100 protein-coding genes and 1 pseudogene (1 of these 101 only partly in view) are annotated in these 113,007 nt (G+C 72.0%); 64 read left to right on the plus strand and 37 right to left on the minus strand.

Annotated features, from left to right (window positions below):
* Nucleotides 1-208 precede the first annotated feature (208 nt).
* A complete protein-coding gene (locus ACIPSC_RS31740; RefSeq protein ID WP_400830875.1) occupies nt 209-1,471 on the minus strand; it encodes an MFS transporter in 1,263 nt (420 codons plus the stop codon).
* Nucleotides 1,472-1,697: 226 nt separating this feature from the next.
* Here ACIPSC_RS31740 and ACIPSC_RS31745 point away from each other — a divergent pair, with 226 nt between their 5' ends.
* Complete coding sequence (locus ACIPSC_RS31745) at nt 1,698-2,789, plus strand: VWA domain-containing protein (protein ID WP_400830879.1); 1,092 nt, start codon at nt 1,698-1,700, stop codon at nt 2,787-2,789.
* 18 nt (nt 2,790-2,807) lie between these two features.
* On the opposite strand, the gene ACIPSC_RS31750 is transcribed toward ACIPSC_RS31745, so the two are convergent.
* The gene (locus ACIPSC_RS31750; protein WP_400830883.1) at nt 2,808-3,245 is read right to left on the minus strand and encodes a nuclear transport factor 2 family protein; all 438 of its coding nucleotides are present in this window, start codon (nt 3,243-3,245) and stop codon (nt 2,808-2,810) included.
* A gap of 131 nt (nt 3,246-3,376) precedes the next feature.
* Nucleotides 3,377-4,336 carry a GlxA family transcriptional regulator gene (locus tag ACIPSC_RS31755; RefSeq protein ID WP_400830886.1) on the minus strand — a complete coding sequence of 320 codons (960 nt, stop codon included), beginning with the start codon at nt 4,334-4,336 and terminating at the stop codon, nt 3,377-3,379.
* 97 nt (nt 4,337-4,433) lie between these two features.
* Here ACIPSC_RS31755 and ACIPSC_RS31760 point away from each other — a divergent pair, with 97 nt between their 5' ends.
* Entirely contained in the window at nt 4,434-5,003 is a 570-nt protein-coding gene (locus tag ACIPSC_RS31760; protein WP_400830891.1) for a hotdog fold thioesterase, read from the plus strand.
* A 217-nt stretch (nt 5,004-5,220) separates the two neighbouring features.
* On the opposite strand, the gene ACIPSC_RS31765 is transcribed toward ACIPSC_RS31760, so the two are convergent.
* Nucleotides 5,221-5,784 carry a TetR/AcrR family transcriptional regulator gene (locus ACIPSC_RS31765; protein ID WP_400830894.1) on the minus strand — a complete coding sequence of 188 codons (564 nt, stop codon included), beginning with the start codon at nt 5,782-5,784 and terminating at the stop codon, nt 5,221-5,223.
* A gap of 131 nt (nt 5,785-5,915) precedes the next feature.
* Between ACIPSC_RS31765 and ACIPSC_RS31770 the strand changes: the two genes are divergently transcribed.
* Nucleotides 5,916-6,512 carry a carboxymuconolactone decarboxylase family protein gene (locus tag ACIPSC_RS31770; RefSeq protein WP_400830897.1) on the plus strand — a complete coding sequence of 199 codons (597 nt, stop codon included), beginning with the start codon at nt 5,916-5,918 and terminating at the stop codon, nt 6,510-6,512.
* Nucleotides 6,509-6,736, plus strand: coding sequence for a hypothetical protein (locus ACIPSC_RS31775; protein ID WP_400830901.1), 228 nt, complete (start codon nt 6,509-6,511; stop codon nt 6,734-6,736). The genes ACIPSC_RS31770 and ACIPSC_RS31775 overlap by 4 nt, the downstream gene beginning before the upstream one ends.
* Nucleotides 6,737-6,848: 112 nt before the next feature.
* On the opposite strand, the gene ACIPSC_RS31780 is transcribed toward ACIPSC_RS31775, so the two are convergent.
* Nucleotides 6,849-10,067 (minus strand): tetratricopeptide repeat protein, encoded by a 3,219-nt coding sequence (locus ACIPSC_RS31780; protein WP_400830904.1) that lies wholly within the window; start codon nt 10,065-10,067, stop codon nt 6,849-6,851.
* A gap of 287 nt (nt 10,068-10,354) precedes the next feature.
* Nucleotides 10,355-10,849, minus strand: coding sequence for a hypothetical protein (locus ACIPSC_RS31785; protein WP_400830908.1), 495 nt, complete (start codon nt 10,847-10,849; stop codon nt 10,355-10,357).
* Nucleotides 10,850-11,070: 221 nt separating this feature from the next.
* Between ACIPSC_RS31785 and ACIPSC_RS31790 the strand changes: the two genes are divergently transcribed.
* Both ACIPSC_RS31790 and ACIPSC_RS31795 read left to right on the plus strand, forming a co-directional pair.
* The gene (locus ACIPSC_RS31790; protein ID WP_400830913.1) at nt 11,071-11,718 is read left to right on the plus strand and encodes an RNA polymerase sigma factor; all 648 of its coding nucleotides are present in this window, start codon (nt 11,071-11,073) and stop codon (nt 11,716-11,718) included.
* Nucleotides 11,715-12,854, plus strand: a complete 1,140-nt coding sequence (locus ACIPSC_RS31795; RefSeq protein WP_400830915.1) for a CU044_5270 family protein — start codon at nt 11,715-11,717, stop codon at nt 12,852-12,854. The genes ACIPSC_RS31790 and ACIPSC_RS31795 overlap by 4 nt, the downstream gene beginning before the upstream one ends.
* 436 nt (nt 12,855-13,290) lie before the next feature.
* On the opposite strand, the gene ACIPSC_RS31800 is transcribed toward ACIPSC_RS31795, so the two are convergent.
* The 4 genes from ACIPSC_RS31800 to ACIPSC_RS31815 form a co-directional block, all read right to left on the minus strand.
* Nucleotides 13,291-14,556 (minus strand): hypothetical protein, encoded by a 1,266-nt coding sequence (locus tag ACIPSC_RS31800; RefSeq protein ID WP_400830917.1) that lies wholly within the window; start codon nt 14,554-14,556, stop codon nt 13,291-13,293.
* Nucleotides 14,557-14,753: 197 nt separating this feature from the next.
* Nucleotides 14,754-15,395 (minus strand): hypothetical protein, encoded by a 642-nt coding sequence (locus tag ACIPSC_RS31805; RefSeq protein WP_400830922.1) that lies wholly within the window; start codon nt 15,393-15,395, stop codon nt 14,754-14,756.
* Nucleotides 15,396-15,435: 40 nt separating this feature from the next.
* A complete protein-coding gene (locus tag ACIPSC_RS31810) occupies nt 15,436-16,908 on the minus strand; it encodes an APC family permease (protein ID WP_400830924.1) in 1,473 nt (490 codons plus the stop codon).
* A gap of 295 nt (nt 16,909-17,203) precedes the next feature.
* A complete protein-coding gene (locus tag ACIPSC_RS31815; protein ID WP_400830926.1) occupies nt 17,204-17,764 on the minus strand; it encodes a DUF664 domain-containing protein in 561 nt (186 codons plus the stop codon).
* A gap of 224 nt (nt 17,765-17,988) precedes the next feature.
* Between ACIPSC_RS31815 and ACIPSC_RS31820 the strand changes: the two genes are divergently transcribed.
* The 12 genes from ACIPSC_RS31820 to ACIPSC_RS31875 all read left to right on the plus strand — a co-directional run bounded on the left by ACIPSC_RS31820 (nt 17,989) and on the right by ACIPSC_RS31875 (nt 33,415).
* Nucleotides 17,989-19,356: a hypothetical protein gene (locus ACIPSC_RS31820; protein ID WP_400830929.1), complete on the plus strand. Its 1,368-nt coding sequence runs from the start codon at nt 17,989-17,991 to the stop codon at nt 19,354-19,356.
* Nucleotides 19,357-19,474: 118 nt separating this feature from the next.
* Nucleotides 19,475-19,696 carry a hypothetical protein gene (locus tag ACIPSC_RS31825; protein ID WP_400830931.1) on the plus strand — a complete coding sequence of 74 codons (222 nt, stop codon included), beginning with the start codon at nt 19,475-19,477 and terminating at the stop codon, nt 19,694-19,696.
* Between the two features lie 562 nt (nt 19,697-20,258).
* The gene (locus tag ACIPSC_RS31830; protein WP_400830933.1) at nt 20,259-21,956 is read left to right on the plus strand and encodes an amino acid adenylation domain-containing protein; all 1,698 of its coding nucleotides are present in this window, start codon (nt 20,259-20,261) and stop codon (nt 21,954-21,956) included.
* 168 nt (nt 21,957-22,124) lie between these two features.
* Nucleotides 22,125-22,367, plus strand: coding sequence for a phosphopantetheine-binding protein (locus tag ACIPSC_RS31835; protein ID WP_400830936.1), 243 nt, complete (start codon nt 22,125-22,127; stop codon nt 22,365-22,367).
* A complete protein-coding gene (locus tag ACIPSC_RS31840; RefSeq protein WP_400830938.1) occupies nt 22,364-23,872 on the plus strand; it encodes a flavin monoamine oxidase family protein in 1,509 nt (502 codons plus the stop codon). The genes ACIPSC_RS31835 and ACIPSC_RS31840 overlap by 4 nt, the downstream gene beginning before the upstream one ends.
* Nucleotides 23,873-24,047: 175 nt before the next feature.
* Nucleotides 24,048-25,775, plus strand: coding sequence for a class I adenylate-forming enzyme family protein (locus ACIPSC_RS31845; RefSeq protein ID WP_400830942.1), 1,728 nt, complete (start codon nt 24,048-24,050; stop codon nt 25,773-25,775).
* Between the two features lie 163 nt (nt 25,776-25,938).
* The gene (locus tag ACIPSC_RS31850) at nt 25,939-27,519 is read left to right on the plus strand and encodes a KamA family radical SAM protein (protein WP_400830944.1); all 1,581 of its coding nucleotides are present in this window, start codon (nt 25,939-25,941) and stop codon (nt 27,517-27,519) included.
* Complete coding sequence (locus ACIPSC_RS31855; RefSeq protein ID WP_400830947.1) at nt 27,516-28,547, plus strand: RimK family alpha-L-glutamate ligase; 1,032 nt, start codon at nt 27,516-27,518, stop codon at nt 28,545-28,547. Before ACIPSC_RS31850 ends, ACIPSC_RS31855 begins: the two co-directional genes overlap by 4 nt.
* On the plus strand, nt 28,544-29,821 hold the full coding sequence (locus ACIPSC_RS31860) for an AMP-binding protein (protein WP_400830950.1): 1,278 nt from the start codon (nt 28,544-28,546) through the stop codon (nt 29,819-29,821). Before ACIPSC_RS31855 ends, ACIPSC_RS31860 begins: the two co-directional genes overlap by 4 nt.
* Entirely contained in the window at nt 29,818-31,110 is a 1,293-nt protein-coding gene (locus tag ACIPSC_RS31865; RefSeq protein ID WP_400830954.1) for an MFS transporter, read from the plus strand. Before ACIPSC_RS31860 ends, ACIPSC_RS31865 begins: the two co-directional genes overlap by 4 nt.
* The gene (locus tag ACIPSC_RS31870; protein WP_400830957.1) at nt 31,107-32,018 is read left to right on the plus strand and encodes an SDR family NAD(P)-dependent oxidoreductase; all 912 of its coding nucleotides are present in this window, start codon (nt 31,107-31,109) and stop codon (nt 32,016-32,018) included. The genes ACIPSC_RS31865 and ACIPSC_RS31870 overlap by 4 nt, the downstream gene beginning before the upstream one ends.
* A 143-nt stretch (nt 32,019-32,161) precedes the next feature.
* Entirely contained in the window at nt 32,162-33,415 is a 1,254-nt protein-coding gene (locus ACIPSC_RS31875) for a phenylacetate--CoA ligase family protein (RefSeq protein ID WP_400830960.1), read from the plus strand.
* A 44-nt stretch (nt 33,416-33,459) separates the two neighbouring features.
* On the opposite strand, the gene paaI is transcribed toward ACIPSC_RS31875, so the two are convergent.
* Nucleotides 33,460-33,855, minus strand: a complete 396-nt coding sequence (gene paaI, locus ACIPSC_RS31880) for a hydroxyphenylacetyl-CoA thioesterase PaaI (protein WP_400831211.1) — start codon at nt 33,853-33,855, stop codon at nt 33,460-33,462.
* A gap of 266 nt (nt 33,856-34,121) precedes the next feature.
* Complete coding sequence (locus ACIPSC_RS31885) at nt 34,122-34,394, minus strand: cytochrome P450 (protein ID WP_400830962.1); 273 nt, start codon at nt 34,392-34,394, stop codon at nt 34,122-34,124.
* Nucleotides 34,395-34,698: 304 nt separating this feature from the next.
* On the opposite strand from ACIPSC_RS31885, the gene ACIPSC_RS31890 reads away from it, so the two are divergent.
* From ACIPSC_RS31890 to ACIPSC_RS31910, 5 genes are all read left to right on the plus strand, one after another.
* Entirely contained in the window at nt 34,699-35,088 is a 390-nt protein-coding gene (locus tag ACIPSC_RS31890; protein ID WP_400830964.1) for a VOC family protein, read from the plus strand.
* Between the two features lie 552 nt (nt 35,089-35,640).
* A complete protein-coding gene (locus ACIPSC_RS31895; protein WP_400830966.1) occupies nt 35,641-36,768 on the plus strand; it encodes an acyl-CoA desaturase in 1,128 nt (375 codons plus the stop codon).
* 92 nt (nt 36,769-36,860) lie between these two features.
* Nucleotides 36,861-38,051, plus strand: coding sequence for a glycosyltransferase family 4 protein (locus ACIPSC_RS31900; protein WP_400831214.1), 1,191 nt, complete (start codon nt 36,861-36,863; stop codon nt 38,049-38,051).
* A gap of 53 nt (nt 38,052-38,104) precedes the next feature.
* Nucleotides 38,105-38,974 carry an alpha/beta fold hydrolase gene (locus ACIPSC_RS31905; protein ID WP_400830969.1) on the plus strand — a complete coding sequence of 290 codons (870 nt, stop codon included), beginning with the start codon at nt 38,105-38,107 and terminating at the stop codon, nt 38,972-38,974.
* A gap of 48 nt (nt 38,975-39,022) precedes the next feature.
* A complete protein-coding gene (locus ACIPSC_RS31910) occupies nt 39,023-39,376 on the plus strand; it encodes a S26 family signal peptidase (RefSeq protein WP_400830973.1) in 354 nt (117 codons plus the stop codon).
* A gap of 230 nt (nt 39,377-39,606) precedes the next feature.
* Here the strand turns inward: ACIPSC_RS31910 and ACIPSC_RS31915 are convergent, their stop codons facing one another.
* Nucleotides 39,607-40,476 (minus strand): TetR/AcrR family transcriptional regulator, encoded by an 870-nt coding sequence (locus ACIPSC_RS31915; RefSeq protein ID WP_400830975.1) that lies wholly within the window; start codon nt 40,474-40,476, stop codon nt 39,607-39,609.
* A gap of 450 nt (nt 40,477-40,926) precedes the next feature.
* Nucleotides 40,927-45,705 carry an acyltransferase domain-containing protein gene (locus tag ACIPSC_RS31920; RefSeq protein ID WP_400830978.1) on the minus strand — a complete coding sequence of 1,593 codons (4,779 nt, stop codon included), beginning with the start codon at nt 45,703-45,705 and terminating at the stop codon, nt 40,927-40,929.
* Between the two features lie 851 nt (nt 45,706-46,556).
* Between ACIPSC_RS31920 and ACIPSC_RS31925 the strand changes: the two genes are divergently transcribed.
* Nucleotides 46,557-47,060 carry a GNAT family N-acetyltransferase gene (locus tag ACIPSC_RS31925; protein ID WP_400830981.1) on the plus strand — a complete coding sequence of 168 codons (504 nt, stop codon included), beginning with the start codon at nt 46,557-46,559 and terminating at the stop codon, nt 47,058-47,060.
* A 177-nt stretch (nt 47,061-47,237) separates the two neighbouring features.
* Here the strand turns inward: ACIPSC_RS31925 and ACIPSC_RS31930 are convergent, their stop codons facing one another.
* Together ACIPSC_RS31930 and ACIPSC_RS31935 are read right to left on the minus strand one after the other, a co-directional pair.
* Complete coding sequence (locus ACIPSC_RS31930; protein ID WP_400830985.1) at nt 47,238-47,723, minus strand: hypothetical protein; 486 nt, start codon at nt 47,721-47,723, stop codon at nt 47,238-47,240.
* A gap of 543 nt (nt 47,724-48,266) precedes the next feature.
* Complete coding sequence (locus ACIPSC_RS31935; RefSeq protein ID WP_400830988.1) at nt 48,267-49,193, minus strand: LysR family transcriptional regulator; 927 nt, start codon at nt 49,191-49,193, stop codon at nt 48,267-48,269.
* 71 nt (nt 49,194-49,264) lie between these two features.
* Here ACIPSC_RS31935 and ACIPSC_RS31940 point away from each other — a divergent pair, with 71 nt between their 5' ends.
* Nucleotides 49,265-49,999 carry an SDR family oxidoreductase gene (locus tag ACIPSC_RS31940; RefSeq protein ID WP_400830992.1) on the plus strand — a complete coding sequence of 245 codons (735 nt, stop codon included), beginning with the start codon at nt 49,265-49,267 and terminating at the stop codon, nt 49,997-49,999.
* Between the two features lie 269 nt (nt 50,000-50,268).
* Here ACIPSC_RS31940 and ACIPSC_RS31945 read toward each other — a convergent pair whose 3' ends face one another.
* The 3 genes from ACIPSC_RS31945 to ACIPSC_RS31955 form a co-directional block, all read right to left on the minus strand.
* Nucleotides 50,269-50,682 carry a VOC family protein gene (locus ACIPSC_RS31945; RefSeq protein ID WP_400830996.1) on the minus strand — a complete coding sequence of 138 codons (414 nt, stop codon included), beginning with the start codon at nt 50,680-50,682 and terminating at the stop codon, nt 50,269-50,271.
* 179 nt (nt 50,683-50,861) lie between these two features.
* Nucleotides 50,862-52,478 carry a sulfatase-like hydrolase/transferase gene (locus ACIPSC_RS31950; RefSeq protein WP_400831000.1) on the minus strand — a complete coding sequence of 539 codons (1,617 nt, stop codon included), beginning with the start codon at nt 52,476-52,478 and terminating at the stop codon, nt 50,862-50,864.
* A 452-nt stretch (nt 52,479-52,930) separates the two neighbouring features.
* A complete protein-coding gene (locus ACIPSC_RS31955; RefSeq protein ID WP_400831002.1) occupies nt 52,931-53,734 on the minus strand; it encodes a thioesterase family protein in 804 nt (267 codons plus the stop codon).
* A 418-nt stretch (nt 53,735-54,152) separates the two neighbouring features.
* On the opposite strand from ACIPSC_RS31955, the gene ACIPSC_RS31960 reads away from it, so the two are divergent.
* Together ACIPSC_RS31960 and ACIPSC_RS31965 are read left to right on the plus strand one after the other, a co-directional pair.
* Complete coding sequence (locus tag ACIPSC_RS31960; RefSeq protein ID WP_400831003.1) at nt 54,153-54,791, plus strand: AAA family ATPase; 639 nt, start codon at nt 54,153-54,155, stop codon at nt 54,789-54,791.
* Nucleotides 54,743-55,018, plus strand: a pseudogene (locus tag ACIPSC_RS31965) (ATP-binding protein); the annotation flags it as partial. The gene ACIPSC_RS31960 and the pseudogene ACIPSC_RS31965, both read left to right, overlap by 49 nt.
* A 309-nt stretch (nt 55,019-55,327) precedes the next feature.
* Here the strand turns inward: ACIPSC_RS31965 and ACIPSC_RS31970 are convergent.
* Nucleotides 55,328-56,023: a TetR/AcrR family transcriptional regulator gene (locus ACIPSC_RS31970; RefSeq protein ID WP_400831007.1), complete on the minus strand. Its 696-nt coding sequence runs from the start codon at nt 56,021-56,023 to the stop codon at nt 55,328-55,330.
* Nucleotides 56,024-56,691: 668 nt separating this feature from the next.
* On the opposite strand from ACIPSC_RS31970, the gene ACIPSC_RS31975 reads away from it, so the two are divergent.
* Complete coding sequence (locus ACIPSC_RS31975) at nt 56,692-57,579, plus strand: response regulator transcription factor (protein ID WP_400831009.1); 888 nt, start codon at nt 56,692-56,694, stop codon at nt 57,577-57,579.
* Between the two features lie 516 nt (nt 57,580-58,095).
* Here ACIPSC_RS31975 and ACIPSC_RS31980 read toward each other — a convergent pair.
* Complete coding sequence (locus ACIPSC_RS31980) at nt 58,096-58,512, minus strand: winged helix-turn-helix transcriptional regulator (protein WP_400831011.1); 417 nt, start codon at nt 58,510-58,512, stop codon at nt 58,096-58,098.
* 86 nt (nt 58,513-58,598) lie between these two features.
* Here ACIPSC_RS31980 and ACIPSC_RS31985 point away from each other — a divergent pair, with 86 nt between their 5' ends.
* Nucleotides 58,599-59,429 (plus strand): NAD(P)H-binding protein, encoded by an 831-nt coding sequence (locus tag ACIPSC_RS31985; RefSeq protein ID WP_400831014.1) that lies wholly within the window; start codon nt 58,599-58,601, stop codon nt 59,427-59,429.
* A gap of 52 nt (nt 59,430-59,481) precedes the next feature.
* On the opposite strand, the gene ACIPSC_RS31990 is transcribed toward ACIPSC_RS31985, so the two are convergent.
* Nucleotides 59,482-60,096, minus strand: a complete 615-nt coding sequence (locus tag ACIPSC_RS31990) for a helix-turn-helix domain-containing protein (protein ID WP_400831016.1) — start codon at nt 60,094-60,096, stop codon at nt 59,482-59,484.
* Nucleotides 60,097-60,218: 122 nt separating this feature from the next.
* On the opposite strand from ACIPSC_RS31990, the gene ACIPSC_RS31995 reads away from it, so the two are divergent.
* Together ACIPSC_RS31995 and ACIPSC_RS32000 are read left to right on the plus strand one after the other, a co-directional pair.
* Nucleotides 60,219-60,659, plus strand: coding sequence for a nuclear transport factor 2 family protein (locus tag ACIPSC_RS31995; protein WP_400831019.1), 441 nt, complete (start codon nt 60,219-60,221; stop codon nt 60,657-60,659).
* 97 nt (nt 60,660-60,756) lie between these two features.
* Nucleotides 60,757-61,161: a hypothetical protein gene (locus ACIPSC_RS32000; protein ID WP_400831021.1), complete on the plus strand. Its 405-nt coding sequence runs from the start codon at nt 60,757-60,759 to the stop codon at nt 61,159-61,161.
* Here ACIPSC_RS32000 and ACIPSC_RS32005 read toward each other — a convergent pair whose 3' ends face one another.
* On the minus strand, nt 61,162-61,626 hold the full coding sequence (locus ACIPSC_RS32005; RefSeq protein ID WP_400831023.1) for a S1 RNA-binding domain-containing protein: 465 nt from the start codon (nt 61,624-61,626) through the stop codon (nt 61,162-61,164).
* Between the two features lie 700 nt (nt 61,627-62,326).
* On the opposite strand from ACIPSC_RS32005, the gene ACIPSC_RS32010 reads away from it, so the two are divergent.
* From ACIPSC_RS32010 to ACIPSC_RS32060, 11 genes are all read left to right on the plus strand, one after another.
* Nucleotides 62,327-63,478 carry an isopropylmalate synthase gene (locus tag ACIPSC_RS32010; protein ID WP_400831025.1) on the plus strand — a complete coding sequence of 384 codons (1,152 nt, stop codon included), beginning with the start codon at nt 62,327-62,329 and terminating at the stop codon, nt 63,476-63,478.
* A 666-nt stretch (nt 63,479-64,144) separates the two neighbouring features.
* Entirely contained in the window at nt 64,145-64,330 is a 186-nt protein-coding gene (locus tag ACIPSC_RS32015; protein ID WP_238865446.1) for a lysine biosynthesis protein LysW, read from the plus strand.
* Nucleotides 64,331-64,332: 2 nt separating this feature from the next.
* Nucleotides 64,333-65,184: a RimK family alpha-L-glutamate ligase gene (locus tag ACIPSC_RS32020; protein ID WP_400831030.1), complete on the plus strand. Its 852-nt coding sequence runs from the start codon at nt 64,333-64,335 to the stop codon at nt 65,182-65,184.
* Nucleotides 65,181-66,236, plus strand: coding sequence for an N-acetyl-gamma-glutamyl-phosphate reductase (gene argC, locus ACIPSC_RS32025; protein ID WP_400831033.1), 1,056 nt, complete (start codon nt 65,181-65,183; stop codon nt 66,234-66,236). Before ACIPSC_RS32020 ends, argC begins: the two co-directional genes overlap by 4 nt.
* Complete coding sequence (locus tag ACIPSC_RS32030) at nt 66,233-67,060, plus strand: acetylglutamate kinase (protein ID WP_400831035.1); 828 nt, start codon at nt 66,233-66,235, stop codon at nt 67,058-67,060. Before argC ends, ACIPSC_RS32030 begins: the two co-directional genes overlap by 4 nt.
* 11 nt (nt 67,061-67,071) lie before the next feature.
* Complete coding sequence (locus ACIPSC_RS32035; protein WP_400831037.1) at nt 67,072-67,638, plus strand: type 1 glutamine amidotransferase; 567 nt, start codon at nt 67,072-67,074, stop codon at nt 67,636-67,638.
* Nucleotides 67,639-67,959: 321 nt separating this feature from the next.
* A complete protein-coding gene (locus ACIPSC_RS32040) occupies nt 67,960-69,075 on the plus strand; it encodes a Glu/Leu/Phe/Val dehydrogenase dimerization domain-containing protein (protein WP_400831040.1) in 1,116 nt (371 codons plus the stop codon).
* Nucleotides 69,072-70,754: an AMP-binding protein gene (locus tag ACIPSC_RS32045; RefSeq protein ID WP_400831044.1), complete on the plus strand. Its 1,683-nt coding sequence runs from the start codon at nt 69,072-69,074 to the stop codon at nt 70,752-70,754. Before ACIPSC_RS32040 ends, ACIPSC_RS32045 begins: the two co-directional genes overlap by 4 nt.
* Nucleotides 70,755-71,079: 325 nt before the next feature.
* Nucleotides 71,080-72,405 carry a pyridoxal phosphate-dependent aminotransferase gene (locus ACIPSC_RS32050; RefSeq protein WP_400831049.1) on the plus strand — a complete coding sequence of 442 codons (1,326 nt, stop codon included), beginning with the start codon at nt 71,080-71,082 and terminating at the stop codon, nt 72,403-72,405.
* 57 nt (nt 72,406-72,462) lie between these two features.
* Complete coding sequence (locus ACIPSC_RS32055) at nt 72,463-73,359, plus strand: fumarylacetoacetate (FAA) hydrolase (protein WP_400831051.1); 897 nt, start codon at nt 72,463-72,465, stop codon at nt 73,357-73,359.
* 266 nt (nt 73,360-73,625) lie between these two features.
* Nucleotides 73,626-74,366 carry an SDR family NAD(P)-dependent oxidoreductase gene (locus ACIPSC_RS32060; protein ID WP_400831054.1) on the plus strand — a complete coding sequence of 247 codons (741 nt, stop codon included), beginning with the start codon at nt 73,626-73,628 and terminating at the stop codon, nt 74,364-74,366.
* Here ACIPSC_RS32060 and ACIPSC_RS32065 read toward each other — a convergent pair.
* A complete protein-coding gene (locus ACIPSC_RS32065) occupies nt 74,323-74,916 on the minus strand; it encodes a hypothetical protein (protein ID WP_400831057.1) in 594 nt (197 codons plus the stop codon). The two genes, ACIPSC_RS32060 and ACIPSC_RS32065, sit on opposite strands and share 44 nt — an antisense overlap.
* A 39-nt stretch (nt 74,917-74,955) precedes the next feature.
* Here ACIPSC_RS32065 and ACIPSC_RS32070 point away from each other — a divergent pair, with 39 nt between their 5' ends.
* The 3 genes from ACIPSC_RS32070 (at nt 74,956) to ACIPSC_RS32080 (ending at nt 77,004) form a co-directional block, all read left to right on the plus strand.
* The gene (locus ACIPSC_RS32070) at nt 74,956-75,714 is read left to right on the plus strand and encodes a DUF6461 domain-containing protein (RefSeq protein WP_400831059.1); all 759 of its coding nucleotides are present in this window, start codon (nt 74,956-74,958) and stop codon (nt 75,712-75,714) included.
* A gap of 81 nt (nt 75,715-75,795) precedes the next feature.
* Nucleotides 75,796-76,512 carry an HAD family hydrolase gene (locus ACIPSC_RS32075; RefSeq protein WP_400831062.1) on the plus strand — a complete coding sequence of 239 codons (717 nt, stop codon included), beginning with the start codon at nt 75,796-75,798 and terminating at the stop codon, nt 76,510-76,512.
* Between the two features lie 6 nt (nt 76,513-76,518).
* The gene (locus tag ACIPSC_RS32080) at nt 76,519-77,004 is read left to right on the plus strand and encodes an NUDIX domain-containing protein (protein WP_400831064.1); all 486 of its coding nucleotides are present in this window, start codon (nt 76,519-76,521) and stop codon (nt 77,002-77,004) included.
* A gap of 282 nt (nt 77,005-77,286) precedes the next feature.
* Here ACIPSC_RS32080 and ACIPSC_RS32085 read toward each other — a convergent pair whose 3' ends face one another.
* The 3 genes from ACIPSC_RS32085 to ACIPSC_RS32095 form a co-directional block, all read right to left on the minus strand.
* Nucleotides 77,287-78,564 carry an MFS transporter gene (locus ACIPSC_RS32085; RefSeq protein ID WP_400831067.1) on the minus strand — a complete coding sequence of 426 codons (1,278 nt, stop codon included), beginning with the start codon at nt 78,562-78,564 and terminating at the stop codon, nt 77,287-77,289.
* A gap of 310 nt (nt 78,565-78,874) precedes the next feature.
* Nucleotides 78,875-79,639 (minus strand): SDR family NAD(P)-dependent oxidoreductase, encoded by a 765-nt coding sequence (locus ACIPSC_RS32090; protein ID WP_400831071.1) that lies wholly within the window; start codon nt 79,637-79,639, stop codon nt 78,875-78,877.
* A gap of 67 nt (nt 79,640-79,706) precedes the next feature.
* A complete protein-coding gene (locus ACIPSC_RS32095; protein WP_400831074.1) occupies nt 79,707-80,468 on the minus strand; it encodes an arylmalonate decarboxylase in 762 nt (253 codons plus the stop codon).
* Nucleotides 80,469-81,061: 593 nt separating this feature from the next.
* On the opposite strand from ACIPSC_RS32095, the gene ACIPSC_RS32100 reads away from it, so the two are divergent.
* The gene (locus ACIPSC_RS32100; RefSeq protein ID WP_400831077.1) at nt 81,062-82,252 is read left to right on the plus strand and encodes an MFS transporter; all 1,191 of its coding nucleotides are present in this window, start codon (nt 81,062-81,064) and stop codon (nt 82,250-82,252) included.
* A 78-nt stretch (nt 82,253-82,330) separates the two neighbouring features.
* Nucleotides 82,331-83,209: an SDR family NAD(P)-dependent oxidoreductase gene (locus ACIPSC_RS32105; RefSeq protein ID WP_400831080.1), complete on the plus strand. Its 879-nt coding sequence runs from the start codon at nt 82,331-82,333 to the stop codon at nt 83,207-83,209.
* Between the two features lie 19 nt (nt 83,210-83,228).
* Here the strand turns inward: ACIPSC_RS32105 and ACIPSC_RS32110 are convergent, their stop codons facing one another.
* Nucleotides 83,229-83,804 (minus strand): TetR/AcrR family transcriptional regulator, encoded by a 576-nt coding sequence (locus ACIPSC_RS32110; RefSeq protein ID WP_400831082.1) that lies wholly within the window; start codon nt 83,802-83,804, stop codon nt 83,229-83,231.
* A gap of 93 nt (nt 83,805-83,897) precedes the next feature.
* Between ACIPSC_RS32110 and ACIPSC_RS32115 the strand changes: the two genes are divergently transcribed.
* The gene (locus ACIPSC_RS32115; RefSeq protein WP_400831084.1) at nt 83,898-84,293 is read left to right on the plus strand and encodes a nuclear transport factor 2 family protein; all 396 of its coding nucleotides are present in this window, start codon (nt 83,898-83,900) and stop codon (nt 84,291-84,293) included.
* A 27-nt stretch (nt 84,294-84,320) separates the two neighbouring features.
* Here ACIPSC_RS32115 and ACIPSC_RS32120 read toward each other — a convergent pair whose 3' ends face one another.
* Together ACIPSC_RS32120 and ACIPSC_RS32125 are read right to left on the minus strand one after the other, a co-directional pair.
* Complete coding sequence (locus ACIPSC_RS32120) at nt 84,321-85,064, minus strand: class E sortase (RefSeq protein WP_400831086.1); 744 nt, start codon at nt 85,062-85,064, stop codon at nt 84,321-84,323.
* Nucleotides 85,065-85,505: 441 nt separating this feature from the next.
* The gene (locus ACIPSC_RS32125) at nt 85,506-89,045 is read right to left on the minus strand and encodes a ricin-type beta-trefoil lectin domain protein (protein ID WP_400831088.1); all 3,540 of its coding nucleotides are present in this window, start codon (nt 89,043-89,045) and stop codon (nt 85,506-85,508) included.
* 601 nt (nt 89,046-89,646) lie between these two features.
* Here ACIPSC_RS32125 and ACIPSC_RS32130 point away from each other — a divergent pair.
* Together ACIPSC_RS32130 and ACIPSC_RS32135 are read left to right on the plus strand one after the other, a co-directional pair.
* Nucleotides 89,647-96,882, plus strand: a complete 7,236-nt coding sequence (locus ACIPSC_RS32130; RefSeq protein WP_400831091.1) for a polymorphic toxin-type HINT domain-containing protein — start codon at nt 89,647-89,649, stop codon at nt 96,880-96,882.
* Nucleotides 96,883-96,984: 102 nt separating this feature from the next.
* Nucleotides 96,985-97,716: a hypothetical protein gene (locus ACIPSC_RS32135; RefSeq protein WP_400831094.1), complete on the plus strand. Its 732-nt coding sequence runs from the start codon at nt 96,985-96,987 to the stop codon at nt 97,714-97,716.
* A gap of 177 nt (nt 97,717-97,893) precedes the next feature.
* Here the strand turns inward: ACIPSC_RS32135 and ACIPSC_RS32140 are convergent, their stop codons facing one another.
* Nucleotides 97,894-98,223: a hypothetical protein gene (locus ACIPSC_RS32140; RefSeq protein WP_400831097.1), complete on the minus strand. Its 330-nt coding sequence runs from the start codon at nt 98,221-98,223 to the stop codon at nt 97,894-97,896.
* A 183-nt stretch (nt 98,224-98,406) separates the two neighbouring features.
* Here ACIPSC_RS32140 and ACIPSC_RS32145 point away from each other — a divergent pair, with 183 nt between their 5' ends.
* Together ACIPSC_RS32145 and ACIPSC_RS32150 are read left to right on the plus strand one after the other, a co-directional pair.
* Nucleotides 98,407-98,565: a hypothetical protein gene (locus ACIPSC_RS32145; RefSeq protein WP_400831099.1), complete on the plus strand. Its 159-nt coding sequence runs from the start codon at nt 98,407-98,409 to the stop codon at nt 98,563-98,565.
* A gap of 284 nt (nt 98,566-98,849) precedes the next feature.
* On the plus strand, nt 98,850-99,359 hold the full coding sequence (locus ACIPSC_RS32150; protein WP_400831104.1) for a hypothetical protein: 510 nt from the start codon (nt 98,850-98,852) through the stop codon (nt 99,357-99,359).
* A 256-nt stretch (nt 99,360-99,615) separates the two neighbouring features.
* Here ACIPSC_RS32150 and ACIPSC_RS32155 read toward each other — a convergent pair whose 3' ends face one another.
* Nucleotides 99,616-99,891: a hypothetical protein gene (locus tag ACIPSC_RS32155; protein ID WP_400831106.1), complete on the minus strand. Its 276-nt coding sequence runs from the start codon at nt 99,889-99,891 to the stop codon at nt 99,616-99,618.
* 323 nt (nt 99,892-100,214) lie between these two features.
* On the opposite strand from ACIPSC_RS32155, the gene ACIPSC_RS32160 reads away from it, so the two are divergent.
* The 4 genes from ACIPSC_RS32160 (at nt 100,215) to ACIPSC_RS32175 (ending at nt 102,866) form a co-directional block, all read left to right on the plus strand.
* On the plus strand, nt 100,215-100,580 hold the full coding sequence (locus ACIPSC_RS32160) for a hypothetical protein (protein WP_400831108.1): 366 nt from the start codon (nt 100,215-100,217) through the stop codon (nt 100,578-100,580).
* An 83-nt stretch (nt 100,581-100,663) separates the two neighbouring features.
* Nucleotides 100,664-101,203: a winged helix-turn-helix domain-containing protein gene (locus ACIPSC_RS32165; protein ID WP_400831110.1), complete on the plus strand. Its 540-nt coding sequence runs from the start codon at nt 100,664-100,666 to the stop codon at nt 101,201-101,203.
* Nucleotides 101,200-101,727, plus strand: a complete 528-nt coding sequence (locus ACIPSC_RS32170; protein ID WP_400831216.1) for a transposase — start codon at nt 101,200-101,202, stop codon at nt 101,725-101,727. Before ACIPSC_RS32165 ends, ACIPSC_RS32170 begins: the two co-directional genes overlap by 4 nt.
* Before the next feature lie 773 nt (nt 101,728-102,500).
* On the plus strand, nt 102,501-102,866 hold the full coding sequence (locus ACIPSC_RS32175) for a hypothetical protein (RefSeq protein WP_400831114.1): 366 nt from the start codon (nt 102,501-102,503) through the stop codon (nt 102,864-102,866).
* A 60-nt stretch (nt 102,867-102,926) separates the two neighbouring features.
* On the opposite strand, the gene ACIPSC_RS32180 is transcribed toward ACIPSC_RS32175, so the two are convergent.
* Nucleotides 102,927-103,568 (minus strand): hypothetical protein, encoded by a 642-nt coding sequence (locus ACIPSC_RS32180; RefSeq protein WP_400831116.1) that lies wholly within the window; start codon nt 103,566-103,568, stop codon nt 102,927-102,929.
* A 222-nt stretch (nt 103,569-103,790) separates the two neighbouring features.
* Between ACIPSC_RS32180 and ACIPSC_RS32185 the strand changes: the two genes are divergently transcribed.
* Nucleotides 103,791-105,014 carry an MFS transporter gene (locus tag ACIPSC_RS32185; protein WP_400831118.1) on the plus strand — a complete coding sequence of 408 codons (1,224 nt, stop codon included), beginning with the start codon at nt 103,791-103,793 and terminating at the stop codon, nt 105,012-105,014.
* A gap of 5 nt (nt 105,015-105,019) precedes the next feature.
* On the opposite strand, the gene ACIPSC_RS32190 is transcribed toward ACIPSC_RS32185, so the two are convergent.
* Nucleotides 105,020-105,325, minus strand: a complete 306-nt coding sequence (locus ACIPSC_RS32190; RefSeq protein ID WP_400831121.1) for a cupin domain-containing protein — start codon at nt 105,323-105,325, stop codon at nt 105,020-105,022.
* A 290-nt stretch (nt 105,326-105,615) separates the two neighbouring features.
* Here ACIPSC_RS32190 and ACIPSC_RS32195 point away from each other — a divergent pair, with 290 nt between their 5' ends.
* The gene (locus ACIPSC_RS32195) at nt 105,616-106,320 is read left to right on the plus strand and encodes a hypothetical protein (protein WP_400831124.1); all 705 of its coding nucleotides are present in this window, start codon (nt 105,616-105,618) and stop codon (nt 106,318-106,320) included.
* A gap of 28 nt (nt 106,321-106,348) precedes the next feature.
* On the opposite strand, the gene ACIPSC_RS32200 is transcribed toward ACIPSC_RS32195, so the two are convergent.
* Nucleotides 106,349-107,233, minus strand: coding sequence for a prohibitin family protein (locus ACIPSC_RS32200; protein ID WP_400831127.1), 885 nt, complete (start codon nt 107,231-107,233; stop codon nt 106,349-106,351).
* Nucleotides 107,234-107,464: 231 nt separating this feature from the next.
* Here ACIPSC_RS32200 and ACIPSC_RS32205 point away from each other — a divergent pair, with 231 nt between their 5' ends.
* The 5 genes from ACIPSC_RS32205 to ACIPSC_RS32225 all read left to right on the plus strand — a co-directional run bounded on the left by ACIPSC_RS32205 (nt 107,465) and on the right by ACIPSC_RS32225 (nt 110,707).
* Nucleotides 107,465-107,560 (plus strand): LPXTG cell wall anchor domain-containing protein, encoded by a 96-nt coding sequence (locus ACIPSC_RS32205; RefSeq protein WP_238951291.1) that lies wholly within the window; start codon nt 107,465-107,467, stop codon nt 107,558-107,560.
* Entirely contained in the window at nt 107,553-108,164 is a 612-nt protein-coding gene (locus ACIPSC_RS32210) for an RNA polymerase sigma factor (RefSeq protein ID WP_400831134.1), read from the plus strand. Before ACIPSC_RS32205 ends, ACIPSC_RS32210 begins: the two co-directional genes overlap by 8 nt.
* The gene (locus tag ACIPSC_RS32215; protein ID WP_400831137.1) at nt 108,161-108,448 is read left to right on the plus strand and encodes a hypothetical protein; all 288 of its coding nucleotides are present in this window, start codon (nt 108,161-108,163) and stop codon (nt 108,446-108,448) included. The genes ACIPSC_RS32210 and ACIPSC_RS32215 overlap by 4 nt, the downstream gene beginning before the upstream one ends.
* A gap of 97 nt (nt 108,449-108,545) precedes the next feature.
* Nucleotides 108,546-109,307: a DUF6308 family protein gene (locus tag ACIPSC_RS32220; RefSeq protein ID WP_400831141.1), complete on the plus strand. Its 762-nt coding sequence runs from the start codon at nt 108,546-108,548 to the stop codon at nt 109,305-109,307.
* Nucleotides 109,308-109,636: 329 nt separating this feature from the next.
* Nucleotides 109,637-110,707, plus strand: coding sequence for a hypothetical protein (locus tag ACIPSC_RS32225; RefSeq protein ID WP_400831144.1), 1,071 nt, complete (start codon nt 109,637-109,639; stop codon nt 110,705-110,707).
* A 146-nt stretch (nt 110,708-110,853) separates the two neighbouring features.
* On the opposite strand, the gene ACIPSC_RS32230 is transcribed toward ACIPSC_RS32225, so the two are convergent.
* Together ACIPSC_RS32230 and ACIPSC_RS32235 are read right to left on the minus strand one after the other, a co-directional pair.
* Nucleotides 110,854-111,648 (minus strand): MarR family winged helix-turn-helix transcriptional regulator, encoded by a 795-nt coding sequence (locus tag ACIPSC_RS32230; RefSeq protein ID WP_400831147.1) that lies wholly within the window; start codon nt 111,646-111,648, stop codon nt 110,854-110,856.
* A complete protein-coding gene (locus ACIPSC_RS32235; protein ID WP_400831150.1) occupies nt 111,609-112,457 on the minus strand; it encodes an NAD(P)H-binding protein in 849 nt (282 codons plus the stop codon). Before ACIPSC_RS32235 ends, ACIPSC_RS32230 begins: the two co-directional genes overlap by 40 nt.
* A 186-nt stretch (nt 112,458-112,643) precedes the next feature.
* On the opposite strand from ACIPSC_RS32235, the gene ACIPSC_RS32240 reads away from it, so the two are divergent.
* Nucleotides 112,644-113,007, plus strand: the 5' portion of a protein-coding gene (locus tag ACIPSC_RS32240; protein ID WP_400831154.1) for a MarR family winged helix-turn-helix transcriptional regulator. 134 nt of this gene lie beyond the right edge of the window; 364 of the gene's 498 nt are visible here — the first part of the coding sequence; its start codon is at nt 112,644-112,646; the stop codon falls past the right edge of the window.

A 113,007-nucleotide genomic window follows, 5' to 3' on the forward strand; every position in this document is an offset into this window, starting at 1 on the left:
TGGGGTGGGAGTGGTCCGCGCCACACGGGTGTGGCTGTGAGGCCGGGCACATCGTCGACGCCGCGTCACGCCCCCGCGTCGGCGTGTGCACGAACGGGTGGCGGGTGACCCGTCCCGGGGTGGCCCGCACCACAGCCCTCACCCAGCGCGCACACCGTCCTCGCTGTCCGTGTCCAACGCGGCCCGTCCGGGCCTCCGGCAGCGGGCTTCACCGTGCCGATGTTGCGCGGGGCGCTTCCGCGCTCGGCTCCGTGGATCGGGTCCGCTCGGCCCATGCGGCCACCGCGGGCCCTGTCGCGCCCAGAACCGCGAAGAAGACGCCGAGCAGGAGCCATCCCGTGTGCCCGAGCGCGAGGACCGCTCCGGTCAGGACCACGGGGGCGAGCGCCTGGCCCGCGTTGAAGCCGATACCGAAGAGGCCCTGGTACTGCCCCTGGGCGTGGTCGGGGGCGAGACCGAAGCCGAGCGCGAAGCCCGCCGACGACTCCCACACCTCTCCGACGCTGTGGATGCACACGGCGAGAACGGCGAGTGCCAGGGCGACCCACGCGGGGACGTCGGCCGTCAGTGCCATCAACGGACAGCTGAGGAGGAACAGCAGCCCGGCGAGGCGGAAGGCCCGGCCGCCCTGCCGCGGGGTCTCCACCTTGGAGCCGAGCCTGCTCTGGAGCAGCACGCAGACGCCGCTGTTGATCGCGTAGACCGCCGCCACGGTCCAGCGCGGTGCGTCGGTGTGGGCGGCGAGCCAGATCGGGAGCAGGAGGGAGACGGTCTGGTACTGCAGGCCCATCGCGCTGTAGAGCGCCACGAAGGACACGTAGGGCCGGTCGGCCAGGACGGACCACTGGCGGTGTTCCTCGGGCCGGGGCAGCGGCCGGTAGTTCGGGACGCCCATGAACGCGATCAGTCCGGCGAGGGCGAAGCTGGCGGCGTTGGCGAGGATCAGCGCGGTGTAGGCGGCGCGGGTGTCGATCTGGATGGCGACGGCCGCACCCAGCGTGCCCACGACGACGCCGAGGTTGTTGAGGGTGCGGAGCCTGGCCCGGAAGGCGGCAGGGCGTTCGCCCCCGACGCGTGCGACCAGTGCGCCGCCCGCGGCGCCGCCCGATGTGGCGGCCAGCCGGTCCAGCGTGGCGACGAGCGTGAACGCGAGCCAGCTGTCGATGCAGACGAAGGCCGCCATGGTGACGGCCTGCAGGGCGAGGGCCGTCAGCCAGACCGCGCGCGGCCCGTACCGGTCGGCCAGGTTCCCCGCCGGTATGCCGGCCGCCAGGCCGCTGAGGCCGGCGATCGTCAGGCCCACTCCCACCTGTGTGGCGGGCAGGTGCACCACGAATGTGAAGTAGAGGACGGCGGCGGTGTTGAAGAGGCCGTTGCCCACCCTGCTGACGAAACTGGCGGTGATCAGAGCTCGCTGCGGACCGGAATCCGACTCGCCGGGTATTCGCTGTACGGATCCCCTCCTGATCATGCCGGTCAGGCTAACACGGGCTCTTCGCGGCTTCGCCGGTACGCCCGCCGCCGCCCTGGCGCATTCCTCCGCCCGTCCGTACCCGCTCCGTCGAAGTGGGAGCCCTCGTCGGCCGTATGACCCCAGGTCAGAGGGGAGTGTCAGTGCCTCGCCATAGTGTGGGGACAACGCTGCAGGGGGCGCCGGAAAGGCGCCGAAAACAGGCGTTGGAATTCGGGGTGGAAGCATGTCTGCGAACAGGATCAACCACAAGGTCAACCACGTCTCGCTCGTGGTCGACAAGTCCGGATCGATGCGCCAGCACGAGTCGCAGCTCGTCCGCGTGGTCGACGAGTTCGTGAAGGGCCTTCAGGAGGAGTCCGACCGGCTCGGTCACGAGACCCGGATCAGCCTCTACGCATTCGACCACGAAGTACAGAACCTCGTCTGGGACATGGACGTCAAGCATCTGCCCTCCCTCAAGGGCCTCTACAAGGTCGACAACGGTGCGACCGCGCTGATCGAGGCCGCCGTGAAGTCCGTCGACGACCTGAAGAACATCTGGGAGGGGTACGGCGAGCACTCCTTCCTCCAGGTCGTCGTCACCGACGGCGCGGAGAACGCCTCCGGCTGCTCGGAGACCGGCACGATGCACACCCGCATGGGCGGCGGCCGGGGCAGCGCCGTCCTGCGCACGTGGATGGACCGCATCCAGAGCGCCATGGACGACCTCCCCGACCACTGGACCTCGGCCATCCTGGTCCCGAACTCCCTGGCCAAGCGCACCGCCCAGGAGTACGGCTTCCCCGCGGGCAACATCGCGATCTGGGACGCGGACTCCAGCAAGGGCGTCGAGGAGGCCATCGGCACCGTCAAGACGGCTGCCACGAGCTTCCTGCGGGGCCGTGAACAGGGTCTGCGCGGCACCAGGAACCTCTTCACCATGGGCCAGGACCTGAACACCGCCGACGTGAAGGCCAGCCTCGACGCCCTGGACACCGGCAAGTACATCCTGGTCCCGGTCGACCAGCAGCTGCCGATCCGCGAGTTCGTCACCAGCGCCGGGCACCCGTACAAGACCGGCTGTGCCTTCTACGAGCTGTCCAAGCGCGAGAAGATCCAGGGCAGGAAGCAGCTCGCCGTGGCGGAGAAGGACCCGGCCACCGGCCGGATGACGGGCAGGGTGTTCTCGGGCCCGGCGGCCCGCCGGCTCCTCGGCCTGCCGGAGTCGGAGGTCACGGTGAAGCCGGGCGAGAACCCGTCGTACACCGTCTTCGTCCAGTCCACGTCCGTCAACCGGAAGCTCGTCCCGGGCACCAAGCTGCTCGTCCTCCTGTAGTCGCCCAAGCGTCCGTCCTCAGAGGGCGAGGGTGCGGGCGACGGCCAGGGTGTCCCAGTAGAAGGGGCGGATCTCGGCGATCAGCCCGTGGCGGACACCGATCAGCTGCATGACCGCGGTCTCCAGCCGGCGGCCGCTCCCGCGCGCGGTCAAGGTGCCTCGGTTGAACACCACCGCCGAATCGTCGTTGATGACGAAGCGCTGCTCCAGGAACTCCAGCGAGGTCCAGTACTCGCTCATCCGGGCCATGAAGCTCTCGATGCCCTCCGGCCCCCGGTACACACCCCCGTAGGGCAGGCTGTCCGCCTGCAGAAGCGTGACGTCCGGGGTCAGGCACCGGGCCAGCTCGTCGAAGGGAGCCCGGCCCGGCCCGCCGGCGGCCAGGTACGCCGCTTCGGCGGCGAAGAACCGGTCGAGAACAGCGCGGACGGTGTGGTGCTCACTCGTTGCAGCCATGCGGCCATCATTGCCGGGCCGGGGCGGAGTTACCGGCGGATATCGGACGGTGAGCCGGCCCGGCGTGCGGTGCGGCGGGCGACCGCCGTTTCGACCGTGCGGATCGGCGCTGGTGGCAGTGACGAGGTGGATCAGGACCGCAGATCGCGCGGGCCGAGGCCGCGGCGGTCGCGGAGGAGGGTGCGCAGCGGGCCAGGGCTCTCGTAGCCGACGCGGCGGGCGACCGCCGCCAGCGGGAGGGACGTGGTGCGGAGCAGGTGTTCGGCCTGTTCGATCCGCAGGTCCTGGACCAGGCGGATCGGTGAGCAGCCCAGCGTGCGGGTCACGGTGCGCTGCAGGGTGCGTTCGCTGACGCCGAGGTGGCGGGCGGCCTCGGCGATCGAGAGCGGCTCGCCGATCCGGGCCCGTACCCACTGCTCGAAGGCGGAGACCAGCGGGTCGTGCCGGGCGAGGGCGCTCGGGATCGTGTAGGCGGCCTGCGAGGCCCGGTCGTCCACCACGAGGTAGCGCCGGACCAGGTCGGCGAGTGCGGGGCTGCGCATGCGCACGATGGCCAGTGCGAGGTCCAGGTGGCTGAAGGCCGCGCCGGCGGTGGTGACGCCGTCGCTGGTCGTCACCATGCGGCTCTCGTCGACGGTCACCCGGCGGTAGCGCTCGCGGAACACCGGGGCGAGCCACCAACTCGTCGTGGCGGTGAGCCCGTCCAGGACGCCCGACTCGGCCAGGAGGAAGGTGCCCGTGCAGGACGTGGCGAGCGGGGTGCGGCGTTCCCTGGCCTCGGCCAGCACCCGGCGGGCCACCCGGTGGGCGGGCGAGCCCACGAGGTCCACCAGCGTCTCCGGCCGCCGCTCCATGAGGGCCGGCACGACGAGGATGTCCGCGTCCTCCGCCTCGCCGACGCTCTCGGTGTCGACGCGGTGGCCGAGCCCGGTGCGCACCAGCCGCCGCACGCCGACCGTGCGGATGTCGAAGCGGGGCGGCCTCGCCCCGGCGAGCTGACCGCTCAGGGCGTTGGCGGAGTGGAGCACGTCGAGGACGGCGGAGAGCCCGGAGTCGAACGCCCCGTCCAGGACGAGTACGGCTGCCTTCATGCCCTCACCCTAGCGGCCTCGGCTGTGTCGGAATCGGTGTGTGAGCTGCCGGTTCCGACACTCCCGGGGCCGGGGTCGGCACTCCTAGGGTCGAGCCATGACCACGTACGACATGACCCCCACCGCCTCGGCGCCCACTGCCCCGGCGCCTACCGCCTCGGCCTCCACCACCTCACCTGGCGTGCACACCCGGACCCACAGCTGGGAGCCCCGCCCCGAGCCGACGCCCGAGATCCTCGGCATGAGCGGGCTGGAGATCCTCCGGGCGGCGATGGACGGGCGGCTGCCCGCCGCCTCGATCATGAGCACGCTGGGCTTCCGGCTGACCGAGGTCGGCGAGGGCCTGGCCGTCTTCGAGGGCGACCCGGGGGAGCACCTGCTCAACCCGATGGGAACGGTCCACGGCGGTTTCCTGGCCACGCTCCTGGACTCGGCGCTCGGCTCCGCGGTGATGAGCCGGCTGCCCGCGGGGACCATGTACACCACCGTCCAGCTGGGCGTGCACATGATCCGGCCGGTCCTGGCGGACACGCCCGCCCTGCGCTGCGAGGGCCGGGCGCTGCACGTCGGCCGTACGACCGCCACCGCCGAGGCCCGCGTCGTCGGCACCCACGACGGCAAGCTCTACGCCCACGGCACGACGACCTGCGCGGTCCTCCGGCCCTGACCGGCGGCGGACCACTCGGCCGACGGAAGCCCCGAGTCGGCCGAGCCCCCGTCGTCACCGGTGTGATCCGGGCCGACCCTCGTCCTGGACCGCCTTCACCACCGGTGGCTGACGGAGAGCAGGCGGACGCCCTTCCCGGCGGACGAGCTCGACCCGCGCCGCGGCCGCGGCGGCCGTCGCTGAGCCGGGCGGCCCGGGGCCGGGCGCGCGGGGGCGGTCAGTCGCGTTCCGCGGCGAGCAGGGCGGCGGCGATGCGGCGGGCCCGCCGGGCGGGTTCGGTGGTGCCCTCGCGGACGGCGGTGACGATCGCGCCGTCGATCAGCAGGACGAGGTGCTGGGCGAGGGCGGCGTGGTCGCGGTAGCCGGCGTCGGTGAGCAGCTGGTCCAGGTAGTCGGTGACGGCGGCCTTGTGCGCGGCCGCGACCCGGTGTGCCGCGCTGTCGCGGTCGGCCGCCTCGACCATGGTGTTCACGAAGGCGCAGCCCCGGAAGTCCTGGCGGGCGAACCGCTCCGCGAGCGCGTCGAAGACGGCGAGCGGGCGCTCCTCGGGCGGTAGGTCGCGGGCGTCCACGCAGTTGCGCAGCCACTCGCGCCAGCGCGTGTCGCGGCCCTGGAGGACGGCCACCACGAGGTCGTCCTTGCTCGCGAAGTGCCGGTAGAAGGACGCCCGGCCCACGCCGGAGACGCTCAGGATGCGGTCGACGCCGACGGCGCGGACGCCCTCCGCGTAGAAGAGGTCCTCGGCGGTGCTGAGGAGTCGGGCTCGGGCCTGGGTTGCCATGGGTTGATGGTACCGATCGGTTCCGACTTTGCGGAACTCCCTTGACGTCAAACAGTACCGGTCGTTACCGTTTTGGAGACGAGAACGACCGGTACCGTTTCGACGGCGCCGGCCACACGAGGGAGGACGTCATGCCGCGCATACCGCAACTCACCCCGGACACCGCCGACGACGGGCAGCGCGAGCTGCTGGAGGCCACCCGCAAGCAGCTCGGCCGAGTACCCAACCTCTACGCCTCGCTGGCGAACGGCCCCGCCGCCCTGCGCGGCTACCTCGCCCTTCGCGACGCGCTGACCGGCGGCGTCCTCGGCGAGCGGCTGCGCGAACAGCTCGCCCTCCTGGTCGCCCAGGAGAACGGCTGCCTCTACTGCGTCTCCGCCCACACCATGCGCGGCGGCCGGCTGCTGAAGATGACCGACGACGAGCTGCTCGCCACCCGCCGAACCGAGGACGCCGACCCGCACGCCCGGGCCGTCCTCCAGATCGCCGCCGCGGTGGTGCGCGAGCACGGCCGGGTGGACGACGAACTGCTCGCCCGCGCCCGCGAGGACGGGGTCACCGACGCGGAGCTCGCCGAGATCGTGGCCCACGTCGCGCTCAACACGCTCTCCAACTACTTCAACCACCTGGCCGAGCCCGACCTCGACTTCCCCGCGGTCGCCTCGATGGACCCGGCGGCGGCGCCTGCCCGGACCCGTTCGACCGCAGACCTGGAGGCAGCACGATGAACGCCCGGCTGAACTGGCGCGAGAACGCCGCCGTCGAACTCGTCCCCGGCTACACCCTCGCCGACGCCGACGGCACCCCGCGGGCCGAGCTGGCCGGCGTCCGCCTCGCGGTCGAGGGCGGCTTCGTCCATATCGTCGTACCGGGGGTCGCCGACACCCAGGTGGTCTCGGCCCCGGCCGTCCGCCGCATCCGCTACCCCCGTCCGGAGCCGACGGACGACTGACGGGCCGACGTGCGGCGGCCGGGATGCCCCCAACGGGGGCGGGGGCATCCCGGCTGTCACCGTTGCTTGCACGCGTCAGCACAGTGACGATCCATCAGGTATCGTCCGGGCCTCACCCGGTCCCGTCCTCCTCCTGCTGGTCGTCCGCTTGCTCGCGCCAGTAGGTGAGGGCCTCACGGGTGTCGTCGATGCCGGGGTGGTCCGTCCCCGGGGCTCGAAGCTGGTCGTCGAGCAGCTCGGCCAGACTCGTCGCGGCGGCCTCCGGATCGCCGGCCCGGCCGATCAGCTCGGCGAGGTCGCGACGGCTGCCGAGGGTGTCGGGATGGGCCGGGCCGAGTTCGCGCTCGTCCGCGGCCAGGAGGTCCACGGCCGCGGCGTGGGCACCGGCGAAGTCCCCGGTCGCCTCACGTGCCGACACGACCAACTGCCAGGTGTCCCGGACGTCGGGGTGGCACGGGCCGAGCACCCGGAGCTGGTCGCCGAGCAGCTCGGTGGCCGCGGCCGCGACTCCCGCCATGTCTCCCGTCTCCAGCAACGCCCCTCCGATGAGCATGCGGGTGAGGAAGACGTCGGTGTGGTCCCGGCCCAGGGTGCGCAGCTGGTCGTCCAGCACCCCGTCCAGCACGGACAACGCCGTCTCGTGGTCACCCGCGGCAGAAGCCCGCTGGGCGACGATGATGCGGGTCAGGAGGGTGTCCTCGTGGTCGCTGCCGAGCCCGTGGGTCTGGTCGTCCAGCACCTCGGCGAGCAGCGCGTCGGGGCCCGGACCGGCCGCCGCCGTGCCGAGCCGAAGGGCCAGCAGTGCCTGGGCCGCCTGTGCCTCCGGGTGGTCCGGGCCGAGGGCGCGGCGCATGTCCGTTACGGCCTCCGCGAAAGCCGGCAGCAGCTCGTCCGTGCCCGTCGCCTCGTCCTGCCACATCACCAGGTAGAGGCGGCAGGTGAGTGATTCGAGGTGGTCCTCGCCCAGCAGTCGGTGCAGCACTGCCAGGAGACCCGCCGCCGTTTCGGCGGCGGCTGCCGGCTCTCCCGCCTCCGTCTGCCACCGGGCGAGGCTGCCCCAGACCATGCGCGTGACCTGGTGGTCGGGGCCCAGGGTCGCTCGGCTGTCGTCGAGCAGCGCGCGGAACGCCGCGGCGGCCGACGACGGATCACCGGCGAGGCCGCCCCATTCGGCGATGTTCACACGCAGTACGAAGCAGTCGGGGTGGTCCTCTCCGACCTTCAGGACCAGCTCCGCCAGGATCTCGGCCGAGGCCTCCGCGGCCCAGGCCGGGTCCCGTTCCTCGGCCTGCCAGCGGATCGTCTGAGCCCGGGCGACCAGGACCCGCGGGTGGCCCTCGCCCAGGATCCGGGCCTGGTCGTGCCACAGGTCGGCGTAGAGCGCGGCGATCTCGGCCGACGGGTGGCCCAACTCCCCTCGGGACGCGACGATGTTGGACCGCAGGGTGAGGACGTCCAGGTGCTCGGGGCCGAGGACCCGTTCGAAGTCCGCCAGCAGCTCGACCGAGGCCGCCTCCGCCCCGGCCACGTCGCCGACCCGGTACCTCCAGTCCGGGAGGGCGGCCCGGCCGAGCAGGGTGTAGGGGTGGTCCGGGCCGAGGACCCTGATCTGGTCCTGCACCAGTTCGGCGACGGCTTCGGCGCCGCCCCGGGTGTCCCCGCTCTCCCAGCGCCATCGGATGAGCGAGCGGCGGGTGGCGAGCGTGTCGAGGTGGTCCGGTCCGTTGAGGCGGAGCCGGTCCGCCAGCAGCTCCGTGAGATCGCGCACCGCGGCTGCGGTGTCGCCGGACATGCCCCGCCAGTACGCGATGTTCGCCCGCATGGTGAGGGTGTCCTCGTGGTCCGGACCCTGCACCCGGGCGGTCTCTGCCAGCAGCTCGGTGGCCGCTGCGACGGATGCCGCGGCGCTCTGGCTCTCGCTGCGCCACCGGAGGACGGCGCCTCGGGCGCTGAGCGTCCTGGGATGGTCCGGCCCGAGGACGCGCATGCGGTCGCGCAGCAGGGCTTCGGCGGCTCCGGCGGCTCCGGAGGTGTCCCCGGCCCGGCCGAGCCAGCCTACGTACTCGCCGCGCAGGCCGAGCGTGTCGACGTGGTCGGGGCCGAGGAGCCGGTGGCCGGTCCGCATCAGACGGTGGCAGTGGTCGCGGGCCGCGGCGACGTGTCCGCTCCGACCGAGACTGTCGCCGACGCGGGACAGGATCGGGTGGGGGCCGGGGGACCAGAGCGCGTCGCCGCCGTGGCGGATCAGGGCTTCGGCGTTGGCTCGCAGCACCTGGGCGAGGTCCGGGTCCGACTCGTTCTCCGGCCACGCGGCCATCAGCGCATCGCCCGCGGTCCGGGCGAGCCGGCCGAAGGCGGTGGGGGCGACCTCGTCGCGGACGGCGCGCTGGATCAGTTGGTGGACACGCACGCACCGGCTCGCGGTCTCGGGCGAGTGCTGGACGAGACTGAGGCGGTGCAGGGCGCGCAGGGCCGCGATGGCCGCCCCGCCCGACGGCTCGTCCCGGTCGGGCGCCGACGGCTCGTCCCGTCCGGCCAGGTGGGCGAGCGCCGGGGGGCTGGTCAGGACTCCGTGGGGGATGCCGTTCGCATCGAGCATGGATGCGAGCTGCAGCATCGGCCGGGCCAGCCCGGCCGGGCGCAGACGGTCGGCCCGCTCGACGGAGATCAGCCAGGCGGCCGCGACGGTGGTGGTCTGATCGTCCGGCAGATGACCGCTCTCGGGCAGGGCGTCGTCGAGCGACGTGGCCCGGTCGGTGAGCAGGCCGCGGTAGGCGGAGCAGTCGAGCCCGGCGTCGACGAGGTACGCTGCGGCCTGTGCGAGCGCGAGCGGCAGATTTCCCATGTCCGCCGCCAGACGGGCGAGTTCGGCCGGATCTTCCTGTCGGCCGTGCACAGCCAGGGCCTCGGTGAGGTAGCCGACGGCCTCGGCCGGGCTGAACAGGCCCATGGGAAGTAGCCGGCGACCGGGCCCGATGAGGTTTGCGTCGCGCCGACGCGTCGTGACCAGGGTGCGGCCGGTCGGAGCGGCGGGCGGCCACAGGCCGCGCAGATCGGCGGGGTCGGCGACGTCGTCCAGCACGATGAGCCAGCGCGCGGGGCCCACCGGCGGGCCGCCGCGGGGCCTGGGCTCCAACCATGCCAGGAAGGCCTCCGCTGCCCCGGGGTCGCCCGGGTCCGTGCCGAGGATCTCGGCCGCCGCGCGCGTGTAGGCGTCGACGACACCCGACCTGGTCGCGGCCGTCACCCAGACCAGCAGGTCCAGGTGGCCCGCCTTGAACGTGCGGCGTGCATGGTCGGCGGCCAGCTGCGTCTTGCCGGTGCCGCCCATGCCGACGATCACTTGGCACGGTACGTGGCCCGGTCCCGCTGCGGCCGCGGTCAACTCCGCGGACTCCGGGCGGTGCTGGAAGCAGTCGGCCGCGCGGGGGACCGTTCCGACCCGGTGCGGCCAGGCGACCGGCCGGGGCGGAGCGGCGTGCAGGTGGTAGGCGACGTGGTCGGCCCGGTAGACGGCGAAGCTCCGGCCGGAGGCGTGGAGGTTCAGACCTCCCGGCAGGTCATCGGTCTCCCCGAACGGGCCGGCTATGGAGATCGGGCTGGTGAACGCCGGTCCGGTCAGCCCCGGGACGGATCCGGCGTGCCAGGGTGGCCGATGCTGACGCCCCCGTGGATGATGGTCGCCGCGACCGAGCCCTCCTCGGCGTGCTGGGAGATGCCGGCCCCAGCGGCCACACCGCCGTCCGCAGCCGACACCGTGGAACCGTCGGCGGACCGGCCGGCCGCCGGCTCGTCACCGCCGAGCACCGTCCGCAGGGCGGCTGCGGCCTGCTCACGCTCGTGCTCGTCGAGGCCTTCGAGAAGCGCCTCGATCCGCGCCTGCCAGCCGGCCTCGGCCCGGATCCGGGCCCGGTCCGGGTCCGCACCGTCCCCGCGCAGGTCCGCAGCAGTCCGGTCCAGTCGCTCCGATTCCGCCTGCTCGCGGTGCGCGTCGCCCCGTCCGAGCCAGGCGGACAGTCGCCCGCGGAATCCTGTCCAGGCGTCGGTTCCGGCTGCCTGCACCACGGCCGCGCCGCCGGCTGCGGCCAACGCGGTGAGACTCTCCGCCAACATGCATCCCCCTGACGCCATTGGTGTGGTGATCCCACGGTAGCGACTGCGGCCTGCCTGCGGAACGGTGGCTGCGCCACGGCTCCCGCAGGACGGCGGCCTGCGGCCGGCGCCGGTGACCGGCAACACGGTGGATCATGGTCCGGAGGCGGGGCGGGCCGGCCGCGGCCGCGGATGTGATGCGGGTCATAGGAACCCGGTGGGGTGTGCGGACAGGGGTGGGCATGGAACTGTCACAACGAGCGCGTCTGCGCGCCGGGGACCAGGATGCGCTCGGGGAGCTCTTCGACGCCCAGGCCCAGGCCGTGTACGGATACGCGCTCCGCACCCTGGGGGACTGGGCGGCGGCGGAGGACGTGGTGTCGCTGACCTTCCTGGAGGCGTGGCGGCTGCGCGAGCGCCTGGAGGCCGGCGACGAGAGCCTGCGGCCGTGGGTGTACGGGATCGCCACCAACGTGCTGCGCAACACCGCGCGGGCGGCCCGCCGGCACCGGGCCGCGATGGCGCGGCTGCCCGAGCGGGAGGCCGCGCCGGACTTCGCCGACGAGCTGGTGACCCGCCTCGACGACAGTGCCCAGCTCGCCGCGGTGCGCCGCGCGCTGGAGAGCCTGCGCCGGTCCGAGCGCGAGGTGTTCCGGCTCTGTGTGTGGATGGGGCTCGACTACGCCTCCGCCGCCGAGGCGCTCGGCATCCCGGCCGGTACCGTCCGCTCCCGCCTGTCGAGGGCGCGGACCCGGCTGAGGTCGCTCACCGAAGCGGAATTGGCGAATCGTCGGGAAGGTCGGGAAAGTCGGGAACTCGCGGTGGCCACCGGACAGGTAGGGGGTGGCGGCCTGGAGGCCGCCCGGTCGATGCAGGGGGACATCCGATGAACGACTCGCAGGAGACGCTCGCCGCCGACCGCCACCGGTTGCTGAGGGAGCACGTGATGAGCGAGATCGCCGCCGAGGCCGCACAGGCCGCACAGACCGCACAGGCGAAGGCGCCGCGGTCGCGGCGCAGGCTGGTGTGGCTGGTGGCGTCGCCGGTCGCGGTGGGGGCGGTCGCCGCGGTGACCCTGGTCGTCCCGGGAGGCCACGAGAGCGGCTCCGGCCCGGCCGGCCCGGGCACGCCGACCGTGTCCGTGTCGTCGGCGGCGACGTCGGCGTCGGCGCCCGCGACGTCGGCGTCGCCGACCGCCCCGGTGTCTCCGACCACATCGGCATCACCATCGCCGGTGGTGTCGCCGACGGACGCCGCCGGCCTGCTGGCGCGGGCGGCCCAGGCCGCCGCGAGCCGCCCGGACCCGCACGCGAGGAGCGGCCAGTTCACCTACCAGCGGCTGCTCATGGACGGGGATCTCGAGTCGCGGCGCGAGCGGAGGATGTGGTTCTCCGTCGACGGCCGCTCCGAGGGCCTGATCGTGGACCCCGGGATGCGCAGTCCGCAGGGCGACGACCGGAACCCGTGGCCCGCGGCACTGAGCAAGGCGGAGGGAGCGCCGAAGGAGGCGAGCTTCTCGACGCAGACGTACGAGTTCCTCGCCTCCCTGCCCACCGATCCGGAACGGCTGCTGCAGGCGCTGCTCGACGCCGACCGCTCCAAGATGGTGGCGGGGATGCCGATGACCAAGGAGCTGCGGTACCAGATCGCCTTCGGTGACGTGCAGATGGCGTTCATGAACGTCACCGCGCCCCCGGCCGTCCGGGCGGCGCTCATGCAGGCGGCCGCCAAGCTCCCCGGCACCTCGGTGGTGGCCGACGAGGTCGACGCGGCGGGCCGGCACGGCGTCGCGGTGGTCGGCATGAACGGCACCATGCGGGTGTCGCTGATCTTCGACACCACTACCGGTGCATTCCTCGGCGTGCGCGAGGTTCTGCTCAAGGACCTCCCGCCGGTCGGCGCCGACGGCCTCCCGCCCGTGGGCGAGCCGTCCCCGGGGGCGAACAAGGGCAAGGGCTACACCCACTCCTCGGCCGTCTTCGAGGCGGGCATCGTCGACCACGCGGGGGACGGGCTCCAGGGCTGATCCGGTGGGGAGCCGGGCTCCGCGCGGGAGGCCGCGCGGAGCCCGGGCTCCGTACGAGCCGGCCACGACCCGGGCCGGGCAGGTGCAGCCGGGGGGCCGCACCTGCCCGGCCCGCCGGCCGTCTCCACACCTCCTTCGCCGGTCTTGCGCATCCGATAGTTGCTCCGCATCCCGACCGGGCACATCGCGCGGAGCCGAGCTCGGTTTGGCATGGGCATGTCCTAGGTGTCTGTGTCTCGCGCCCCGGTCCCGCTGCACTGACACCGCCACCAGGTCCGCGACCACGCCGAAAGCCGGGCGCGGGGGGGGGGGGGGGCCCGGCCCCCCCCCCCCCCCCCCCCCCCCCCCCCCCCCCCCCCCCCCCCCCCCCCCGCGGGGGGGGCGGCGCCCCCCCCCCCCCCCCCCCCCCCCCCCCCCCCCGGCGCGCGTGGGGCGATCAGCCCTCCTGGGCCAGGCTCTTGATCTCCGCGAAGTCCATGCCGAGCTCGTTGAATATCTCGATCTGCGACTCGGTCATGCCGAGGCCGATGAGCTCCTTGACCTGGGCGTCGGTCAGCGGCTTGCCGGGGCCGGGCCTCGCGCCGTCGCCGGGCCGGGTCACGGGGCCGGAGCCGGGGCCGGGGAAGCCGTCCTCGTCCGCCGTGCCGGCGAACGCGAGAACGGTGTTCTGCAGGTCCTTCTCGGAGACCCTCACGGCGCCGGCCGGCGCCTGTACGACCGGGGCGGTCTGGTCGAACGCCAGCTTCACCGGGAACGCCGCACCCGGGCCGGCCCCGGGCTCCAGCTGTGCGAGGTCGAAGGTGGCCGAGGCGAACCGGCCGTCCTTCAGATACAGGTCGACCCCGATCGCCTTGTCGGGCACGTCCGCCGGGGCCGTCGCCGGGAGCTTGCCGAACTGCCCGGGGAACTTCGCGGACAGCGGCTTGACGGCGCCCAGCACCCCGTCGATCAGCTTGCGGGCCGGGGCGCTCATCAGGACGTGCTCGGCGCCGTCCTTCTTCCCCTTGTCCTCGAAGGTGACCGTCCGGGAGAAGACGTCCTTCAACGACTCGGTCAGCTGCTTGGCGGAGTTGGGGTCCAGGGTCGGCCGCCCGGTCGGAGCCGGGGGCCTGGCCGGGCCGGACTTCTTGGCAGAGTCCGCGAGCTCCTGGAGGTCGAGCGCGACCCACTTCCCGGCCAGCACGTCCCTGATCGCGCCCAGCTCGCCGGGCAGTTCCCGGCCGACCTCGTCCACCTGGGCCGGGTCCTCGCCGACCAGCTTCACCAGGCCCTTGGCGTCGGCCCGCAGGTACGCCTTCGCGTCGACCTGGCGGTACTCGAACAGCGCGGTGCCCTTCCGGTCGGCCACCACGTAGGAGGCGCGCAGCGACTTGTCCGGCGCAGCACTGCCGGGGCCGCCGGCGCCCGACGCGTCCTTGAAGGCGCTGCTCTCCCTGAGCGGCTTGTCGGAGGCCATCGCGACGGAGATGTTCAGGCCGGAGAGGGCCTCGGCGCTCCGCGGCTCGATCTCGTCGCCGGTGGCCTTGCCGTACGCGACGATCTGCTCGGGGGACGCCTCCACCGACACCGTCACCCCGGCCGAGGTGCTCGCACCGAGCTTGTCGAAGGCCTTGGAGACCTTCTGGGCGGCCGAGAGCTGCTCGACCGTCCCGCAGGCACTCAGACCCGCGGCGAGGACGGAGGCACTGACGACGACGGGCACGGTGCCGCGCGCGGCCCTGCGGATGACGGCGTTGATGGGAGGACTCCTGTGTCACTGGACCGGTGTGCGGACAGCCCGAACCCGGCACTGCGGCGCCTCCGGCGCCGAGCGACCATTATGGGATCACATTTTCGAAAGGGCTGGTACACGAATTTCCGAGCCACCCCGACCCTCGGTGGCTCCCCGCGACGGCCCGGCTATTCCGGGCGGGCCGGACCTCCGGCGAAGGAGGCGCGGCGGCCCCGGGCGCGGGCCCAGGACCACGCGAGCGTGCCCGTCAGCGCAGCCGCGGCCAGGGCGTAGACCGGGAGCCAGAGCGTGGTCGTGGCGGCGAGGCAGTCGTCGACGGCCTGGTGGCTCGCCCGGTGCTGCGCGTGGTTCAGGGCCTCGCCGTCCTGGGCGGCGAGGCCCCCGAGGGCGGCCGCGGTCTGCAGGCTCTCGTAGCGGCCCGCCTGCACGCACTCCTGACGGGTGCCCGGCATGGGGAACAGCCACTCCCAGCGCTGCATCGCCGGCGCGAGCGCGAGCGCCACGCAGAGGCCCACGACCAGCGAGTAGGCCGCCAGGCTCCAGGCGTAGCCCGGCTGCCGGCCCGGGGGCCGCGGCGGTACCCGGCCGAAGGACAGCACCACGGCGAGGAGCGTGAGGCCGAGGTAGGTGGAGAACCACTGCCACGAGCCCTGCGCGAAGGAGAAGGCCAGCACCACACCGAGCGCCGTCCCCAGCACGCCGGCGTTACCGGCCGCCGCCCGCGCCGCGGCGCCGCCGCCGTCCGTCCGCGCCGCGGCCCCGCCGTCCGCCGGACCACCGCCGGCGCTGCGCGCGTCGTCCCCGGTCACCCGCCCGCTCCCGCCGGCCGTGCCGCGACCGTCCCGGGTGTCACCGGGTGAACGCGCTCTCGTCGCCCGGCTCGGTGTCCAGCGCCGTGCGGTCGAGCGCCAGGGTGCCGAAGAAGAACAGGGCGCCGACGACGAGCAGGCCGACCACGATGACGACGGAGGTGAGCGCCTCGTCCGGCGTCACGAGGACGAAGAGCGCGACCAGGGTCCACACCAGGGCGCAGATCGCGACCGGCAGCTCGAAACGCCCGAGGTCGAACGCCCCGGTCCGGCGGCTCAGCCGGCCGCGTACGGCCAGGTAGAGGACGATGGTCGCGCCGTAGATGACCGCGGGCAGGATCGTCGACGCGGTGATCAGCTTCAGCAGCGCGGTGCCCGGGAGCGCGGCCATCAGGACGACCCCGAGCGCGAGGATCAGCAGCGTCGCCGGGACGGGCGTGCTGGTGCGGCGGTTGACGCGTCGCATCAGCGGATGCCCGGGGAAGCGCGCGTCGCGGGCCATCGCGTAGACCAGCCGCGAGCAGGCGACCATCACCACGACCCCGGCGCCGAAGAACGCGATCGTGATCGCCACCAGCAGCGCCTTCTCGGCCGGCTGCCCCAGACGTTCGCGCATGATGGCCGCGACCGGTGAGCCGTCGGCGCTGATGGCGGGGATGTCCTTGATCGCGACGGTGAGCGTGATCAGGAACAGCAGGCCCAGGACCCCCGCGGCGAGGACCGAGCCGACGATCGCACGCGGCACGCTGCGGTAGGGGTCCTTGGCCTCCTCGGCGAGGTTGGCCGCGGAGTCGAAGCCCACGAGCGTAGCCAGACCCATGATCATCGCGAGCATCAGCCCGCCGCCGACGGCGAAGTAGTCTGGGGCGTCCGCGGCGATGCCGCGCGAGGTCAGGTTGTCGACCGAGCCGTCGCCGGAGACCACCACGGCGATGATCAGGGCGACCGCCACCAGTACCACCAGCGCCAGTTCGAGCCCCACCGCGACCGAGTTGACCAGGCTGACGGCCCGCGTCGAGACGATGGCCAGCACGGCCTGCACGAGAAGCACCACGAGGGTGATGACGCGTGCGGTCTCCTCGTCGGTGGCGATGCCGGCCAGCGGCATGAACGCCTGGCTCGCCAGCGCGTTGTCGATCGCCACCACGGCGATCGCCAGGTAGCAGAAGCCCAGCCAGCCGAACCACCACCCGACCTTCGGGCTGGCCAGCCGCGAGGCCCACTGGTACGAGGAGCCGCTGAGCGGGATGCGCGCCGCGAACTGCGCGACCACCAGGGCCACCAGGACCTGCCCCACGGCCGCGATCACCCAGAGCCAGATCCCGACCGGCCCCGCGGACTGCAGCACGTCGTCGTAGGTGGCGAAGATGCCGACCGCCACCGAGATGAAGGCGAACGAGATCGCGAACACCTGGAACGAGCCGAGCGAGCGCTTCAGCTCCTGTTGGTAACCTCCCAGCTCGACCGCACTCCCGGCCTCCTGCCCGCCGCCGCCCGAAGCCTGCGCCACCATGGCCACCTCACCTTCCCTCGCCCCGCTGTCGCGCGCAGCGCGGCGGCAGGGCCCGACCAGCGTCCCGGCCGCCATCTATGCCACGGCAGCGGCCACCGATGCACGTGACCGGGCCCAGGAACGGCCGCCGATCGCCCGCCGACACCCTTCCGGTACGCCCACCCGGGCGAGGTGAGGGTGCCGTGCAGGCGGCCTCGGGGCACAAGCCGCAGGGCGCCGGCCCTCGCGGCGCGGACGTCACGGCGCCGGCCCTCGCGGCGCGGACGTCACGGCGTGGGCCCTCACGGCGCGGACGTCACTGGCCCACCCGTCCGTCGATGCACTCGCGCAGCAGGTCGGCGTGGCCGCAGTGGCGGGCGTACTCCTCGACCCGGTGCACCAGCAGCTCCCGGATCGCGATCCCGTCCTTCCCCACCCGTGTCCCCAGGTCCGCGAACCCGGCCAGCGCGGCGTCCGTGGCGGCCTGCTCGCGCTCCAGATCGGCGTACGCGGCGTCGACGACGGCCTGATCGGCGACGGCGTCGTCGAAGTCCGCGTCGCGCCGGCCGTACAGCTTCGGCAGCCGCTCGCCGTCGTGGAGCCAGTTGCGCCAGTCCCGTTCCACCTCGGCGAGGTGGCGGACGAGGCCGAGCAGCGACATCGTCGACGGCGGGACGGAGCGGCGGGCGAGCTGCTCGGCGTCCAGGCCCTCGCACTTCATCCGCAGGGTCATCCGGTAGTTCGTCAGAAAGTCTTGCAGAGTGGGGAGTTCTCCGTCCGGGCTGACGCCCTCGCTGTTGCGGGGGTCGTCGGCGGGGTCGGTCCACATGTCGGCGTAGACGGTCGCCTGGGTCCATCGTTCGGGTGCGTCAGTCATGCGCGCCATGATCGCCCGGTGCGGAACGGGGCCGCCAGCGGATTTCGCCGGGGGCTCCGGCAGGGTGGGATGGTCGGAGTCGTCCCACCGACCCGAACTGTTGCCCGCCGCTGCTCAACTGGCCATCTCTGCAAGGAGTTTACTGCGCGCCACGGGCTGGGTACGGAAGCCGTCGCCCGTCCGGGGACAGGCCCCGGAACCACCGGGAAGGGGAGGGCTCCCGCATGCGTGGGAATCGTGAGCAAGGGATCCGGACGTACGGGGATCGAGGTCGCCGGATCCGGGCCAGGGCGGCAGCGCTGCTGGCCGTCGTCGTGATGGCGTTCTGCGGACTCCAGCAGAGCGCCCAGGCAGTGCCGGTCCGCGGTTACACGGGCTGGTCGATCCTGATGTGCAAGGTCTCGGACAACACGTCCGAACCGCACACCGCCGGCTGGCTGAGGAACTTCTTCACCGACTCCGGTGCCGGCACCGGCGGTATGTACGACTACTTCAACAGCATCTCGGCCGGTGCGGTGCAGATCCGCAACTCCAACGCCGCCGGCTGGTACACGATGCCGTACACCCTGGCCCAGGAGCAGGGGCGGGACCGCTGGACCCGCTTCCAGGACTGCGTCAACGCCGCAAAGGCCGGCGGGTACACCGTCCCTGCCGGGCACCGCACGATCGTCGTGACCAACGTCGGGATCGACTGGTGGGGCGCCGGTGGCGCGATCTACCTGGACGGCACCGGCCTCGGCTCCGTCTCGGTGGCCCACGAGATGCTGCACGGCTACGGTCTCGGCCACTCCTTCTCCAACGACACCAGCTACCGCAACGCCCCGTGGTCCGCGCCGGGCGAGTACGACGACCCGTGGGACGAGATGAGCGCCGCCAACGTCTACGGATCGGGCACCGGCGGCACCTACGGCAACGCCCAGCCCGTCGGCCTGGCCGGCTACCAGCTGGACAAGCTCGGCTGGGTGGACCACAGCCGGGTGGCCGTCGCCCCGGCCGGGTGGAGCAGCCACACCCTCACCTCGTTCCAGAGCGACGACGGCTACCACCCGAAGCTCCTGCGGGTACCGATCGGCTCCGACCCGTTCCACTACTACACCGTGGAGTTCACCCGGAAGCTCGGCTACTCCGCGGGCATCCCGAACGACGTGGTACTGATCCACGAGATCGTCAACGGCACGCCGTACCTGCAGCGCACCCTGGACGGCGGGGCCCGGCTCCCCGTCACCTCGCTGAACGCCAACGGCGACTCGATCTCGACCTCGATCAGCGGGGGCACCGCGACCGTCACCGTCTACTCGGCCACCTCGGTGGCGATCTACGGCCCCAACACCTGCGTCGCCGGCTACGTCTGGCGCGACGGCGACTACCGCGACTACACCTGCGTGGCCCCGGCCACCCGCAGTCAGGCCGCCGCCGACAACGCCGCCCGGTACAGCCGGTGGGTGTCCGGGCCGTACGGGCCCCACACCTGCATCTCCGGCTACGTCTGGCGGGAGGCCTGGCCCGGTGACGACGTCTGCGTGACGCCCGCCGTCCGCTCCCAGGCATCGGCGGACAACGCGGCCGCGCCCTCCCGCGTCCTGCACCCCTGATCCGCTGATCCGCGGCAGGACTTACGGCAGGATCCGCGGCGGGATGCACGACAGGATCCGCGGCGGCTGTTCGCGGTAGAGCCCCGCGGTCGACCGGCCCCGGCAACGCGTTCGCGCGGTGCCGGGGCCGGTCGCTGTTCGCACGCCGACGGCGACCGCCGGCCGGTTCGGCCGGCCGGCCCTGATCCGCGAACGCGGGCACCTGCGACTCGTCGCGGAACTCCGTCCGGAAGCACTGGAGTCGGCGGAGGGACTGGGCGCGGCGCTCGGCGCCTTCCTGGACCGCCGGCTCCGGGCGTACGACCTCGTCACCGCCGCCCTCGGCCCCTCCTGCAGATGACCCGCGGGGGAACGGGACCGGGGTCAGCGCGGCGGCAGGCCCGACACCGCGACCACACCGAGCCCCCGGCGCCCGGGATGCGGGCCAGTGTCCGGTCTGCCACGACGCCGAGCTCCACAAAGAGCGCAACACCGTCGAGCAACTGACCAACAAGCTGAAGGCATTGCGAGGAATCGCCACCCCGGGCAGGCTCCGGGAATGGGAAACCCGGCCGTGTTTCGGCTTGGGAATTCGGTGCCGTTCCGGTACGCAGCTGTTCCAGGGCTGTGCGGAGGCGGTGAATTCCCTCCGCATTTCCGGAAGTTCCGGTGTCAGGTGAATCGTGCGCACACCGTGGGCGGATGAATTCGGAGCGGTGCGCACTCGTCGAATCCGGCTCGTCACGCTTCGTGGTCTCTGGTGTCGCAGCAGTCCGTCCTGACGGACTCTCTATCGTTCACATGTCAACCACACATCCTTGAAGCAACATCCTCAACAGCCATTGTGGCTACGCATGTTCGAAGGTAGAGTCCCGGCTCGCCGAGCACTGACAAGGGCTCGCACGGCATTCTTTGGGGCGGGCATGACAAAGAACCGCAACATCCACGGAGCCAGTTCCGACCTGATTGACGCGTTCACGGAAACCGTGCGCCGATATCCGGAACGGGCGGCGATCGTCCACCACGGGCGCGCCCTGAGTTATCGCCAACTCGACACGTTGGCACGTATGACGGCCGACCGGCTCGGCGCCGGCCCGGGGGTGGTCGCCGTTCCGGCGGTGCACCTGCCGGAGACGGTGGTCGGGCTGCTCGGTGTGCTGGCGGCCGGGGGCGCGTACTGCCCGGTCGACCCGGCCTTTCCGCCGCAGCGCCGACAGGCGATGCTGGCCGCGGTGGGATGCCGGACCGGGCTGGCCGCCGTCACCGGGCCGGACACCGGGCGCGGGGTGGACCGTGCGCCCCGGATGGCCGACCGGCTCCTCCCGGACGGCCTCGACCTGGTCGAACTGCCGCGATCAGCCGCCGCGGAGGCGTCGGCGCCGTACGACATGGAGCCGTACGCCATGGAGCCGCACGCAACGGCGCCGCGCGCGGCCGATCCGGAGCAGCCGGCCTACCTCCTCTTCACGTCGGGTTCGACCGGGCAGCCGAAACCCGTCGTGACGCCGCGCCGGGCGATCTCCGCGGCCGTCGCCTCGCTGCGCGAGGTGTTCGGCCTGACGCCGGACGACCGGGTGCTGCAGTTCGCCTCGCTGAACTGGGACACCTGCTTCGAGGAGATCCTGCCGACCCTCACCGCGGGCGCCGCCCTCGTCCTCGACGCCGAGGCGCACTCCGGGTCGTTCCCGCGGTTCCTGCGGATGGTGGAGCGCGAGCGGATCACCGTCCTGGATCTGCCGACCGCGTTCTGGCACGAGCTGGTGCTGCACCTGGCCGAGGAGCGCCGCACCCTCCCCGACTCCGTCCGGCTGCTGGTGATCGGCGGCGAGGCGGCCAACCCGGCCCGGCTCGCCGACTGGGCGGCGCTGGACACCGGCCGGATCCGGCTGCTGAACACCTACGGCTCCACCGAGACCACGCTGATCACCCATGCGGTTGACCTGCACGGGCCGCAGGCGCCCGAGCGGGAGCGGCCGTGGGCGGTCGGCGACCGGGTGCCGATCGGACGGGCTCTGCCGCACGTCCTCGAACGGCTCGGCGAGCAGGACGAGTTGTGGATCGGCGGGCCCGCGGTGGCGCTCGGGTACCACGGGCTGCCGGAGGCCACCGCGGCACGGTTCACCGAAGCCGCGGGCGGAACCGGCACCGAGGGCGGCGCCGCCGCCCATGCCGACACCGCCGGGGTCCGCTGGTTCCGCACCGGCGACCGGGTCAGCCGCGCGCCGGACGGCGTCCTCACCCACCAGGGGCGGCTGGACGGCGAAGTGAAGGTCCGCGGTATCCGGGTCGACCCGGCCGAGGTCGAGGCGGAGATCGCCGGCCACCCCGGCGTCGCGGCGGTCGCCGTGACCGGGGCGACGGTGGCCGGCCGTTCGGCACTGGTCGCCTACGTGGTGCCGCGCCCGGGCGCGGCGGCCGGCACGTTGGACGCCGACCTCCGGGCCCACTTGGGCGGCCGGGTGCCGGGCCACCTCGTGCCCAGCCGGATCACCGTCGTTCCGGCTCTGGTGCTCACCGCGAGCGGCAAGGTCGACCGCGCCGGCTCGCACCGACGCTACGCGGCGAACGGATCGGGCTCCGGGCAGACCCCCGGCACCGCCCCGCTCCCGTCCCACCCCTAGGGAGTGCCCACCCGGCGGCCACCGAGCCGCCGGGACGGCCGCGGGGCGGACGCGCCCCCGGACGGCCGGGCCACGCCCGCCACCAGGCCCGCCCTGCTCGGGGCCTGCCCATCCAGACCCGCCACCAGGTGCCCCACAGGTGCACCCGTAGGTCGAAGGAGAGCATTGATGAGCAGCGTTGACACCACATCCGCCGATGTCGAGGGCGTGGCGGAGATCTTCCGCCGCGTCCTGGAGAGCACGGACGTCGCGGCGGACTCGGACTTCTTCCTCCTCGGCGGCGACTCCCTGATCGCCACCCGCGTGCTGAGCGCGGTCGCCCGTACCTACGGCGTCGAGCTGACCTTCGACGACTTCGCGCTCGCGCCCACCCCGGCCGGCCTCGCCCGGTTGATCGCGACCGCCGGATGAGCGCCGGGAACAGCGGCGCCGTCGCCTCGGCCGTCGTCATCGGGGGCGGGGCGGCCGGGCTGACCGCCGCCGCCGGGCTCGCGGCCCGCGGGGTCGAGGTCACCGTGCTGGAGGCGCGCGACCGGGTCGGCGGACGGACGCACGGGATCGAGGTCGCCCCCGGCGAGTGGGTCGACGCCGGAGCCGCCTACCTCGGCGACCGGCACACCGAACTCCTCTCCCTCCTCAAGGAGTTGGACCTCGCCACCACGCCGACCACGATGGCCGGCGCCAGCCGCTTCGCCCTCGCCCGCACGGCCGCGGGTACGGCCGCCGGCACCGGCACCGCCGCGGACACCGACCTCGACGCCGCCACGGACTCCGGCACCGCCGCGGACGCCGCCATGGCCGCCGGCACCGGCACCGCCGCGGACGCCGGCCCGGCCGGGCTCGGTGACGGGAGCGTCACCCGGGACGGCCGCTTCCCGCCGCTCAACGCCGTGGCGCTCGGGGACCTCTTCGACCGGCTCGCCGAACTCACCGCCGCCGTAAGGCCGGACGCGCCGTGGCTCACCCCGGAGGCCGCCCGGCTGGACACCCTGACCGCCGCCGAGTGGGCCGAGCGGGAGCTCACCCACCCGGACGCCCGGCTCTTCTTCCCGCTCTTCCTGGGCGAGATGATGGCCGCCGACCCGGCCGACGTCTCCGTCCTCCACATGGCCTTCTACCTGCGTTCGGGCGGCGGGCTGCGCTACCTCAACGCCTTCGAGGGCGGCGCCCAGCAGGACCGCGTAGCCGGCGGAGCGCACCTGCTCTGCGAGCGGCTGGCCGCCCGGCTCACGGCCTCGCCGCACGGGCGGCTCCGGCTCGGCGAGCCGGCCCTGGCGGTCCAGCAGGACGCCGACGGGGTCACCGTCCGCACGGCGCGCGGCGAGTACCGGGGGGACGTCGCGGTGGTGGCGCTGCCGTCGCTGCTCGCCGACGCGCTCGACCAGCACCCTGCACTGCCGGCGCCCCGCGCGGGGGAGCGGACCGGGCGCGGCTGCGCGGTCAAGCTCCACCTGGTCTACCCGGCACCGCTCTGGCGCGAGCACGGGCTCTCCGGCTGGTCGGTCAACGCCGAGGGGCCGCTGCTCTCGACGGTCGACGACTCGCCGTCCGGTACGGGCGCCGGTGTGCTGACCGGGTTCGTCACCGGGGCGGAGGCGCACCGCTTCGCGGCCCTGGACCCGGCGCAGCAGCGCGCCGCGGCGGTCGCGCAGGCCGCCCGGCTCTTCCCGATGCTCCCCGAGCCGATCGGCCTCCACGTCACCGACTGGGTCAACGAGCCGTACAGCAAGGGCTGTTACGCGGCGCTGTTCGGGCCCGGCGACTGGCTGCGGCTCGGTCCGGCGCTGACCGCCCCGCACGGCCGGGTGCACTGGGCGGGGACCGAGACCAGTACCGAGTTCTTCGGGCTGCTGGAGGGCGCGGTCCGCTCCGGCCGCCGCGTCGTCGCGGAGATCCTCGACCGCCCGGCCGGCTGAGGCCTCCGGCGCCCTCACCGCCTCCGGCCCGAACTCCCTTGCACGACCGGCCCATCCACAGCACCGCGTGCGGATCACCGCACAAGACCACCATGCGCGGATCACCGCGCCCGTCCGGCCGTCGGCTCCACCGGAGCCGGCGGCGGGCCACCCCTTCACGATTGCGAGACCCCCGATGAGTGACCAGCTTTCCCACCAGAGTCCCGTCGCGCCCCTCGCCGCCCGCGAGCGGCTGATGGCCGAACCCGACCTCGGCGCCGGCAACTTCCTCGACCACGCCATCGCCGTGAACCCCAACCGCGCGGTCCCGTTCGCCTACAGCCACCACACCGACCACCGCGGCGCCGTCGTGCTGCGCGGCCACAGCCTGCTCGACCTCGCTGCCCTGCGCGACCGGTACGCCGCCTGGTACCACGCCAACGGCGTGCGCCCGGGCGAGCCGGTGGCCGTGGTGATCGCCGAGGGCCTGGAGCCGCTGCTGCACTTCCTCGCGCTGACCGCGCTGGGTGCCGTCCCGGCGCTGGTCAACGACGCCATGCGGCACGACGTGATGGTGCGCTACCTCAACCACGTGGGTGTGGTCGGCGTGGTCGCCGACGACACCACCCGCCTGGCCGCCGCCTACCGCCAGGACCCGCAGCGCCGGCCGCGGTTCCTCACGCTCGCCGCCGAGGTGCAGGCCTTCGACGTGGACGCCTCCGACGGGCTGCCCGAGGCGTACCCGTACCGGCACGCGGCGGACGACGTGGTCGCGCTGATCCACTCCTCCGGCACCACCGGAACGCCCAAGTCGACGATGCTGGCGCACCGGCAGTTCTGGGACGGCAAGCAGCCGCGCATGGTGCGCTTCCCGGCCGAGCCGTACGACCGGCTGATGTCGCTGATGCCGCACACCCACGCGGGCGGCCTGAGCTACTTCCTCACCGCGACCCTGCTGGGCCTGCCGACCGTGGTGATGGCCGACTGGCGGCGCTCGGTCGTCGAACCGGTGATGGAGGCGTTCCAGCCGACCATGGTGGCGTCCTTCCCGCGCACCTTCGTCGAACTCGCCACCGGGGAACTGCCGGTGCAGGGAGCGGCCAAGGTGCACTCGTGGTTCAACACCGGTGACAGCGCGCACTACGGGCACATCCGCCGGCTGGTCCAGCTGGGGGAGCGGCCGGCAGGGCTGATCCGGCCCTGGCTGCTGCCGCGCGAGAAGGCCGGGCAACCCGCCCTCCCCGGTTCGCAGTTCGTCGACGGGCTGGGCTCCTCCGAGATGGGCATGGCCCTGTTCGGCCAGGTGACCACGCCGGAGAGCGCACGGGACGACCGCTGCGTCGGCAAGCCGCTGGAGGTGGTCCGCCGGGCCGCCGTGCTCGACCAGGACGGCGCGGAGGTCCCGGACGGCACGGTCGGGCTGCTCGCGGTGGACACGCCCTCGCGCACGCCGGGCTACTGGAACAACGCCCGGCTCACCAGCAGCTTCGAGCTGGCCGGCTACTGGCTGACCGGGGACGTCGCCCGGCGCGACGCCGAGGGCCGCTTCTACCACCTGGACCGCACGGTGGACGTCATCGACACCGCGGCCGGCCCGGTCTACAGCCTGCCGATCGAGGAGGTGCTGCTCGCGGACTGCGCCGAACTGGTCCGGGACTGCTCGGTGATCGGCGTCCCCGGCGCCGCCGGTGAGGTTCAACGGCCGATCGCAGTGGTGCAGTTGCAGGCAGGAGCGGAGGCCGCGGACGTGCGGGCCGAGGACGTCCTGGAGGCCGCGAACAAGGCGCTGGCCGGCGCCGGACTGGCCACGCTGGCCGCCGTCCGGATCGCCCGGACGGCGGAGGAGTTCCCGCTCGGGCCCACCGGCAAGGTGCTCAAGCGCGAACTGCGCACCCGCTTCGCGACCCTCTTCGCCGCCCAGTAGCGCTCGGATGGACCGCCCCGAACCCATGCGCCCGGAACCCGCGCGCCCCGAACCCGGGCGCCCGGAGTCCCCGCGCCCGGAATCCAAGCGCACCGAGCCGGCCCGTCCCGAGCCCGCTCGCACCGATCCCCTGCGATCGGAACTCCCGCTCCCTGAAAAGTCGGTGGGCGCCGCCCGGCCGCGGCAGCCGTACCAGTACGCCCGGACCGCACTGGTCGAGCCGGACTGGCGCCGGCTGCCGGGCTGGCGCGACGTGACCGAGGCCCAGTGGCGCGACGCCCAGTGGCAGCGCGCGCACTGCGTCAAGAACGCCCGGCAGCTGCGGGCCGTCGTCGGCGACCTGCTGACCGACGATTTCTACGAGCAACTGGCCGCGGATCAGGCCGAGTTCGCGACCATGTCGATGCTGCTGCCGCCGCAGATGCTGAACACCATGGCCGCCGACGCCCCGGCCGAGCGGCACGCCTTCACCGCGGCCTTCCTGGCCGACCCGGTCCGCCGCTACATGCTGCCGGTGCACGCCGACCGGCACCGGCGGTGGCCCAGCCACCCGAAGGCCGAGCGCGACTCGCTGCACGAGGCGCAGATGTGGGTGGTGGAGGGGCTGACCCACCGCTACCCGACCAAGGTGCTGGCGGAGCTGGTCTCCACCTGCCCGCAGTACTGCGGCCACTGCACCCGGATGGACCTCGTCGGCACGTCCACGCCCCAGGTCACCAAGGCCAAGCTGGTGCTGCGGCCGGTCCACCGGCAGGAGTTGATGCTCGACTACCTCAAGCGCACGCCGACCGTGCGCGACGTGGTCGTCTCCGGCGGTGACGTCGCCAATGTGCCCTGGCCGCAACTGGAGTCGTTCCTGTTGCGGCTGCTGGAGCTGGAGACCGTCCGGGACGTCCGGCTGGCCAGCAAGTCGGTGGTCGGCCTGCCGCAGCACTGGCTGCAGCCGGAGGTCCTCGCAGGCGTCCACCGGGTGGCCGAGGTGGCCGCCCGGCGGGCCGTCAACCTGGCCGTGCACACCCACGCCAACCACGTGCGGTCGGTGACCCCGCTGGTCGCCGAGGCGGCCCGGGCGCTGCTGGACGCGGGGGTGCGGGACGTCCGCAACCAGGGAGTGCTGATGCGCGGCGTCAACGCCACCCCCGAGGACCTGCTCGACCTCTGCTTCGCCCTCCAGGGGGAGGCGAACATCCTGCCCTACTACTTCTACCTCTGCGACATGATCCCCAACGCCGAGCACTGGCGCACCAGCGTGCACGAGGCGCAGCGGCTCCAGGAGGCGATCATGGGCTACCTGCCCGGTTACGCCACCCCGCGGCTGGTCTGCGACGTGCCGAACCTCGGCAAGCGCTGGGTGCACCAGGCGGTCGGGTACGACCGCGAGCGCGGCATCTCGTACTGGACCAAGAACTACCGCACCGAGCTGGAGGTCCGTGCCGCCGGCGGGACGCCGCTGGAGCGGCGCCACCCGTACTACGACCCGGTGGACACCCTTCCGGAGGCCGGCCGCCGCTGGTGGGCCGGACAGGCCGGACAGGCCGAATGGTCCGAACAGGCCGAACGCGCCGGACAGCCCGAGCGGTCCGGACAGGCCGAACTGCGGGGGCGGGCCGGTCGGCCGGGGCGGCCCACGCTCCTGACCACTCCGCCCACCCCGCCGGCCGTCCCGACCGCCCCGACCCCGCCGGCCGTCCCGGCGCCACGGCCCGCCCCGACCCCGCAGACCACCCCGGAAGGAGCCCGGTGAACGACACCAGCCCCGCCCACGACCCCGGCCCGCTGCGCCGGATGTGCTGGATCTTCCCCGACCGCGAGTCCACCCGGATGACCGCCACCTGGCACCACTTCTTCTGGGACCTCTACGCGGAGACCGCCGAGGAGTTGGGCCTCACCTGGTGCCGGCACGCACCCGACGCGGTCACCGTGGACGCCACCGACCCGGCCCGGCCGGTGGTCTACGTGGACGAGGAGCCGGTGACCCCGCAGGACACCCTCTTCATCACCGCGCTCTACTCGCTGCCCTACCAGGCCATGGACATCTTCAACCAGTACGCGCTCTACGCCGTGCTCGATCAGGCCGGCTTCTACCTGCCGTTCCCGCCGCACATCTCCCTCATCGGCAACGACAAGCTCGCCACCGTGCTGCACCTGGCCGACTCCCCGGTGCCGCCGATCCCGACGGTGCGGATCGGCACCGGACGCGACATCAGCAAGCACCAGTACGAGGTCGCGCTCGGTAACCTCACCTACCCGGCCATCGTCAAGCCGTCCGGCTGGTGCGGCGGCGGCGGGATCAACCTGGCCCGCGGACCGGAGGACATCCGCGGCCTGGCCAGCCTCGCCCAGGGCGGCGACACCACGCTCGTCGTCCAGCCCTACCTCGGTGACGGCACCGTCGACTACCGGGTCTACGTGGTCGACGGCCGGCCCTACGCGGTGATGAAGCGGATCCCCGAACCCGGCTCGCCGGTCGCCAACGCCAGCCGTGGCGGCGCGATGGAGTTCCCACCCGTGCCGCCCGAACTGGCCGAGGCCACCAGCTACTTCGCGGAGAAGCTGGACATCCCGTTCTTCTGCGTCGACTTCCTCCACGACGGCGAGCGGTACTGGTTCTCGGAGCTGGAGCCGGACGGGGTGATCGCCCCCGACTGGTCGGACCCCGACCGGACCCTCCAGCGGGACATCACCCGTGCCCGGTTCACCGCCTACCGCGACGGCCACGCCAAGTGGCTCGCCAACCAGACGCCCACCACCCCACGGACGGACCCGCGATGACCGACGCGTTCTCCCTCCCGCCCGAGGCCGCCGAGCCGCGCCTGGCCGTCGCCGCCCGCGCGCTCGGCCTGCTGCGGACGGTGCCCGCGCTCGCCCCGCGCTACGCCGACCGGCCCGCCGGCCTCGCCACCCTCGACGAGCTGGCCGCCCTCCCGCCGCTGGTCAAGGACGACCTCAACGTCGCCCTCGCCCACCTGGAGCCGCGCGCCGAAACCGGCGCCACCTGGCTGTTCCAGAGCGGCGGCTCCACCGGCGCCCCCAAGGTCGGCTACGCGCCCACCGGGTTCTACATGGCCGGGGTGCACGCCCACTGGCAGCCGCTCGACCGCGACGACACCTTCGTCAACGCCTGGGGTGCCGGCCGGATGTGGGGCGCGCACTTCCTCGCCGCCGCCCTCGCCGACCTGGCCGGCTGCCGGGTGATCGCGCTCGGGTCGGTCACCCGGGAGGAGTACGGCGACTGGCTGGGCTTCCTCGCCGACCAGCGGGCCACCGCGATCGGCGGAACGCCCAGCGTGCTGCGGCTCTGGTTCGCCCACGCCCGCGTCGCCGGCCTGAAGCTGCCGGCCCTGCGCAAGGTGCTCTGGCTCGGCGAGGCCTGGCAGCCGCAGCTCGCCGAGGACATTGCGGCCGTCGCACCGCAGGCCCGCCGCTGGGGCATGTTCGGCTCCACCGAGACGTGGGTGGTCGGCACCAACACCCCCGACTGCCCGGCGGACACCTTCCACCCGCTGCCCGAACAACTGGTCCACGTCGGTCCGGACGGGCTGCTGGACTTCACCACCCTCAACCCCGACATGCTCAACCCCGTCCTGCGCTACCGCACCGGCGACGCGGGGGAGTTGACCACCTGCCCGTGCGGACGGCCGGGCCGGGCGATGCGCGTGCTGGGACGGCGCGACAGCGTCGTCCAGGTGCGCGGCCTCGGCCTGCACGTGGACGAGCTGGTCGCCCGGGCCGAGCGCGAGCCCGGCGTCTCCCGGGCCCAGGTGGTGATCACCGAGCACGGCGGCCGGGCCACCGGCGTCGACGTCCTGCTGCTCACCCACGGCAGCGGCGGACCGTGCGCCGCCGTCGGCATCGCCGGCGACGCGGCCGTCGACACCGCCCGGCTGCGCGCCGAACTCCTCTCCGCCACCTTCACCCTCAGCACCGCCTTCCAGCACGACCCGGAGAACTTCCGGGTCCGCGCGGTCGAGGAGCTGGTCAGCAACGACCGCACCGGCAAGACCGCCGGCTTCGTGGTCCGCGCGGCCGACGAGGAGGACGCGTGAAGGCCCGGCGCCCCGACGACCTGGGGCGCGGCTTCAACCTGTTCTGGGCCGGACAGACGGTCAGTGTGGTCGGTGACCGGGTCACCGTCTTCGTCGTCCCCACCCTGATGATCTTCGTCCTGCACGCCTCGGCCCTCCAGGTCGGCATCGTGGCGATGGCCCAGTACCTCGGCATCCCCCTGCTCGGGCCGGTGGCCGGCGTCCTCGTCGACCGCTGGAACAAGCGCCGGACCATGCTCGCCTGCGACCTGATCCGGCTGGCCGCCGTCGCCGTGATCCCGATCGCCCACTGGCTGGACGTTCTCTCCACGCCGCTGCTGTTCTGCTGCGTCGCGGTGATCAGCGGGGCGACCATCTTCTTCAACATCGGCTACCTCATCGCCGTGCCGGCCGTGGTGGAGGAGGACCAGATGGTCCGCGCCTACTCCCGGCTGGAGGGCAGCGGCTCGGTCGCCGAGGTCGCCGGCCCCTCCATCGCCGCCGCCCTCTACAGCGCGCTCGGCGTGGCCGCGCTGCTGGTGGACGCCGCCAGCTACCTGGTCTCCGCCGCCTGCTTCCGGTACATGAGCCCGTGGGGCGAGCGCGCGGCCGTCGAGGGCACCGTCTGGGACCGGCTGACCGCGGGCTTCCGGATGAACTGGGCCGATCCGGTGCTGCGCCGGGTGGTGCTGGCGGCCGTCACCCTCAACTGCGGCGGACCGCTCTTCGTGACCGTGCTGCCCGTCCTCGCCTACCGCGGCCTCGACGTCTCGGTGGGCGTCTTCGGCGCGGCGATGTCCGTGGGCGCGGTCGGCGCGCTGGCCGGCGCCGTGGTCGCCCCGCGGATCAGCGCACGGTTCGGCCTGGGCCGCACGCTCGCCTGGTCCCTGCTGCTGCACTGCCTGGTCGGCCTCGGCGTGCTGGCCGCGCCCGCGCTGCCGGCCGGGCCCGTCATCGCCGTGACGATGGGCTGCTACGGCTTCTTCATGTCCTGCATCAACGTCTGCAGCGCGCCCACCCGGCAGTCCCGGATGTCCGCCGAGCACCAGGGCGTGATGCACGCGGCGTTCCGCACCGTCACCTGGGGCGTGATCCCGCTCGCGGCCCTGGTCGGCGGCCTCGCCGTCTCGGCCCTCACCGGGCCCCTGGGCGTCCTGGACGCCGCCCGCTGGACCATGGTCGGCGGCACCCTGCTGGCCGCCTGCTCCTTCCTGCCCGCGCTCGGTATCCAGCCCCGCCTCGACGCCGCCGAGCGGGAACGGAAGCAGCCCGCCGGCGCGGAGCCCGAGCTGACGGAGACGGCGCCGTGAGCGCCGACGGGGAGGGCGCGGTGAGGGCCGAGCGGGACGATGCGGTGCGCGGCCGGGTCGTCCTGATCACCGGCACGTCCTCCGGCATCGGTCTGGCCACCGCCGTCGCGGCCGCCCGCGCCGGCTTCACCACCGTCGCCACCCTGCGCGACCCGGCCCGTGCCGGGGCACTCACCGAGGCCGCGGCCCGGGCCGGCGTCACCCTCGACGTCCGCCCGCTCGACGTCACCGACCCCGCCTCCGTTGCCGCCTGCGTCGACGGCATCGCCGAGACCCACGGACGCCTCGACGCGGTGGTCAACAACGCCGGCATCTCCAACTTCGACCCGACCCTGGAGATGTCCACGATGGACGCCCTGCGGGCCAATCTGGAGGTGAACTTCTTCGGCGTCATCGCCGTCAGCCGGGCCGCCCTGCCCCTGCTGCGCGCCTCCGGCGGCCGGCTGGTGACCATCGGCAGCGTCCACGGCGTCGTCGGCCAGCCCTTCAACGAGGCCTACTGCGCGGCCAAGTTCGCCGTCGAGGGATTCATGGAGAGCCTCGCCCCGGTCGCCGCGGCGCACGGCGTCCGGGTCTCCGTCGTCGTCCCCGGCTTCGTACCGGACACCGAGTTCGGCGTCTTCCCGGACATCAACCGCAGGACCATCGAGGCCGCCTCCGGACCCTACGCGCCCACCTTCGCCGACTACCTCGCCTGGGTCGGCGGCCAGGGCTGGGAGGCGGCCGGACAGCCGGCCCGCGAGGTCGCCGAGGTGGTCGTCCGCACCCTTCGCGCCGAACGGCCCGCCTACCGCGTGCCCACCAACGACTGGGCCGCCCGGTACCTGGAACAGAAGCTCGCCGACCCGGACGGCGCCGCCGTCCAGACCCTCGCCCGTACCTGGATCGGCCGCCCCGACTCCAGCTGACCCCGCCGGATCGTCACCCCGATCCGGCCGACCCGCCCGGACCGGACGTCCCGATTTCCGGCCGTCCCGATCCCGGTCATCCCGATTCCGGCCGTCCCGGATCAGGCCTTCCCGAATCCGGCCGCCCCACCGAGGAGAGCCCCGTGCCCGCCAAACCGCTGCCCGAGCTGGTCGACTTCGCCCGGCGCAACTCACCCTTCTACGCCGAGCTCTACCGGGACCTGCCCGCCCGCGTCGAGCACCTCCACCAGCTCCCCGTCATCGAGCAGACCGCCTTCTGGGCCGCCAACTCCTGGCCGGACAACCGCCTGCTCACCGGCCCGCTGACGGACGCCGGCGTCTACAAGACCGGCGGCACCACCGGCGTCCCCAAGTTCTCCCCCTGGACCCGCACCGAACACGCCGACTCGGTGACCGCCTTCGGCGCCGGCCTCGTCCAGGCCGGCCTGCGCCCCGGCCACCGGGTGGCCAACCTCTTCTGCGCCGGCGAGCTCTACGGCGGCTTCCTCTACATCGAGAACGCCCTGCACCACGCGCCCGTCGACAACGTCCGGCTGCCGGTCGCCGCCGCCCCCGACGCCTACGTGGCCGCGCTGATCGAGGACTTCGGCGTCGACGTGCTGGCCGGCGAGCCGATGAAGCTCAGCTCCGTCGCCGAGCACCTGGTCAAGCACGGCAAGGCCGCCGAACGCATCGAACTCCTGCTCTTCGGCGGGGACCTGCTCTTCGCCGACCTGCGCCCGATCCTCGCCCGGGCCTTCCCCAGGGCGGCCGTCGCCTCGATCGGCTACGCCTCCGTCGACGCGGGCCTGGTCGGCGCCCCGGTGCCCGGCGACGACGTCCGGGTGCACGAGGCGTTCGCCAACCGCACCGTGGTGGAGCTCGTCGACGACGTCACCGGCGAGCCGATCACCGCCCCCGGCACGGCCGGCCGGGTGGTCGTCACCAATCTGTTCCGCACGCTGATGCCGATCCTGCGCTACCCGACCGGCGACCGCGCCGAGTGGATCGACGCCGAGTGCCGGCGGTTCCGGCTGGTCGGCCGGTCGGTGGAGGGAGCCCGGGTCGGCACCGTGGCCATGCCGACCGAGGAGATCCGCGACGTCCTGGTCGCCCACGACCCGGACCAGGCCATCTCCGGCATGCAGCTGGTCCAGCGCCGCTGGGACGGGAAGGACGGCCTGATCCTCCGGCTCGGCTGCACCGAGGAGCCCCCGCCGGGGCTGGGGGAGCGGCTGGTCGAGGCGGTGTACCGGGCCCGCCCGCTCTACCCCGAGGAGGTCGCCGCCGGTGCGATCCACCACCTGACCGTCGAGTGGGTGCCGCGATCCGGGCTCGCCACCAACCCGCGCACCGGCAAGCTCCAGCAGGTCGTGGACGAGCGCCCGCCGGCCTGATCGGCGACCCGGGCGGCGGCTCGGGACAGGGGGCGGGACGCCGGTCAGCCGGTGTGCGGCTTCCCCGCCAGCATCACGCTCTGTCCGCGGAACTCCGCGACCACCTTGGCCGCGGAGTTCCGCACCGTCACGTCGTAGATCCCGTTCCGCCCGGACCGGACCCGCTCCACCGCCTCCGCGGTCAGCTCGTCCCCGACCGCCGCCGGCGCCAGGAAGGTGACCTGCGCCGCCTGTGCCACCGTCACCGGACCGTAGCTGTTGCAGGCGTAGGAGAACGCCGCGTCGGCGAGCAGGAAGAGGTAGCCGCCGTGCGCGATGCCGTGGCCGTTCACCATGGCCGGGCCCACCGTCAGGCGCATCCGCGCCCGCCCGGCGGACACCGCGTCGAGCGCGATGCCCAGGCTCCGGCAGGTCTCGTCGCGCTCGTACAGCGCGGCCATCCGGGCGTTCAGCCCGGCCGGTTCCGTGGTCGCCGCGGTCGCTGTGGTCGCCGTGGGCTCCGTGGCGTTGCGGTCCGTGCCGTCCGTGCTGTCCGCGCGCATGACTTCCTGCTTCCCCCGGGAACAGCCCGAAACGGTCGGTGTGCCGTGTGTGCGTCGTGTGTGCCGTGTGCATGGTGTGCTGCACGGCACACGCATTACATCGATCACCGTGACGGGCTGTCAACGGTCCCCAGGGTGAACACCGGTCGGCTGCTCCTCCCCGACTACGGGCGGCGCGCCGCCCGGTCGGGACCGAGGCCGACCGGCAGCTCCTGGTGGCCGTTGGAGATCAACGACTCCAGCGACCGCAGCCGGGTGCCGGGCGCGAAGGCGGCCTCGGGGAAGCGCTCGAAGAACAACCGCAGCGCGATCTCCGACTCCATCCGGGCCAGCGGCGTGCCCAGGCAGCAGTGCACCCCGTACCCGAAGGCAAGATGATCCTTGACGACCCGCAGGACGTCGACCGTGGTCGAGCCGGCCGGGGTCCTCATCCGCATCGGCGACGGCGCAGACGAACGATTGGCCTATCAGATGTCCGACCCCGTACGGCGCTGAACGCCCGCGTGCGTGTGGGGTGGTCGGGCGCACCGAAGCGGACGGGTGCACCGTGGCTGCGCCGATCGGGTGGAGTCCCGTCCGGGTGCTCATCCCGGTGGCCGTGCGCCGCGCTGACGCCGCATAGCCTGATCGTGATCCCCGCACTGCCGGTGGCCGAGCGCGGCCCAGGGCTGTCCGAACACCGGAACTCCTGAGCGCATCGCCGCCCGACGGCCCAGGCCCGACGCACCGGAGAGCACCGCCATGAAGATCCACCTCACCAGCGTCTTCGTCGACGACCAGGAGGAGGCGCTGCGCTTCTACACGGACCTGCTGGGCTTCGTGAAGAAGCACGACGTCCCGCTGGGCGGCACGGACCGGTGGCTCACGGTGGTCTCGCCGGAGGACCCGGACGGGACCGAACTGCTGCTGGAGCCGTCCGGCCACCCCGCCGTGCAGCCGTTCAGGACGGCGCTGGTCCGGGACGGCATCCCGGCCGCCTCCTTCGCCGTGGACGACGTCCCGGCGGAGTTCGACCGGCTGCGCGCGCTCGGGGTGCACTTCACCCAGGAGCCGCGGGCGATGGGCCCGGTCACCACGGCGGTCCTGGACGACACCTGCGGCAACCTGATCCAGATCGTGCACAGCAAGTAGGACGCGGCCAGGACCGGGCGGACGGCTCGGTGCTCCTCGACGCCCGGATAGTGGCGCCGAAGCTCGTCCGGCACGTAGTGACGCCCCTGCCAGGCAGGGAACAGGATCCCCTTCATTCCTGCCCCCCGTTCAGCCGCATGCCGCGGCGACCGATCCCGTCCCGGCGGCACACACTGGGCGCCGGGACGGACCGCGTCACACGGGTTTGCCGGGCACCGGCCGGAGCGAGCGGACGGTGCGTCATGTGAATTCCGTACCTGGCTGTCCCATCCGGCTCTGCCACCGTGCACTCGCGCTTCCGTGTGACTCCCGCCGTAGCCGTTCCGGTGGACCTTGTTCGGTACACCCGGTCATCCGACCACACGAGCGATCCTCGGACCCACGTTCGATCCGCGGAGGCCGATTCCCGTCCGTTCGAGCGCCTTCGTTCGCGACACGGACCGGTACGGGACAAAGACGGGGTGTGTACGGAACGCTTGGGCCCGCCCGGCCCGGGGCCGCGCGGCGCGGCGGCCACGACCGACCGGAGCGCCCCGAGACCGGGATGGTGACATGACCGTTCAGGACACCCCGCCCGCCGGAACCACCCGGCACGACGACTTCGCCGAGCTGCACCGGCGGGTCTCGGACGCCGGCCTGCTGCGAAGGCGCCCGCTGTACTACACCTGCCGGAGCGCGGCGCTGTTCGCGGCCCTGGCACTGCTCCTGGCCCGGTTCGTCACGCTCGGCGCGAGCTGGTGGCAGCTCTGCCTAGCGCCCCTGCTCGCCCTCGTGCTCGGCCAGTTGGCGCTTCTCGGCCACGACATCGCCCACCGGGCGGTGTTCGCCGACCGCCGGACCACCGACCTGGCGGGCATCCTGCTGGGCAACCTCGTGGTCGGGATGAGCTACGGCTGGTGGGTCGCCGACCACAACCGGCACCACGCCCACCCGAACCGCGAGGGCCACGACCCGGCCGCCGACGCCGTCCTCTTCGCCAGGACCGTCGAACAGGCTCAGCGGACAAGGGGGTTGAGGCGCCTCGTGGCCCGCCACCAGGCCGAGCTGTTCTTCCCGCTGCTGTCGCTCCAGGCGCTCGGGCTCGTCGCCGCCACCTGCCTGACCCTCACCCGCGGCACCGTCCGGTACCCGGCCCTGGAACGCACCCTCGCCGCGCTGCACTACGCCCTGGCGGTTGCTCTGTTGGCCGCCGTCCTCTCGCCGCTCCAGGCGCTGGCGTTCGCTGCCCTCTGCGGGGCGGTGCTCGGCGTGTACCTCGGGTGCATCTTCGCCCCGAACCACAAGGGCATGCCGATGACCGGCCCGGACGCGGAGCGCGCCGACTTCCTCCGCCGCCAGGTGCTGCCCTCCCGCAACCTGCGGGCCGGCCGGTTCGTCCACTTCGTGTTCGGCGGCCTCGGCTACCAGATCGAGCACCACCTCTTCCCGGCCATGCCGGTGGCGGCGCTGCGCCCCGCCTCGCACATCGTGCGTGCGTACTGTGCGGAGGTCGGCGTGCCGTACTGCGAGGCGGGCCTGGTCGCTTCGTTCCGGGCGATCCTGCGGGACCTGCGCGAGGTCGGCCGATCCATCGCCGCCGGCCCGGGCCGGCCGGAGGCGGGGGCGGCGGGGGTCGCGGGGGCGGTGCTCGAAGCGGAGACTGCACCTGAGCGCCTGCCGGAACCGGAGGCCGCGCGGTGAGCGGCGTCCCGTACGGGCTCGCCGTTCCGCACGCGCCGGCGACGCCCACCGCGCCCGGTCCGGCCGCGCCCGAAGGAGAACGGCTCCGGGTCGTGATCGTCACCGAGTCATTCGCCCCGCAGCTCAACGGCGTGGCCCACAGCGTGCTCAGGACGGCCGAGCATCTCGTGGCCCGCGGGCACAGTCCGCTCGTGGTGGCACCGGCGGCGCAGACCGTTCGACGGCGACGGGACGACGGCCGCGAACGGGGGCGGGTGCGGGGCCGCGACGCGGTGTACGACCGCGAGGCGGCGTACGGCTACGAGGTGGTCCGTGTCCCGTCGGTGCCGCTGCCCGGCTACCCGGAGGTGCGGATCGCGCTCCCGGGGCGACAGGTGGCCGACGCCATCGCGCGACACCGCCCGCACGTGGTCCACCTGGCCGGCCCGTTCGTGCTCGGGGCGGCCGCGGCCGCGGCGGCCGGCCGGGCGGGGGTCCCCTCGGTGGCGGTCTACCAGACCGACCTGGCCGCCTACGCCGCGACCTACCTGCCGGTGGCCGGAGCGGCCGGTGCCCGGCTGGCGTGGCGCCGGCTGCGGCAGATCCACACCGCGGCCGCGCGGACGCTGGCGCCGTCCCGGGCATCGCTGGGTGCCCTGGCGGCACACGGCGTCCCCAGGGTCCACCTGTGGCCGCGCGGCGTCGACTGCGAGCGGTTCCACCCCAGCCATCGCGACGAATCCGTGCGCCGCCGCCTCGGCCGCCCCGGGGAGGTCCTGGTCGGGTACGTCGGGCGCCTGGCGCCGGAGAAGCAGGTCGAGCAGTTGGCGGAGGTGTCCCGGATCCCGGGCGTGCGGCTGGTGGTGGTCGGCGACGGACCCTGCCGGGTCCGGCTGGAGGCCGCTCTGCCGGACGCGGTCTTCCTCGGCCGCCGGACGGGGCACGAACTCGCGCGGCTCTACGCCTCGTTCGACGTGTTCGCGCACGCCGGGCCGTTCGAGACCTTCGGCCAGACCCTCCAGGAGGCCATGGCCAGCGGCCTGCCCGTCGTCGCCCCGGCGGCGGGCGGACCACTGGACCTCGTCGACCCCGGGCACACCGGTTTCCTCGTGCCGCCCGGTGCCGGCTCGGGGTTCCGGGAGGCGGTGGAACGGCTCGCCCGGGACGAGGAACTGCGGGCGGCCCTCGGGCGAGCGGGGCGTGCGGCGGTGGCGGAACGCAGTTGGGAGGCGGTGGGCGACCGGCTGATCGGGCACTACCGGCTCGTCGTCGCGGGGGAGACGGCCGGCGTCCTGCGCCGCTGAGCAGCGACGGGATTCGACGACCGACCGGAGCCGCCTCGAAGGAATGGACCAGCATGCAGCAACCGCTCGCCGCCGAGTACGTGCCCGGCACCGCCTCGGCGGCCGACACCGCCGTGTTCCTGCACGGCCTGGGCGGGTGGACCCACAACTGGGCGGCGCTGATCGACCGGCTGCGCGCCTCGGTGCACTGCCTCGCCCTCGACCTCCCGGGCTTCGGACGGTCGGCGCCCCCGGCCGACGGCGTCGTCAGCGTCGAGCGCCAGGCCGCGGCCGTGGCCGGCCACCTCGACCGGGCCGGGCACCGCCGCGTGCACCTGGTCGGCAACTCGCTCGGCGGCCTGGCGGCCCTCCATCTCGCTTGTCACCGACCGGAGTTGGTCGCCACCCTGACCCTCGTCTCCCCGGTCCTGCCGGCCCTGCCGCCGGCCCAGGCGGTGCGGGTCGCCCTGCTCGGTCTGCCGGGGGCCCACCGTCTGTACTCCCGGCTGCTGTCCGCGCAGAGCCCCGACCGGCAGCTGGACGACCTCTACCGCCTGATCTACGCGGACCCCGGGCTTGTCGGCCCGGAGCAGCGGGCGACCGAGGCGCGCGAACGCTCGCGCCGCGCCGAACTGCCTTACACCCAGGGGATGCTGGCCGAAGGAGTACGCGCGGTGGTCCGCTCCCACCTCCGCCGGGGCCCGTCCTCGACCTGGCGCCAGGCGCGCCGGGTCACCGCGCCCACGCTGCTCGTCTACGGCCGGGACGATCGCCTCGTCCCCTTCCGCACGGCGGCCCGCGGCTACGCGGCCTTCCGTGACGCCCGCCTGCTCACCCTGCCGGGCGTCGGCCACGTCGCCATGCAGGAACGCCCCACCGCCGTGGCCGACGCGCTCCGCGCCCTGATCGCCGAGTCCCGTTCCATGTCGTCGCCCGGGTGTTGAGTGCGAAATCCGCTGGGCGGAGGCGGCCGACTCTGCGACGATCACCGGATGGGTGCATTGGATGCAGTGGCCACCAGAGTCGCAGGCGGGGCCACCGTCGAATTCCGGCCGAGCGGTTCGTCGATGGTGCCCTTGATACGCAGCCGGCAGTTGGTGGTCGTCGCCCCGGTCGACCCGTCGAAGCTGGAGCCCGGGGACATCGTCCTCGCGCGCGTCGCCGGCACGGTGTACCTGCACCTGGTGTCGGCTCTCGACCCGGCGAAGAAGCGCGTTCAGATCAGCAACAACCGCGGCCGCATCAACGGTTGGACGAGCCACGACCGCGTCTTCGGCATCTGCCTCGCCGTCGACGGCGTCCCCCGCACCGGTGCCGCCACCAAGACGCTACCCGCCGCGTTCTGACCCCGGAGCCCCGTCGTTTGTCCAGGACGCACGGTGAACGCTTCATTGCCGTCCCCAGGGGCCGGATTGGCGGGTGGCCTCCTGGGGGGCTGGTGTTCTCTGTGCGTGAGTCTCGCCGTCATGTTGTGGGGTTCATGACAATCAAGTGTGGTTGGCGAGGCGGCGAGTGCGTTGCGTGGCTGGGCGATTGGGGCGCGTGTCCGCCCTTCCAACTCCCCTTCGATTGTGGGTTATTGGTCTGTGTGTTGTGTGGTGAGGATGCCTTCGAGGATGAGGTTGAGGGTGGTGTGGAGTTCGGTGGTGAGTTGGCCGGGGGTGGTGTGGGGTTGGCCGCACCAGCGGTAGAGGGATCCGAGGTAGAGGTCGCGGAGGGCGTTGCCGATTTGGTGGGGGGTGAAGTGGGGTTTGAATTCGTGGTGGGTGATGCCGTGGTGGGCGATGTGGGCGAAGAGTTCGGCGAGGTAGGGGTCTTCGAGGAGGGGTCGGCCGGCGCGGACCCAGGCCATGAGGAGGGAGTTGGTTTCTTGTTGGTGGGTTTCGTTGATTTGGCCGAGTGCGGTCATGCAGTGGCGGAGTTGGTTGACGGCGGTGTCGGGGTTGGTGGTGCTGTTGTCGCTGCTGCCGTGGGTGTGGCTGCCGGGGCTGCCGTCAGTGCCGTTGCCGTTGCCGTTGCCGTTGCCGTTGCCGTTGCGGCTTTCGGCACCGCGGCCGCTGTTGCCGTCAGTGCTGTTGCCGCCGCTGCTGCCGCTGCCGTTGCTGTCAGCGTTGCCGGTGCCGGTGCCGGTGCCGGTGCCGGTGCTGGTGCTGGTGTTGGTTCCGGTGTGGATGTTGTTGTTGGTGAGGGTGGTGAGGAGGGTGTGGCGGCGTTGTTCGCCCCAGGCGGTGAGGAGGTCTTCTTTGCGTTGGAAGTAGTTGAAGAAGGTGCCGCGGGCGACGTCGGCGCGTTCGGCGATTTCGTCGATGCTGGTCTCGTCGTAGCCGTGTTCGGCGAAGAGGGTGATGGCGGCGTCGTAGAGGCGTTCTTTGACTTTGAGTTTGTTGCGTTCGCGTCGGCCGAGGGGTGGTGGTTGGTTGGGGGTGGTGTTGGTGGGGTGTTGCATGGGTTGGGTCCGTTCTGGTGTGGCGGTTGGAAGGTTGGTTGGGGTGTGTCGCCTTCCGTGTGGGTGGACCACAGTTTAACTATGTTTCGGGGTCGTAGTTGGTGGGTGGTGTGGTTGGGGTTTGGTGGTGTGGGGGGTTGGGGTTGTGGGGGTGGGTTGGGGTGGGGTGTTGTGGGGCGATTTGTGCGGGTTTGATTGGCTTTCAGGGCTGGTTCAGGGGTGGCTGGTCGGTTTCGCGTGGGGGCGCGTGTCGGGTTGGCGGGGTGGGTGGGGGTGCAGGGCGAGGGTTGGGGTTTCGGTTGGTTTGTCTGGTTTTTGATGGTGTGTCTGTTTTGGGGTGTGGGTGGTCTGGATCTTGGTGGGTTTGGAAACGATAGGTGGGTGGGGTGGGTGGGGGCCAGGTGGTGGGGGTGTTCTTTCTCTGTTGCTCATGTGTTGTTGGGGTGGGGGTCAGGGGGTGGGTTGGGGGGTGAGGGTGGTGAGGAGGTGGTGGAGGGGTTCGGGGCCGAGGAGGCGGCCGGCGGTGAGGTCGAGGTTGTGGGTGGTGTGGAGTTCGGTGCGTAGTCGGGTGGCCATGAGGGAGTCGAGTCCGAGGTCGCGTAGGGGGCGGCGGTGGTCGATGTGGTGTTCGGGGATTTCGAGGAGGCGGGCGATGTGGTGGAGGAGGGTTTCGGCGGGGGTGTCGGTGGTGGTGTTGGGCGGGGTGTTGGTGGGTGTGGGGGTGGGGTGGGTGGTGGTGCGTTGTTCGGGGATGGGGGGTGTGGGGGTGGGGGTGTGGTGGTGGGTGAGGGTGCAGGTGGGGGTGAGGCGGTGGGTGAGTGCGGTGAGTGTGGTGCGGGTTTTGGTGAGGGGGTTGCGGGGGGTGGTGGGGTGGTGGTGGGGGAGGGGTTGGAGGGTGATGTTGAGGAATTCGGCGAGGGTGTGGCCGTTGGTGTCGAGGAAGAGGACGTCGGCGTGGGCGGGGCCGCGTTTGGTGGGGCGGACGCGGGCGAGTGCCCAGTAGTCGGTGTGGGGGTGTTGGTGGATGTGGATGGTGCCGAAGTGGGTGGGGATGTAGGTGGTTTTGGGTCGGTAGGCGGCGAGGAGGGTGAGGAGGCCGGTTTCCCAGGTGAGGCCGTCGGTGGCGGAGGTGACGGGCATGGCGTCGGTGCCGCCGGTGCCGGTGCCGGTGCCGCCGGTGTCGGTGCCGCCGGTGTCGGTGTCGGTGTCGGTGGTGGTGGGGTGGAGGCGGGCGATGGCGAGGTTGTCGCGGCGCCAGAGGTGTTGGTGGGTGTGGTGGTGGGGGTCGATGGTGATGCCGTGGGTGTCGGTGAGGTGTTGGAAGTCTTGGGTGGTGTGGTAGTCGAGGCGTTTGGCGAGGGTGTGGTCGAGGAGGGTGCGGCGGTTGTGGGTGGTGGGGGTGGGGTGGGGGTGGAGGGTGGTGTGGGCGCAGGGTTCGAGGGGGGCGGTGGGGGTGCGGCGGATGTGGGCGTGGGCGTGGCGGGTGCCGTCGGGGTTGGGTGGGTCGATGGTGATGCGTAGGTGGGTGTGGGGGATGTCGTGGTGGGTGAGGAGGGTGTCGGTGAGGTGGGTGTTGGTGAGGGTGTGGGGGTGGCCGAGGGTGGTGTGGGCGGTGTGGAGGATGGCGGCGAGGTAGGTGGTGGGGGGGAGGGGGCGTAGGCCGCGGATGGTGATGGGGGTGTGGTGGGGGGTGATGCCCCAGTGGGCGAGGGGGGCTTCGAGGGTGTGGGGGACGGGGGCGTCCGCGACGCCGGCGCCGGCGCCGTTGCCGCTGGCGTTCCCGTTCGGGTTCTCGCTTCCGTTTCTGTTCGTGTTGCTGTCGCCGGTGTAGGCGGCGGCGGTGTAGGCGGTGTTGGTGTGTGCGGTGGCGGTGGCGGTGGCGGTGGTGTGGGTGTGGGTGGGGCGGCGGAAGTGGTCGGTGTCCCAGGTGTAGGTGGGGAGGTCGGGGATGTGGGGTGGGGTGGTGGTGTTGTAGTGGCGGTTCCAGTTGATGGTGGCGCCGTGGGTGTGGGCGTGGCCGAGGGTTTCGAGGAGGGTGGTGGGTTCGTGGTGGTGGCGTTGGAGGGTGGGCAGGGTGGTGCCTTCGGCGGTGGTGGTGCGGCGGGTTTCGTCGATGGCGGTGGTGAGGACGGGGTGGGGGCTGATTTCGAGGAAGAGGGTGTCTTGGTTGCAGAGGTGGCGGATGGCTTCGGTGAAGCGGACGGGTTGGCGGAGGTTGTCCTGCCAGTACTGGGGGGTGAGTTCGGTGCCGGTGAGGGGTTTGGCGTGGAGGCTGGAGATGAGGGGGGTGTGGGCGGGTTGGGGGGTGATGTCGGTGAGGGCGGTGGTGAGGTCGTGGGCGATGAGGTCCATGTCGGGGGAGTGGGAGGCGACTTCGACGCGGACGGTGCGGCACAGGATGTCGTGTTGTTCGAGGTGGTGGGTGAGGGCGGTGAGGGTGTGGGGTGGTCCGGCGAGGATGGTGGCGGTGGGGGAGTTGTCGGCGGCGATGCAGGCGGGGGTGTAGTCGGGGTGTGAGGTGAGGAGGGTGCGGGCGGCGTCGGCGCCGAGTTCGACGGCGAGCATGGCGCCGCGGCCGGCGAGGCGGCGCATGAGGTGGCTGCGGCGGCAGATGACGGCGGTGGCGTCGTGGAGGGTGAGGGCGCCGGCGGTGTGGGCGGCGGCGATTTCTCCCATGCTGTGGCCGAGGCAGACGTCGGGGTCCAGGCCCATGGCGCGCAGGGTGGTGGCGAGGGCGGTGCCGATGGCGAAGAGGGCGGGTTGGACCTTGTCGATGTCGGTGGGCAGGGTGGTGGCTTGGGTGAGCAGGGTGGTCAGGGACCAGCCGAGTTCGGCGTGGATGGCGTGGTCGCAGGCGGTGATGGCGTTGCGGAAGGTGGGGGAGGCGTTGAGGAGGTCGCGTCCCATGCCGAGCCATTGGGAGCCCTGGCCGGGGAAGACGAAGGCGGTGCGGCGGGGGGTGTAGCCGGCGTGGGCGGTGGCGGCGCCGGTGGTGGGGTTGCCGGCGGCGAGCTCGCGCAGGCGGTGGGCGAGGTCGGTGTGGGTGGCGCCGCGGGCCCAGAGGCGGTGGGGGTGGGTGTCGCGGCGCAGTGCGGCGGCGGCGCACAGGTCGCGCAGGCGGTGGCGGTGGCCGTCGCCTTCGAGGTAGTCGGCCCAGGCGGTGGCCAGCAGCGTCAGTGAGCGGGCGGAACGGGCGCTGAGCACCAGCAACTGCTCGCCACCGCCCGCACCCTCCGCGCCCTGCGGGCCGGCATTCTCCATGCCGGCGGTGGCGGTGGTGGTGTTCGCGGGGGCCGAGCCGGTGGTGGTGTTGGCGGTGGCGGGGCGGGTGTGTGTACCGGCGGCCGGGGTGTTCGTGGTGGTTGCCGCGTCGGCCGTCTCCCCCACGGCCGCGTGGGTGATGGCCGCAGGTGCGGTGATGTCCGGGCCGTTCGCTGGTGTGCGGTTCGAGCCCGCACTCTCCACGTCGGCGGTGGCGGTGGTGGTGTCCGCGGGGGCCGAGCCGGTGGTGGTGTTGGCGGTGTCAGGGCCGGTGTGTGTACCGGTGGCCGGGGTGTTCGTGGTGTTTGCCGCGTCGGCCGTCTCCCCCACGGCCGCGTGGGTGATGGCCGCGGGTGCGGTGGTGTCCGGGCCGTTCGCTGGTGTGCAGGCGTCCACGGTGGTTCCCGCGTCGGCCGTCTCCCCGGCGGCCGTGTGGGTGGTGTCTGCCGTGTCGGCCGTCTCCCCCACGGCCGCGTGGGTGGTGGCGCCGGGTGCGGTGGTGTCCGGGCCGTTCGCTGGTGTGCAGGCGTCCACGGTGGTTCCCGCGTCGGCCGTCTCCCCGGCGGCCGTGTGGGTGGTGTCTGCCGTGTCGGCCGTCTCTCGGGTGGCCGTGTGGGTGGTGTCTGCCGTGTCGGTCGTCTCTGGGGTGGCCGTGTGGGTGGGGTGGTGGGTGCCGATGATGATGTGGGCGTTGGTGCCGGAGATGCCGAAGGAGCTGATGCCGATGCGGGCGGGGGTGTGGGGGGTGGGGGTGAGGGGGGTGTTGCGGGTGACGATGGTGATGTTGAGGTGTTCGTCGGTGATGACGGGGTTGGGTTGGGTGCAGTGGAGGGAGGCGGGGATGGTGTGGTGTTGGGCGATGAGGATGGCTTTGATGAGTCCGGCGATGCCGGCGGCGGATTCGGCGTGGCCGATGTTGGTTTTGACGGAGCCGGTGGGCAGGGGGTGGTGGGTGGGGCGGGCGGTGGCGTGGGCGAGGGCGCGTAGTTCGACGGCGTCGCCGACGGCGGTGCCGGTGCCGTGGGCTTCGATGTAGTCGAGTTGGTCGGGGGTGATGCCGGCGGTTCTTGCGGCGGTGTGGAGCATGGTGATCTGGCCGCTGACGGCGGGTTGGAGGAGTAGACCGCTGCCGCGGCCGTCGTTGGTGACGGCGCTGCCGAGGATGGTGGCGAGGATGTTGTCGCCGTCGGCCTGGGCGTCGGTGAGGCGTTTGAGGACGACGACGCCGACGCCGTCGCTGCGGACGAAGCCGTTGGCGTGGGCGTCGCCGAAGCGGCAGTGGCCGTCGGGGGAGAGCATGGCGCCCTGGGAGTAGGCGATGGCGTCGTGGCTGGAGAGGACGACGTTGACGCCGGCGGCGATGGCGAGGTCGCATTCGCCGGTGAGCAGGGACTGGCGGGCGGTGTGGACGGCGACGAGGGAGGAGGAGCAGGCGGTGTCGAGGACGACGCTGGGGCCGAGCAGGTCGAGGGCGAAGGACAGGCGTCCGGCGGTGACGGCGCGCAGTCTGCTGCCGGCCATGTCCTGGATGTGGGGGCCGCCGGGGTAGGCGGAGACTTCGGAGTACTCGGCGGTGGCCTGTCCGACGAAGACGCCGGCGTGGGTGCCGGCGAGGGTGGAGGGGCGGATGCCGGCGTGTTCGAGGGCTTCCCAGGTGGTGTGCAGGAGCAGGCGCTGCTGGGGGTCGACGGTTTTCGCCTCGGCGGGGGAGATGCCGAAGAAGGCGTGGTCGAAGGCGAAGACGTCGTCGATGAAGCCGCCGTGGCGTGAGGCGGTCTTGCCGAGGGTGCCGGAGTGGGGTGCCCAGTGGGGGGTGATGTCGAAGCGCTCGGGGGGCACGGGGGTGACCGAGTCCGTGTTGGCCAGCAGGTTGTGCCAGAACTCGGCCGGCCCGTCCGCGCCCGGGAATCGGCACCCGAGACCGATCACGGCCAGCGGGGTGGGGACGACGTGTGTCGAATGTTCCATGGGATGGGCCCAACCTCTTCATTGAATCCGACCGGTGAGGACGTTTCAGCACTGCCGTTGGACGAGCAGGATGCAAACTTACACTGCGAGTCAAGTTTGGCCCTAGTGTTTTCAAAGAGAACCCCGCCGTCTTGGGATGTGGGACACCCGGGGAAGGTTGACACGTTCCCGCAACACCACCCGCGCACGGAACGGCATATGACGTCACGTCAGCACCACCCGTCCCCCGAGCCGCCCCGAGCCGCCCCGAGCCGCCCCCGGGACGGGGCCCGGCCCGGCCGCCGGCGCGAGGGCTCTGTCTCCGACCCCCGACCCGACCCCGTCCGACCCCGTCCGGACCCGTCCGACCCCGTCCGGACCCGACCCGACCTCGTCCGGACCCGACCCGACCTCGTCCGGACCCGACCCGACCTCGTCCGGACCCCGTCCGGACCCGACCCGACCCGACCCCGGCCCGACCTCGTCCGGTCCCGGCCCGGTGGGGTCTTGGCTCGATCGGGTCGGGTCGGGCGGATTCCCGGTCCGCCCGGGGTCGGGGGTCCGGTCGGGGTCTGCGTCCCCGGGATGCCGGCGCCTCAGGGGTGTGGCGTTGCGGGGGTGTTCGGGTTTGTCGGCGGCTCTTGGCTTTGCATTTGGGTGCTCGGTCGGCGCTGTCGTTCGGCGGTCCGTCCTTCGCGTCTGTGTTGTGACGGCGCGTCAGGAGTCTTTGCCGTGGCCGATCATGGAGTCTGTCGGCGAACGGGAGTCTCGATCGGGTGATCGCGGGCCTTGCCCGGCGGGAGAGCAGAGCCTGGTGGTGTGCGGGGAGGTCCGGGGGAGCGGACGGGCGCGTGCTGCTACGGTCGGGCGTCATGAGCTGGCTTCCCGATGATTTCGTCCATCCCGTCCTGGTACCGCTGCCGGGCGGTGGTCATCACCTGCGGCCGATCCGGGAGGCGGACGCCCCGCTCGACTATCCGGCTGTGATGGGTTCGCGCGAGCGGCTGTGGACCATGTTCGGCCCGGCCTGGGGCTGGCCCGCGGCCACCATGACCTACGAGGCGGACCGGGCCGACCTGTTGCGGCACGAGAAGGAGATCGCCGCGCACCAGTCCTTCAACTATGCGCTGTTCGACGCGGCGGAGACAGTTCTGCTCGGCTGTGTCTACATCGACCCGCCGGAGAGGGCCGGCGCGGACGGCGAGATCTCGTGGTGGGTGGTGGACGAGTTGGTGGGCAGCAAGGTCGAGCAGGACTTCGACGCGCTGGTGCCGCAGTGGATCGCTGCCGACTGGCCGTTCGAGCAGCCGCGTTTCCTCGGCCGTGAGATCTCCTGGTCGCACTGGCTCGCCCTGCCACAGCATCCCGACGCGTAAGCGGTTGTTGCCCGTACCGAACTCGAAGGCTGCCGGCCGGACGGGAGTTTCGGTCGGGTGACTGCGGCGGTTTGCGCGCGTGGAAGCAGGGCCTCCTGGTGGCTCGGGGGTGCGATCCCCTTCCGAGTGGTTCCCGCAGGCCCTGTGGACGCAGTCGCCGGGCAGCAGCCCGCAGGCTCATGCTGTGATGGAGCGCACCTGGCCCGGGTCCAGGTGCAGCTCATACGCGGTGTTGCACTCGCTGATCAGCGTGCCCACCTCTGCACCGCAGGGGCACAGCTGGTTCATACCGCTTTGGCCGTCGAAGCCGCAGCATCCCCCGGAGTGCTTCCAGTCGGGATGCGGCTGGAGGCCCGACGCGTCATCGGGGTGCAGGATCACCGTGTTCCGGGGGCCTGCGGACACCAGGAACCCGTCGCCGTCCGGGTCACCGAGGCAGGGCCCGCCGGCGAAGACCTCTCGACATTCGTCGGAGGGTACGAGCGGGGCGCCCCACGGCTCGGGTTCCAGGGCGAAGAAGCCAAGTGGCAGGGTGGGAGTGGCTCGACGGGATCCGTCCACTTTGGGAAACCCTTGATCCATCGGACGGACGGGCACCTCTGGCAGCTTGGTCAATGGCCCGGCAATCAGACGATCGCAGGCCGCGCACACGAACTCGGTCACCCCGAGTTGATAGCACCCGACCAGCACCCTGCCAAACGGTTATCGGCTGCCGGCTTTTGTCCCCAGGCTCCCAGGACGCCCCGCATCGAACACAGCGGTGCCTGCCCTGACGCATCCTGTCGGGGGCGCGACCGGGCGGGCAGCACATGACACACGCTACCGGTCCCCGGCAACCGCCATCCCTGCGTGGTCGATCACCAAACCCTCCCTCGACCGAGGGTGGGGCCTTTCCAAACCGTTCCTTCCGCACACTGACCCGAGCCATCCCCCACACGGCCTGAAAGTGGGGCCGCTCGGATCCGTTCATCCGGAGCCGGAACACCCCGCTGGCAACAGTGGTGAGGCGTTCGGCGTGTTCGCCGGCCATGTCGACCGGGTCCTTGTGGGGCCGGCCGTCGCGGTCGAGCGCGGGGACGAGGCGGCATGCGGTGGCGGTGGCGGGTGAGGAGGTGCCGGCTCTTCTTCGTGGTGGTGGTGGTCCGTCGGAAGGTCCGGGCCGGCGGCCGGGGGGTTGGGTGCCCTCCGGCCGGTGGCCTGGTGTGGTCATGTGGTGGGGTGGTGGGTGGCGACGTGGTGGGCGGCTCGGACGAAGGCGGCGACGGCTGTGGATCGTGAGGTCTTCGGCCAGGCGACCATGACCGTGCTGGGGCTGAGGCCGGTGACCGGCCGGTAGGCGATGTCCGGGCGTTGGTGGCGTTTGGTGGTGGAGCGTGCCAGGAACGCCACCGCCTGGCCCAGTGCGACGACTTCCAGGAGTTGCTCGACGCTGGCCACGAGCGGTCCTTCGGGAGTGCCGGCGGGCGTGGTGCCGGCGGGGCCGTCTGTGGGCGGCGCGTCGTGTCCGGTGTAGTAGGCGGTGGCGGAGGGGACGGCCCCTTTCCAGCGGGGGATCGGTTCGCCCCAAAGGTCGGTCAGCTGCAGCCGCGGGCGTGCGGCCAGGCGGTGCGCGGCGGGCAGAACGGCCAGTCGCGGCTCGACCACGAGGGTCTGGGAATCCAGCCCCTGGCCGTCGAACGGGCTGCGCAGCAGCGCGACGTCGGCGCGGCCGTCGCGCAGCATGGCGATCGGTTCTCCGCTGCCGCCGACGGCGACTTCGGGCGGCGGCAGGTGCGGGTCCGTTTCCCGGTAGGCGGTGAGGATCTCCCGCAGCAGCCCGGCGTCGCCTCCCGGTTTGACCGCCACGACGAGCCGGGGTGTGGGCCGGCCGGCCCGGCGTGTGCGCCGGGCCGCCGCGTGCACCGCGTCGACCGCGATCCGGGCCTGGTCGAGCAGCACCTGGCCGGCGGTGGTCAGCCTGACCTGCCGGGTGGTGCGCTCCAGCAGGCGTACGCCGAGCCGGGACTCCATCTGGGCGATCGCCTTCGACAGCGGGGGCTGCGCGATGGCCAGGCGTTGCGCGGCCCGGCTGAAGTTCAGTTCCTCGGCGACCGCGATGAAGTACCTCAGCTCCCGGACCTCCAGCTCACTCATATCTGTGGACTATAGATCCAGAGTCTTCCGGTCTTTCCCTGCCGCCGGTGGGCGGGGGGAGGCTGGGGGCCATGACGACTTCGCACAAGACTGCTCTGATCACCGGCGCGAACAAGGGCATCGGCAAGGAGACGGCGCGCCGGCTCGCGGCCCTGGGCATCACCGTGCTGATCGGCGCGCGCGACGCCGAGCGCGGGGAGGAGGCGGCCGCGGAGCTTCGCGCCGACGGCGCCGACGTACGGTTCGTGCCGCTGGACGTCACCGACGACGTCTCGGTCCGGGCCGCCGCCCGGCACATCGACGCCACGTTCGGGCGCCTGGACATCCTCGTCAACAACGCCGCGATCGCCGCCGGACCGCAGAACCCGAGTGAGACCGCGGCCGCCACCGTCCGGCAGGTGTACGAGACCAACGTGTTCGGCGTCATCGCGGTGACCCATGCCATGCTTCCCCTGCTCCGCCGCTCCGGCGCCGCACGCATCGTCAACATGTCCAGCGAACTTGGCTCCCTGACCCATCTGGCCGACCCGGGCAGCCCGTGGTCCGCCTACTTCTCGGTTCTCCTGCCGTACTGCACCTCGAAGAGCGCGCTGAACGCGATCACCGTGCTCTACGCCAACGAACTGCGCGCCGAAGGGATCCTGGTCAACGCGGTGAGTCCCGGCTACTGCGCGACCGACCTCAACCGCCACACCGGGATGCGCACGGCGCAGGAGGGCGCGGCCGTGGCGGTCGACCTGGCGACGGTGGGCGCAGGCGGCCCGACGGGCGCCTTTGTGGCCGAGGACGGGCCGATTCCCTGGTGAGACCGCGCCGCGCCGTCCTTGCCGAAGCCTGCCGGGGTGTTTGCGACGCTCCGCCGTGACGCCGACCGGGGCCGGTGGGGACGGTGGCGGCTTCGCCGTGGGGCTGTTCCCGTGCCGGGCGGCCGTGCCTGGTGGCCGCGGGGACGGCGGCCGCCTCGCACGCCACCGGGCGCCGGCCGCCCGGTTCGGCGGGCGCGCCGTCCGCCGGCCCGGCCATGCGTCGACGTCACCGCCGTCGACGCATGGCTCCACCTGCTTCGAAGCGGGGCCTACTGGCCGCGCTCGGGCCAGACGGGGCCCTGATCGGTCCAGAGGACGCCCTTGTTGCGGCAGAGGCAGAAAGGGTGGCCGATGGGGTCGGTGTAGACGCGGAAGCCGTAGCCGTCGGGGCCGGTGCAGTCCCGCTGCAGGGTCGCGCCGAGGGCCAGGACACGGCGCTGTTCGGCCTCGATGTCGTCGACCTCGAAGTCGAGGTGGAACTGCTTGGGGTGCTCGCTGTCGGGCCACTGCGGGGCGCGGTAGTCCTCCACCTGGATGAAGGCCAGTTCGATCTCGCCGAACTGGATACCGGCCCAGTGCTCGGTACTGCTGTCCTTGACCGGACGCCCCGTCACCTCGGAGTAGAAGGCTGCCAGCTTCATCGTGTCCGGGCAGTCGATGATGAAGTCGGTGAGTCGTAGCATCCCGCGATCTTGTCACACGACCGAATGAGCCGGACAGGTCCCTGGCAAAAGGCCCTGACGGAGGTCCTGCCGGACAGGTCCTGGCGGAAGGTGGTGGCGGAAGGGCGGGGCCCGGGTCGGCGGTGACGGGATGTCATCGGCCCGGGGCCGGCGCCGCTTCCCGGGGGCGGGGGCGCGGGTCAGTGTCCGGTGGCGGCATGGGCGGCGGGTTCGGTGTCACCGTGCCAGGTGGGCCAGCCCAGCAGGCGTGGGCGTTCGGTGACCCAGGCGCGGGTGTCGGTGCCGATCTCCGTGTCGATCAGCTGTTCCAGCAGGGTGTTGTAGTGGGTGACCAGGCCGCGGTGGGCGGGGTCGGCGGCGAGGTTGCGCATCTGGGCGGGGTCGTCCTGGCGGTCGTAGAGCACGACGTCGTTGCGGGCGTACAGCTCGTCGACGGTACGCGGCCGGTTCGGGTCCAGGGGGGAGAAGTAGCGGCCGAAGGTGTAGCGGTGGTCGTTGCAGGCGCGCAGGAAGCCGCGTTTGGTCCAGTCCGGGCGCAGTTGACCGGCGGCGATGCGCCGGGGGGCGTCGGGGTCGGCGAACTCGAACCAGAAGTCGGCATCCAGCATCATGATCGACTCGATGGCGCTCAGCACGCCCTCGCGCACCCGGGTGCCCTCCAGCGCGGGCAGCAGGCTGTGGCCCTTGAGGGCGGGGTGGCGGGTGGCGGTGTCGGCCCGGTCGAGGCCGGCGAACGCCAGGAGGGTGGGGGCGAGGTCGACCGCGGAGGCGAGGGCGCCGCTGCGCATGCCCCCGCTCAGGTCGGGGTGGGCGATGACGAGGGGGACGTGGAGGTTCTCGTCGTAGACCAGGCTGCCCTTCTGCCGCAGGCCGTGGGAGCCGGCCATCTCACCGTGGTCGGCGGTGAGGACCACGACGGTCTCACCGGCCTGCCCGGAGGCGTCGAGGGCGTCCAGCACGTGCTCGATGCTGCGGTCGACGTCACGCAGCGCGTTGAGGTAGAAGTTCAGGCCCTCGTACCAGTGCTCGTCGGAGGCGACCGGCCCGAACACGGTGTCGATCATGCGCCGGTACTCGGTGATCGCCGGGGCGGCACCGGACAGGTCGTCGTGCAGACTGGCGGGCAGGTCGAAGTCCCACCGCCGCCGGTAGAGCGGAATGTCGGCGGCGGCCTTCATCCGCACCGCATGGGCCAGCGGCGACGGCAACTGCACCTGGGGCCGGCCACCGTAGTCGAAGCTCATGATGTCGTGCGGGTTGACGAAGTTCACCGCCATGAACCACGGCTGCTGCGCCGCGACGACGGGTGCGCGGTCGCGCAGCCAGTGCACGGCCTGTCCGGCGATCACCGGGTCGAGTTTCAGTCCGGCCCAGGCGCCGCCGTCGATGTCGCCCCAGGTGTTGAACTCGCTGAACCCGTACGGTTCCAGGGCGTCGGTGGTGGGGGCCGGGTTCTGCGGCGAGACGTAGGCGTTGGACAGGTGCCATTTGCCCTGGTAGGTGCAGTAGTAGCCGGCCGAGCGCAGCATCGTGCCCAGGGTGCCCAGATCGGGGTCGAGCGGGCGGATGTAGGGGATGTTGTCGTTGTCGTAGATCTCGGTCAGCGGCAGGTGCTGCCCGGTGTAGAGGACCGACCGCGCCGAACTGCACTGCGCGGAGGCGGTGTAGTAGTGGTCGAAGGTGACACCGCGCTCGGCGATCCGCTCCCTGGCCGGCAGCGCGTACCCCGACGCCCGGGGCAGGACAGCGCGCTCCTCGTCGGTGACGATCAGCAAGATGTTGGGACGACGTGCCATGGGCCGACCCGCCCTTTCCGTCCGGTCCGCCCGGAAGCCGGACGAACGTCCTGATCTGCGGCTACCGACTCTAGGCACGGCCCCGGCGAGCCGCTGCGCGTGACACAGCCGGGCAGGACCGTCCGGGTGAGCACGGCGCGGGGTGAGCACGGCGCGGGGTGAGCACGGCGCGGGGTGAGCACGGCGCGGGTGAGGACGGCGCGGGTGGGGACGGTGCGGGTCGCGTCGGTCGACGGCGGCGCGTCGCCCGTGCGTTCGGAGCAGGGGCCGGGGGCCTGCCCGCTTGCCGCGGGGGCAGGGGGCAGGGGGCCGGGGGCCGGGGGCCGGCCGGGGGCCGGCATGCGAGGGGGCTGCACCGTCGCCCGGCGGTGTCGGCCCGGGCGGTGTCGGCCCGGGGGGTGTCGGCCCGGGGGGTGTCGGCCCGAGTGGTGTCGGGCCGGGGTGGGGGTGGGTCAGGTGGTGTTCTGGGGGCGGACGGTGAGGATCTGTTCGGCGCGGCCGAGGGGGCCGTGCCGGTCGTGCAGGACGGTGCTGGTGATGCCGTGGCCGGTGGGGCCGAAGCTGACGCTGGTGTCCAGGCCGGTCCAGCGGCCCTCGGGGCGGCGGAAGAGGTGGATCGTCAGGTCGGTGTTGGGGAACATCCATTCGGTGGGCCGCTGCCGGGCGGCGATGCCGTTGGCGGTGTCCACCAGGGCGACGAAGGAGGCGTGCGCGCTGCTGGGTTCCCCGGCGACCAGCTCGAGGGGGGTGGTGATCCAGGCGGTGGCCCGGCCCGGGGCGATCGCGCGGCGGCGGACGTCGATCGAGGCGATGTAGCCGCCGTCCCACATCCCGCCCATTGTCCAGGGCTCGAACTCCTGCGGCGCGGGGATGCGGACCTCGTGGGTGCCGGCGACGGCGGCGGTGTCGAGTTCGGCGAGGAACCATGCGCGGGCCCGGACCACGGCGCGGTCCCCGATCACCACGGTCGCCTCGACCAGCTCGATGGTGCGTCCGGGGCGGACGGTCGCCACCGTGATCTCGCACTCTTCCAGAGCGATCAGACCGAGTATGTCGAAGCTGATCCGGGCCAGCGCCAGGCCGTCGTCCGGGCGTCCGGCCCGGTGGCACTCGATCGCGTGGACGACGAGTCCGCCCAGCGGGCTGAAGTGCTGCTCGTCGGGGTGCCAGGCGCCCTGGGCGTGGAGGGTGGGCTTGAAGCGGTGCTCGCCGGTGCGCTGGTAGTAGCTGTCGGGCACGGCGGTGGGGGTGGTCACGTGCGCTTCTCCTCGCTCCGGTCGCCGGTCGCCCGACGGGCCGCTGCCGTGGCACGGCGGGCCCCGCTCCCGGCGCCGATGATCGTAAACGGGCCGGACCGCCCCGCGGGCGTGACGGTGACACATCCCACACCCGGTACCTTGCCGGTCCTCTTTGGCGCGATCGCCCGATCGAGTCGGTCCGGGAAGCGGGTGAAGGTCACCGCGTCGTTGCGGGCGGTCACCTCGGTGAGCACCTCGGCGCTGCGGACGTCGGGCGCCGTGACGAGTGAGGTGGTGCCGTGGCGCCGGTATTCGAACTCCTGCCGGGTGGGCTCACCGGGACGGACCGGTCGCCCGGGACAGCGATCAATGACCAGGGCGGGCCGACGCGCCGCACGTCAGGATGGATCCGTGCCGAAGAACCCCCCCGGAATCGATGCAGCACCTCCTCCGCCAGGGCCTGAACCGCCGCGCCCGTGAGCGATGGCCGCAGGTGAACGCCATCACGGTCCGCTTCCGCTGCGGGTTCGCCTATGTGGCAGCCGAGTTGCCCGGCGAGCAGATCGTCCCGCTGTGTCGCCTGCGCTTCACGGGCGTGCTGCACACCTGGGGCTTCGCCCTCTACCTGGCCGGCAGCAACACCTACAGGGACAGCGTCCTGCCCGGCGGCCTGCCTGCCGGCTCCGCCGAAGAGGCCCTCGACTGCGCAGGCCACCTCCACCTCGACGCTCTCGTGCCGGGCGGCTCGGGGCCGGTCCGTGTGCCCGCGGGACTGGTCATCCTCGTCGGCCCTCCCGCCTCGGGCAAGACCAGTTTCGTTCGGGCACTGATCGAGCGTCGGCAGATCGACGCAGAGGCCGTGATGTCCAGCGACGGGATCCGCGCGGAACTCTTCGGCACGTCACCCGCCGACGCGGACTCGGAGGCGGCGGACGGGCGGATCTTCGAGGAACGCGACCGCAGGGTCGCCGCAGGCTCGCGACCGGGCACAGCGCGCTCGCCGAGTCCACGAACGTCACCCCGCAGGCGCGCGCACGACTCGTCGCCCTCGCCAGGCGCTACAACGCCCCGGTGACCATGCTGCGATTCAACCCGGACCTCACCGACCTCCTGCGGCAGCACGCGGAGCGAGGCCGCACTGACATCACCGCCGCGGACGTCCGCGCCTACGCCGCGATCGCGGCCCGACATGCCACCGCCGACCAACTGCGCTCCGAGGGCGCGACCGCCGTCCACGACGTCCCCGGACGCCGCCAGGCAACCACGCCCGCCGAAGCCGCCGCGCACTTCTCGTTCGCCTGACACGACCGACGTGTCCGGACCCGCCCTTCGGCACGCCTTCACGAACGTGCGCGGGGCGGCACCAGGGCCTGTCTTGTGGATCGGGCCGGGGCTGCGACGCCTGGGCACGCACGCCCCCAGCCTCCGGCCGGGAGGTACCCCCACGCCGCGTTGTCGTCGGTCGCCGATGGCCCCCAGCCTTCGGCCGGGAGGTGCCCCCACCGCATGGACTCCGCCCCCAGCCTTCGGCCGGGAGGTGCCCCCACCTCCGCCTTGCGATGCACGCACCCAGACGCCGCGGCCTGGTCCGACCTGATCCACAAGACAGGCCTAGCGGCTGCCTGCGGTGCAGGTGTCGGCGCCGGCGCCGGCGCGTGCACCCGGGCGGGGGCGGGGTGGGGGGTGGTGGGGGGTGAGGCCGTGGAGGAGGAGGTTGAGGGCTTGTTGGAGTTCGGTGTCCAGACGGCCGTGGGCGCGGTCGGCGGCGGGGTGGCTCCAGCGGTGGAGGGCGCCGATGTAGAGGTCGCGCAGGGCGCCGGCGATCTGTTCGGCGCTGGCGGTGGTGTGGATCTCGCCGCGGGTGCGGCCCTGTTCGACGATGTCGGTGAGGATCGCGCCGAGCGGCGGGCCGGGCTGCAGGAGGCGTCCGGTCTGGATCCAGGCGGTGAGCATGGCGGCGCTCAGCTCGGGTTCCTCCTCGTTGAGGTCGCTGAGGGTGGACATGCACGCGCGCAGCGCCCCGGCGGTGTCGGGGGCGTTGCGCAGGCGGGGTGCGAGGCGGCGGTGGAGCTTGCGGACGCGTTCCTGGGTCCAGATGTTGATCAGGCAGTCCTTGTGCGGGAAGTAGTTGAAGAACGTGCCGCGTCCGATGCCGGCCTGTTCGGCGATCTGGGTGACGGAGGTGTCCGCGTAGCCCTGGCGGCTGAACAGGGCGACCGCCGCCGCGTACACGTGCTCCCGGGTGCGCTCCTTCTTGCGCTCGCGTCGCGGCGCGGCGGGCGCTGCTTCGTCCGAGGGCTGGCGCACGGGGCCTCCACTGCATCGACTTCGTTGCATGTTGGTTCACGATTATCCTCTCATACAAACATGGATCTGAGTGCATTTCATGAGCGGGCGGCAGCATCACCGCTGCACGGTGCCCGATCGGGCAGCGGTGCACCCGCATCCCGTCGTACGGTGGGATATTGATGAACCGTCATCCATCTTTAGCCTGTGGCCATGAAACGGACTAGAGTGTATGTTTGAATCATGGGCCGCCGGGGGCAGGGCGGGCCGGTCGATCCTGGGCAGGGGAGGGCATGGTGACGATCGGTCAGGCGCGCGCCGGTGGCCTTCGCTCCGCCGCCCCGGCGCTGTTGCGGGGCCCTGCCGCCCGCACCACGGGCACCGCACGTCCCGCTCACGTCGCCCGCACGGCCCGTGCCGCGTGCCCGGCCGGGGCCGCCCGTACCGCCCACCCGGTCCGGGCCGAGGCGCAGGGCGTGCTGCGGCGCCCCGCCACCGGCGCGTCCGGCCGCCGGCGCAGGGCGGTCGTCGAAGCGCTTCGGTCCATGACCTCGCACACGTCCATCACCGGCCCGGAGGCGTTCCGGGCGGTGGCCGCCGAACGGATGGCGCGCGGCGCCAGGGCGCTACCCACACGCCCGACCGGCTTACGAATCCCCGGGGGAGCCATGACTCAGATGACGTATCAGATGCCCAGAACCGGGGCACGCCCGGCCCACCGGGCGCGTGCGTGCCAACCGGTGGCCGCGGCGGCGCCCGCCGCTCTCGCCGCCTCGGCGGTGACGACCTCCTCGGCCGCGACGGCCACGGGCGCCCTGCCGCCCGCCGCCCTGCCGCCCGCGGCCCTGCCGTCCGCGGCCTTCCCGTCCGCGGCCTTCCCGCCCGCGCCCGGGCAGGGGCAGGGGGCGGCGGTGGGGGTGGTGGCGGTGCTGGTCGTCGCGGGTGATGCCGTCACCGCGCAGCTGCGGGTGCGCGATCTGCAGCGCCAGGGCTACACGGCGAGCAGTGTCGACACCGGCGCGCAGGCGCTGGCCGCGCACCAGCAGTGCGACATGGTCCTGCTCGACCTCGACCTGCCCGACCTCGACGGCCTGGAGGTGTGCCGGCTGATCCGCCGCACCGGGGACAAGCCGATCATCTCCATCGCCACCCGCGACACCGAACTCGACCGGGTACTGGCCCTGCAGGCCGGAGCGGACGACTGCGTCCTCGCCTCCTGCGGGATCCGCGAGATGCTGGCCCGCATCGAGGCGGTGCTGCGCCGGGCCCATCCGCGCCCGCAGGTCTCCCACACCATCTCGCTCAGCCCGCTGCACATCGACGGCACGACCCGTGAGGTGCGCCTGGACGGGCGGCCGGTGGTGCTGACGGCCAAGGAGTTCGACCTTCTGCACACCCTGGCGGCCGATCCGAAGACCGTGCTGTCCCGCAAGGAACTCATGGCCCGGGTGTGGGACACCACGTGGGTGGCGTCCACCCGCACGATCGACACCCATGTGAGCAACCTGCGGGCCAAACTCGGCGGCAAATGGATCATCACGGTCCACGGCGTCGGCTACCGCCTGGGCCGCGGCTGACCCACCCCCTCCGGGTCCCGGCCGGGCGGCCACCCCCCGCCCCCGGCCGTGACCCGTCCACGTGCGGCCCGGGCGGCCACCCCGCCCGGGCCGCACGTCCACCGCGTCCGCTCCCACCACCGCACCGCACCGAACCGCCGGCCGATCCCACCCCCGGCGCGGGCGTCCCACCCGCCCGCACCCCCGGCCGCGGCCCGCAGTCTCCGGCCCGGCACCCCTACTGAGCGGGGGTGCCGGGCCGGCTGCGTCGCGGTGGCGGCCGGGGCCCGGCCCCGGGGTGCTGCCAGCGGGAGGCGGGGACGACGAACCCCCGGGTCGGGCCTTTGCGGGACCTCGCGGGTGACGGCCGGCGCTTCGTCGGTGACGTCCCGCCGGCTCATGAGGTCGGCGCTGTCGAACACCCGCCACTGCCCGGCCGGCCGCCCACGCTGCGCCGCAACGGCGTGGCGCCGCCCGGGCCGCGGCCTGCGCGGCCGGTGGGTGTGGCCGGCCGCGGGTGCAGGGGCGGGTGCAGGGTCAGCGGATGCCGGCGTCCGGGTGGGCGGCGTCGAAGTCCTGGCGGGCACGGGCGAGGGCGTCGCGGTGCTGGGCCGACCAGTCGGCGAGGGCCTTCACCAGGTGGGTGAGGCTGTGGCCGATCGGGGTGAGCTCGTAGTCGACCTGCGGGGGCACGGTGGGGTGGACGGTGCGGGTGAGCAGTCCGTCGCGTTCCAGACGGCGCACGGTGAGGGTGAGCATCCGCTGGGAGATGCCGGGCACGGCCCGCTGCAGCCGGCGGAAGCGGCGCACGCCCTGGGCGAGTTCGACGACGACCAGGACCGACCACTTGTCGCCGATCCGGTCGAGGACCTCACGGATCCCGCAGTCCTCGTGCGGCTCGCCGCAGCTGACGACGGGCGCGGTGGTGGTTACCTCGGTGTGCCCTGCTGACACGCAAGTGCCTCCTTACGCTCCCCGGCGCCGCCGCGCAGGATGATCTCCGTTGCCGAGAAGAGAACCTACCGGAACGGGGAAACCTGATGATCATGGTGACGGGAGCCGCGGGCGCCCTGGGAGCACTGACGGCCGATCGGCTGGCCGCACGGGAGGACACACGGGAGGACACCGTCCTCGGCACACGCGACCCGCGTCGCCCGGAGACCGCACTGCCGGTGCGCCGCATCGACTTCGACGAGCCGGCCACGCTGGCCGCCGGCTTCGCCGGGGTCGAGGTGCTGGTGATGGTGTCCGCCGGCTACGGCGAGGACGACACCGTCATCGCCCGGCACGGCGCGGCCCTGGACGCGGCCGAGCAGGCCGGGGTCCGGCACGTCGTCTACACGAGCCTGACCGCCGACGGCGACCACCTGCCCTACGCGCTGGCGCACCGGTGGACCGAACGCCGGCTGCGCTCCGGGCCCATGGGCTGGACGATCCTGCGCAACGGCCTCTACGCGGAACTGCTGGGGGCGCTGGCGGCGCCGTCGGCCGAGGGACGGATCACGGCGCCGCTCGGCGAGGGGCGCCTGGCGGCCGTCGCCCGCGCGGACCTGGCCGACGCCGCGGCCCACGTGGCGCAGCACCCCGGCGCCCACGCGGGCCGGGTGTACGAACTCGTCGGCGAGCAGGCGATCGGCGGCGCCGATCTGGCCCGCGCCCACGGCCCGCACGTCACCTACGAGCCGCAGACCCTCGCCCGGGCCCGCGCACACGCCGCCGCCTCGGGCGCCGAGCCGTTCCAGACACCGATGCTGGTGGGCACCTGCTCCGCCATCGCCGCCGGATTCCTCTCCCGCACCGGAGGTGATCTGCGCCGCCTGCTGGGCCGCGCCCCGCGCTGCCCGCTCACCGCCGCCCTCGCCGCATCCTGACGGCGCGGGGCCGCGCCGGCCGGCGGCGGGCGGCCCGGGCCGCCCGCCGGGGTCAGTGCGGGCGCAGGCCGTCGAAGACCACCGTGAACACCCGCTCGCGCGCGGCCGGGTCGTCCTGCAACTGCTCCACGGCGGTGGTGGTGCCCACCAGCAGCGCGAACAGCTCGGCCAGGCCCACCTCGCGGCGCACCGCACCGGCGCGCTGCGCCGCGGCGAGCAGGCGGGCCAGGTGCTCGCGGATCGCGGTTCCCGACGCGTGCAGCGCGGCGTGGGCGTCCACGCCCGCGGCGGCGAGCGCCCGGGTGAACTCGTCCTTGCCCGCGGACCGGTCGACCACCACACGGAACGCGGCGAAGAACGCCCCACCATTGCCGCTGCCGTCGCTGCCGTCGCCGCTGTCGCCGTCGGGGCGCTCGGCGTCGGCGGCCAACTGTGCGGTCGTGGTGGCGATCTCCTCCAGGCGGCGCACCATCACCGCCTCCAGCAGCGCCTCCTTGGTGGGGAAGTGGCGAAAGAGCGTGCCGACCCCGACGCCGGCGGCGCGGGCGATCTCCTCGGTCGGCGTGGCGATGCCGCGGGTGGTGAACACCTCGGTGGCGGCATCCAGCAGTCTGGCCCGGTTGCGGGCCGCGTCCGCGCGCAGCGGGCGCTCCTGGGCGCCGTTCAAGCGGTCAACTCCTTTCCGGGGGTGGCGGAACTCCACCCTGGACAACCGGAGTGGCGAGTCCGTATCGTCTGGGCGGAGCCGCCGGTCCGGTTCCGGTGGCGGATCGAACCAGGGGGTTGATCATGTCGCAAACGCGGACGCCGCGCGAGGTGTTCGAGGCACTGCTGGAGCGCATCACCGCAGGACGCTTCGACGAACTCGGCGAACTGTACGCCGAGGACGCGGTCGTGGAGACCGTCTTCGAACCCGTCGGACCACGCCGCATCCAGGGGCGGGCCGCCCTGGAGGAGCGCTTCGCCCAGGTCGCCGCGCACTCGCCGCTGCGCCTGGCGGCGCGCAACGTGGTGGTGCGGGGGACCGACGACCCGCAGGTGGTCGTCGCCGAATGGGACTACCGGGTCGAACACCGGGAGGGCGGCCGCAGTTTCGAGGCCGCCAACATCCAGGTGCTGCGGGTGCGCGAGGGGCGGATCGTCCACAGCCGCGACTTCCACGACCACCTGGCCCTCGCCGTCGCCGGCGGCCACCTGCCGCAGCTGGTGGAGGCCCTGGGCGGCAAATAGTTCCGTGACCGCATGGGTTCGCCGGGTCGAGGGCGCAACGGCTTCAGGGGAGGCGTCTCGGTAGGATCGCAGGCCCAGGGTGCGAAGGTCGGAGGGTATGGCGATGGGAATGCCGCAGCTACGCCTCGGCGACGGTGAAGCGTGGCTGGAGCTGGTTCAGGTCGGTGAGGACCGCTGGCGGGTCGCTGCCGATTGGTGTTCCTCGCTGTCGGCCGACTACCCCGCCCACCTCACCAGGGAAGAAGCTGCGGACTTCGCGGCACGGATGCTCTCTCACCTGCGCGCCCCATCGGGCTCTCGATTCTGGGAGGCTGTGACTCCCGGTCGCAACAATCCGCTGGCGTTGGGCGCTGAACCCGTCGGGGACGGCTTTGCCTTCTTCGCGCGCCTGACTCCCAACGGCGACGACGAGGTGTGTCACCTGCAGATGGAGATCGATCCCATCGACGCCGTCGAACTCCGCGACACATTCGATGCGTTCCGCGCATCATTGGCGCTCTGATCACGCGCAGTGCCGGGTCGGGCCGCGACCTGAACCTCTCGGCCAACCCCGGCGTACGCCCTTCTCGCTGTGGGCGCAGGCGCGTTCGCGGCGAGAAGGGCGTCCGGGATGTCGCGGTGGCGGGCGTTGGCGTTGTGCCACCGCAGGTAACCGTGCAGGGCCCGGGTCCGGACCGCACAAGGACAGCCTCGACTCCGCGTTGTGGGTGTCGAACTGGAGGAACTCGCACGAGACGCGCTGTCCGACCTCGACGACGTCGGCGGCAGCGCCGATGCGCCGCCAGGACAGCTCGGGGACGGTGATGAACCCGACGCCGGGGAACACGGGGTGGGCGGGCCCGTCGTCCAGGGCCACGAAGACCCCGAACCGCTCGATCGCCGCGACAATGCCGGACAGGACATCGCCGCGGTTCAACGACTCCAGGAACGCCCGGAGTTGCGGGCTCTCGGACTGCCAGTCCACCATGCCCGTCACTGTGGCACACGGCGTCGTGCGCCCCCGGCGCCACCCCGGTCGGCCCGCAACCGGCATCCGGGCATCCCCCGCACAACAACCGCCGCCCCCGGCCTCGCAGAGCGCTGCATCAACTCGACCGCCGGAATGGGGGATTGGGGGAGGAGACGGGCCAGCTGCCGGCCGCGGTCAAGGGGTGGCCCGCGTGCGCGACGCACCTGCTGCGCCCTGTCCCGGGTGCGGGGTGGGCCTCTTGCCCCGCGCCAGGAAGGCATGTACTTGTCAGGGTGGGGCTGTGTGGGCCACACGGACGTACGCGGTGGCGTTGTGCGGCGGTTTCGGGGGCGGTGCCGGCGGGGAAATCGGCGCCACCGGGCGGAATGCGGCCGTCGGCGAGGCGCCAGACCTCCCCGCTCCCGGGCCCGATGTCCCCGGACGGCGCCCGGCCGCCGGCGGCGGAAAAGCGGGCCGGGCGGTTGGCGGCCGGGGGAGATTTGGCAGGGCCGAAACGGCCTGTGACGTTCGCTGACAGTCCTTGACAAAGCCCGACACGAGGAACATTGCCGGGCCCTGGCCGGGGCCGACAGGATGGTCATCGGCGCACCGCACCACCGCGCTTTGGCTCGATCCCCTCGCCCGTACAAGAGGGGCGGGAATTCAGTCCAGAGCCCGATCCGGGGAATCCGCCCGGATACAGGAGGAGGGAACGGCAATGGCAACATCAGAGCACGGAGACACACTCCCGATACTGCCGCACATATCCGACGCGACGCTGCGGGATTCCGCACACATGGCGGGTGTCGAATTCGGTCCCAGGGACGCGGCCCGCATCGCGGACCTGCTGGTGAGGACGGGCGTCGACCTGGTCGAGGTCGGGATGGTCGCCGGTCCGAACTCCAAGGACGCCGACCTGGTCCTGGCCACCCACGAGGCCGTCGGCCCGCAGCGCAGCATGACCCTCGTGGTGGTGCGCGACCGTCAGCAGGTGGCGACCGCCCTCGACGAGGCCGAGCGCCTGGGCGTCAAGCACATCATGTACTCGATCCCCACCTCGGAGCAGCACGCCCGCCTCAAGCTCGGCTCGCCGAGCGCCAGGTTCCTGCAGACGCTGGCCCGCTCCGCGATCACGCAGGCCAAGGAGCGCGGCTTCCACGTCACCTTCAGCGGCGAGGACGGCGCACGCACCCCCGCCGAGCGCCTGGTGCCCTACGTGGCGGCGGGCTTCGAGGCCGGCGCGGACCGCTTCCGCCTCGCCGAGACCGTCGCCTACCTGTCGCCGTGGCAGATGGAGGAGGTGATCGCCGACCTCACCGCGATCGACGGCTCCGAGATCGAGATCCACTCCCACAACATGCTGGGCATGGCGGTCGCCAACTCCCTGGCCGCGGTGCGCGCCGGCGCCAAGTGGATCTCCGCCACGGTCGGCGGCATCGGCGAGCGCGGCGGCAACGCCCCGCTGGCGGAACTGCTCACCTCGCTGCGCGTCATCCACGGCGACACCCGCTTCGACCTCTCGCACCTGACCGAGCTGTCCAAGGTCGCGCTCAAGGGCGCCGGCCTGGGCGAGGCGTTCCAGTCCGGGCCGACCACCCCGCACTCCTTCGCCTACGAGCTGCCCGGTCAGCTCACCCACCCGGAGGCCTACGAGACGCTGCCCGCCGAGCTGGTCGGCAACAGCCGCGAGCTGCTCGTGCGCACCCGCCTGACCCCGGCGCTGGTGAAGTGGGCGCTGGCCGACTCCGGCGTCTTCGTCGACGTCGAGGCGTTCACCCCCTGGCTGATCAACCGTCAGGAATCCAACGGGGCGCCGCTGCTGGACCGCGACGCGATCCGCAAGGCCGCCATCGAGTTCCAGGCCGCCTGACCCACCCACCCCCCCGGGCCCACCGAAGCCGCCCCACCCGGGACGCCCCACCGCGGCGGTCCCACCCGCAGCGTCCCTTTCCGGGCGTGCCGTCCGCAGGGGCGGGCCGCGGCAGATCCCCTGCTCCGCTCCCACGGAGCAGCACTGCCGGGCCCGGGCGCCCCGTGCCGAAGCGCCCCTTCTGAGCGGGGCTGGCCGAGGCAACCTGCGTGCACTGCCGCCGGGTTGCAGGCCTTCCACCCCCCGACAACCCACCGGACACCCCCCGGGACAACTCCCCGGACAGCCCCCCCCCGATCCCTGCGCCCCGGGCCGTCGGCCCCGCGGGACGGACCCCGCCGGCACCCCACGGCCGGCCACGGACCGGGAACCGGACCGGAGACGGGAACCGGACCGGACGGGAACCGGAGCCACCCCTTCACCACCCGTCACCACGCCCACCGAGCCACCGGTCCACGCGCGCACGCCGGCAAGAACCAACTGCCGTCCGCCCTGCGACCGTTCGGGACCAGGGGCCCTGCCCGCCCCGCCCCGACGCAAGCCGCACCACCGCACCACCGGCTCGCCCGCACCACCGCACCACCGGCCCGCCCGCACCACCGCACCACCGGCGTGCCCGTACCACCGATTTCCGTTCTTCCAGCCTCACCTTCTTGGAGTCCACTGATGTCCACCGCCACTCTCTCCGGTGTCTGCCCCGAGTGCGAGACCGACCTGACCGTCCCGCCGGTCGTCCAGGGCGAGACCCTGGCCTGCCCGGAGTGCATGCTGACCCTGCGCGTGGAGGACGTGCAGGGCGGCCAGCTGACCCTGCAGATGGTCGAGGTCCAGCTCCGCGACTGGGGCCAGTAAACATGGCCGCCAACATCGCCATCGTCGCGGACCGGATCAGCTGGGAGGAACGCGAGCTGATCAAGGCCGGCCCCGCCCTGGGACTGTCCGTCGACTGGCTCAACGACGAATCCCTGTGCCTGGGCGGCCTGGACGCCGCGGCCATCCACCACTACGACGCCCTGCTGGTACGCAGCCGCAGCTACACCCGCGGCGGACTGATCGCCACCCTCGCCGAGGCCGCCGGCATCCCGGTCCTCAACACGGCCCGCGCCATCAACGCCTGCGAGAACAAGGCACTGCTGCGCACCGTGCTGCGCGGCGCCGGCGTGCCGGTGCCCGACTACCGCCTGGTGCTGTCCCGCAAGGACTTCGCCAAGGCGCTGGAGGAGATCGGCGTGCCCGTGGTCCTCAAGCCGATCTTCGGCGGGATGGGCAAGCGCGTCACCCTGATCCGTGACAGCGACCTCGCGCATTCTGTCTACGACTACGTCGAGGACCTCGGCCACGCCTTCGAACAGGCCTGCCTGGTCGAGCCGTTCCTCGCCGCCGGCAGCTCGGTGCGCTGCCTGGTCGTGGGCAACGAGATCGTCGCCGCCGCCGAGTTCTCCAGCGCCGGCACCGACTGGCGCAGCAACGCGGCCCTGGGCAACCAGTCCAGCGCGCTCGCCCACGACCCCGACCTCGTCAAGATCGTCGACGCGGTCATCGCCGAACTCGGCGCCGGGATCTACGGCGTCGACCTGTTCCGCACCGACGAAGGCCTCGTCGTCAACGAGGTCAACCACGCCCCCGCCTTCAAGGGCGTGGCCTCCACCACCGCGGCGGACATCCCCACCGCCATCGGCTCGTACGTCCAGGAGATCCTCGCATGATCCGAGCAGGTGTCGTCGGAGCCTCCGGGCTCGCCGGCGGCGATCTGATCAGACTGATCACCCAGCACCCCGAGATGGAACTGACCTTCCTCGGGGGATCCTCCAACATCGGCCGCCGCCCGGCCGAACTCCACGCCAACCTGCGCCTGGACCTCGGCCTGACCGTCCAGCCGGTCACCGAGGAGGCCGTCGCGAACGTCGACGTCCTCTTCCTGGCCACCCCGGCCCCGGTCTCCGCGCAGCTGTCCGAACTCCTCGCCGACAAGGTCGCCGCCATCGTCGACCTCTCCGGCGCCTACCGCATCCGCACCCCCGAGCTCCACGACCGCTGGTACCCCAAGGTCAAGCGGACCACCGACCTCGCCGACCGCTTCGTCTACGGGGTCCCCGAGCTCGTCAAGGACCAACTGCCCGACGCCCGGCTGATCTCCATCCCCGGCTGCTACGCCACCGCGCTGACCGTCAGCCTCGCCCCCCTCACCCTGGGCCTGGGCCTGCACCTGAAGACCGTGGTCGTGGACGGCAAGTCCGGCTCCAGCGGCGGCGGCCTGCAGCTGCGCACCGCGGACCTGCACCCGTTCCGCAGCGGGGCGATCGCCCCCTACGCGCCGACCGGGCACCGCCACGCCGCCGAGGTCGCGGACTTCCTGGAGCGCGGCAAGCAGGGCAGCATCGACTCGCTGACGATGTCCGCCTACGGCGTCTCGCACGTGCGCGGCCTGCTGACCAGCGCGTACGTGTTCACGGACGAGCCCGTCACCCAGCGGGACCTGCAGCGGGCCTACACCCGCTTCTACAAGGAGCACCGGTTCGTGCGGGTGCGCCGGCACAACGAGACACTGATCCCGGTGCCGGACCCGCAGGCCGTCCTCGGCTCGAACTTCTGCGACGTGACGGCCCTGTACGACGAGGAGGGCGGGCGCATCGTCGTCCTCGCCGCCCTCGACAACCTGATCAAGGGCGCCGCGGGGCAGGCCGTGCAGGCCGCGAACATCCGCTTCGGCCTGCCGGAGGAGACCGGCCTGACCATGCAGCCGGTGATGCCCGCATGAGCCCGCACGAGAACACCAACACGACCGCGGACGCGGGGGTGGCGGTGCCCACCGTCGTCAAGCTCGGCGGCAGCTGCCTGGACGGCCTCGCCGACGCCTGGTGGGACGACCTGGCCGCCTACGGCCGCAGCCACCCGCTGATCCTGGTGCACGGCTGGTCCAAGCCGCTGCGCGAGCTCAACCCCCGCTACACCGAGCCGTCGGCGATCCTGCGCGACCGCTACGGCAACCAGAGCCGCTGGACCACGCCCGAGGTCATCGCCGACATCAAGACCGTCAGCGCGGCCATGGCCGAGGAGGTGTTCGCGCGCCTTTCGGCCCGCGGTATCACCGGCGAGCGGCTGCTGGGCAGCGAGGGCCTGGTCAAGGCCGGGGCGGGCGAGCGCTGGTGGTGGCGCGACAAGCAACTCGTCGAGCTGGACAACCTCGTCGGCCCGATCACCGGCGTCGACCCGGCGCCGCTGAAGAACCTCCAGGCCGGCCACGCCTACCTGGTCACCCCGCTCGCCCGCAACGACGCCGGCCAGGAGATCAACACCGACGCCGACCGGGCGGCCGCAGCGATCGCCGGCGCCGCCGGCGCCGCCGACCTGGTCCTGGTCACCGACGTCGCCCACCTGCTCATCGACGGCGAACCGGTCAAGCGGATCAGCGCCGCGGACGCGGCCGCGTTCCGCGACAAGGGCGCCACCGGCGGCATGCGCAAGAAGCTGCGCGCCGCGGGCGAGGCCCTGGAGGCGGGCGTGGAGCGGGTCGTCATCGGCAGCGCCAGCGTGTCGGACCTGCTCCGGGCCCGCACCGGCACCGTCATCACGCGAACCTGAGGAGCACGCCCGTGGCGCAATCCCGAGTGCTAGTGGTCAACAACGGCACCCTCTCCCTCAAGCAGCTCCGCAAGCGCTTCGAGGACCTGGGCTCGGAGACCGACGCCGTGCGCGCCGACTCCGTGCCCGCCAAGCTCGACGGCCGCTACCAGGCCATCGTGCTCAGCGGCACCAAGGTGAGGGCCTACGACACCGAGTTCTACAAGCCGCTCATCGACCTGGTCATGAACGCCGACGTCCCCGTCTTCGGGATCTGCGGCGGCATGCAGATCATCGCCGTCGCCAACGGCGGGCGCCTGGCGGACGGGCCGCAGCGCGTCGGCGGCTACGAGGTCCAGGTCGACAAGGAAGAGGCGCTCTTCACCCACGTGAAGCCGACCGTGACGGTCTTCCACCGCCACACCCTCTACCTGCAGGAGGCCCCGCAGGGCTTCCGCTCCATCGGACGCTCCGAGCACGCGCCCGTGGAGTTCCTGCGCTCCGACGACGGCCGCATCCACGGCGCCCAGGCCCACCTGGAGTTCCGCAGCGACGGCATGGAGATCCTGCGCGGCTTCGCCCAGCTCTACCAGCAGTAGGACGCACCACCACCGGCACCACCGGCCCCACCCCCGCACCACCGGCCCCGGCCGGCACCGCACCAGGCCCGGGCCGGCCCGGAACGGCACGCAACTCCCTCGGGGGAGACCAGCACGGCCCCGCACGGCTCCGCCCCGCCCCCCTGCCCGCCCCCGGGCCGGGGCCGGGCCCCCGGAGACCAGCACCGGCCCCGCACGGCTCCCCGCCCCCGTCCCGGGCCGGCCCGTACAGCACCGCACCACCCATCGACGGCCGCCGCGCGCCGCCCCCGGCGCGCGCGGCGGGCCCGCCTCGGCCACGACGTATCCAAGGAAACGGCAATGAGTGATCTGGAAAAGCAAGACCCCGCCTTCACCGTCCACCTCAACGGCAGCGGCGGCGACATCAAGGGCTGGGTGGTCGTCGACTCGCTGTACAACGGCCTGGCCATGGGCGGCACCCGCATGACCCCCGGGGTCACCGAGGAGGAGGTCGCCGGCCTCGCCCGCGACATGACCCACAAGTTCACCCTCGCCGGCCTGCCCATCGGCGGCGCCAAGGCCGGCATCGTCTCCGACGGCACCGACCGCGAGCGCACCTTCCGCACCTTCGGCCGCACCGTCAAGCCGCTCCTGCACGGCGGCATCCACCTGGGCATCGACATGGGCGTCACCCCCGGCGACCGCGCGATCTTCTTCGACGAGGCCGGCTACGACCCCCGCTACCGCCTCGGCGCCCCCGACATGCCCATCGACTGGCGCACCTACTACGAGCCGCTGATCGACGCCACCGGCCACGGCGTCGGCGTCGCCGCGATCACCGCCCTGGAGGCCGGTGCCCGCACCGAGCCGGCCCGCGTGGTCATCCAGGGCTTCGGCGCGGTGGGCCGCGCCGTCGCCGAGTTCCTGGAGGCCCGCGGACACGTCATCGTCGGTGTCGCCGACATCGCCGGCACCATCAGCGCCGAGCGCCTGCCCGTCGCCGACCTGATCGCCATCACCGACGAGTTCGGCCGCATCGACCGCACCCGCCTGCCCCAGCACGTCACCGTCTCCACCGAGCCCGACGCCTGGCTCGACGTCGACTCCGACCTGCTGATCCTCGCCGCCCAGAAGCACGCCCTCAACGACGACAACGCGCACCGCCTGCGCGCCCGCCTGGTCGTCGAAGGCGGCAACATCTCCTCCACCGAGCAGGCCCGCGAGAAGCTGCGCGCATCCGGCGCCACCCTGGTGCCCGGCGTCATCTCCAACATCGGCGGCGCCGGCTCGGCCGCCCTGGCCGTCACCCGCGTCGTGCCGTTCGAGCTCGGGCACGAGGCCCGCAAGGCCTGGGTGTTCGACTGGGTCGCCGACACCGTGCGCCGCAACACCCGCGACCTGCTTCAGATCGCCGCCTCCCGGGCCGGCGACCCGCTGCCCGAGCTGCTCGACACCCGCCGCAAGGAGCGCCGGTGACCACCACCACCGCCACCGCCACCACTGCCGTGCACACCGGCCTGACCTCGGCCACCACCGAGGACCGCGCCGCCGAGTACCGCCGCCGCGGCTGGTGGCGCGACGAGACGTTCCTGGACGACCTGCGCCGCCAGGCCGCCAAGCGCCCGCACAAGCTCGCCATCGCCGCCCGCCGCCTGGCCGACTCGCGCACCGACACCCTCGACTACGCCGAACTGGCCCGCCTGACCGACCGGTTCGCCGGCGCCCTGATCGAACTCGGCGTCCGCCCGGGCGACTTCGTCGCAGCCCAGCTCCCCAACCGGTGGGAGATCGTGCCGCTGATGTTCGCCTGCATGCGGGTCGGCGCGGTCATCTGCCCCATCGCCCCGGTCTGCCGCGAGGACGAACTGCGCCACCGCCTGGCCCTGACCGAGGCCACCGTGTGCGTCACCGTCCCCGAATGGGACGGCTACCCGCTGGCCGCCACCGTCCTCGCCCTCAAGGACGAACTGCCGCTGGAACACGTCGTCGTCCTCGGCGGCCACGCCTTCGCCGACGCCATCGACTTCCACGACCACTTCGTCGCCGTCCCCCACGAGAAGACCTACGAGGGCCGGCTCGACGGACGCGAACTCGCCCCCGACGACCCGTTCGTGGTGCTCTTCACCTCCGGCACCACCGGCGAGTCCAAGGGCGTCCTGCACAGCCAGAACACCGTCCACTCCGGAGTGCGCGGCTACGTCGACACCTTCATGCTCGGCGACGACCTGGTGGCCACCGTCACCAGCCCGCTCGTGCACTACTCCGGCTTCGGCCAGGGCATCCTGGCCGGCGTCATGCTCGGCGGCACCATCGCCTTCCAGGACGCCACCGACAACCCCGGCCTGCTGGACCTGGTCGAGCGCTACCGCGCCACCCTCCTCTACGGGCCGCCCCCCACCCTCACCCAGGTCGCCGCCGCCCAGCGCACCGACCCGCACGACGTGTCCTCCCTGCGCCACGTCGTCATCGGCGCCGCCCCCGTACTGCAGGGCCTCGTCGACGAGCTGCGCGAGACCCTGGGCGCGCGCACCTACTCGCTGTGGGGCATGTCGGAGTTCGGACCGGTCACCATCACCCGCCTGGACTACAACCAGGACTGGGCCGCCCACAGCCACGGCGGCCCGATCGACTCGATGGAGATCCGCATCGACAACTGCAACAACCCCACCCAGCGGGCCTCGGTGGGACGCCTGCGCGCCCGCGGCGCCTCCCAGGCGCTCGGCTACTACAAGCGCCAGGACGTCTTCGCCGCCGAACTGACCGGCGACGGCTGGTTCGACACCGGCGACGTGGCCCGCGAGGACGGCCGCGGCGGCATCCGCGTCCTGGGCCGCGCCAAGGACGCCATCATGCGCGACGGCATCGTCCTGCCGATGGCCGAACTCGAAGCGGTCATCGCCGGCCACCCCAAGGTCACCGAGGCCGCGATCGTCGGCCCCACCGGCCACATCGACGACCCCATCCTCGCCGTCGTCGTCCCCCACGGGGACACCCCTCCCACCCTGGAGGAACTCCGCACCCACCTGCGCGACGCCGGACAGGACGCCCGCTTCCTGCCCGAGCGCCTCGAGGTCACCCCGGCCCTGCCCAAGACCCTCACCGGCAAGGTCCGCAAGGTCGAACTGCGCAAGCTCTACGCCACCGCAGCGACCTGACCCCCGCGGGGCGAGGCACCGGCTGCCCCCGGCACCCCTCGCCCCCCGGGCGGGCCGGCTGCCCTCCGGCCCGCCCCCGGCCCCGGCCCGCCCGGCTGCCCCCGGACCGGGCCGGGGCCCCCACCCCGACCGGCACCACCCCGCACCGAACTGCCCTGCACCGCCCCGGCACCGCCCTGAACTGCCCTGCGCCGCCACGGCACCGCCCTGAACTGCCCTGCGCCGCACCGCTGTTGCCCCGCCCGCTGTCGCCCCGCCCGCTGTTGCCCCGCCGCACCGCGCCGACCGGCCCCGGCCGCCCGATCCCGACCACCTGGAGCCCACCATGCCCGAACCCGTGCCGGTGACCATGTCGGCGACCCTGGCCGCCGACGCCGAGATGGCCCGCCGCCGCCGCGCCGGCGAACACGTCCTCTCCCTGGCCAGCGGAGAGATCGGCCTGCCCGTCCTGCCCGAACTGCGCGAACGCCTCGCCGCCGCCGCCCACCGCAACACCTACGGACCCGTCGAAGGCAGCCCCGCCCTGCGCGAAGCCGCCGCCGGCTACTGGAACCGCCGCAACCTGCCCACCGACCCGGACCTCGTGGTCTGCGGCCCCGGCAGCAAGCCCCTGCTGTTCGCCCTCATGCTCGCCATCGGCGGCGACGTCGTCGTCCCCGTCCCCAGCTGGGTCAGCTACGCCACCCAGGCCCGCATGGCCGGCGCCCGGCCCCTGAACGTCCCCACCCTGCCCGGCCAGGGCGGCGTCCCCGACCCCGACGCCCTGCGCGAGGCCGTCACCACCGCCCGCGCCGACGGACGCAACCCCCGCAGCGTCATCGTCACCCTCCCGGACAACCCCACCGGCACCATCGCCCACCCCGACACCCTGCGCCGCCTCGCCGACGCCGCCCGCGACCTCGACCTGGTCATCGTCTCCGACGAGATCTACTGCGACCTCGTCTACGACACCCCCGCCGGCCCCGCCCTCTCCCCGGCCGCCTTCGCCCCCGAACGCACCGTCGTCACCACCGGCCTCACCAAGAACCTCGCCGTCGGCGGCTGGCGCACCGGCATCGCCCACCTGCCCGAAGGCACCCTCGGACGCGCCCTCCACACCCGGCTGACCGCCGTCGCCAGCCAGCTCTGGTCCTCCACCACCGCCCCGGTCCAGGACGCCGCCGCCTACGCCCTCACCGAGCCGCCCGAGATCCTCGCCTACGTCGCCGCCGCCCGCCGCCTGCACGAGAGCGTCGTACGCCAGGCCGCCCGCCACTTCGCCGCCGCCGGCGCCGACGTCGAACCCGTCCGCTCCACCTGCTACCTCTACCCGAGCCTCGAACCGCTGCGCGAACACCTGCACGCCGCCCACGGCATCACCGGCGCCACCCAGCTCGCCACCCACTTCGCCCAGCACTACGGCGTCGGCCTGCTGCCCGGCACCGCCTTCGGCGACAGCGACGACCTGCTGCGCATCCGCACCGCCACCAGCCAGATCTACGGCACCACCGAAGCCGAGCAGACCACCGCCCTCACCACCGCGGCCCCCCTCGAACTGCCCTGGATCAAGGCCGCCCTCGACCGCCTCGCCGACGTCCTCACCGACCTCACCGGCAACCCCGTCCCCCACCACGACACCCCCGCCCAGGCCCCCGCCCCCGCCCACGCCTGAGCCGCAGCCCCCCTCGTCCAGCCCCAAGTCCCGACCCAACCGCGGAGGTTCACGCCCATGTCCACCATCGTCAGCGAATACACCTACCGCGGCCGGCGCTACGTCAGCCTCGGCATCCCCACCCCCGGCGAGCCCCAGACCCTCCACCACGTCGCCGACGGCGCCCTGCGCGCCGCCTTCCTCACCGACGCCGGCCCCGAGGCTGTCACCGCCCTCGTCGACGCCGCCGAAACCCTCACCGTCACCGCCGGCGACCCCGAACTCCAGCCCCTGCCCCCGCTGCTGCCCACCACCGCCGGCGGCCAGGCCGTCGTCAGCGGCTTCCTCGGCACCCACAAGGCCAAGTCCGAAGCCATCGTCGGCTACAACGACCAGCCCCCCGTGCCCAAGTGGTTCTTCAAGGGCCTCGGCTCCTGGCTGCGCATGCCCGGCCAGCCCCTGGTCGTCCCCACCGAGCCCGTCGTCATCATCGAGGAAGCCGAAATGGCCCTCGTCTACGTCAACGACGACCAGGGCGTCCCGCACTACGCCGGCTACACCTTCGGCAACGACCTGTGCGACATCGGCCTGCACCGCATCGACCCCGGCTACACCGCCTCCGGCAAGCTCTGCGACACCGCCTTCTCCCCCCACCTCTTCCTCGGCGAGCCGCCCCGCGCCGCCACCGGCCGCGTCACCATCGAGCGCGACGGACAGCCCGCCTGGGAAGGCAAGTTCGACTGCGGCGCCGACGCCCTGTGGTTCCGCGTCGAGGACCTCGTCGACCGCGCCTTCTCCTTCCCCGCGCTGCGCCGCCCCGGCCTGGTCAACTACCTCCTCACCGGCGCCGACCTGTCCAGCTTCCACGACGGCTTCCACCTCACCGACGGCGACCACATCGTCATCGACGTCGCCAGCCACGGCGTGGTCCTGTCCAACCCGCTCCAGTTCGGCGGCACCACCTCGTCGCTGTGACCGGGCACGCCCCCGCCCCCACCAGGTGACCCCCGCCCCCGCTCCCGCCCCCGGCTGCGGCCCGGGCGGACGGCCGCCCCGGCGGCTGCGGCTGCTCGCCGCGCACCTGCGCAAGGCCCTCGCCCGCGGCATCGCCGCAGGCCCCTCGAACCACCCGCCGGCCCTGCCGGCCAGGCCGGTCCGACCCCGGCTTGACCCTCTCATTAATGGAAAGGTTTCAGTATCCCGTCATGACGAACAGCAAGCCGTCTCTTGGAGGTAGTGCGATGAGTGACCTGACCGGCAAGGTGGCCCTGGTGACCGGCGGCAGCCGCGGCATCGGCGCGGCGATCGCCAAGCGTCTGGCCGAGGCGGGGGCGTCCGTCGCCGTCACCTACGTCAACGCCGAGGAGCAGGCCCGCGAGGTCGCCAAGCAGATCGAGGCGGACGGCGGCACGGCCCTGGTCATCCAGGCCGACCTGACCCGGCCCGCCACCGCGGCCCAGGCCGTGGAGCAGACCGTGCGCGAGCTCGGCAGCATCGACATCCTCGTCAACAACGCCGGCTTCCTCGCCTACGGACCGCTCGGCGAGGTCACCCCCGAGGACATCGACCGCGTCCTGGCCGTCGACGTCACCTCGATCATCCTGGCCGCCCAGGCGGCCGCCCCCCACCTCGGCCGGGGCGGACGCATCATCAGCGTCGGCTCCTGCTTCAACGGCCGTGTGCCGGGCGGCAACTTCGTCCTCCAGGCCACTGCCAAGGCCGCGCTGGTGGGCCTGACCAACTCCCTGGCCCGCGAGCTCGGCCCCCAGGGCATCAACGTCACCACCGTCGACCCGGGCCCGATCGACACCGACATGAACCCGGCCGACGGCGACACCGCCGACTTCCAGCGCGGCCTCACCGCCCTGAACACCTACGGCAAGGCCGAGGACATCGCCAACGCCGTCGCCTTCCTCGCCGGCCCCGGCGGCAACTACATCACCGGCACCGCCCTCGCGGTCGACGGCGGCTACACCACCTGACGGCGATCCGTCGCCCTTCCCCGGGGGTGACGGCATCGCAGCGAACGAGGCTCCCCGGCAGTCGGAACGAGGCGTGCGACCTCCACCCGACCCCCGGGGAGCCTCGCCGCACCCGGGCGACCGGGGCCGCCCGGGCGGCTTCCGTGTGGACGGCTTCCGGACGGGGCCCCGGACGCCCCAGCAGCCGCCCGATCACCTCGCCCGCCGACCCGTCCACGTCCGTGCCCGGGCCCGCGTCCGTGCTCGGGCGGTCGGTGACGGCGCAGCGCACGTCGAACTCCCGGTCCCCGGCCCGCGCCCACGCCACGGCGTCGCGCTCCCGGTCCAGGAAGCGCGAGCGGTGCGGCGCCAGTTCCATCAGCACCTCACCGCCGCTCCAGTCGGCGGTCAGCGTCACCAGAGCGCCGTCGTCGCCGTCCATGAAGCCGACCATCCCACGCAGAACCGTCAACGCCCACACCATCGTGGGCAGTTCGACGTCCGCGCGGGTGTCGAAGTCGACGGCGAGGGAGCCGGTGTCGGCCCCGTCCCCTACAGTCGGCCCACACACCGCAGGAGTACTGCGGTACGGCACCAGGGGGGAGACGTCGTGGGCGACGGCATTCGGTGGCTGCCCGAGGGCGGCGAAACGGGCTACCTGTCCGGCGTGGTCATGGCCCGCGGCCTCGGCGCGCAGGAGCTGGCGGCGCGCATGGGCGCCGAGCCGGGGGCGGAGACCGAGCCGATCACGGATGCCGAGGTGCTCCAGCTGGACATGCTGATCTACCGGCCCGGGGAGAGGGGCGACGGCGTCGTGCGGGTCGGCGAGCACGCCGGGTGGGCGTTCGCCTTCGAGTACGGCGACTCCACCGGGTCCGAGCGCCTGGAGGAGATCTCCCGCGACGGGGTCGAGGTCGTCCACTACAGCCCGGTCCGCGAGCATCCGCCCGCCCTCGTCTGCTACGCCCGCGACGGCCGCCACCTCTGCGGTTTCGGTCTCGGCGAGGAGTGCCAGCGCTGGGGCGAGGAGCCCGACCTGCTGCTGCCCGACCTCGTCGCCGCCGACATCCTGAACCCCGGCGGGACCACCTACCGGCGCCCCGACGACGAGCACCACACGGCACGCAACCGCCGCACCCTCGCCGTCGTCGAACAGCACTTCGGCCTGGACCTGCCCCAGGCCCTCCTCACGCAGGCCCGGCTGCCGGCCTACGCGGTCATGGGCACCCCGGACATGACCACCGAGGACCCCGACTTCGACGCCGCCTGCGCCTGGGCCAGGGCCCACGGCCATCCGCTGCCCACCGGCCGGCTGCGCCTGCTCCCCGACGCCACCCGGCAGGCGTACCGGTGGGCCACACGCCACTGACCCCACCCGGCCGCACCCGGCCCGCACCCCGCGGGCCCCTCGGGGTCGACCAACCGCCCCGGCAGGCACCAGACTTGGCGGATGCCGACACCGCCGCCCCTTCCCCGCTCCGGAGACCTGCGTGCCGTCCTCCTCGACTCCGGGGGCGTGCTGATCCGCCCGATCGGCGGCCGCTGGAACCCGCGGGCCGACTTCGAACAGACCGTCCTGACCCGCCGACCGGACATCACACCCGGCCGGTTCGCCGAAGCCATCGCCACCGGCGACCGCTTCCTCGACGCCGCCCCCTCCACCCCCGACCCCGACGACTACCACCGCGCGCTGCTCCACGCCCTCGACGTGGACCCGGACCCGCACCTGCTCGCCGACCTGCGCCGCGACGTCCCCGCACCCACCGTCCTGGAGACCTACCCCGACGTCGCGCCCACCCTTCACGAGCTGCGCCGACGGGGCGTGCGCATGGCGGTGGTGTCGGACGCCTGGCCGGACCTGCCCCGGCTGCACGACGAGCTGGGCATCGGGCACTACTTCGAGGCCTACGCGATCTCCGCCGAACTGGGCTGCAACAAGCCGGATCCGCGCATGTACCGCCACGCCAGCACCGCGCTGGGCCTCGCACCCGCCCAGTGCCTGTTCGTCGACGACGACCCGGACCTGGTCACCGCCGCGGTCCACCTCGGCTACGCCGGGCGCGCGCTGCGCCGCGGCCCGGCCGCCCCGGCCACCACGGCCGGACGGGCGCCGGCGGCGCAGGTACCCGTCATCGCCTCCCTGGCCGCACTCCTGGACGTCTTCTGAGCCGCGATGACAAGCCGGCCCCGCCTCCGCGTCGCCGCCTACGTGATCCGCCGGCGAGCCGTCCCCGGACTGCGTTCCACCGCTGCCGAACTGCTGGTGTTCGACCACCACGGCATTCCCCGGGCGGGCACCCAGGTCCCGGCCGGGGGAGTGCGACCCGGTGAGAGCTTGGAGGCGGCAGCTCTGAGGGAAGTCGCCGAGGAGACCGGCCTGTTGACCGCCACCGTGGTACGCCGGCTCGCCGTGGAGGAGCAGCCCCACCCAGACACCGGGCAACCACGGCGCACCACCTTCCTCCACGTGCAGGCACCCGGGGACACCCCCGACACGTGGGAGCATCGCGTCCACGGCGGCGGCGACGACGCCGGCCTCGTCTTCGTCTGCCGCTTCCTCCCGCTGCCGCTGCGACACCCGCTGGCCGATGCCCAGGACGCCTGGCTGGGCCGCATCGACCCGCGCTGGACCACACCGGCCGGCGGCCCCACCCGGTGAGCCGCCCGCCCCCGCCCGGTGAGACGCCGCCCCCTGCCCGGGCACGGTGAAGCCGCACGGGGCGCCGGCGACGGCCTCTGCAGCCATCGCCGGCGCCCCGCGCGGCAGTTCCCCCGACAGGCTCCGAAGGACGCCGGCGCCGGGGGCACGCGTCACGAGAGGGGGGATGTCGCGACGCGGCCCCCGCGGGCGCCGCCCACCGGGCCGCCGGGGTGCTGTGGCGGCCCCTGCGGGCCGCATATATGACGTGACGTCAGATCGACGCGCGTCGGACGGTGTCCGTCAGTCGGCGTCGAGTGCGCGCCGGCCGGGGAAGCCGTGCACCCGGGCCGCGACCACCACGGCCAGGACCGGCACCAGCAGACCGAACACCGTCCACGGCAGCGGCCCCGCCCCGGAGGAGTCCAGCAGCAGACCGCCGATGATGCCGCCACCGGCCATCGCCACGTTCCACAGCACCACCAGGATCGCCTGCGCCGCATCCGCCGCATCCCCGCCCGCCTGACCGGCGGCCGTCTGCAGCAGCGTCGGCACACCGCCCCAGCCCAGCCCCCACAGCGCGGCCGCCACGTACACCAGCGCGTGGGTGTCCGAGAACGCACCCAGCACCGCGACCGCGACACCGACCAGCAGCGTGCTCGCGACGGTCAGGTTCCGCAGGTGCCCCTGGATGTAGGTGCCGACCACCCAGATGCTCACCAGACACGCGATGCCGAACACCAGCAGCGCCGCGTCCGTCTGGTCGCCCATCCCGGCGTGGTCGAGGAAGGAGGCGATGTACGCGTAGAGGATGGTGTGCGCCAGCACGAAGACCAGCATCACGAACAGCACCGCCGTCACCCCCGGCACCTTCAGCGTGCTGCGCACGGGGATCTTGCCGCCGCGCTCCTGCCCGGGGTGGTCGGGCACGACGGCCGTGATCCACACCAGCAGCAGCACGGTCAGCACGGTCATCACGAGGAACGCGGTCTGCCAGGACGCGACCTGGCCCAGGAACGTGCCCGCCGGCACACCGACCGACAGGGCCAGCGGGATGCCGGCCATCGCGATCGCGATCGCCCGGCCCTCCAGCGCGGGGGCGACCATCCGCCGGGCGTAGCCGGCCAGCAGCGCCCAGGCCAGGCCCGCGGCGACACCGGCGAGGAAGCGCGCGGCCAGGGTGAGCGGGTAGTTCGACGACACGACGGTCACGGTGTTGGCGACCGCGAAGCCACCCATCGCGGCCAGCAGCAGGCGCTTGCGCGACCAGCCGGCGGTGGCCGCGGACAGCGGGATCGTCGTCAGCACCGTGCCCAGCGCGTAGATGGTCACCGTCTGCCCGGCGGCCGACTCGCTGGTGTGCAGGCTGGAGCTCATCTCGGGCAGCAGCCCGGCGGGCAGCGTCTCGGTGAGGCTGGTGATGAACACGGCGACGGCCAACGCGAGCAGTGCCGCCATCGGCAGCTTCTGGCCCTCGGCGGGCGAAGCGCCTACGGTGTCAGGCGCACCGGTTTTGCCCGGTGCCTCGGGGACGGGGGGTGCGGGGGTGGCGGTGCCGACAGACGGCTCGGTGCTCCTCATGATGGGATGCTGAAACCTTTCCATTAATGTGAGGGTCAAGTCCGGTATGCGCGGGGTCGGGACGGGCGGCCCGCGGACCGGGCACGCGGCCGCAGCGCCGAACGGGGCCGTGCTCCCCGCCGCATCGCCGGGAACGAGGTGGCGGTGTCAACTTGACTGGATCCTGGGCTGATTGAGGGCTTTCCGGGACCGTCGGGCCGTCAGGCCGTCACGGGACCGCCGGGGCGCGGGAAGCGCCCGGGGGACAGGCGCCGGGGGAGAGGGCGCCGGGGCGGGGGTGCCTGCGGATGCCAGGCGCCAGGGCCGGGGTCTACAGGCGCAGGGTGTGGATGCCGCCGTCGACGGACAGGACCGTCCCGGTGGTGCCGGAGGCCGCGGCGGCCAGGTAGGCGATGGCCTCGCCGACCTCCTCGGGCCGCGTCAGACGCCCGATGGGGTGCCGGTCGTCCAGGGCCGCCCGCGCCGCCTGCGGGTCCGGGGCCATCGCCAGCACCCGCGTGATCCACGGGGTGTCGACCGCGCCGGGGGCGACCGCGTTGACCCGGATGCCCTCGCGGGCGTGGTCGGCGGCCATCGCCAGCGTCAGCGAGTACACGGCGCCCTTGGAGGCGGAGTACAGGGTGCGCTTGGGCACCCCGGTCCACGCGAAGATCGAACAGGTGTTGACGATCGCCGCCGCCGGCGACTTGCGCAGGTGCGGCAGGGCCGCGCGGGCCAGCCGCACCATGCCGACGACGTTCACGTTCAGCACGCGCAGCCACTCCGCGTCGTCGTTGTCGTCGACGCCGCCCTGGGCGGCGATGCCGGCGTTGTTGACGACGATGTCGATGCGCCCGAACCGCTCCGCGACCTGCTCGACGGCGGCACGCACCGACGCGTCGTCGGACACGTCGCAGGCGACACCGACCGCCGGGGCCGCGACGTCGTCGGGGTTGAGGTCCAGGGCGGCCACGCGCACGCCCCGGGCGATCAGCGCGGCCGCGGCGGCCGCCCCGATCCCGGACGCGCCGCCACTGACCACGGCCACCAGGGCATCGGACGAATCAGGCGTTGGTGCTTCGCTGTTGGCGGCCACGGCCGGCCCCTCCTTGAAAGATGCGCTCACAGACGGACGACGAAGAACGGTGCGCAGCGAACAGGCCCTAGCGGGCGGCCAGTTCGCGCTCCAGCCGCTGCACCAGCGGGTGCGCCGCGGCGAAGCCGGACAGGCCCGCGGTGCGCCGCGCCCACCACGCCGAGGCGAGGTTGGAGGTGATGAGCGTGCGCGAGGGGTTCTGCTGGGCGAGCTCGGTCGCGGCGAGCAGGGTGTGCATGCCGGTCCCGGTGAACAGCACCGTCGAGTCCTGCGGCACCTGGGCCTCGGCGATCCGCTGCAGGATCGTCTCGGTCGTCACCAGGTACGGGTTGAACCCCACACCCTCGCCGGCCTCGTCCACCGCGGAGGGCGTGTAGACGATCCGGTCGACCGTCAGCCCGGCCTTCTCCCAGTAGCCACGGGACAGTTCGGTCAGCCACGGCGCGTACGGCGAGATCAGCGTCAGGTTCGACACCCCCAGCGCCTCGCACAGGTCCACGATCGCCCGCGTCGAGGAGGTCACCGGCGAACCGAACCCCTTCGACAGCTCGGCCACGAAGTCACGGTCCCCGTCCGGGTCCAGCAGGTAGTGCGAGGCGTTGCACGCCACCACCGTCGCGTCCAGCCGCAACTGCCCGAACGTCGCGAGCACCTGCGCCAGCACCTCGTTGTACATCTCCATCGTTTCCCGGTTGAATTCCGCGGTCACCGGGAAACGCGTGGTGTACACATTCATCTCGGACGTGAGATAGCTGTGGTACTCGGGCTCCGCGATAGGGTTCTCCGGGGGCACCACGAGCCCGAATCGGGGCAGCGGAAAGATATCCATGCCAGGACCGTAACAGCCGTCAACGCCCCCGACGCCCGTGATCTCCCGGTCTTGACGTTCCCCCGTGCCAACCTTGAAAGATCTTTAGATCTTGACATCCCTTGACATCCCGCAACTATTCCTTGACATCGGGCGGAAATCCCGGAGCTGAAATCCGGAAGAGGGCAGGGGATGCTCCCGCCGACCACCCCGAAGGAATCCCGGAACGACTCCCGGGAAATTCTCCCGCGGAATACGCCTGGAAACCGGCGACCACAGGCATGCGGGCCGGGTCCCGCCTCCTTCTTCCGCCATGGCCCCCCGCCGCCCCGCCGCCCACCCGCGGGGCACCGCCCACCTGCTGCGCACCGTCCGGTGCCCCGGCGCCCCCGTCATAAGCCTGGGTTATCGGACCCTGCGGAGGTCGGCGTTGATGATCACCCCGCGCAGCTGAAAGATCGTCAGCAGGACGGGAGCAGGCTGCCGCGGCCGCCACCACCGCCCGCAACACCGCGGCCGCGGCCGCGCCTCAGCCATGTCCGCGCCACAGCCATCGACCACGACGCCCTTGCGGCGGCCCGAGCACCTACAGACCCCGGAGCACACCCGTGACCATGACCGGCACCGCAGCAGTGCCCGCCACCTCCACCGACGACGAACGGGTGCCGCTCAGGCGCTGGCTCGCCGTCGTCGCGATGGCGGTCGCAACGTTCGCCCTGGTGACCGTCGAATCGCTGCCCGTCGGGCTGCTGCCCTTCGTCGGCGAGGACCTCCACGTCTCCGAGGGGACCGCCGGGCTGATGGTGACCGTCCCCGGCCTGGTCGCCGCCGTCACCGCGCCCCTGCTGCCGGTGGTGATCGGCCGCCTGGACCGCCGGATTGCCCTGGTCGGCCTGGTCGCGCTGATGGTGCTGGCCAACGCGCTCTCCGCGCTGGCCCCCGGCTTCGCCGTCCTGCTGGGCTCGCGCTTCCTCGTCGGCATCAGCATCGGCGGCTTCTGGGCGCTCGCCGCGGGCGTGGCCGTGCGCCTGGTACCGGAGCGGCTCGTCCCGCGGGCCGTCTCGGTCGTCTTCGGCGGCGCGACCGCCGCCAACGTCCTCGGCGTGCCCGCCGGGACGCTGATCGCAGGCCTCGCCGACTGGCGCACCGCCTTCGCCGTCGCCGGCGCACTGGGCCTGCTCGTCCTCGCCGCCCTGCTCCTGCTGCTGCCCGCCCTGCCCGCCCAGCAGGCGGTCAGGCTGCGCGCGCTGCCGCAGCAGCTGCGCCACCCCGTGGTCCGCGCCGGCGTCCTCGCCACGTTCCTCCTGGTGGGCGGCCACTTCGCCGCCTTCACCTTCGTCAGCCCGATCCTCCAGGACGTCAGCGGGATCGGCGAAGGCGCGATCGGCCCGCTCCTGCTCGGCTTCGGCGCGGCCGGCATCCTCGGCAACTTCCTCGCCGGCGCCGCCGCGGAGCGCAACGTCCGCGCGACCATCCTCACCGTCGGCGCCGTACTGACCGCGGTCCTCGCCGTCTTCCCCCTCGCCGGCCGCACACCGCTCGGCGGAACCCTGCTGCTGCTGGCCTGGGGACTGGCCTTCGGCGGCGTACCGGTCGGCGTCCAGACGTGGATCCTCAAGGCCGCACCCGACTCGGCCGAGGCGGCCACCGCCCTGAACACCTCCGTCTACAACCTCGCCATCGCCCTCGGCGCGCTCTTCGGCGCCGTCGTCGCCACCAACCTCTCCCTCAACGGCGTCCTGACCACCGGCGCCCTCTTCACCCTCCTCACCTCCCTGGCCCTGTGGAGCGCCCGCCGAAGCTGACCGCCCGGCCCACGCCCGCACCCCGGAAGCCCGGAACCCCGAACCCGAACCCCGACCTTCTCGGACAGGAGCACCCGCATGAACACCCCGGCCGACACCACCGGCCGCGTCTGGCTCGTCACCGGCGCCAGCCGCGGCCTGGGCCGCGCCTTCACCGAGGCCGCCCTGAACGCCGGCGACCGCGTCGCCGCCGCCGCCCGCACCCTCGCCCCGCTGGAGGACCTCGCCACCGCCCACCCCGGCCGGGTCCTGCCCCTGCACCTGGACGTCACCGACCGCGACGCCGTCCTCGCCGCCGTCACCGAGGCCACCCGCCACTTCGGACGACTCGACATCGTCGTCAACAACGCCGGAATGCTGTCCATGGGCATGGTCGAAGAGTTCACCGAGGCCGAGGCCCGCGCCCAACTGGACGTCAACTTCTTCGGCGCGCTCTGGGTCAGCCAGGCCGTCATGCCCGTCCTGCGCGCACAGGGCTCCGGCCACCTCGTCCAGGTCTCCAGCATCGCCGCCCTCGGCGGCTTCCCCAGCACCGGCCTCTACAGCGCCAGCAAGTTCGCCCTGGAAGGCCTCAGCGAAGCCCTCGCCGCCGAGGCCGCCGCCTTCGGCGTCAAGGTCAGCATGATCCAGCCCGGCGGCTACTGGACCGACCTCTACACCGCCATGCGCACCACCACCCCCCTCGACGCCTACACCCCGCTGCGGGAGGAACTGGCCAAGCAGTTCGCCGACGGCTCGGTCGACAGCGCCCCCGAACTCGCCGCAGCCGCCCTGCTCACGCTCGTCGACAGCGACGAACCGCCGCTGCGCCTCCTGCTGGGCAGCATGGTCTACGACCTCGCGTTCGACATCGCCCGCACCCGCATGGACACCTGGGCGCGATGGGAGGCCGTCAGCCGCGCCGCCGAACACGCCGTCCCCGCCCCGACCGAGGCGGCCGGCGATGCGGTGACCTGACGCCCCGAGGCTGGCCCGCCTACCCGGCGAGGACCTGCTCCGCGAGCAGCCGGGCGGACGCCGCCGGATCCGTGGCCGGGCGGGTCGCCCCGGCCGCCAGGGCACCGTCGACGAGCAGCAGGAGCTGATCGGCCGCGACCGCCGGCCGCGGGTGCCCGAGCGCGGCCAGCTCGCGCTCCAGCAGCCCGGTCACCCGCGCCCGGTACTCACGGGTGACGGCGTGCCCCGGGTGCTCGGGGTCGGCGAGGGCGAGGTCGGCGGCCAGATAGCGGCAACCGCGGAAGTCCTCCCGCGCGATGACCTCACCGATCCCGTCGAAGACCGCCAGCAGCCGCGCCTGCGGGTCCTCGCCCGCCGCGTCCATGGTCCGCACGTAGGCGGCCACGTCCGCCTCCGCGCTGCGCCGCAGGACCTCGGCGATCAGCCCGTCCTTGCCGCCGAAGTGCTCGTAGAGCGAGCGCCGGGCCACGTTGGCGGCCTTCAGCAGGGCGTCGACCCCCACGCCCACGCCCTGGCTGTAGGTGAGCTGCTGGGCGGCCTCCAGGAGGCGCTCGCGCGGTCCCGGCGCCTGGCGTGTGCGTGTGGTGGTGGTCATGGCGACAGCCTGCCACCGGTTGACGAGTAGATCAACCGGTCTATATGGTTCTCGACAGATAGACCAACCGTTCTACTTCTGAGGGGTTCCGGCATGTCGCTCCGCACCACCGCCGAGGTCATCGACCGCTTCAACCGCGCCTTCACCGAGCACGACGCGTCCCTGCTCACCGACCTGATCGCCGACGACTGCGTGATGGAGGCCAACCAGCCCGCCCCCGACGGCGCCCGCTACGAAGGCCGCACCGCCTGCCTGGAGTTCTGGCAGGCCCTCGCCGACGACCGCACCAGCCGCTTCGAGCCGGAGAACGTCCTCATCTCCGGCGAACACGCCACCGTCCGCTGGCGCTACCGCTTCGGCGACGGCCCCACCGACTCCGTGCGCGGCGTCAACCTCACCATCGTCCGCGACGGCCTGATCGTCGAGTCCCTCGGCTACAGCAAGACCACCGGCGACGTCCCCCTCGCCGTCGACGGCCTCGACGCCTGAGCCCGCAGCGGCACGCGACCCGGGGGCTCAGGCCGCGGGGCGGGTGGCGCGCAGGACGCCGATCTTGTCGATGCGGTGCTCCGGGTTGCCGTTGGCATCGCGCCAGCGGTTGCCCGCGGCATTGTCCTCGGGAGTGGCACACGTCGAGATGGTGATCATCGGCTGCACCGCGGTCTCGCCCGGCCGGCCCGGGACGGCGGCACGCTGCTCGGCCAGGGAACCCGGGGAGCGGAACGACGTGCTCCGGGTGCCCGTGATCACGTACTCGTACTCGGTGCCGCCCACCGTGACCAGCACGACGTCGCCCTCGCGCACCGAGGGCAGGTCCCGCAGCGGACCGCCGGCCGAGAGCCGGTGGGCGGTGACCAGGTAGTTGCCCACCTCACCCGGGCCCACCCCGCCCTGCTCGCCGAAGGGGCTGGCGGCCACCCCGCGGTTCTGGATCCGGGTACCGGGCCCGTCGTCGGTGGTGCCCTGGTAGGGGACCACCGACAGCCCCGCCAGGTGGATCGACGGGATGGCCAGCGTCGCCGCTTCGGTCCGGACGGCGGGCGTGGTGGGGGAGGGCTGCGCGGTCGGGGTACCGGCCGGGGCGGAAGGGTTCCCCGAGGCCGAAGCAGACGGTGACGCCGCCGGGGTCGACGCCGACGCCGACACCGACGCGGCCGTCGTCCGCACAGCAGCCGTACCACCGTCGTCCGCACAACCCGCGAGCAGGCCCGCCCCGGCGAGCACGGAGGCGAGGACGAGCGCGGTGGGAATGACTGGCATGGCGTTCCTGCAGGTGAAAGAGGCGACGGACGGAAGGGACGGCGGGCCGCCCATGGTGCCTCGCCGACAGTGCCCGACGACGACCCGGAGGGCCCCGAGCGCCCAAACGTTCGCTTCTCGTTATCTTCCCCACCCCCACCCACCCCGCGCAGCCCGAGCCCCCTGAGCAGGCAGGACACCCCTCCAGCCCCCTTCCGCTGCGCCCAGAACCTGCGAACCTGCGGCTACGGGCCGGGGCCGGCGTGCGTAACGCCGTGGCCGCCCCAGCAGATCTGCTGGGGCGGCCACGGCGTGTCGACGTGCGCCGGTGGTCAGCTCACCTGCGCCCGCACCAGCCAGCGCTGGTTCGCGTTCCCGGTGCAGGACCAGACCCCAAAGCCGGTGCGTGGCGTCCGTCCGTCCTTCGGTACCTCTGCCGGGAGGGCCCGGCAGAGGTCGTCCTCAGGAGGTTCGCTCGGGGTTGAGGGTCCAGCGCTGGTTGTCCTGCAGGGTCGGGCAGTCCCAGATGTCGAGCCTGGTGCCCTGGGCAGTGGACCATCCGGGCAGTTCGAGGCACTTGCCGCTGGGGTTGTTCGTGGCGTCCGCGGTGGCCGGCAGGTAGATGCGGCCGTCGGGGCGCACGGCCCACTTCTGGCCGCTCTTGCCCTCGCAGAGTGCGAGGACCACACCGGAGCCGTTGCCGAGGACGTCGTCCTTGGCGGAGACGCAGTAGATGCCGGCGCGGATGGTGCCGTCGGCCGCGAGGTTGAACCGCTGGGCGGCCGTGTCCCAGCAGTTGTAGATGCCGATCTCGGCGCCGTTGTGCGGGCCGCCGATGGCGTCCATGCACTGCCAGCTCACCATGTTGGGGTGGATGGAGGTGCTGGCGTCGGCGTAGCCGAGGAACTGCCACGGCTGGAAGCCGTCGACGTGGAACTCGGTGCCGGTGCTGCTCTTGCCGGGGAAGACGGTGATGGCGTTGCCGGCGTTGATGGCCCACAGGTCGGGGGCGCCGTCGTTGTTCAGGTCGGCCGCGCCGACGCGGGGCTGGGCCGCGGTGGTCCAGTTCGCGCCGGTGAGGATCGGCGTTCCGGCGTCGGGCCTGGTGAGCGAGGTGTAGTCGGGTGCGCCGTTCTTCCAGGTGATGGGGTAGGCGTAGACGTTGCCGTTGGTGCGGTGGCGGGCCCAGATGGTGGCCTGCTTGCGGGTCTCGGTGGCCGAGACGGTGGTGAGGCCGTTCGCGGGGCCGGGGTTGAGCAGCTCGTAGTCGGACCAGCTGCCGGTGCCGGCAATGGTCGGGATGAGGGCGGCGGTCGGGGTGACGTCGTCGGTAGTGCCGTGCGGGTAGAGGTAGAGCTGCCCGTTCTCGACGGTCAGCAGGGAGGTGCGGGTGTTGGTGACGGTGGTCTGGTTGACCGTCTTGAGGGCTTCGCCCTCGGGCGTGCCCATGGCGATGACCTGCGAGACGTCCGACCAGTCCTGCGCGTTGTAGCCGGGGCAGGTGGCACCGGTGTCGACGATCTCGCAGTCGCCGGGCCGGGTGATGCTTCCGGCGCGCAGGCTGTCGAAGTGGCCGGCCTGGTCGCTGGTCAGGACATAGAGCTTCTTCCTGAGGTCGGCGTCCTTGGTGTTGTGGGCGATGATCTGGTCCACGGCCTGGCCCGAGTTGAGGGTGCCGCGGTGGGTGAGCTGGTAGTCGGCCCAGGTGGGCTTGTGCGTGCTGTCGGTGCCGGGCGCGGCAGCCGCCGGGGCGAGTGAGGCCGCGGGGTCGCTGGTGCCGCCGATGATCCGCAGGTCGCCCTTGGCATCGGTGATCACGATGTCCGGCTTCTGGTCGTTGTCGACGTCACCGAACAGCGGCTGGGTGCCGGGCTTCCACGGGACGTAGAAGTTGTAGAAGGCGGGCTGGCTGTAGTTGCCGGCGTTGTCCATCGCCCAGGCATACAGGGTGTTGGTGCCCCACTGGCGCGGCTGGAAGTTGTAGGGCTGGCCGGGGGCGTACGTGTCGCCCTGGCCGCAGCGCCAACCGACGACCGGGGTCGGGTCGGTGCTCACCCGCACGCAGGCGATGCCGGAGGCCTGCAGACCGCTACCTGGGGCCGGGTCCTCGGCGTTGATCCAGAACGTGCCCCAGTCGTTGCGGTACTTGGCCGGGTTGGGATTGGGCGTTCCGGACGGCGGGAAGTCGGTGGAGCTGATGCTCACACGCGGATTGGTCCGGTCGACCCGGAAGTAGCACCAGTTGCTCATGGGCGAGGTCAGGTTGCCGTCGTAGGAGCGCGCGAGCCAGCCGTACTGGTGACCGTCGGACAGTGATCCGACCTCGAGGGAGAGCGCCGGGTCGTTATATGGCCCACCCCAATGCCCTTGCTCTATATGAAAGTTCGAGTCGTTGTCATCCCACATCTGGTAGCTGGTGTAGAGATTGAAGCCGGTGGGGGAGTAACTGTTGGCGGTGAGGTAGATCGTTTGGTTGCTGCTGATCCAGCCGGGGTTGTCCCAGGGGCGGGCGCCGCCGCTGGTGCACTCGGCAGTGCTGTTGTTCCAGGCGAAGCCGGGAGAAGGGTTGGTGCGCGGGTACCAGACGGTTGGGGTGATGTCGTAGGTCGTCGTGATGGAGGGGTTGTTGGCGATGCGGTGCCGGTAGAGCATCTCCTTCTCGTTGCCCTCGGGGGCGATCCCGACGGTCCACCACGGCCACTGGCCGGCGACGGCCTGCTTCATCATGTCGGTGACGTCGATGGAGAGCGGACCCGTGCCGGTGAGCTGCTGGCCGTTGACCTTCGGGCAGTTCTCCATGACCACGGTCACACTCTTACCGCAGGGCTGGTCGTCCCAGTCGGTGTGCTCGTGGATGGGCCGGGGCGCCGACCAGACCGCGAACGGCGTGGCGGTGCCGGGGCTTGAGGCGCTGGTGACCTGCGCGTTGAGCGTGGACGTGAAGATGGTCGGCGGGCTCTCGGCACCGCCGGGTGTGGTGTACAGGCCCGGGTGAATGCCGAACTGGAAGTAGGCACGCTGGCGGCCGAGCTTCCCGCAGTCCAGGCTGGGGTCGGGGCTGTGGTAGCCGCAGTAGCCGGTGGCGAGGTCGGTCTTCTTGTTGTAGTTCTCCGCCGTCGGGTAGTTCTCCTGGACCTCCACCGAGCCCTGGACGGAACTCGTCGCCGCGACCAACGACGGGTCCAGGAACCACGGCCCCGTCCCGGAGCCGAGCGCACCCTGGTCCGGCGTCAACTCGATGGCACCGCCGGACACCTTGGTACCGATGCGCGCGACGGTGGCACCGTCACCGGGCTCGGCAGTCGTCGAAGGTGTGCCACCTGCTTGGGCGGGAGCGTCCGCGGCCGCCGCGGCGAAGGCCGCCTTCTGCGCCGACTTCGGCGCAGCGGCGGGGGCCGACGGTGCAGCCTTGGACGAATCCCACTGCAGGGGTGCGGGGGAGCTGAACCGCAGCGTTCCCGCCTCGTCCTTGACGTCGATGCGCCCCGAGGCATCTGATGCGACCGTCAGGCCGACTGCGGTGAGCGGGAAGCGCAGGGTCTTCAGCGCGGGGTTGGCAGCGGCCTCGGGAGTGTGGACGACGATCACGTCGCGCCACCCGCCGACCGGCAGGGCCGTGAGTTCGAGGTCGACACTGGGCAGGACGTTCGTATAAGTCGCGGTCGGGCCGGACACGCTCGGCTTCGGCAGCGCGAAAGGCGCACTGATCGACAGCTTCTTGCCGTCGGACGTGCTGATGGTCGCCATCGGACCACTGCCGCCGCCCGAGAACACCAGCCCCGTCGTTGCGACGGCCGGGCTCAGCGTCCCGTCCGAGTTCCCGCGCAGGGCGGAGTCGATGTCCGCCCACCCGCCGTCGCGCTTGGCGCGCACCGGCTGGGCGTTGTCGGTGGTGGTGAGGGTGCCGTCGGGGTTGGCGACGGTCTTCGACGCCTCGCCGGTCAGTCGGTCTACCACGACCGGCTTGCCGCTGCTCTTGGCCTTGGCGATCGCATCGAGCATGGCCTGCTGCTCGGGCGTGCGCGCCGGTGCCGGCGTCGTGGGGACGATCGGTGCAAGCGCGCCCGTGGGGCCGTGGGTCGACGGCGAAGCGGTGTCGGCCGCTGCGGCAGCCGGGGCCGCCAGCAGGCCGAAGCCGAGGGCGCAGCTTGCCCCGATCGCCGCCAGGCGGGTTGTACGCCGACGTATCGATGGTGCCGGCGGAGTGCTCGGGAATGTGCGTGACGTGGCGGACATGACTGTTCTGTGATTCCCCTCCGACTTCGCAGCCTCTTTGAGACTGTGTTCGGATCGGAACGATGCGCTCTTGTCCATCGGCAGGTCAAACCGGTTGTCGCCTTGGGTGGACATGTCCGGAAAGACGCTGGATCGCTTGATCAAGATCTTGTAAACATCGCATGCATGGTGGCCGAACGACCTGGCGTCGTGTCCGACGCTTCACTTAGTGTCACCTCGATGATCGCACAACTGTGCGCATATGACGCTGTGTCGACACTGGATGAGAGGACGGAACGTGGGGGTTTGGCCTGCCCGGAATCGGGCCGGTAGGCACGCGGGGGGACGATGGCGCTCACCCGCGGTAGCGGCAGTCGTCGCCCTGGCGATGACAGGGGCGATCGTTCCGCCCGCGGCGGCGTGGACGTTCCCCGAACCCAAGGGAAAGGTCTGGACTCCGCCGAACACACCGCTCGGTGACGCGACTGCCTCGGTCGAGGGCCACGACATACGGCCTCCGGGAACCGATCCGGTCGGCAAGCCGGCAGAGTGGAAGCCGCAGCCTCAGACACCGGTGGTCACCGGGACGGAGACGGTCACCGTCGGGCCTGACGGCGCCGAGGCAAAGGCCGCTCGTGCGGCAACTGGCGGAGCGTCACCCGCCTCGGGCGGCCTCTCGGGCTCCAAGGCGGGAAACCTGGCTGTGCAGGTCGCCCCAGGAAGCGGGAAGAACGAGAGCGTTCGCACCGTCACCGTCGAGGTCATGGGAGAAGAGAAGGGCAGGGCCGCCGGCGTTGCCACACCCCTCGTGGCCCTGTCCGACGCCGACGACAAGTCCGGCGCCGACGGACGCACCGCAAGCGTCACGCTGGATCTGAAGGCCTTGCGGGCGAGCGGCTGGTCCGACCGCGCCGCCATCATCTCCCTGCCGGCCTGCGCACTCACAACACCAGAGCGCAGCGAGTGCCGTACCCAGACGCCCCTGCCGTCCAGGCTCGGCAGCGATGGCAAGACCACCGTCGATGTGACCCTGCCCCCGCTCGCCGCCCCCTCCGGCAAGGGCGGCCAGGACGGCACGGTGAAGGCCTCGTTCACTACCGCCGGCGCCCCGGCCTCAGCCGCGGTCGGTAGTGCAGGCGCTCCGCTGGTCCTCGCCGCGTCGCCTTCACCTTCAGGTGCCGGTGGCACCTACACCGCGACGTCGCTCTCCCCGTCCGCAGCCTGGAAGGCGGGGACCAACGTCGGCAACTTCTCCTACGGCTACCCGCTTCAGCTGCCTCCGTCTCTCGGCGGGACGGTGCCGGTCGTCGGGCTGAGCTACGACTCATCTGTCGTGGACGGCAAGACCTCTGCGACGAACGCGCAGTCCTCCTGGATCGGCGACGGCTGGGGCTACGAGCCGGGCTACATCGAGCGTTCGTACCGGGCATGCGACAAGGCCGGCATAACCGGCTCGGGAGATCAGTGCTGGGGAGGCCAGAACGCGGTTCTCGCTCTGGGCGCTCATTCCGGTGTCATCGTCCGTGACGACGCCACGGGAACGTGGCACCTGCAGGACGACGACGGCTCAAAGGTCGAGCAGCTCACCGGAGCGCCGAAGGCTGCCGGGGATGCCGACTACCGGGACATGGAGTACTGGCGCATCACCACGCCGGACGGCACCGAGTACTACTTCGGCCGCAACCACCTTCCCGGCGGCAACGGATCGGACCCGGCCGCCAACTCGGTGCTCACCTCCCCGGTGTACTCACCCAAGAACGGCGACCCCTGCTACAGCCCGGCCAGCGGGAACGGCTCGTGGTGCCAGATGGCCTGGAGGTGGCAGCTCGACTACGTCGTCGACGCCCGCGGCAACCTGACCACCTACAACTACGCCACCGAGGGCAACCAGTACAGCCGTGGCGGCGGACAGAACCAGGGCAACGGCGCACTCACCCCATACCAGCGGGCCGGCTACCTGCGCGAGATCGGCTACGGCCAGCGCCTCGACGAGCAGAAGACGGCCAACGGCGGGCTGAACCCGGCCGCGAGGGTCATCTTCAAGACTGAGGAGCGCTGCAAGCCCTCCGGTGCGATCACCTGCGCCGAGGACCAACGCACCGCCGCCAACGCGGACGCCTGGCCCGATGTGCCGATCGACCAGATCTGCGCCGGAACGGGCAGCTGCACGAATTACGCCCCCACGTACTTCACCACGAAGCGACTCACCGCGATCACCAGTCAGGTGTTCGTCAATAGCGCCTACCGCGACGTCGACACCTGGGCACTGAGCCAGTCGCTGGCCGACCCGGGTGACGGCACCAAGCGCACCTTGCGGCTGGACTCGATCCAGCGCACCGGCGCCAACGGGCAGAGCCCGAGCGCACTACCGCTGGTGTCCTTCACCTACGTCATGATGGCCAACCGGGTCGACGGCCTCGTTCCGGCGGCACCCATGTTCATGCGTCCGCGCCTCCAGAACATCACCACCGAGACCGGTGGAAGGATCAACGTCCACTACACCGAGCCCGAGTGCTCGAGGGTCAACAACCACATGCCCGCCGCGGAGGACGACAACTCCATGGCCTGCATGCCGGTCAAGTGGTACCTCCCCGGCCAATCCTCCCCGGACCCGGTCAACGACTGGTTCAACAAGCCACTGGTCCGGTCGGTGACCGAACAGGACCTCGTGACGGTCCCTTCGGTCGGGAAGACCACCGAGTACGCATACAACGGCGGTGCCGCCTGGCACCGCAATGACGCCGAATTCACCTACCCCAAGACCCGTACCTGGGACCAGTTCCGCGGCTACCAGTCGGTGACCACGACCACCGGAAGCGGCTCCGTCAGCGAAGCCCCCAAGACGCAGCAGACGGTCACCTACCTTCGCGGAATGGACGGTGACTATCTCGCCAACGGCACTCGACGCAGTGTCCAGGTTACCAACCCCCTCGGCGGTACGGTCCCCGACAGCGACTGGCTCAACGGCCACACGGTCGCCACTGAAGGGTTCGACCAGGCCGGAGGCACCGTCCAAGCGGTGTCCGGCAACACGTACAGCGGACAGACGATCACCGCCACCCGCGCTCAGAGCGCAGGCACACCCGCGATCTACGCCCGCTACTCCGATTCCCAGACCACGGCTGTCACGAAGACCAAGCTCGCCGACGGAAGTTGGCGAACCAGCACGGTGGTGACCACCACCGATCCCGCACACGGCAACCGTGTCATCCGGGTCAATGACAGGGGCGACGGCACCGCCGCAGCCCCGGAACTCTGCACCACCACCGACTACGCCGTCAGCAGCAACCCCCAGGTGCTGACGCTTGTCTCCGAGCAGACCACCATCCAGGACACGTGCGGAAACGCACCCAGCCCGTCCAACACCGTGTCGGGCAGCCGAACCCTCTATGACGGCAAGCCGTTCGGACAGGCAGGCCCCACCGGCTACTCCACCAGCGCGCTGGTCCTCGACGGCTACGACACAGCCGGCAAGCCGGTCTACGCCCTGTCTGGGACGACCTCGTACGACGTCTATGGGCGCACCACCTCGGCGGCGACCACGGACGGCTCCACCTATGACGCGGCGGGCAACCAGCTGACGGGCGGCTCCGTCACCCCTGCCGTCAACACCGTCACCTACACACCGGGCGCTGGTGTCCTTCCGACCCAGACCCGCACTGTCGGCCCGATGGGCAGCGACTGGGTCACCACAACGACACAGGACCCCGGCCGCGCCACGCCACTGACGACTACAGACGTCAACGGGCGTGTTACGACGATGCGCTACGACGCATTCGGCCGCATCACTGGCGTATGGGCGCCCGACCGACCGATCAGTCAGAACCCCAGCCAGAGGTTCTCCTACGCCCTCAACGGCACCACCGCGCCGACGAGCATCATGTCCGAGTCGATCCAGGAGGGCGGCCAGACCTACTCCGCCAAGGTTGAGATTCTGGACGGGCTCGGGAGGCCGAGGCAGACCCAGCAGACGAGCGACGCCAAGCCGACCGGTCGCCTGATCACCGACACGGTGTACGACTCGCACGGCTGGGTGATCAAGACCTCCGACCCGTACTACGAGAAGACCACCTTCCCCAGCGGCACCGTCTTCGCCCCGGCCGGTGACAGCCAGGTTCCGGCCCAGACGTGGAACACCTACGACGGACAAGGACGGGTCATTCGGGCGGAGTTCCGCTCCTACGCCAATCTCCAATGGGCGACTGCGACGGCCTATCCCGGTGCGGACCGTGTCGACGTAACCCCGCCGGCCGGTGCCACCCCGACCTCCACTGTCACTGACGCTCGAGGCCGGACCGTCGCTGCCTGGCAGTACCGGACTGCGACGTCCACCGGCAATCCTGCCGACGCCGACGTCACCACCTACCGCTACACGGCGGCGGGCGCGCCCGCCGGCCACACCGACAGCGCCGGCAACACCTGGTCCTACACCTACGACCTGCGCGGCCGCCGAACCACCTCCAGTGACCCGGACGCCGGAACAACGAAGACGTTCTACGACGCGAACTCGCGAATCGACCACACCGTCGGGGCCAAGGGCAACACCCTCGCCTACAGCTACGATCTGCTCGGCCGCAAGACAGGCCAGTACAACGGCAGCGTCGCCCCGGCGAACCAGCTCGCAGGCTGGACCTACGACACCCTCGTCAAGGAACACCTGACCTCCTCCACCCGGTATGTCGGAGGAGCAGGCGGAGCCGCCTACACCACGGCCGTCACCAGCTATGACACCGCCTACCGCCCACGTGGAACCTCTGTAACCATTCCCACCGCCGAAGGCGCCCTGGCAGGCACCTACACCACCAAGAACACCTACAGCGCCGTCCTCGGCTCACTCAAGGAGATGCGGATCCCGGCCGCCGGTGGACTGCCCGCCGAGACGATCGGCTACGCCTACACGGACACCGGTCTTCCGACGACGGTCGACAGCAACTACACGCAGCAGATCGTCGCGCAGCGGGACTACGACGCCCTCGGCCGGGTGACCCGCACCACCGTCGGCGACTACGGCAGCCAGGTCGTCTCCACCCAGCAGTACGACTGGGCGACCGGACGGGTCATCAACTCGTTCCTCGACCGCCAGAACGGCACCGTCTCGGCAGACCAGACCAGCTACACCTACACCGTCTCCGGGCGGATCACCTCGGTCACCGACCTGCAGGACGCCCGCGACCGGGACCTGCAGTGCTTCACCTACGACCACCTCGGCCGACTGACCAACGCCTGGACCGACACCGGCACCACCTACACCACCGCCGACTGGACCGACTCCTCCGGAACCGTCCACGGCACCGGCAGCTCCACCACCGTCCCCGGCATCGGCGGCTGCACCAACGGAGGCGGCCCGGCCATCACCGGCCCCGGCGGCCGCACGGTCGGCGGCCCGGCGCCCTACTGGAACACCTACAACTACGACGCCAGCGGCAACCGCACCGGCCTGGTCCAGCACGACATCACCGGCAACACCAGCAAAGACACCGTCACCACCCAGACCTTCGGTGCCAACAAGAGCGTCAACACTCCCACCGGCGCCCCCAACACGGGCGGTGGCACCGGTGGTCCCCACGCCCTGCTCACCTCCAGCACCAAGACCTCGGGAGGAACAAAGGCCGTCGGCTACCAGTACGACGCGAACGGCAACACCACCGCCATGACCGACACCGGCGGTACCACCACGCTGACCTGGAACGGCGAGGACAAGCTCGAATCCCTCACCAAGACCGGCCAGGCCGGCGCCACCACCTACCTGTACGACGCCGACGGCAATCAGCTCATCCGCCGAAACCCCGGCAAGACCACGCTCAACCTGCCCACCGACGAGCTCACCCTCGACACGGCCAGCGGCTCGATGAGCAACGTCCGTTCCGTCGGCGCCTCCGGAGGCCTCACCTACACCCGCGTCACCGCCCCCATCGGCGGCGGCACCGTCCTCATCCAGGCCGCCGATCCCCATGGCACCAACGGTGTCCAGATCGGCACTGACACCGCCATGACGGTCACCAGGCGGCCCACCGACCCGTTCGGCAGCCCCCGCGGCACTCAGCCCGCGGCCTCGGCCTGGGCCGGCACCAAGGGGTTCGTCGGCGGCAGCAAGGACGACACCACAGGCCTCACCAACCTCGGCGCCCGTCAATACGAGCCCACCACCGGCCGTTTCATCAGCCCTGACCCGATCCTCGACCCGGCAAGTCCTCAGCAGTGGAACGGCTACGCGTACAGCAACAACGACCCGATCAACGGTTCTGATCCGACGGGTCTGCTGTGCGAGGGAATGTTCTGCGGGGGCCACGATGCCCCCTGGGGACCTCCTGTTCAGGCTCCGTCCTACCTCGACAACGACAGCGGCACCGGGTACGGCGCACACGACTGCAGGCACGACAACTCCTGCCCTTCTCTTGAAGATCGCACCATGCGTTCCTTCCTGAGGACCGCGGAGATGGCACAGCACCAGGACGTAGTCAGAGATGCCAAGAGCACCACTCAGGCCGAGCTCAGCCGTGTAATCCGGAAATACAACTCGGGCACAACCACCATCGACTGGGCTGCGCTGCAGATGTGGGAATACGGCGCCACCGAGGAAGAGGCCGACTTCTTCCGCGCGCACTACTGTCTCTTCATCGACTGCCACCTCGAAGGTCAGATAACCGGGCACGGAGCATCCGGCGACCCCCTCATTACACCCTTCGGCTTCTCCCCGATGGAGAAGGCCGCCAATGCCGTCGGCAGCTCATTCGCGGGCCTTGCCGCCCGCGGTGGCCGACCCGGTGAGCTCATGGGCCTCTCGGCGAAGGCGCGCGCGCGCCTGTGTAGGAGCTTCACCGCCAGCACCCTCGTGTTGATGGCCAATGGTGATCAGAAGCCAATCGAACAGGTGGAGGTTGGTGACGAGGTACTCGCAACTGATCCTCAGACAGGGGTCACCGATGCCAAGGTCGTGACAGCCGTCGTCATGACGCCTGACGACGAAGACTTCACTGACCTTTCTATTCGAGAAGGTCAGGCGTCAACGTCGTCGGAGTCGGCCCAAGACGCGACTCTTACGACCACGTGGCACCACCCGTTTTGGAGTTTGGCTGCTGAACGCTGGACAGAAGCCAGCTCGCTTCGTGTGGGTGAGGAGCTGCGACAGCCTGATGGTAAGTCAGTGACCGCCACGGGTGTGCGGAGCTACCATCAGAAGGCACTTACTTACAACCTCACAGTCGCAGATTTCCACACGTACTACGTAATGGCTGGAAATGCGCCAGTACTGGTGCACAATGTCGGAGAATGCCCTGTGGATGGGGTTCCGCACGGTGCAATTGGTGAAGCGGCATCGCTTGATCGCCTTCAGAAGGGTGGATACACAGATATCACCCCGCAGGTGCGATTCATTAATAGCAATGGCGATGTCTTCATTGCGGACTTTGTGGCGCGAAATCCGAGTGGTGAATGGGTTGCCGTTGAATCCAAGGTGGGTGGGGCGACGGTGACGGGTCATCAAGACGTCGGATATCCGGAGCTAATTAAGGGTGGGGCAATCCTTAATACGAGCAAGCTTGAACAGTATGGATTGAAGAAGGGAAGTATGGTGAAGATGCCGTTGGAAATCGACCACTGGCAGTGTGGCGTATGTAATCCGTGATGGGAAAATGGGCCTGGAGTGTTGCGACACTCTAGGCCCATTTGATGCGGCCAGCTGGACTGGCTCTGTGTGTGGATCGTTGGATGCGGCATAATGAGGGTCATGGCTACCAATGAGCAGGCGCGTTCGACAGCATGCCTGGCTGAAAGGTTGATCGAACTTGAAAGCCCCAAGGAAGTCATTCTGGCTGCCGGCGAGTGGATGGCGTATCGGCTGGAGCAGGAGGGATTCCGGTGGCTTGGGGGGCGAACCAGCTTGGAGCGTCGACTTGATGGTCGACTTGAGCGGATTCGACTCGAAGGTAGCCGCTGGAATAGGTCTGGGAAGCTGATCGAGTTCAGCGTTGTTGGTCTGGAGGTCTTCGATAGGGAGCTTGAAGCGTGGAGGAAGTCTAATCCAGGTCTCACGGTTGAGCGCCCCGACTCTGTGGGTGGAATTGTCTGCGCTGTCAGCTTCCTTGACATCTCTCGGGAAGCCAAGGCAATCGTCACTATTTCCGCAAATAGGATTTCTGCCGTCGATAGTCTGTGTGAGCACACAAAGGAGGTTGCATTGCCGTGGTTCAGCTCTTCGGGGGATCCCGAGAATTTGGCCGAAGCTGTGCCAGGTGCGCTCCTGCGGCCCACTGGGTTTGGGCAAGATCTGCTGGAGTTCCTAGTTAGTCGAGGGCTCCATGAGGAGGCGAGGTCTCTGATTCGGCGAATTCTCGCTCTCGGGGAATTGTATCGTGATGCATTTTCCGAAGGGCGTGGTCTCGCTGTTAGCGGTGGGCGTCCAATGTGGCATTCTCCACAGGCTCTGGGGTGGAGTAGCGAGGTCCTTGGCCTGGTGTGAACTGGCGAGCGATTTCGAAATAAGTGAATTGTGTAGGAGTGTCCGTGAGCTTGGCCGGAATTCCGGCCAAGCTCACGGTGCGTATGTGTTGACACCAACATGCCCCAGGTGGATCAGCGACGGAGGATGTGGCCCTTGGGGTGGACGCCCGCAAGGACGCGGATGTCGCCGCGGTGATCACTGTGCTTGGCGCACTCCTGGCTTGTCAGGAGTTCCCGGAAATCGCCGCCGGATACCGCAAATTTCTCTCCTGGGCAATCTCCTTCGGCATTCTTCGACATTTCTTGGTAAGCTTGGGTGGAGTGCATCGGTTCCTATGGCGCGGCCCAGGCGCGGTACCTGCGCCGGGAGAATATCCAGATCGTCGAGGTAAACCAGCTCGATCGCGCCATACGCCGCAAATGCAGCAAGACCAACGCCGTTGATGCGGATGCCGCCGCCCGTGCGGTCCTGCTCCGAACGTGTCGACATTACGTCGGAGATGGGTGAGCGCCCGGCCAGTGACATGCGGGTCCTCAGACTGCACCTCGGCATTGATCGCCGTGTAGACCGGGTGACGCCCACACTGGGCACGTGCCGGCGCGCGTCCCGCCTGGGCGTGAGTGCTATCGGAGGCCGATCAGGCCCCAGCCCCGCTCCCCGGCCCGGGGGACGATCTCGCCCCACTCGTGCAGCAGGGCTGCGTCGAAGGTGGCGGGGCGGGCGGGCCACTGGGCGGCCTCGGGTGTCGAACTGCTCCTCGCCGACCGCAAGCAGCGCCTGCTGCTGCGCGTCCCGGTACCTCAGGACCTGGACGGCCTCGCCCCGGCGGTCAAGTCCGCCCTGAAACTGTCGGAGACCGGGTTGTAGAGCACCCCATCGTATTGGCGCACCGGGTCTGGGCGACGTCGTTGGCGCAGACCTGGACGGACGTCTTGATGCCGTTTGCCTGCCGCTTGTCATTGGTGGCGACGCAGCGGTCCGAGCCCGCGATCTTGATCTTGTTGTCGGTGGTCAGGTTGTGGCAATGTACGCAAGCTATGGATCAGTATGCGTCAGTCGGAGATGGCCCATGTCAACACGTTGGGCTGGTCAGGGACTTCGACGTGGTTGGTTCCTCGGTGATGCAAGGGAGCTCCTGGGTGAGGCCGACGGTGAAGATCGCACTCGCATGTCTGCTGGGCGGCTCGATACTGGCAGTTGCATCGTGCGGCGGCGCGGAGAGCGGTCCCGGGGCTGCGCCCTCTGTCGCTTCCTCGGTGCCTGCTCGGAAGGCTGAGCCATCGATCAACGGGGCTCCTGGTCCTGAGCTGCAGAAGCGCTTCGGAATTTCCGTTCCTGAAAGTGCGACGAACGTCTCCTACGGCCATCTTCAGGTAGAGGGTGGTGGCGATCTCTGGGTGACGTTCAAGACTGGAAGGGATGGTCTGGGTTCCTTCCTCTCCAGTCTTGGGATCGGCGAGGAAAGCATGACTGCCGGTGTCATTGCATTCACTTCAAATGACCTTGAGATGACTGGATGGTCCATTGATTCCGCGCACCTACTGAAGGGGATCATGGCGCCCGCGAAGGATGATGACATGAAGAGCCCGAGCCACAAGGTCACAGTCGACTATGCCGATCCCGGCTTGATGGCGGTATACGTTCTGGCAGGCAAGCCGTAGGGTTTCAATTGTCGGACGGCGAGGGGAGGTTCGCTTTCCCCGGTCGCCTCGTGCGGCGTTTGGGTCACCCGTTGCCAACTGCGGGCGGTAGCCTGCGCCGTCATCATCCGGCCGAAGTGGTGACGATACCTCGTCCGGGCTCACCCGGATCGGGTCGATCGGGCCCCCGCCGCGCATTCACCTCGCCCGTCCCGCTGCCCCGGGGCGGGCGGTTACTGGGTGGTGGCTTGGCGCGGATATCGGTCCCTCCCTACCTTCAAGGCTGCGGCTGCGGACAGACGGTCTCCTGGAGTGCGGCGACGATCCGTGCCACCTGGTCGTCGCTGAGGGCGAAGCTGCCGTCTCCTGCGAAGGAGGACAGGGCCGTGCCCATCACCGTTCGTTCGTCTGATCCCTTCTGAATCTCGACGCAGACATGCTGTGCCTTGATGCCGGTGCTGTGGTCGCCCAGCTCCGGGTAGATCTGCCTGAGGGTCGAGGTCAGCCTGGAGAGCGTCTCGGGATCCGGCGCGGACCACGTTGTGCCTGTCATGGGAGCTTTGGTGGATGATGCGTGGGCGGCTGATCCGGAGCCAGGGCCATCGGCGGGGCTGAAATCGTAGATCCATGTGGCCATGGCTATGGCTGAGGCTGCAGCCAGCGTGGTGGCTGCAGCGACAGGTGTCCGAGAGCGAGGTGTCATGAGGGGGATGCTTCCAGGTGGTCGCCCGGATAGGAACACGTGTTCCGGGTGACTCTTCGTCTGCTCGCCTCGGCGGGCTGTCGAGACATGAGGCCAAGGTCCCGGACGGTAATCAGGACGCAGGAGCGTGGAGTCGCTGCGTGATTCTTGAGGTGGGGGGAATGACTAAGTCGATGAGCCTGATCTACTGTCACGCCTCCGAGCTGGCTGTGGCGTGCAGGACACTTGATGCGACCGGCCTCGAACTTGCGCCGGACGTCGGTGAGCCATGGACCATCGGGGGCGGTTCGTCCCTGGATCGAGACGAAGACAAGCAGGGGATTGTCAAGGTCATCGCGGGAATCATCGATTCGATCGAGGGTGAACAACCCGGCGACATGGACTTCACAGTTGTGAGCGAACGAGGCCACCGCGAGGAGTTCTACTCCCAGGTGTCGTCAAGTCTGTTTAGTGAAAGGCGGTATGCCCTGGTGAAGTATGCCGAGATTCCCTACGAGCCCCGTGGCTCGATGTCTGGAAGATTCCATCGTTGCAACTGAGCTTGAATTCGTGATGTCGCTCGGATGGGTGAAGCCGTAGCGTTCGCCTGCTGGTGGAGGGTCGATCCCGGTAGTCGTGTGCTGTGAGGTATGCGCAGGGCGGCGGTTTGACCGACGCCGAGAGGGCCGCGCGGGAGCGGATCCGGCGGCAGGCCGTGGAACGCTTCGAGGGCGGGGAGAAGAACAGGGACGTCGCGGTGGCGTTGCGGGTGAGCGTGCGTTCGGTGGAGCGCTGGCGCCGGCTGTGGCGCGAGGGCGGTACGGCAGGAGTCGCCTCGAAGGGCTCGCCCGGTCGGCCGAAGCTTTCCGATGCCCAGGTGGCGCGGTTGGAGCGGGAGTTGGAACGCGGGCCGCTGGCTCATGGCTGGGAGGACCAGCGGTGGACCCTGGCGCGGGTGAAGACGTTGGTCGGCCGGCTGTTCCACGTGTCGTACACGGTGGAGGGCACGTGGGTCCTGCTCAAGCGGCACGGCTGGTCCTGGCAGCAGCCCGCCCGCCGGGCCATCGAACGCGACGACTCGGCCGTGGAGCTGTGGAAGAAGGACACATGGCCGCGGGTAGAAGCGCCGCGGCGGCCCGCGGGGCCTGGCTTGTCTTCGAGGACGAAGCCGGGCAGTCGATGAGGCCGCCGCGCGCCAGGACCTGGGGCCGGGTGGGCTGCACGCCGGTCGTGCGCGTGCGCGGCCGGGGAGCCGGTCGGGTCTCCATGGCGGGGCTGAGTTGCTACAAACCGGGCCAACGCTCCCGAATGTTCTACAGCTTCCACGTCTACCGGGGCCGCAAGGCCGAGAAGAAGGGCTTGACCTGGCAGGACTACCGGGACCTGCTCATCCGCGCGCACATCCAGCTCGGCGGTCCGATCGTGCTGGTGTGGGACAACCTGCGCGCCCACCTGATGCCGCCGATGCAGGAGTTCATCGAGGCGAGCAAGGAGTGGCTGACCGTCTTCCAACTCCCTTCGTACGCACCAGACCTCAACCCGCAGGAGGGCATCTGGTCGCTGGTCAAGCGCACCATCGGCAACCTCGCCGCCGCCAACCTCGACCAGCTCGCCCGAGCCGTGAAGCGAAGCCTTAAGCAGATCCAGTACCGACCCCGCCTCATCGACGGATGCCTCGCCGCCACCGGCCTGATCATGGACGGCTGACCACCCTCAGGCCGACATCACGAATTCAATTTCAGAATCTATCTCGAATCCTGAATGTGGGCTCATGAGGTCAAATCCGGCCGAGGTGGCGGGAGACCTGTGAGTTGCAACCCGCCGGACCGGTCACGGCGTCGTCCGATGGGTTGCTCTGACGAGTGACCCTCAGCCGCGACCTTGAGTGCGGCGCAAGGGGCGGCGCGGGAAGGGATCAACGGGTGTCGGTGAGGGGCGTTGTAGGCAGTGTCGGAGTCTCCGCAGGGGCCTCGCTGTGGGCCGCCTCCGTGCTGTCCGGCCCGTCGGCCGCATGCGTGGGCGGCCTGGACGCCGGCGGCAGCTTCGCACTTGGGCTTCTGACGCCCGCCCTCTTCGTCACGCAGTTGGGGGCGGGGTACCTGTTGGCTTTCGTGACTTCTCGGTCCGGTGTGCTGTCCAGGTTCCGCGACCCTGGACTCGCCGGATTCGCAATGATCGTGGTGGGAGTCCTGGCGGTGGCTCTGGCCGCGATCTGGGTCCTGTACCCGTCGGGCGCATGTGAGTAGTCGTGAGCTTGGAGCGGCGAGAGGCCAGGGCGGTCCTGGGGAGGTACTTGGGGCTGGCGAAGCGGGGTGCGCCTTTCCCCGGGGGCGTCCGGGACAGTCAGGCCAGGGGAATCCGAGGCTGACATAGCCTGTGCGAGAGCGGTGGGACGTTGGGCTGCGGGGTATCGGGTGATCGGGGGGCTCATGAGGTCTGGGCGGATGCGGGTGCGTGGAGGGGTGCGTGCCCTGGCGGTCGTGCTGGTTTGCGCTCTGCCGCTGGCGGTTTCGTGCAGGGAGGTGGAGGAGGGCGACGCGCCGATGGTCGGGGCCTGGAAGTCGAGTGTCGGGTCGATCCAGTTCCTGGACGACGGCACCCTCGGGCAGGTGAGTCTGCCGCCTGCTGCATGTGGCGGAAAGGCGTCGGCCAAGGCAGTGGCGTTCACCGGCATCTGGCGGCACGGGGCGATGGATGACGCCGGGCACGGCGCGGACGTCGTGCTGGTCTCCGTCACCGGCGATCTGAAGTGTGAGAGGTACTTCCAGTTCTTCAAGCGCCAAGGGCAGGAGCGGCTGCAGCTCACCGGTAGGAGCGGCTTCGACGAGCCGTTCGTCCGGGGGTAGCCGGTGCAGGCCGGGGCGACCTGAACGCGTGCCGGCGCTCGTCCCACCTGGGTGCGAGCGCTACCGCAGGCCGATCAGGCCCCAGCCTCGCTCCCCGGCCCGGGTGACGATCTCGCCCCACTCGTGCAGCAGGGCGACGGCTGCGTCGAAGGTGGCGGGGCGGGCGGGCCACTGGGCGGCCTCGGTGTCGAACGGGTCGTGCAACTCCTCCAGGCGCGGCGCCGCCGTCTGCCAGGCGCGAGCCAGGGCCGGCACCTCGTCAGGAGCGCGCAGCAGCAGGACATCGGGCCGCCACGGGACCAGGTCCTCGGGGAAGCCGCGCGCCGGCGCGGGGGAGTCGTCGTCCTCGTCCTCCGCCGCAGCCGGGTCATACGGGCCGTCCCAGAACAGGCCGCTCAGGAGGCAGTCCAGTGCCTCCCGCAGGTCGGGGGCGGCCGACGGCCGCATGTCCTCCCAGGCGTTGGCCAGGTGGAAGTGCCAGCTGTAGGAGCCGGTGGTGGTGAAGAACCGGTACTCGGCGCACCACGGCGACGGCTGCGGCCGCCAGACCCAGCCGCCCTCCACCGCGTAGTCGGCGTCCTCGCAGCGCTCGCAGCAGAAGTCCGGGAACACCGCGTCCTCCACGGCCTCCAGGCGCTCGCCCGCCGGTATCCGCGCCAGGTGCGCCCAGTCGGCCATGACCACAGTGATGTCCAGTCCCATCCGCGCAGGCTAACAACCGGCCCTGGAGCGGAGAGCTCGTGTACACCGGCCGATACAGCGTCGAGCCGGCCGGCGCCATCCTTGGGGAAGCGAGGAGCCCCGCCCGGCCCCCCGCCACACCCGCCCCGCCGCCCCCTGGGCAGGTGGCAGGCCGCCGCCATCCGGCGGAGCCGGGCCCCGCCCGGACCACCCCCACCCGGGGCCGGTGCCTACCGTGGGCGGATGACCGACCACCGGCCCCAGCAGCCCCACCGCCCCCGCCGGGGCTACCTCGGGGCCGCCGCCGCCTTCGCCGTCTGCATGGCCGGCACCACCCTGCCGACCCCCCTCTACGGCCTCTACCAGGAGGAGATCGGCTTCTCCGAACTGATGGTGACGGTCGTCTTCGCCATCTACGCCTTCGGCGTGATCGGCGTCCTGCTCCTCGTCGGCAACGTCTCCGACTCCGTCGGACGCCGCCCCGTCCTGCTCTGCGGACTGGCCCTCGCCGCCGCCAGCGCCGTCGCCTTCCTCGCCGAACAGGGCCTGCCCCTGCTCTGCCTGGGCCGCCTGCTGTCCGGCCTGTCGGCGGGCCTGTTCACCGGCACCGCCACCGCCTACATCCTCGAACTCGCCCCGCCCGACCGCCGCTCCCGCGCCGCCTTCGTCGCCACCGCCGCCAACATGGGCGGCCTGGGCCTCGGACCCCTGCTGTCCGGCATCCTTGCCGAGTACGCAGCCGACCCGCTCGTCCTGCCCTTCGTCGTCCACCTGGTGCTGCTCGCCGCCTCCTTCACCGTCACCTGGTTCCTGCCCGAGACCGTCCGGGGCGCCCGGCCGCTGCGCACGGCCCGCCCGCACCGCCCCACCCTGCCGCCCGAGGTGCGCGGGGTGTTCGTCCCGGCGGGGATCGCCGCGTTCGCCGGCTTCGCACTGCTGGGGGTGTTCACCTCGGTCAGCCCGGCGTTCCTGGCCGAGGACCTGGGCATCGACAACCGCGCCGTCGTCGGCCTCATCGTCTTCACCGCCTTCTTCGCCTCCACCCTGGGACAGCTCCTGGTGCCCCGGCTCGGCACCGCGCGGGCCATCCCGCTGGGCTGCCTCGTCCTGATCGCAGGACTCGCCCTGCTGGCCGCCTCCCTCGCCTGGACGACCCTGGCACCGCTCGTCCTCAGCGCCCTGGTGGGCGGCGCCGGCCAGGGCATGGGACTGCGCGGCGCGGTCGGCGAGGTCGCCGCGGCAGCCCCCGCCGAACACCGCGGCGGCGCCCTGTCCGCGCTGTTCGTCGTCGCCTACTTCGGCATCTCGATCCCGGTCATCGGCGTCGGCCTGCTCAGCGAACCGCTCGGCCTGGCCGACGCCGGCCTCGTCTTCGCCGCCTGCATGGCCGTCCTCGCCGCCGCCTCCGGCCTCTACCTGCTCCACCGCGGGCGCACCACCGACGACGGCGCCGCCCGGTCCGCCTGAGCGCCCTACTCCTCGGGGACCTCCACGATCACCAGCGTGCCCCGGCTGCCCGGCCGGACGGCGTGGTGCGTGCCGGCCGCCACCCAGTACATCTCGCCCGGACCCACCGTCACCTCCGCACCGTCCACGAGCAGCTCCAGCCGGCCCTCGACCACGAACAGCACCTCCGTCGCAGCATGGACCTCGTCCGCCACCGGCTCCCCGTCCATGCGCAGCACCTTCACGCCGGCCGTGCCCACCTGCCCCAGCAGACGCGAGTTCCACGACGTCGGCAGCGCGGACGCCGCCTCGAACACGTTGACCAGATTCACGGCATGCCCCTTCAGCGGGCAGCCCCTGCCCGGAAAGGCACGGCGCCCGCAGCGCGATCAATGGATACCTGGAAGCTACCCGAGCCGGGACGGCACTTGGTCGACCGTTTGGTAAAACCTCCCACGACCGCCCCCACGCACCCCGGACGTGCGCGACCGCGCCGCCTGCGAATCGGTCGGGGGGAGGCGGAACCGGCGGGCGTACTCCAGGTGTCCCCTCAACCGGTAGCCGTATGACGGACGATCACACACCGCGCCTTGCTGGGCGGGGGAAGCCCGGGGGAGATCCGATGATCGGTGGCATGCTGTTCCTGCTGGGCTGTGGGCTGACCTTCGTCGTGGCGGTGGTCATGGCGGCGCGCGGCACCAGGAAGGCCGTGGGGGCCACGCGGGTGGGCACGGGGATCAAGGGGCTGGCGGAGCAGCCGGGCTGGCGCCCGCACCCCCCGAAGTCGCCCCGCTGGGAGGGCCACCTGGCGCACTTCCCCTGGCTGACCGCCCAGACCCGCGCGAGCGAGACGGCGAGCGGGCCGCTCACGCTGACCGGGCCGCTCACGGGCAAGGAAGCCACGGTCTCGATCCTGATCAAGCAGCTGGACGGCGACGTGGACCTCTGGCTGGCCGTCTGCACCAAGCTGGCCCAGCCGCTGCCGCGGGCCGCGCTGGAGCGCGACTGGAGCAGCGCGGCGCAGCAGATCCGGTGGCCGCAGGGCCTGGTCTACGGGCCGCGCGGCCAGGACACCGCCGGCCTGGAGGAGGCGCTGCTGCGCGGGGGGCTGGAGGAGCGGCTGCTGGCCGTCGGGGCGCCGGCGGTGTCCTTCCTCGACGCCGAGGTGTGCCTGCTGTGGCACCCGCTGCCCGACGGCCGGGCGCTGGGCGCGCTGACCGCGGCGGTGGCGGACCTGCTGCCCGACCTGGTGCGCGCCGCCGCCGACCAGGACGACCCGGCCGACGGACCGTCCGGCGACGGCCGGGCCGAGACCCCGCAGGCCTGAGCCCCCACAGTCCGCCGCCCGGGCAGTCTCAGCGCTTGGTGCCGTCCACGATGACCGGCGTGCCATTGGCCCCGCACGGGCTGGCGTAGACGGGATTCTTCTCCGCCGCGGCCTTGAACGCCTCGATGCACTGGCTCAGCAGGATCTTGTCGGTGAGCGAGTTCGCGATCGCGGCGTTGGCGGCCGCGGTGCTCTCGGCCTCGATCTTGCGCTTCTCCGCCTCGGCCTTGGCCGTGCGCACGGCCGCCTCTGCCTGGGCGGTGGACTGGTCCTGCGCGATCTTCTGGTCGATGGCCTTCTGCAGGCCGTCGCTCGGCCGGACGTTGCGCAGGTTGACGCCGTTGACCAGGATCCCGCGCGGGGCGAGGCGGGCGGTGATCAGCTTGTCGATCTCCGAGCTGATCGCCTCCCGCTGCGAGCTGTAGCCCTCGACGCTGGTGTGACGGGCGAAGACGTTGCGGACGATCTCCCGGCTGTCCGAGTAGACCAGCCGCTGCTGGACGGCCTCCGCGCTGCCGGCCAGCTTGAACAGCTCGACGGTGTGCTGCGGGTCGATCGACCACTTCACCGTGAGGTCGGCGAACAGCACCCCGCCCTCGGAGGAACGGACCTCCACGGTGGAGTCACCGGTCAGGTCGAGATCGACCGGACGGGTCGAGAAGGTGGTCACGTCGGTCAGCGGCGACTTGAAGTGCAGCCCCGGCTGCCAGGTGGTGCCGACCTTCCCGAGGCTGGTGGGCACCGCCACCTCGGTCGGCTCGACCACGTGCACGAAGGTCGTGAGCCCCAGCAGCAGCCCGAGGACGCCGGCGACGATGCCGCCCAGGGTGACCGGCCAGGAACCGACCTTGCGCCACCGCAGTATCAGCAGCACGACGCCGACGGCCAGGAACAGCAGGGACAGGATGAGCATGGTGGGGTCTCTCCGACTGGAGTGATCAAGACTGACGGCCGCAGCTTAAGCAGTCGGGCAGGGCCCCCTGAATCCGGTTCAGTCGATGTTCATACGATCGACCCCACGCGTTGGCCGACACCGCCCACAGGCACCGACCCGGGTGAATCCTTTCGCGCCCGCCGTGCCTCTCATAGCCGTAGCCGTGCGGACGACCGCGTCCGCCACGCACCCCACCGGGAGGAGACCCCCATGACCGCCGTCGTCATCGCCGTCGCAGCCGGCGCCCTGCTGCTGTGCGCGTGCACCGTCACGCTGCTGCGCCGCCGGAGGCGTCAGCGTGGCTGACCACAGCTGGCCCGGCGCCACCCTGGTCGACGCGGCCCAACGCGGCGACACCGAGGCACTCACCGCCCTCGTCCACGGCTCCCACCCCCACGTGCAGCGCTTCGCCCACTCGCTGTGCGCCACACCCCAGGACGCCGAGGACGCCGCCCAGGAAGCGCTGATCATCCTCTACCGCAAGATCGGCATGCTGCGCGCCTCCGGGGCACTGGCGTCCTGGATGTTCCGCATCGTGCGCAACGAGTGCCTGCGCCGCACCCGCGGCCTGCTCCACCGCCCCCCGGCCGCCACCGACCCGGACCAGGTCGACGCATCCGGCCGGTTCGACGGCCGGCCCGGCGCCACCACGCGCTCCGCCGAGGAGGACGTCCTGCTGCGCCTGGAAGCCGAACGCGTCGCCGCTGCCGTCGCCGCCCTGCCCGCCGACCAGCGGCAGGTCCTGGTCATGCGGGACATCCAGGGCCTGCCCGGCCGCACCGTCGCCGACCGGCTCGGCCTGAGCACCGCCGCGATGAAGTCCCGCCTGCACCGCGCCCGTTCGACGGTACGCGAGGCCCTGCGCGAAGAACCGCCCGGACCGACCGCCCGGAGCGAGGGGAACCGATGACACCCCACCCCACCACCAAGGCGCCGAAGCGCGGCGGCTTCGCCAGTGCCACCGTCCCGCGGCACCTGGCCCGCGGCGCCGTCGGGTTCGGCGCGCTCATCGCCTCCCTGGCCCTGCTGCCGGTCACCGGCCCGGCGAGCCTGCTCCTCGCCCCGGCCGGCCTCATCGCCCTGCGCGGCTGCCCGATGTGCTGGGCGATCGGCCTCGCCGAGACCGTCTCGGCCGGCCGGCTGCGTCGCTCCTGCACCGACGGGAGGTGCGAACTGACCCGCGCCCCCTCGTAGATCCCGGCGAACGGATCACCACCCCCGGCCCGCGTGATACAGCAGAGGCCCGGGCCGCACGGGCCCGGGCCCAGACCGACCCCCGGGGGAGGACCGCATGCCGGGCATCGCGGCACTGCACACCTGCGCCCAGCGCCACCTGCGCGACTACACCGACCCCCACGGCCGGCGGGCCTTCGCGGCGTACGACCGCCAGGGCGACCCCGCGGCGCTGGAACCGGTGGACTGCCTCGCCCCGGCCCTGCTCAGCGTCCCACTCGGCCACCGCCAGGTCATCCCCCTCTTCCAGCCCGACGGCCCGGGCGCCCGCCTGCTGCGCGCGATGCAGGACGTCCTGGACGACGAGGCCTGCGCCACGGCCGACTTCCTCGACCTCGATCTGGTCCCCGCAGGCCATGACCCCGTGCTCGACGACCCCACCGGCCCGTGGGCCCTGGTGGACCGGGCCCTGGCCGCGAGCCGGGACGTGGCCGGCGTGAAGGCCGTTGCGGTCACCAAGATCCTCCACCGCAAGCGGCCCCGCCTCGTCCCGATCTTCGACCGCAGCATCCACCGCTTCTACACCGGCCTGACCCCACCCACCGGCGCCTACAGGGACACGCCCCGCACCCTCTGGCCGCTGCTCCAGAACGACCTGCGCCGCCACCGCACCTGGCTGACCGACCTGGCCGCCCCCATCACCACCCCGGACGGCCGCCCCCTCAGCCCCCTGCGGGCCGCGGACATCGTCATCTGGGAACACACGGCCATCGGTTGCACCGGCGGCCCCGCCACTTCGGCCGGGAACCGCGAAGAAGGGCACCTCCGGCAGCCGGACGCCGGGCTCGACCGCCGCCCGGGCCGGGCGAAGAACCGGTGACCTGGCCGAGCGGCGCCGGCATGCGGCGCGCGCCACGACACCGACAAGAGGAACCGGTCCGATCAGGCCACCGTCGTGTCCGGGCCGAAGAATCCGGGGAGTCGCTCGACGGCGACGGCGATCGCCGCGGCAGATGTGTCGACCTGTGTGAGCACGGGACCGTTCCACGTCTCCCTGACGGCGTGGGAGCGACTTCCGTGGGGGACTCCGGAGAGATGAACCCCGGGGTGGAGAAGGGCAGGTCCGGCGCAGCGGCGAAGCTCGATGTCGGTGGCCGCGCCTAGTGTCGTGGAGCGTCGAGGTGAGGTGCATTCTGTGGAGGGGCAGCCGTGTTGCAGGAGGACGAACGGGTGACGCGGGTGGCGAAGGCTGCAAGGGTCCGGGAACTCGCGGTCGTGGGCGATGTGAAGGGCCTGGACCGCAACCTCTACCAGCTGTGTGCGGACATCGATGGTGACTGGAGCTTCGACGGCGGTGAGCTGATCGGCGTGCTGCGGGGGATGCCCACATCCACCCGGGTCCTGCTGCTGCGGCTGATGACCGACGGGCTGGAGGAGACGGCCGTGCACCGACCGGGTCGCTGCCCGGGCCTTGCCGCACTTATCGTTCTGGTGGCGCACGGGCTTTCCGCCGATCACCTGGCTGCCTGGCGTGAGCCTTTGATGGCCAAGGCTGCCGGGGAGATGACCCTGTGGGAGGGCTGGCGGCTGACCTGCCTGGTCAAGGTGGAGCAGGCAGCGGGGCGGACACTGCCCGATCCGGTGGTCGCCACCGTCCGCCGGACCGCGCTGACTTCCGAGACACCCGGTGAACTCCCCGCCCTCGCCACGACGATCGTGGAACCCGTCCTCAACCCCGGCGAGCCGTGGGCCGAGCGTGTCATCGCGGATCTGGCCGGGGCCGAACCCGCGTGGCCTGCGCTGATCGCCCACGCGCTGACTGCCGCCGGTTCCCGCCCCACAGGCAAGTGGCAGCGCCGTGGACGCGAACTGCTGGCGCAGGTGGGACCCGAGCGTGCCCGCACTGCGCTGACCTCCTGGCTCTCCCTGGCCGGTGAGCCCCGTACCGTGCCGGTGAACTCGCATCACCGCGCTGGTACCGCCCAGCTCGAACTCGACCCCTTCAACGCTCGCGCCCTTCAGGGCCTTGCGGCGCTCCTTGCGCTCACCCCGGCTCATCCGCAGTCCGCGGTTGCCTTGGCCGAACTGGTGGAAGCGGCCCTGATCCGCCTGCCCGGCATCGGTCCGCGATCACCGAAGACGGCCAGTGCCGCCGTGCACGCCCTGACCCAACTCGGTGACGAGGACGCCTGTGCCGAGCTCAGCCGTCTGGCCACTACGGTGAAGTACCGCCCCACGCTCAGGGTCATCACCGCGGCCCTCGACTCCCGGACTCCGTAGCAGCCCCTGCACGGCGACACACGGGCCCGGTCCGAAGGGGCGACCCGCGGAGTCGCAAGGCCCTCGTGCTCCGGCGGGAGCACCAGGGCCGGGGTGCCGGTGCCCGTTCCGTGGCCCGGCCCGGCCGTGCCGGGGCTGAGCGCGGCTCAGTGGTCCTGGCCGGCGGTCAGGTTGCGGGTCATGCGTTCCAGGACGCTGACGGCGGTGCGGTACTCCTCGGGGGTGATGCCCGCGGTGGAGGCCTGGCGGAAGGCGGCGACGCGTTCGCCGACCAGGGCGAGGCGGGTGCGGCCGGCGTCGGTGAGGACGAGGTGCTCGGGGGCGGGGCGGGTGGCCCAGCCGTCGGTGAGCACGGCGGTGACGGCGGCGGTCAGCTCGGCGGGGGAGGCGTTGGCGGCCAGGACGGTGCGCACGGTGGTGTCGGTGGCCTGCGGGTCGTCGGCGACGACGTTGAGGACCTGCCAGGCCAGGCGGGTGAGGCCGTACTCGGCGAGCAGGGCGTTCATGGTGGCGGTCAGGGCCTGGTCGGTGCGGTTGAGCCAGAAGCCGATGGGCTTCACGGAGTGTCTCCTGCGGGTCGGTGGTGGCGGGTGGGGGCGTGGCGGGGGAGCAACCGGACGAGGGCGCAGCAGCCGAGGACGGCGGCGGCGACCACGGCGAGGCTGCGGACGGCCCCGGCCGCGGAGCCCGCGGATGATGCCGGCGGCGATCGGGGCGAGGCCGAGCGAGGCCTGGGCGGGGGTGCGGTGCAGGGCGTCCTGGAGGTAGAGGGAGAGGACGAGGAGCAGTCCCGCGACGGCGGCGTAGAAGATCAGGCCGAGGACGAGGCCGGAGGTGAAGCCGCGGTTCTTCCGCAGGGAGGGGAGTACGGGCCGCTGCGGTGCGGCCCGGCCGGGCGGGGTCAGTGGCGGGTGAAGGCGGCGGTGTTCTCGTCGGCCCACTGGCGGTAGGTGCGGGCGGGGCGGCCGAGCAGGGTCCGGGTGGTGTCGTGGATGGCGGCCGGGCCGTGGTCGGCGGCCTCCCAGAGGTCGAGCAGCGAGGTGACCATCGGCGCGGGCATGTGACGGCCCATCTGCTGCTCGGCCTCGGCGCGGGTGATCCGCTCGATGGGGATCTCCCGGCCGAGGGCGTCGGCGAGGTGGGCGAGCTGCTCGCGGAAGGTGAGCGACTCGGGGCCGGTCAGGGTGGGCGCGGTGCCGGTGAGGGAGGTGCCGGTCAGCGCCTCGGCGGCGATGTCGGCGATGTCCTCGGGGTGGATCGGCGCGATGTGCGCGTCGGGATAGGCGAGCTGGATCGGCAGGTCCTGGCCGATGAAGTACGCCCAGCCCAGGGAGTTGCTGGCGAAGGCGTCCGGGCGCAGGAAGGTGCAGGTCAGCCGGGAGGCGGCGAGGGCGCGTTCGACGTGCAGGCTGTGGCCGGCGAGCGGGTCGTTCTCGGCGTCGGGGCCGAGGACGGAGGACGAGGAGAGCAGCACGACGTGCTCGACGCCGGCGGCCTCGGCGGCCTCGACGAACTCGTGGATGCCGGCGGGCTGCGGGTAGAGGAAGACCTGGCCGACGCCGCGCAGGGCGGCCTCGAAGGTCTCGGGCCGGTCCAGGGCGAGTTCGGCGGTCTCGACGCCGTCGGGGACGGTCAGTTCGGCGGGTCGGGCGCTGGCGGCGCGGACGGTGCGACCGGCGGCGTGCAGGCGGGCGACGACGGCCTGGCCGACCTTGCCGCGGGCGCCGGTGACGAGGGTGGTGGTGGTCATGGGGAAGTCCTTCGTTCGTGAGGTTCGTGAGATCTGCAGGATTCGTGGCAACGGCCGGATCCGGGAGCCGCTCCGGGAGCCGGATCCGCGCCGTTCAGTGCCTTGCGACATATGCATGATGTCCTGCACACGTTTTCGTGTCAACACATGTCTGCGTTCGGGCACCTATGCGGGTAGGCTGGCGCCATGACGACGAAGCGCGAACCGGGGACGGACGAGGAACTGCTGGACGCCGTCGGGCCGGCCTTCGGGAGGCTGCGGCGCTCCTCGCTCCTGGACGTCGAGGACCCGATCTCCCAGAAGGACCTGAGCCGCACCCTGGTCCTGCGGATCGTCCAGGACGCCGCGCACGAGGGCGGCCGCGAGGTGACGGTCGGCGCCGTGGCCGAACACCTGGGCGTCGACCCCTCGGTGGGCAGCCGCATGGTGTCGGACTGCATCTCCGCGGGCTACCTGGTCCGGGCTGCCTCCCAGCAGGACGGCCGGCGCACGGTCCTGCTCCTCAGCCCCGACGGCGAGGGCCTGATGGACCGCTTCCGCCGCCACCAGC

Source organism: Kitasatospora sp. NPDC090091 (assembly GCF_044747365.1).
Taxonomy (GTDB): domain Bacteria; phylum Actinomycetota; class Actinomycetes; order Streptomycetales; family Streptomycetaceae; genus Kitasatospora.

Excerpts from the sequence above, each read along its gene's own strand:
- ACIPSC_RS31740 (WP_400830875.1), bottom strand. The coding sequence starts at position 1,471 with ATGATCAGGAGGGGATCCGTACAGCGAATACCCGGCGAGTCGGATTCC.
- ACIPSC_RS31745 (WP_400830879.1), top strand. The coding sequence starts at position 1,698 with ATGTCTGCGAACAGGATCAACCACAAGGTCAACCACGTCTCGCTCGTG.
- ACIPSC_RS31750 (WP_400830883.1), bottom strand. The coding sequence starts at position 3,245 with ATGGCTGCAACGAGTGAGCACCACACCGTCCGCGCTGTTCTCGACCGG.
- ACIPSC_RS31755 (WP_400830886.1), bottom strand. The coding sequence starts at position 4,336 with ATGAAGGCAGCCGTACTCGTCCTGGACGGGGCGTTCGACTCCGGGCTC.
- ACIPSC_RS31760 (WP_400830891.1), top strand. The coding sequence starts at position 4,434 with ATGACCACGTACGACATGACCCCCACCGCCTCGGCGCCCACTGCCCCG.
- ACIPSC_RS31765 (WP_400830894.1), bottom strand. The coding sequence starts at position 5,784 with ATGGCAACCCAGGCCCGAGCCCGACTCCTCAGCACCGCCGAGGACCTC.
- ACIPSC_RS31770 (WP_400830897.1), top strand. The coding sequence starts at position 5,916 with ATGCCGCGCATACCGCAACTCACCCCGGACACCGCCGACGACGGGCAG.
- ACIPSC_RS31775 (WP_400830901.1), top strand. The coding sequence starts at position 6,509 with ATGAACGCCCGGCTGAACTGGCGCGAGAACGCCGCCGTCGAACTCGTC.
- ACIPSC_RS31780 (WP_400830904.1), bottom strand. The coding sequence starts at position 10,067 with ATGGGCGGCACCGGCAAGACGCAGCTGGCCGCCGACCATGCACGCCGC.
- ACIPSC_RS31785 (WP_400830908.1), bottom strand. The coding sequence starts at position 10,849 with ATGTTGGCGGAGAGTCTCACCGCGTTGGCCGCAGCCGGCGGCGCGGCC.
- ACIPSC_RS31790 (WP_400830913.1), top strand. The coding sequence starts at position 11,071 with ATGGAACTGTCACAACGAGCGCGTCTGCGCGCCGGGGACCAGGATGCG.
- ACIPSC_RS31795 (WP_400830915.1), top strand. The coding sequence starts at position 11,715 with ATGAACGACTCGCAGGAGACGCTCGCCGCCGACCGCCACCGGTTGCTG.
- ACIPSC_RS31810 (WP_400830924.1), bottom strand. The coding sequence starts at position 16,908 with ATGGTGGCGCAGGCTTCGGGCGGCGGCGGGCAGGAGGCCGGGAGTGCG.
- ACIPSC_RS31815 (WP_400830926.1), bottom strand. The coding sequence starts at position 17,764 with ATGACTGACGCACCCGAACGATGGACCCAGGCGACCGTCTACGCCGAC.
- ACIPSC_RS31820 (WP_400830929.1), top strand. The coding sequence starts at position 17,989 with ATGCGTGGGAATCGTGAGCAAGGGATCCGGACGTACGGGGATCGAGGT.
- ACIPSC_RS31830 (WP_400830933.1), top strand. The coding sequence starts at position 20,259 with ATGACAAAGAACCGCAACATCCACGGAGCCAGTTCCGACCTGATTGAC.
- ACIPSC_RS31835 (WP_400830936.1), top strand. The coding sequence starts at position 22,125 with ATGAGCAGCGTTGACACCACATCCGCCGATGTCGAGGGCGTGGCGGAG.
- ACIPSC_RS31840 (WP_400830938.1), top strand. The coding sequence starts at position 22,364 with ATGAGCGCCGGGAACAGCGGCGCCGTCGCCTCGGCCGTCGTCATCGGG.
- ACIPSC_RS31845 (WP_400830942.1), top strand. The coding sequence starts at position 24,048 with ATGAGTGACCAGCTTTCCCACCAGAGTCCCGTCGCGCCCCTCGCCGCC.
- ACIPSC_RS31860 (WP_400830950.1), top strand. The coding sequence starts at position 28,544 with ATGACCGACGCGTTCTCCCTCCCGCCCGAGGCCGCCGAGCCGCGCCTG.
- paaI (WP_400831211.1), bottom strand. The coding sequence starts at position 33,855 with ATGGCCGCGCTGTACGAGCGCGACGAGACCTGCCGGAGCCTGGGCATC.
- ACIPSC_RS31885 (WP_400830962.1), bottom strand. The coding sequence starts at position 34,394 with ATGCGGATGAGGACCCCGGCCGGCTCGACCACGGTCGACGTCCTGCGG.
- ACIPSC_RS31890 (WP_400830964.1), top strand. The coding sequence starts at position 34,699 with ATGAAGATCCACCTCACCAGCGTCTTCGTCGACGACCAGGAGGAGGCG.
- ACIPSC_RS31895 (WP_400830966.1), top strand. The coding sequence starts at position 35,641 with ATGACCGTTCAGGACACCCCGCCCGCCGGAACCACCCGGCACGACGAC.
- ACIPSC_RS31905 (WP_400830969.1), top strand. The coding sequence starts at position 38,105 with ATGCAGCAACCGCTCGCCGCCGAGTACGTGCCCGGCACCGCCTCGGCG.
- ACIPSC_RS31910 (WP_400830973.1), top strand. The coding sequence starts at position 39,023 with ATGGGTGCATTGGATGCAGTGGCCACCAGAGTCGCAGGCGGGGCCACC.
- ACIPSC_RS31915 (WP_400830975.1), bottom strand. The coding sequence starts at position 40,476 with ATGCAACACCCCACCAACACCACCCCCAACCAACCACCACCCCTCGGC.
- ACIPSC_RS31920 (WP_400830978.1), bottom strand. The coding sequence starts at position 45,705 with ATGGAACATTCGACACACGTCGTCCCCACCCCGCTGGCCGTGATCGGT.
- ACIPSC_RS31925 (WP_400830981.1), top strand. The coding sequence starts at position 46,557 with ATGAGCTGGCTTCCCGATGATTTCGTCCATCCCGTCCTGGTACCGCTG.
- ACIPSC_RS31935 (WP_400830988.1), bottom strand. The coding sequence starts at position 49,193 with ATGAGTGAGCTGGAGGTCCGGGAGCTGAGGTACTTCATCGCGGTCGCC.
- ACIPSC_RS31940 (WP_400830992.1), top strand. The coding sequence starts at position 49,265 with ATGACGACTTCGCACAAGACTGCTCTGATCACCGGCGCGAACAAGGGC.
- ACIPSC_RS31945 (WP_400830996.1), bottom strand. The coding sequence starts at position 50,682 with ATGCTACGACTCACCGACTTCATCATCGACTGCCCGGACACGATGAAG.
- ACIPSC_RS31950 (WP_400831000.1), bottom strand. The coding sequence starts at position 52,478 with ATGGCACGTCGTCCCAACATCTTGCTGATCGTCACCGACGAGGAGCGC.
- ACIPSC_RS31960 (WP_400831003.1), top strand. The coding sequence starts at position 54,153 with ATGCAGCACCTCCTCCGCCAGGGCCTGAACCGCCGCGCCCGTGAGCGA.
- ACIPSC_RS31975 (WP_400831009.1), top strand. The coding sequence starts at position 56,692 with ATGCCCAGAACCGGGGCACGCCCGGCCCACCGGGCGCGTGCGTGCCAA.
- ACIPSC_RS31985 (WP_400831014.1), top strand. The coding sequence starts at position 58,599 with ATGATCATGGTGACGGGAGCCGCGGGCGCCCTGGGAGCACTGACGGCC.
- ACIPSC_RS31995 (WP_400831019.1), top strand. The coding sequence starts at position 60,219 with ATGTCGCAAACGCGGACGCCGCGCGAGGTGTTCGAGGCACTGCTGGAG.
- ACIPSC_RS32000 (WP_400831021.1), top strand. The coding sequence starts at position 60,757 with ATGGCGATGGGAATGCCGCAGCTACGCCTCGGCGACGGTGAAGCGTGG.
- ACIPSC_RS32005 (WP_400831023.1), bottom strand. The coding sequence starts at position 61,626 with ATGGTGGACTGGCAGTCCGAGAGCCCGCAACTCCGGGCGTTCCTGGAG.
- ACIPSC_RS32010 (WP_400831025.1), top strand. The coding sequence starts at position 62,327 with ATGGCAACATCAGAGCACGGAGACACACTCCCGATACTGCCGCACATA.
- ACIPSC_RS32015 (WP_238865446.1), top strand. The coding sequence starts at position 64,145 with ATGTCCACCGCCACTCTCTCCGGTGTCTGCCCCGAGTGCGAGACCGAC.
- ACIPSC_RS32020 (WP_400831030.1), top strand. The coding sequence starts at position 64,333 with ATGGCCGCCAACATCGCCATCGTCGCGGACCGGATCAGCTGGGAGGAA.
- argC (WP_400831033.1), top strand. The coding sequence starts at position 65,181 with ATGATCCGAGCAGGTGTCGTCGGAGCCTCCGGGCTCGCCGGCGGCGAT.
- ACIPSC_RS32030 (WP_400831035.1), top strand. The coding sequence starts at position 66,233 with ATGAGCCCGCACGAGAACACCAACACGACCGCGGACGCGGGGGTGGCG.
- ACIPSC_RS32040 (WP_400831040.1), top strand. The coding sequence starts at position 67,960 with ATGAGTGATCTGGAAAAGCAAGACCCCGCCTTCACCGTCCACCTCAAC.
- ACIPSC_RS32050 (WP_400831049.1), top strand. The coding sequence starts at position 71,080 with ATGCCCGAACCCGTGCCGGTGACCATGTCGGCGACCCTGGCCGCCGAC.
- ACIPSC_RS32055 (WP_400831051.1), top strand. The coding sequence starts at position 72,463 with ATGTCCACCATCGTCAGCGAATACACCTACCGCGGCCGGCGCTACGTC.
- ACIPSC_RS32060 (WP_400831054.1), top strand. The coding sequence starts at position 73,626 with ATGAGTGACCTGACCGGCAAGGTGGCCCTGGTGACCGGCGGCAGCCGC.
- ACIPSC_RS32075 (WP_400831062.1), top strand. The coding sequence starts at position 75,796 with ATGCCGACACCGCCGCCCCTTCCCCGCTCCGGAGACCTGCGTGCCGTC.
- ACIPSC_RS32080 (WP_400831064.1), top strand. The coding sequence starts at position 76,519 with ATGACAAGCCGGCCCCGCCTCCGCGTCGCCGCCTACGTGATCCGCCGG.
- ACIPSC_RS32085 (WP_400831067.1), bottom strand. The coding sequence starts at position 78,564 with ATGAGGAGCACCGAGCCGTCTGTCGGCACCGCCACCCCCGCACCCCCC.
- ACIPSC_RS32095 (WP_400831074.1), bottom strand. The coding sequence starts at position 80,468 with ATGGATATCTTTCCGCTGCCCCGATTCGGGCTCGTGGTGCCCCCGGAG.
- ACIPSC_RS32100 (WP_400831077.1), top strand. The coding sequence starts at position 81,062 with ATGACCGGCACCGCAGCAGTGCCCGCCACCTCCACCGACGACGAACGG.
- ACIPSC_RS32105 (WP_400831080.1), top strand. The coding sequence starts at position 82,331 with ATGAACACCCCGGCCGACACCACCGGCCGCGTCTGGCTCGTCACCGGC.
- ACIPSC_RS32110 (WP_400831082.1), bottom strand. The coding sequence starts at position 83,804 with ATGACCACCACCACACGCACACGCCAGGCGCCGGGACCGCGCGAGCGC.
- ACIPSC_RS32115 (WP_400831084.1), top strand. The coding sequence starts at position 83,898 with ATGTCGCTCCGCACCACCGCCGAGGTCATCGACCGCTTCAACCGCGCC.
- ACIPSC_RS32120 (WP_400831086.1), bottom strand. The coding sequence starts at position 85,064 with ATGCCAGTCATTCCCACCGCGCTCGTCCTCGCCTCCGTGCTCGCCGGG.
- ACIPSC_RS32125 (WP_400831088.1), bottom strand. The coding sequence starts at position 89,045 with ATGCTCGATGCGATCGCCAAGGCCAAGAGCAGCGGCAAGCCGGTCGTG.
- ACIPSC_RS32130 (WP_400831091.1), top strand. The coding sequence starts at position 89,647 with ATGACAGGGGCGATCGTTCCGCCCGCGGCGGCGTGGACGTTCCCCGAA.
- ACIPSC_RS32135 (WP_400831094.1), top strand. The coding sequence starts at position 96,985 with ATGGCTACCAATGAGCAGGCGCGTTCGACAGCATGCCTGGCTGAAAGG.
- ACIPSC_RS32140 (WP_400831097.1), bottom strand. The coding sequence starts at position 98,223 with ATGTCACTGGCCGGGCGCTCACCCATCTCCGACGTAATGTCGACACGT.
- ACIPSC_RS32155 (WP_400831106.1), bottom strand. The coding sequence starts at position 99,891 with ATGACAGGCACAACGTGGTCCGCGCCGGATCCCGAGACGCTCTCCAGG.
- ACIPSC_RS32160 (WP_400831108.1), top strand. The coding sequence starts at position 100,215 with ATGAGCCTGATCTACTGTCACGCCTCCGAGCTGGCTGTGGCGTGCAGG.
- ACIPSC_RS32170 (WP_400831216.1), top strand. The coding sequence starts at position 101,200 with ATGAGGCCGCCGCGCGCCAGGACCTGGGGCCGGGTGGGCTGCACGCCG.
- ACIPSC_RS32180 (WP_400831116.1), bottom strand. The coding sequence starts at position 103,568 with ATGGGACTGGACATCACTGTGGTCATGGCCGACTGGGCGCACCTGGCG.
- ACIPSC_RS32185 (WP_400831118.1), top strand. The coding sequence starts at position 103,791 with ATGACCGACCACCGGCCCCAGCAGCCCCACCGCCCCCGCCGGGGCTAC.
- ACIPSC_RS32195 (WP_400831124.1), top strand. The coding sequence starts at position 105,616 with ATGATCGGTGGCATGCTGTTCCTGCTGGGCTGTGGGCTGACCTTCGTC.
- ACIPSC_RS32200 (WP_400831127.1), bottom strand. The coding sequence starts at position 107,233 with ATGCTCATCCTGTCCCTGCTGTTCCTGGCCGTCGGCGTCGTGCTGCTG.
- ACIPSC_RS32205 (WP_238951291.1), top strand. The coding sequence starts at position 107,465 with ATGACCGCCGTCGTCATCGCCGTCGCAGCCGGCGCCCTGCTGCTGTGC.
- ACIPSC_RS32215 (WP_400831137.1), top strand. The coding sequence starts at position 108,161 with ATGACACCCCACCCCACCACCAAGGCGCCGAAGCGCGGCGGCTTCGCC.
- ACIPSC_RS32220 (WP_400831141.1), top strand. The coding sequence starts at position 108,546 with ATGCCGGGCATCGCGGCACTGCACACCTGCGCCCAGCGCCACCTGCGC.
- ACIPSC_RS32235 (WP_400831150.1), bottom strand. The coding sequence starts at position 112,457 with ATGACCACCACCACCCTCGTCACCGGCGCCCGCGGCAAGGTCGGCCAG.